This is a genomic window from Haloarcula sp. NS06 (assembly GCF_051122755.1).
Taxonomy (GTDB): domain Archaea; phylum Halobacteriota; class Halobacteria; order Halobacteriales; family Haloarculaceae; genus Haloarcula.
Window position 1 is genome coordinate 1 of record NZ_CP184841.1, and the last position, 112,903, is coordinate 112,903.

A 112,903-nucleotide genomic window follows, 5' to 3' on the forward strand; every position below is an offset into this window, starting at 1 on the left:
ATGTCCTGCTGCTTCGTTCAGTTACGTATTGCTTGTGAGGCAGAAGCGAAGGCACATATTCGCGACAAGGCCTTCCAGGGCCCGCCGGTGCCGGTTGCCGGACACCCGGAAGAATTGCGTTGGGAAAACGAAGCGGTGACTGGATTCGACGAGCGTGTCGAATACATTGCCAGATGTAGCGAACACGGCCGGCAAAGTTGTTGAGGGAGCTGACTTCCTGATCGCAACGGCACGAGCGACGCTGACGCCGCCGGCCAACCACGAGTTCGGCGACTCGGGAGCCACTGCAATCTGGCCGCCTGTCGAACCATTGTGGCGACCCGCTGTTCTCGGCACGGCTCTTGTCGAAGACCATCGCGACGCTCTCGACGGGGCATCAGTACGTCCCAGACCGGTACACGCTGTATTTCCGCGGGCACACAGCACTGTATTGATGGAGGGGCCGAGTGGCGGTATCATCGTCGCTGAGCGGCTGCCAAGCCTCGACTGACGCGGCAGTTTTCTGTTCCTCCGGCGGGCGAGAGGATGACAGAGCATACATCCGAAACCAGCGATGCATCGCCTGCAAGCAGCGCCGTATCGACGGTCGACGAGCAACCGATTCCGGTCGTCAAGCCCCCTTCGCCGTTTGTCTGGACGGACGACGTGGTGCCTGCATTCGACGGCGCCGTGACCGTTCGCCCAGAAGATGCTCGGTATCCAATCGCTGCAACGGTCGTCGACGGCACTGAGTATCTTGTCGCAACGGCCAGAGACGTTTACTCCGCCAGCTGACTACCGGTTCCGGTCCTCGGGACGAACTCCAGTCTGGCCGCCTTGCACTCCGGTCGGGCGAGCCACAGTTCCCGCCAGCGGATGTCGAGCCGTGCAATCGCAACGCTTGCTAAGCGGCCCACGTACCGGCCAGAACGGTTCACGGTCTTCTACCGGGGCTCAGAACCGCTCTACATTGAGGGGCCAGACGCCGGCATCGTCATCATCCCGTGGTGACTCTGGGTAGTTTTCTGTTCCTCTGGCGGGTGAGAGGATGACCCACTCAGCGTCGACACGACCGCAGTCGTTCCAGCATCGGCCGCCAACAGACACAGGAGAGTGTTCCTGTCCGATCCACCGCCTGAGCAGTGACCGTTCACGGCACCCCTTGGAGTTCGATACCGCTGACCACGTCGTTGTTGAGCCAATCGACAGAGAAACCGCGTCCGGCGTGTACGAGGCGCATCACACCTATATGGGCTCGCTCCCGTCCGGTCGATCTCACCACCACGGCTGCTGTTTTCAGGATTCGCTGGTCGGTGCGATCACGTATCGGTATCCGCTCATCTCGAAGAAGCGAATCCGGTACGGCGTGGACGGTGAACTTGCCGAACCGGTCGAGATCGACGATCTTCCAGCGGAGATTCGAGCGACTGCCCGGCGAGTCCTCCCGTCAGCGGACAAGCCCATCGTCGACAGTGAGGTAGTCGCCGGCGACACAATCGTTGAGGCCGCACGGATTTGTCTCGGTGTCCGGATGCCAAACCTCGCTTCAGCGGCGTTGGCCCGCTCGCAGGACCGATTCTTAGCGGGCGACGACCGCGACACTCGCTTCTTGTTGACGTGGGTGCGCTCAGACTACGATGGCGCGATGGTTCGAGCGCTGAAAGACAAGGGCTGGACCTGTACCGGCTATCGCGAGCCGGCGCAAGCGATAGGGGAAGACAAGTCGATCCGCGAGCGGCACAAGTGGCGGTTTCTCTGTCCTGTTGAGACTGCTCGCGAGCCAGTGAACACTTGCACGGTGGTCTGCATGACCGACATCCAGCCCGACGCAACGGCTGACCGGTGTCGGTTCTGCGGGGACAGGACAGCCGATATTTTCGGCGAGGCACGCAGCTATGTCCGGTGGCCCGACGAGATCGACCGAGCGGATGGTCTGTTCCGGTTTACGATCTGCGAGCAGTGTGCGCTCCAGCGGCGGTCCAGACGTCGAGCAGGCGGCTTCGCTCTTCCACGAGGCAGATCGAGACTACCTCCTTACGTGCGCTGTCTTGGGGCTGTTGGCTGCCAGGTCTGCAAGCACTCGTCGGCCAGCAGCGGACACGTACCGGATTGCGAGTATCATCACCTGGTCGGTGACGATCAACGGCTTCGACGGAGCAACGCGCTCTTGTGTTGATTGTAGTCCCATTGTGCCCATAGAGTGTGTCAAGTCTCCGGATCGGACGTACAACGACGCAGTGCCCCGTCTCGTTGAACCGCCGTTTGACTCAGTTACGGAGACAGCGGACGACGCTCCAACCGACAGTGAACAAGTTGAGATCGGCGGCTGGGTGCGGCTAGCTGGGAGCGGATTTGTGCCAGATGAGTTCGTTTCCCTGTTGTGTGGGCAATACAGGTCGTGGACCTACCGAATCACAGTATTTCGTCATCCCCGTACCACCGCCACAAGTCAAGCCCACACCAGCAGGTGTACAGTAGAGAGAGGGGAGCAACGATGTAGAATGGGTCCACATTGGCTATAATCAGATTCAATGAGTAGGTCCCCGGCGGGGCGTACAAGACAGTACCAAGAAAGACAGCGACGCCAACGGTGACGTTGGACAGATGCCAGAACCACCCGTCGGCGCGAACGATTGCATTCCCGATAGCATCCATACGGGTACTTCCAATGGGACTCAAGATAAGATTGTTGTCGAGCAGAACGGTTCTGGGGACTAACGTTGCAAATTGGCATCAGTAAACTCGCAGGCAGACTGAACGGGCATTTCGGGCACCTAAGTAGGTAAATAAACCGAATACATAGCCCCCTCAGGCCTAATTTTGTGTTCCTCTGGCGGGTGAGAGGATGTCTCGAAATATGTCTTGTCGTGGCCCAGAAGACCTGTCTCGGTCAACCACTCCGCAGTTCGTCGAGTCCATCGCGAGAACTGTTCGAGTGCAGTCTGACAGTACCGACGTTGAGGCTGCTGTCCTCCGTGCTGTGGCTCGGCGCTCGGACAGCATTGCCCTCCCGGACGTACTCGAACTTCGCTCACTGCTGGACGTCGACGGCGAGCAAGCCGACACTCTAGAGGAACGAGTCCGGACCATTATCAGCGCTATCGACGCCGAACTCGCTGGCTGGGACCGCCAGGAGGCTCTTGCATGACGCCAGCGGAAACAGCGACGTTGGGCGATTTCGGTGCTGGTGGCCCTCGATCTGATGTCCTGATCGACACGGAGGCCGCAGCACAGGAGGCCGTCGCCGGCGAGTGGGAATTTCTCGCTGCCGGGAACGACACAATCGGCTGGCACATCCCCGACACCGGAGCCACAATCCTGCTCAAACGAGGTGATGCTGGCTGGAGGCTCGAACGCGCAACCAAACTGGTTGGGACCCGAAGCACACTCGATGCGGGTCTGGAACTCGCCCACACCTACATGGCAGATCGACCGGCGGGAGCAGCGACATGGCGATGATCGAGCGCGACAGCTGGCATCGCGAGGAATGCCATCGCGTTCCGGCCGCACTGGCACGGGCCCGGTTCTGGCAGTCGGTTGCGCCACACAAGATCGGGTTCTGGGAAGCCGTCGACGAGACGCTGCTGGCTCACTACCCCGACTGTCGGTACACGCGCAAAACAACACTCGATGACTTCCGGGGAGAGGACGCATGAGCGACGCCGACCCGATTCTCAACAAACTCCCGCCAGAGCGGCTGTTGGACGCCGATCATCTCCAACCAATCGTGGCTGGCATCAACTGTATGCACTCAATCGAGACGATCCAGCGGTATCTCGCCCATGAGAACCAGCACGAAAACCGGACGCCAGTCCAGTCTCGCCTTCGAGAGCGGGCACGCGAGATCCGTCGCGACGAATCGGACACCGAGGAGCAAGCCGCCACGTAATTTCTGTGCCCCAACGGGGTGAGGGGCGTCCCACTGCGGGCGCTTTCCCGACCGATCATGACTGAAAGCAAGACAGACGAGACAACTGCAAAGCAGTGCGACGACCTCGATATCGACCCCGACGCGGTAGATATCGGTGATGGGCTGAAAACAGCCGAAGACGCGCCCGAAGTTGTTGTTGGTGGTGTCGACGCCGAAAACAAGCGCGTGAAGGTGTACTCTTCGTCCGGCGAGCTACGGATCAATCGCTGGGTCAGCATGAACCTGTTCAGCGTCCACTCTCCAAACGAGGACATTCAGACTGACGCCGACCGGGAAGAGTGGCTGAACGAGACGCTACCGAAGAAGGCGACGCATATCGACGGGAACGTGTACCCACTCAGGTATGCCATCGACGAGAACGGGAATGTGATCGCAAAGTAACTGAGGAGGCATACCAGCTCTTCTTTCGCTTCATCACACGCTCACGGTTCCCGAGCGCAAGCGCTCGGGGACACGCTCCACCTTGGACCGGCAGGCCGGTCCGGCGGTCCCGCTTCTGGAGACAGGTGAGGCTCATCGCGATAAATCGGATGGCTGTGAACAAGCCGTCGTGTAATTTCTGTGCCCCAGTGGGGTGAGGGGCGTCCCGCTGCGGGCGCTCTGCTACTGATCATGACTGAAAGCAAGACAGCCGAGACAACTGGCACAGCAGTACGACAACTACCCCGATCCCGACGCCATCGTTCACTTTGGCGATGTCTCGGAGGAACTGGTCGAGTTGGTTGAGGAAACGCTGGAAACGTCCGAGTTCCTGTCGACCTCTCGCGACGACCTGCCCGAAACGACACTACTCGTCGAGGCGGTCGAAAATGAGTGACGACCAGCTGTTCATCGTCGTGGAGGGCGTCGGGCCAGCAGACTTTCCTAGAACGAGGCGAGTTCCACCAAGCAAGACGAGGCCGTTGCTCTCGCGAACGATATCCACGATCTGATTCGTGAGGAGTACGGCAAGGAAGAGATCGAGGGCGTCATCCCGGTAGTCAACCCCGACGCCCACGAGCAGATGCAGGCAACGGAACTCTGACCGAGCGGCGAGAAGAAGGTTCTTTAGCCGTGGGGCTGGCTGCAACGCCTGCTCAGTACGTGTGCTCACTGGCCGTTCTCGACGCCACCAAGACTTACTCCGGTCATGGCGTACCTAACGTCCATCAATGGACTCAAACCTCGATTATTGGAAGGTAGCTGAGCAAACCCTCACCAACGACGAACCCGACGATAGTCCCGTGATGAGCTTCGTCGCATCCACATTCGAGCTGTCAGACGACTTCACTACCCTGGAAGCCGACCTAGCCGAGCATGAGTTGGGTCGACAAGGATTAGGCTCGAACGGGTTGGAAAACCTCGATGAGCGATTCAAGACACTCACCGCTCGGTACGCCGCCGTGCAGCGCGTCGTTTCTGACCCGCAGAAGCTGGCGGGGCATTCCTCGACGAGCGATGATGTGGATGAGGATGACATCACCCGTCTCCGGTCGGCGATTCACGGGTCTGGGGATCTGGACCGCGTTCTTAATCAGACTAGGGACACGCAGACGCGGGTTGGGAACGACATTACAGCGAAGCGGAGTCATCTCACGACGATGCGCGGAGCTTTCGATCTCCCGTCATTTCCTCTCTCGTTGCTGCCACCTCCCTGATTTTCTCCACACCGTGGGGAGGTTTGCTGTAGTCGTTCTGGACGAGAGCTACCCATCACAGCTGAGACAGCGGTTAGTATCTCTTCTGTACTGAGCACTCTTATCTCGAACTAGAGTTTCGCCTTCACGAACTCCAGTCCCCCGAATTTTCTGCACCCCATGGGAATGAGGGGCGTCCCATAGAGGGCGTTCCGCCTGTTACTCATGGCTACAACAGAATCCAGTAGCGACACCGGCAGCATCGACACCAGCGATATCGAGGGAGCAGCGCCGAACAGCCGCACGGTCTCGGCGCTGACGGAAGTGATGACCGTCTCTGGACTCTATTGGGCGGGCACGAAACGCCGACGCCCTTTTCCTGGTCAACTCCGGGTCCGGGTCAGAGTACCTTGTCGACACCAGAACAGGCAGTTGCGAGTGCAAGCGGAAGCAGTACAATCCCGGTGAGGAATGCAAACACCAGAAGCGAGTCGCCTTCGCGACCGGCGAGCGACCCATCCCACAGTGGATGAACGACGACGCGCTGGACGACCAGTTCGGTATGCACGTCGACGGCGAACCCCGGCAAGCAGTCCCCGACGGCGGAGTCATGCAGGTTCGGTTCGACAATGGCAGCGTCACAGACCCGGCAGCGGACCCCTTCGCTGTCCACTCCGAGGACGAGCCACGAACGAAGCGAGCGAAACGAGAAGACATCGACGTCTCGTTTCTGGCAAAGCCGGGTCGCTACGAGGTTCACTCAGCGTCGGACAGCCGCTACGAGGTAGATGTGCTTGAGGAGACGTGCAGTTGTCCCGATGTTGCTGAGCGATGCAAGCATCTCCGCCGGGTCGATATCGAGATCAACGCCGAGCGAGTCCCCCGGCCGGATGGAAAGTTGCCAGACGCGTAACGGCCCAGTAGCGTGTTTTCTACCCCTCTGGTGGGTGAGAGGTGTGCTCTTAATGGCTTCACGGACTGTCCAGACTGAACTGGTTGCATCACAACAGTCCTGTCCCGAATGTGGCGGAACACTCGACAGCAGTGGACGGGAGACGCATTGCACGGACTGTGCCCTGGTGGTCGAAGAAGATCAGGTTGACCGAGGTCCCGAGTGGCGATCGTACAATCGGGAGGGGCAAAAGCGGACAGGAGCTCCCCGGACGGTGACACGCCATGACCGGGGACTGTCAGCAGATATCGGGTCGGCTGAGGGTTCGGATATCTCGTCGAGACGACGTCGACGGCTTACTCGTCAGCGGCGACTCCACGGTCGGTCGAAGTTCGACAGCAAGCGCGACCGGAACCTCGCACATGGACTCGGAGAAGTCCGACGGATTGGAAGTGCGCTATCTGAGAGCCAGTCAGTGAAAGAGCAGGCATCGACGTTCTTCCGGGAAGCGAAGAAGGCAGACCTGCTTATCGGGCGGTCGATTGAGGGCGGTGCAGCGGCCGCCGTATACGCCGCCTGCCGATGCAACGGCCTCGTGAGGATGGAGACGGTCGCCGACGTTGCCCGGTGTTCCACGTCCCATATCTGGACCTGCTACCGAACGCTCTTGACCGAGCTTGAACTGCCAATCCCGGTTTCGCTGCCGGTGGACTGGGTGGCCAGAATCTGTTCGGACCTTCCGCTGGATGTTACTCCAGAGAGTCGCCAGCGGGCGCTGGCACTGGCTGAGGAGGCGACCAGATCGACGGACATCAACGGGCGACCAGACGGTGTCGCTGGAGGTGCGCTTTATGTCGCTGGTCAGGAGTCAGATCTCCGGTTGACACAGGCGACGATCAGTGAGACGGCGGACCTTAATATCACGACGACCCGACGGTGGTACCAGCAGATCGAGGAGAATATTGTTGAGTGAGCGGTCGCGACGGATTGGTTTGTGTGTCCCAGTCGGGTGCAGGACGGGCCAGCAAGCGCGTCCTGAGAAGATCCATTCAGTTACCAGGACTCCTAAGACAGTCGCACAGCACGACTCTGGGACCGTTTTTGCCTCACCGCCAGCGCTCCGGTCGCCAGCTAAGGTCGCGTCGTTCGTTGAACAGGTCCTCGTCGAACTTCGCCACGAGGCCGTGGCTGCTCGGTACGTGACTGATCCTAGACCAGACTGGAGCGAAAACAATCTGGTGTCGGGTCGAGCACACGACGCTGGACGTCGACGCTGCGTATGTCCAGATTCGAAACGATCCACGATTGGGCGTTGGTATCGACCCGTGTTCGCAGGCGACGGTTCGAGAACGACTGTGTCAGTGTCTCGATCATGACCGGATCGGGCGCGTCGACGTGCGACCGCTGGCTAGTGTCGAGTTTGAGAGCGGCTGATTTCCTTCAATTACTCCGCTTTTCTTGGCAGGTCAAGTTCGTTGAGGGCAGCGTGCTGGCGAAGAACACAGAGATGCGGGCAGACCGGTCGTCGCCTGGAAGACGTCGCAGCTGCACCAGCCGGCGTGGGTCCCGTTGGGATGCTCAGCCAGCGAGCAGTTCGCAGGACAGTCGTCGTCGACGGAGACGAGGAACAGGTCTGGACGGCCGCCCTTCGTGACCTCGACAGTGGCATCGAGGGCAGCGTTCCACGTTGCCGACCGCTCATCTCGGATCTGCCGGAAGTCAAGATTTCGGGTGCCGCTGGGCTGGCGGGAAACCCGCTGATCTGGGAGCGAGCATTCGCTGGTCGTGGTGGGGACTCGGCTGTTTTCATGATGAGTCCTCGTACTAACACCCACACACTCAAACAGCAAAAAAGTTGTCTCAGAGGCAACCAGCGGTGGATTTTGTGCTTCTCCGATGGCTGAGAGAATCCAATCATGAGCAGTAAATACCGACGTGGTGACACTGGTCCGAAAAAGTTGAAGTGGCGCTGGAAAGACGAGACTGACAATCGGCCGCTGCCCCAGTCGTGGGCCGACAACGGTCGCACAGAATCTCCCGAAGAGGATGAGGTGCAACTGTATGCAATCCAGTGCCGGGCTGGACTCTTACTCGAGTGGCTGGTCAATACACGGACTGGGAAGTTGCTCAGGGGGCCGCTGAGTGAGAAACCGGGAATCCGCGTGCTGTACGTCACTGCTGACGGTGAGCACGCAGTCGTCGAAGAGTCCGAAGCCCGAGAAGTAGGCGGTAGTTGGAGGCCTCCCAAGCAGTTTGCCAGCGTCATCTCAAAGAAGATAGACGAGGCTGACCCTGTACCAGACCCCAGTCAGGACCACTATTGCCGCTCGGTCAGGGACCTGTACGATTTGGAGTGACAGCGGTGAGGTCATGGCAATACACTTGTTCTTCGTATTCAACCAGCCAATATGGACGATTTGACAGGGTTTCAACGAGACTTATTGTTCGTGGTCGCTGGGCAATCCGAACCGGCCGGTGTCGCGATCAAAGACGAAATTGAAGAGTATTACGGGAAAGAGATCCACTACGGCCGACTATATCCGAATCTGGATACGCTCATCGACAAAGGTCTCCTCGAGAAAGGGAAGAAAGACGGACGGACGAATGCTTATCTGGTCACCAGTCGTGGGAGTCGGGAGCTTCAAGCCCGACTCGACTGGGAACGCCAGTACAACGCCTGACCAGACTCCCGACTGTGGGGTGGCCGGATTTTGTGACTCTCTGTGGGCTGAGAGAGTATGGCTTCGCCACAGATCGACGTTGACGAAATCATTGAAACGCTTGCACAGATTCGCCAGCGCGGGCACAGCGCCCACACGGTTTTCCGGGACTGGGTCAACCTCATGTTGTTCGCACTCCAACGTCGGGACGATCCGTACTTGGAGATCGTCGACGACTATCGCGAGCGCGGCGACATGGACCACCCCGACGGGCAGCGGTCGGTCGACCTCTTCTCGAAAGCGTTCGGCCAGCTGCAAGAGCGGATGGCAGCCACGGATGCTGACGTTCTGGGCGCTGTCTACGAGGAGTATGGGATGTCTAGCGATGCGTTCGGCCAACACTTCACGCCTCACTCTGTTTGCGAGATGATGGTTGAGATTGCTGGTATCGTCGACGAGAACGATACCGACGACCGACAGACGGTGCTTGACCCGACCTGTGGGAGCGGTCGGATGCTCTTGACTGCCGGTCGGAAACAGCCAGACGCGCTGTTTGTCGGGCAAGACAAGGACCCACTGTGTGCCCGCATGAGCGCGCTGAACTGCTGTTTCCTGAATCTGGATGCCTACATCGTGCAAGGTAACTCGCTGACTGTCGAGTTCCAACGGGCGTGGGAAACCTCCTACTCTCCGATGGGTGGAAGCGTTCGCGAGCTAGAACGACGAGGCGGTCGAGGATCTTCACGGGTGGATGACCGACGCCTTCGAGAACACGGCCGAGGAGGAGAGCCGGTCCGGGTCAGAACAGCAGACAGAGACGGATTTGAGCGACCGGACACTGCCGGTCACGACGTCTGTCCCGAGTGAACAGGCCAGTCTGGGCGCGTTCGAGAGCAGCGACTGACGGCTGTTTTGTGTGCCCCAACTGGGCGAGGGGCGTTCCAATGAGAGCGTCCCGAGAAACAATGTCAGAAGAATCAGACACAGGGCCGGATACGGCTCCAGATTCGGTTGAAAAGGTCGAACGAACGGACTTTGGGTGCAGTATGGAAGCGCGGTTGGATCGAGGCACTGGCACCCGCGATCAAGACAGAGTGACGATCAAGTCGAAGGGCGAAACTGCTGCGGAGACGATTGCAGAGTTCTACGAGCTCCTCGAAGAGCACGAGCAGGAGATCAGTGGTCGGCTTCGAGATATCCAGCCAGGAGAAGACGAAGCAGGCGAGTAGGACTCTCTATTATACTGCTAAGCGGTTTTAGGTGGGTGTGACCGCGACGGCAGAGCACACGGTTCTGTTAATTAGCGCGAGACAGTGGCTAAACGCTTATGTCCGAGGGTAGGCAATTTTTGCGTGAAGGGAATACTGTCACACGCTCCTTCCATCCCCGTTCCATGCCTGATGACACGCAAAGTCTCGGTCGCTGTCCAAACTGCGACGAGCGTATCACAACTCCGTGGCTGCTGGTTGAATACGAGAAAGACGATGGCACGGAGGGTATCTGGGCCGAGTGTCCAATGTGTGAGGATGTCGTTGCGCCGGAGTAGTCTCTTTATTAGTCAATACGATCATCTGATAGAAACAGATTCAATCACGCCTATCAGATTCACTACTTTTTTATTAAATCAGTAAACCACTACCGGTATGGTGCCCTTTGAGGTGTTAATCACCCCCCTCCAAAGCAGTGACGCCGGTGGTATTGTGCTCCCTTTGTTCAACCTGTTGATTGCTGGCATCCAGATTGCCGGGATGTGGATGGTATTCAAAAAAGCTGGTCACGCAGGGTGGAAGGCAATCATTCCGATCTATAATCTTTATATTATGCTTCGGATCGGGGAGAATGCATGGTGGTGGTTACTTCTCATATTTATTCCGATAGTAAATCTCTACGCACTGTACAAGATTCATGCTGGAGTGGCTCGAGCGTTCGGGAGAGGCATCGGCTTTGGACTGGGACTCACCTTCCTTGGTATCCTCTTTTTCCCACTGCTGGGCTTTGGCGATTATCAGCATCGCCAGTCCAATGCCATCGCATAATTTCAGAAGTTGAGACCGGCGTTCTCAATGCATATGGAACTCCCTTCTTTCGATGGCCCCAGCTAGAGTGTCTGCTCGACAAACTGCGACACAATGCAGTCCTCGGCATTCTGAAGCCGATACGCTCCGTCGCGTTCCAGTTGCCGGCACTGGTGATGTGTGACACCGAGAGAGATACACTATCGCGAGGTTGTGATTCTATCATCTCGCACACATCGCCGATCGGAGAGCCACCAGTACTGAGCGGAGAAGGGAACGGCGAGAGGTTGGTGGGGTTACCCCCCGTAGCTCTCTCCCTCGATAGGGCCGCTAAACACGCCGTAGAGGAACTTGAAGTACCACAGTACAAGTAGCAGGACCGGAAACCCGAGGACGGTCACGAGGTTCAGCGCTAGTGGCGACACGACCGCTTCTCTAACCAACAGCCCGGTCGGCGGATAAACCGTCGGGTACAGCAGAATTGCGACCAAGATCGTCAACAGTGTGGGCAGCGCCAGCGCGCTCGCGAACCAGGCTCGGTACCGGCCGCGTCTGGCCAGTACGCACCCACCCAGCCCGACTGCGACCGAGAGAGCGACGACTGCAGCGACGGGCAGCGAGAGTACTGCGTCGGCAGCGCCGCCCGCATCTGATAGGACGATGATCCCCAACAGCACAACCACACCGCCAAGGTACGCCAGTGTCGCACCGATGCCGTACACTCGCAGTTCCGATGCCAGACCGGGCTCGGTCTTGGCTGCGAGGAACGCCGCCCCCGTGACTATCGAGACGGCGACTAGGCCGACGCCAGTCAACGCCACTGGTAGCATCGCCCCGCCGAACAGCCAGCGACCCGCGAGCATCCCCAACAGAAGCGGCGCAAACACGCTCCCACCGATGAACGCGTAGTCGGTGTAGCGCTTCCAGCGCTCGTCGTCGCGTTGCTCGCGGAGTTCCGGACCGAGGCCACGGAACACCAACGCGACGACGAACCCGAGCGCGAGCAGATAGTTGTCCGCCAACAAGCGCGAGTACACGCGCGGGAACGCCGCTAGCAGCATCGTCCCGAAGGCGACGACCCACACCTCGTTCGCGTCCCAGACCGGCCCGAACGCCGCCAGGAACGTCTCCCGCTCGCGTTCGTCTATCCGGGTCGCGTAAAGCATCCCGATACCGAAGTCGAACCCGTCGAGGACGACGTACATCCCCAGCGCGAACAGCACCGCGCCGAACCAGATCTCAGGCAGCGATTCGACGAGATAGGCGTCGACGGGCAACAGCGTGTCAGTCATCGCTACTCACCCACGGAATCGGGCCGTGCCAGCGGCCACCACTCGACTTTCGGACGCCGAGTGACCGGAGTTCCTCCCGGACCAGCCACTTCAGGATGTACAGCGCAGTCAGCATCAGCCCGACGTAGAGCACGACGAACCCGACCAAGGTCAGTGTCGCCTCGGCCCCGGTGAGCGTCGATGACACCGCTTCGCTCGTCTTGAGTTCGCCTTGGATGACCCACGGCTGCCGGCCGATCTCGGTGACGTACCAGCCGGTGAGCAACGCAGCGTAGCCGAACGGCGATGCAGCGATCATCGCTTGCAGGTAGCGTGTGCTGTCGGCCAACCGGCCTCGGTACATGAGGAACCCGCCCCAGAGCGCGAGCCCGATGAACAGGAACCCGAGCCCGACCATGAAACGGAACGACCAGAACACGAGTGCTACGGGGGGGTTCTCCTCGTACTCGTTCAGTCCGATGATCTCGGCGTCGAAGTCCCCGCCACTGGCGAGGAATGACCCGACTGCGGGAAGGCTCACGGTGACGAGATTCTCGGCGCGCGGGTCGGTGAGTGCCTCAGGTGACTTCGGAAACGCGAGCAGGTGTAGGTCGGCCTGCCCCGTCTCGTAGTGAGCCTCCATCGCGGCAAACTTCTGTGGCTGGGTGTCCTCGACGTGGCGGCCATAGGCGTCGCCGTGGACCGCTTGGAACGGTGCGGAGACGATCAGGAGGACGACAGCCAGCTTGAGTGCGGTGTTCCAGGCTTCAGCGTCGGGCTTTTTCCAGACGATGTACGCCGAGACGCCCGCGACCAGTAGTGCGACCGAGATCACCGACGCGTTCATCATATGGACGTACATCCAGGGCATTCTCGGGGTGAAGAATGCGGCGAACGGGTCGGTTAGTTTGGCGATTTCCATCCCGTTGCGGGTGACCATCTCGTAGCCCCGTGGGGTCTGCATCCAAGCGTTGACGATCAAAATCCAGAATCCCGACAGCCAGGCACCGAAGCCGACGAGTACCGACGAGATGATATATGTCCGATCTTTGACGCGGTCGCGGCCGTACAGCAACACGCCGAGGAAGACGGCCTCTAAAAAGAACGCCATCTTCGCTTCGAAGGCTAGCGGGCCGCCGATCAGTTCACCGGCCACCTCGGCAAACTGTGGGAAGTTTGTGCCGAACTGGAAGCTCATCGGAATCCCGGTGACTGTACCCATCACGAAGCCGGCGGCGAAAACCTTCACCCAGAACGAGCGCAATCGCGCATACCGCTGCTCGTTCGTCCGCACGTCTTTCCAGGTAAAGTAGATAATAAACGGTGCGAGCCCGATCGAAAGGGACGCGAAGATGATGTGAACGGAAATCGTCCATCCGAACTGCATACGGCTTGCGAGTTCCGGAGATAGCAATGTCGCCAATACCGGATCGACGGCACTCAATAGTGTGATTGGATCCATTCACCTCACGCTACGGCACAATAGTTTATGGGTAGCCCCATGGTTTCCACTTTGGTGTATTCACCACAACAGTATTGTATTATTAGAACCGTACTGCTTGTACACCTCACCCGCCGTATCAGTATAAGATAGATGATAAATAGTGTTGACCAATCCCACCGATGATCATCACAATGCCAGCGAGCGCCGTGTGAATTCAGTGGGTTTTCAGACTCGTAGTCATGGCACTCATATAAATCTCCCAAGATGTCCCGGGCCGACTGCGTTGTAATTGACAGTGTCGGCTCCAATGTCTTCGCCGCGTTATCAAGACTGGGGAACACAGCTTCGTCTGTATCGGAACCACGGAGTTGCTTCCAGCTCCGGAGTGGCCGGATGGCATCGTTGAAGCGATCATAGAAACAATCGTGGGGACTGGTTTCGCCAAACTCCGGATTGAAACAGCCGCCCAGAGAGTATGTTTACTGATCTTGAACTGCGCACTATTTTCTGTCTGGTGTTGGTACGGCCGGATGATGGAGCCGCTTGAGATTGGATTACGGATTCTCGGTGGTATCATTCTCATCGGGGTGAACGCGTATTTTGTCGCGATCGAGTTCGCGCTGACTCGTGTCAGACAGTATTCCAAATCGGAGTTCGATACGCCTGGGCTTGAGCTTGCTTGGCAAATGACTACTGATCTGGAGTTTTATCTAACCACTTGTCAGGTCTGGATCTCCGCAACGAGTATCGCATTAGGGATTATCGCCGAACCTGGACTAGCGGCTCTGATTGAACCGGTGTTCGAAAACACCACGTTCGCATCGGTCGGGGCTGGCTCGTTACTCGGCTTTCTTATTATCAACTTAGTCCACCTCACGCACGGGGAACAGACGCCGACCTACCTTGGTGTCGAACGCTCCAAACAGGTCGCCAGGTATGGGTCACGGCCGCTGTACTGGTTTGCCAAGATACTCGCTCCAGCCATCTGGGTCGGTGATTCGGTTGCAAAGGGAACACTGGGCCTGTTCGGCATCGAGATGACTCAGGCATGGACAGAAACCGAGAAAGAAGTCATCGAAACCCGCGCTGACCTTCGGAACCGGCTTGGATCGGTACTCGAGGAAGGTGAATTGCCCGCAGAGCGGCGTGAAGAGATCATGAACGCATTGACGATTGGGGAACAGTCAGTGAGAGAGGTCATGATTCCCACCGAAGAAATCGTAGCCATATCAACTGAGGATTCAGCCGAGTCGAACTTCGAAAAGCTCGAAGAGCACCCTCACACACGGTATCCACTAATCGGTGAAGATTTGACTGAATTCTATGGGATCGTCTACAGTCCAGCTCTGTTCAGCCATCGCGAGGAACTCGCTAGTGGCAACGGTGCGTTCACTGAACTGGCGGCACCGACGATGACGCTTTCGCCCGATACCGATGTGAGCGACGCGATCGACCAGTTCCAGGCAGAGCGACAAGAGATGGCTCTCATCATCGAAGACGGCGAGGTTATTGGACTGGTGACCGTCACTGACCTGCTGGAAACGATCATTGGTGATATCGAAGATCCGCTTGACCAAGGCAGCTCTAGCGCACTCGAGTAAAAAATACCGAGTCATCAAAAAGTAATCGTTCGTCAATATATCAGTGGACTCGCTATCTCCAACTGATGTCAGAACCACTTTATCAGGCTGTCTCTCTCGCGGAGCGGGCTATAGATCGTACAGATCGGACTGGCAGGCTTCCCTGTACCAATCGTTCACCGATGACTGCAACAGGATTGCGAACGTTTCTATGACACGCTGGTGTCGTCTGTATCCTCTCTTATGAGGAGGGGTCAGCAACCTATCCACCGTTGATGATATCGTTCGCTTCATCACGTGTCCGCTTTGCCGCCTCCTGTGCGTAACCCTCGTGGGTTGTCTCGATAGACTTGTGACGGAGTACGTCCTGTGCAAGCTGTGGATTCTCGCGATAGATTTCCCGACCGAGGCCACGGCGAGCACCGTGTGGTTTCAGCGGTTCTTCGAACACATAGTCGGACCACTCACAGAGGTCAGCGAGGACATTTCGTGCTGACTGCGTTGTGATCGACGGCGTCGGTTCCAACGCTTTCGCAGCGTTGTCGAGTCTGGGGAACACAGCCTCGTCGTCAGAAGGCTCTCGAAGTTGCTTCCAGCGTCGGAGTGGACGGATAGCATCGTCGAGGATCGGCGCAGACTCACGAGTACGATTCTTGCCGAACACCCGCATTGTGCCGGCGTCGAGGTCGACGTGCCGCCACCGAAGGCCGTTGCGGTCTTGATCGTCGGAGACGGCAACGAGTTCCGCACTGCGAGCCCCTGAGTAGGCGAGAAGGAAGACGAGTGCTTGGTCGCGGTAGGCTGCCGTGCGGTCGATATCCTCGCTTTCGCCGGCGTCGTCGACGCGGGCGGTCGCAGTGGCACAGATGGCGTCGCGGTCGCGTGTCGTCCAGTATTGCTGGTCACTCTCAGTCTCATCGGTGGGAAGTGGTCCTTCGGCGTGGTTGGTCTTGGCTGGGTTCGTCGGGATCAGGCCCTCGTAGACGGCCCATGTGAGAAACGAGCGGACGTAGGCGAAGTAGCGACGGGCAGTCTCTGGGGAGATTTCGTCTCGGCTCTCGGCACGGGCGAGGTCACGAGCGTATTGCCGACAGAGGTCGTCGTCGATATGCTCTGGACCAGCGATACCGTGCTGGTCCCGACTCCATGCTGCGAACTTTCGGAGGACGCTGGCGACGTTGGTTCGGTACCGGCCGGAGTCGATATCGACGAGCCGCTTGTCGATGGCTGCTTCGAGGGCGTCATCCCGGGGAGTAGCGTCGTACTCAGGCGGAAGACGATTCATGCTTCCCGTACAGCGGGGGTGCGGGTAAAACTGGTGGTGCTTATGTGAATAATACAAACCTAAACACAAAACCAGAATATCGACGTTTCAGGCACTCTGTGTGAGAATATACGGACTTTCTGTGTCTGATAAAGTCTATGTAGCTATATCAATCTCGCTCAAATTCTGTCCTTTAATGAACAACATAACTCTCATCCAAGTAATGGTATGAGCTTTTTATCCGCTCTTGTTGTGGACATGACGATAATACTTCGAAGACGGTGTGTTTGGATATCCAATGATACTCCGAAGATGGTGTGTGAATTCTATTTTAGTAGATAACGATATTCCGGGTATAAGAGACTGCAGTTGCCAAGAATAGTGAGATGTTACTTCGAACGTGGTGTAGTATATTTATGTGGATGGGAGATACATCGGGATATATGACTGACAGCGACCACTCATCAGGGAATAATGTGGGAGATACTGACGATTCACTCACCGTGCGGGAGATGATTGAACAGGCAGGCGAGGAGTCAGTGTTCAGAAATCGGAATTTAGTGGAGCCCGACACGATTATCGACAGAGACCGTATTGTTGGCCGCGACGATCAACTGAGAACTGTCGTCTCTAATCTTCGGAAGGTTCTGAATGAAAACCGCCCACCGAACTTACTACTCTACGGTCCTGCAGGAACAGGGAAATCACTGATATTTGACGCTGTTGCCCGGCAAATCCGAGACATATCGTAAGAATCGGGGTTATGAGTTCGGTACACTCCGAATTAATTGCCAAAATCTCAGGAGTCTTGACGAAGCCGTGTACGCACTTGTCCGTGAAGCTGCTCACGACCTCAACGAAGAAATCGGAGTCGCGCGGCATGGCGTCTCTACGAGTACGAAGTATGACCGTCTCTACGATACTGCTAGATGAAGGATACGACTCTGTCGTGTTTGTCTTAGACGAAATTGACTTGCTACTCGGTCGGCGGTCATCTTCAAGCGAACCCGCATATTCGGATTTAATCTACCAACTCAGCCGCGCCAGCATTGAGAGCATAGATATTCAGGTATCAGTAGCTGCACTAACCAACGACCCTGAGTTCATGAATAACCTGGACGCACGAGCGGAAAGTTCGTTCAACCCACGGGACATTCCCTTTTCCGACTACGATGCTAACCAACTACAGGAGATTCTCCGGAACCGGGAAGACGCATTTATTCAGGACGCATTATCCGAGGACGTTATCCCGTTGACTTCTGCCTTCGCTGCTCAAAGTCATGGAGACGCTCGGAAAGCTATTGATCTTCTTCGGAAGGCAGGCGACGTCGCGAATGAGAACGGTGATCTGACTGTGACCGAGAATCACGTTCGGGAAGCTCAAGAGGATGTTGAGACTGACCGTTCTCTCAAGCTTGTGGAAGGACTGACGACACAGAAGAAAATCTCGTTATATGCGACAGCCGCGGTGGCGGAGTTCGGGAAGAGTGGGTCAACGACGGCGTCATCGCGGGTAGCGTTCCCGGTGTACCAGTTTCTGACGGATGTGCTTGATGCAGATGGACGGACACGGGAGACGTTCAACAACTATGTCCGTGAGGTCGGGACGTATGGGCAGCTCGATCACGAGAGGAAAAGCCTTGGAGGAAAACAAGGTGGGGGAATGTACTTGATGTATGAGTTCAAGCGTAGACCCGGAGAAATCAAGAAGCGGTTAGAGCAAGACGAACGTATTGCTGATTTGAGTCACCACGAAGATGGCCTTAAGCGAGTGATTCAGGCACAGAAGCGCAATTTTGCGGAGGATTAGAATATCACATAGGGGGAGCCACACACCGTCTTCGAAGTATCTTTGTGGCAGGTTCCACGGATAAGTTGTTCTGAAGTATAATCAGAATAGATAGAGAGAGGCACACCGTCTTCGAAGTATCTTTGCTTAAAATAAGCGAGTAGTGGAGTTATGGGCATACTTTGCGATGCTCTTGATGATTCTTAGTCTGTTCATACTATTACTCAAGTAGTGGTACGGGTTTGGTTTTTCCTCTCTTCTTATTAAATCTATCTCTTATAATAGTCAATTCAACATCTTATCTTCCACCATTTCAATTATCCATTATTCCTCAAACTGCTCTGCATGAGTTGGTTATCGACTATTCTCCACAAACGCCAATCCAGAAGGATACTTCGAAGACGGTGTGTGGGTGTCCGAAAAATGGTTGACAACTGCTTGAGACGCTAAATTTCATAACCCGGACCCGACTCCAATGGGGGTAAGAGTAAATATCAGTTAGCTACCCTTGATTCGACAGTGACAGCCGTACTATTCGAAATAGCTGGAAATTATGGACACTACGTATATTACGGATATTGCGGATATTGCGGATATTGCGCAACTTCCAAGCCTTACGGAAGTTGCGTAATATATGTCTTATATCTGCCGCACTGGAATTTATGTACATGGCGTAATATACGACATATACGAATGGCCCGAAAACTTCGCAAACTTCGAAAATTTCGAGAGGTGCGTACATGAGAGTCACAATTGGTATGCAGAAAGGAGGAGTCGGAAAGACAACGACAACGATAAACACGGCAGGCGCACTCGCTGAACGTGGCCATGATGTGCTCGCAATAGATGCTGATCCGCAGGGAGCCTTAACGCTCAAACTCGGTCATAAAGGACGATATAGACGGTTCTCTGATAATCCAAATAAAGACGCGGAGGCACTGATTGATGTCCTAACCCAAGATGGAGATATGGAATTCGACCAGTTAGATGATCTCATCATCTCCGGTGGGGAGTACGACATTATTCCTGCCCATATGCGGAATTTCCTTGCCGAGAAGTCTTTGTACACTGATCGGCGAGGCTTTCAAGTCTCTAAAAATCGCTCTCAACCGCTCTGACATCGACTATGACTATGTCCTGATCGACTCGCCTCCAAATCTTGGGCCGCTCGCCGATGCTGCACTTCTCGCTGCAGAGAACGTCTTATTCCCAAGCGAGCCGAATGTTATCGCTCAGGAGTCGCTTAAGATCTTGTTTGATGAAGTAGAGACTCTAGAAGACCAGTTCGAGGTCAAGATTAGGGCTATTGGAGCCATCCTAAATCAAGTCCCAGCTCAAGGCTCCATCGCAGAAGATATGCAGGACTGGTTCACTGAGACCTTTGGAGAAGATCGAGTCCTCTCAATCCCGGACAGAGACGCAATTGAACACGCTATCGAATACGAAACATCAATTTATGCCTACGATCCGGACGATGCGGGTTATCCGTGGGATAGTGACCCAGTCAATGAGCTTCGCGACTGCTATCTCAGCATCGCAGAGCTACTGGAGGAAATAAACAATGAGTGAAGATCTGAAAGAGCGGTTCAGTGATCATCAAAGTCAAGATAGCGATAAGAACGCTGAAGATACTGAAACCGCAGAAGAAAAAACTGGACAGACTGAAACTGAAGCAGCAGACTCTCGACCCAAAGCAGATATTCCAGTCAGAGATCGAAACCAGGTTACGATGTATCTCGGTAACGACCGAGAAGATGACATCTCCAAGCTATTTCAAGAGGCCAACGCACAGTCTGTCCTTGCTGGTGGTGGAGAAATATCAAAAAATGATGAGTTCTACCCTGCACTGGTTGATTTTGTGACTGATCACAAACGGACAGAGTTTTTGAAATTTTTAGGTTTAGAGGTAGATACCGACGAAACCGAGTGACCGCCCATGCTAAATCATGTCACTGATTGCTATGTGGATAACTGGTCAATCGAGAGCCAGATACTGATTCTCCCATTCTCGGTGCGCCTGCAGGTCTCGCACCCCGCGCTTTGTCGGGTCGTACTCGTTTCCTAGTCCGTTTTTGTCTTCTTTTCTGATGAGACCCTTTTCGATCATCGCGTCCAGTTGCGGGTAGATACGCCCCGCTGTGACTTCTGTATCGTAGTACTCTTCGAGTTCGGCAGTGATCTCCGTCCCCATCGGAGCATCTAAGCCTGCAATTACTGTCAGCATATCCCGTTCTGTATTGTTCAGGTCGTTCATCATTGCCAAAGATCGTGACAGACCATTGATAATCTTGTGGTCTGACAGCTACCCAAATCGCAGCCTAATCGGCCTCCTCAAAGAGCTGTACTGACACTTGCCTTATCCTCAATGTCAGTTTATGAACCCATCCCGGCTGAGGGTTGCCAAACCATGCACAACCTGACTGACAGCCAAAACAAAGCATTGCTCACCGAACTCGCAACCTACCAGAACCGAAAGCTCCTGCTCTGGCAACTCGCAACCGACGGCCGTTCGTTCTGCGGTGTTAGTTCTGTTGAAATACTCGGAGAGTTACAGGTACACATAGTAGTCTGATCGTATGGAAGTCCTCCCGAAGTCGCGGTTGTTCCGGTTCGTTGAGCATACGTACCACTTGGCTCGGCGAGCTGTTGCCCGCTACTCTTCGAAGTTCTCGAAACGTCGCTACACACTCCACCAACACATCGTCTTGATCTGCCTCAAAGTTCGGAAGAATACGATGTACCGGATGCTTCTTGACGAACTCATCGAGATGCCCCGGATTCGAAGAGCCATCGACCTTGAGGAACTCCCGTCGCCCTCAACGCTATGCAAAGCGTTCAACCGACTCGATATGGCGGTCTGGGGGTTCTTCTTAATCTTTCAGTTACGCTTCTCCCAACCAACGGTGTCGTCGGGATCGACGCTTCCGGGTTCGACCGCAGTCATGCCTCGAAGCACTACACGAAGCGAACGAAGTTGACAATTCAGCAGTTGAAAGTCACGATTCTCGTGGACACGAGGGTGAATGCTATCCTCGACGTACACGTGACGACAACACGAAAACACGACTCGAGGATTGCGCCGTCGCTCATCAAGCGGAATACCGGGGGAGTAGCGGTTCTCCTTGGCGACAAGGGGTACGATGATCAGAAGATTTGCACGTTAGCCCGTGAGACTGGCGTTCGTCCGCTCATCAAGCACCGCGAGTTCTCGTCGCTTCACAGAGCGTGGAATGCTCGGTTGGATGCCGATCTCTACGGTCAGCGCAGTCAGAACGAGACGGTGAACTCCCGTCTTAAACGGAAGTACGGTGCCTTCGTCCGCTCACGGTACTGGTGGAAGCAGTTCCGTGAACTCGTTGTCGGCTGTCTCACTCGATCAACATCGACAAGGCACTCTGAACGTTGACGATATAGAGGGTGTACCTCACAGGCGAGTGAGAAACCCACTAATCTCCGTCAGTAGCGGTGTGACCGATACAGAAATCTCTTCTATTGGATAGAAATCCGGTTCAAAAATACATACATGGGTACTGGACGCACTACGACTAATGGAAGAAGATACGACACCCCGAGAGAAAGATAAACACGGGGTTGACTGGTATTGGATGCTCGTTGAGGAGGTAAATGATCTCGCAACAGTCGTTGATACCGACGGGACGATAACCTACGTCAGTCAGGCTGTGCACACGGGTGCTCGGCTACGACGCCGACGACTTGATTGGTCATGAAGGATACGAGTTTGTCCATCCCGAGGACCGAGAACGAAACGCCGACGCGCTGGAGACAGTGCTCTCGGACCCCTCTGAATTCGGAGACTGTCGAGGTCCGATTCCGCCACGCCGACGGCTCGTGGCGCTGGATCGAAGCCACAATGCGGAATCGACTTGACGACGACATCATTGATGGGATTCTCCTCAGCAGTCGGGATATCACTGAACGAAAGGAGTACGAGGCCGAAGCCCGGGAACTTGCCGAAGAGTACGAAGCCCTGTTGAACAACGTCGGGGATGCCATCTTTCTCATCAACGTCGAAAAACGAGAGGAGAGTGTCCGATTTGAATTCGGACGCCTCAGTCCCTCCTACGCAGCGGCAAACCGGAATTACGACGGAGGACGTACAGGGCCAGACACCGCGTGATGTGTTCGGCGAGGAGCAGGGGGCTGAGTTAGAAGCCAACTACCACCGCTGTGTCAGACGCCGGCGAGCCTATCTCGTATCAGGAGGAGCTCCGGGTAGATGAGGGAGCACGTTTCTGGCAGACGAAACTCGCGCCGATGGTCAATGACGGTGAAGTCACGCGCCTGATCGGGGTCACTCGGAACGTGACTGAACGCGTCGAAACGAGAGCGACGATTGCGTCAGCAAAACGAGCGCCTCGAAGAGTTTGCGAGTGTTGTTTCCCATGATTTGCGGAACCCGCTCAACGTCGCACATGGTCGTGCAACGCTCCTCGCAGAGCAGGTCGAAAGTGATCATCTCAAGCCACTTGTCCAAGCACTCGACCGGATGGAGGCAATCGTTGAGGACACGTTGACGCTTGCTCGCCAGGGCGACACGATTAGCGAAACCGAGTCGGTCAGCCTGACTGACCTTGTCGGGAAGTGCTGGGGAACAGTAGACACGGAGGACGCAAATATCGAGATCATCGATGAGATAACTTTCAAAGGAGATCCCGATCGGCTACGGCACGTGTTCGAGAACTTGTTCCGCAACGCTGTTGAACACGGTGGGTCCGACGTGACCGTCCGTGTGGGTTGTCACGATGAACAGGGAATCTATGTTGAAGACGATGGGCCAGGAATTCCAGTCGAAAAGCATGACGAAGTGTTCGAGCCTGGCCATTCGTCAGCACGGGGTGGGACTGGTTTCGGGTTGACCATCATAAAACGGATTGTGGAAGCGCATGGCTGGGAATTGTCTATAACCGATGGAACCGATGGTGGAGCGCGGTTTGAGATTGAGATGGCGAAGCAGAAAGGCTTCGCGTGAGTGCTTAGACAAGGTCTGTCACCTATGCATCGAACAGTGCGGTAGTAAATCGATGGTAGCGTGTATGAGGTGCTCTCTATGTATTCGGCAGGACCCCTAAAACCTATCACCAAATGAGGATTTCAACAAGGCCGTGGTGTTCGATTCGTTGCTCGGGAACGCGACCTGCAGAACGCGCCCGTCGACGAACAGGTCTACGCGTTCGTCGACGATATGCTCTCGGACGGTGAAATCCGGCCAGAGTACGATACGATGGCTGACTGGGACGCCCTGGAAGCGAGCTCATGGCGACACTGCCGACCAGTTCCTCTAGACCGGACTCTCCCCCAAGAGCGATTTTGTGGCGGCCTCCGTGGCTGGAGGCTTTCCAGTATGTTGCCTACAGCCGAACCCCCGTTTGAACCGATCTTCGTCGAGGAACCGTTGCTGATTCCGAACTACCGAGAGGCGATCATCGAGCAACGTCGGCTTACCATTCTACGCCGATGTTGACCGGCCTGATGAGGTTCCCGCAGACGAGCAAGAACGCACAATCGACCTCGCAGAACGTATCCTGCGCGCCGGCGGCGTCCGAACTGGCTTCGGCCACCACGAAGAGGTCCGAACCTCGATGGAGTCGTGGGCTCCCAATGCCGACGGAGGACCGTGAGGCCGATCCGGGTTACTGGCGGTCGTCGGTCCTCTTGATGTCGCCCCGCGAGATGAACTTCGGGCAGCTGGACGGTGGACCAGACGAGCAGCACAAGAAAGCCAAGACCGTGCTTGCTTGGGCCGCCGACTGTATCGACACCGACGGTCCTTCAGGAGATCGAGCAGTCCCAAGCCGACGATATCAAACAGGCGTGGCGCGACGCAGCGGAAGCCGAACTGACTCAGCGCGAGATCGAACAGTTCGCCGAGGAGCCGCCAGAAGAACTCGATGGCTGGCAGCGAACTTGACGCCGGCCACGACGCCGTTGAAGTGGCCTACGTCGCTGACAACCACGGGACGCCGTCGGTTGCGGCCGTCTTTGAAGCCGCTGACGGTGAGCTGAAGGCCCACGAGTTCACGCTGGAAGCGTGGGACGAGAACCATGGGAATCCTCGCGAGGCCAGGCTGAACCGGTACTGCGTCACCACTGACGGCGACGGGGCCTACGCCCGTCTTCGATCACATCTGCTTACCTTCGAGGCCGAGCCCATGGAGCAACTTGAAGTGTGAGTTAATCTCGCGCTGAGTACATCGAAGGCCGACAGTACGGCTGGTCGTATTCCGCTCTGCTGAACTGCTTAGAACATTGTAGGAGCCAGTCATCAGGTGCGGACCAGAGCGTGATTGTATCTTAGTCGCGTTTAAGCGTTTCCTCAGGGAGCAGTATCTCGGGTCGTTGGCGGCAATCTGCAGCCCGTGCGAACGCTCTAATTCGATCCCACTCGTCGGGTGTGAGGTTGCTGTCCATAATTGAAATCTACCCGTTTGAAGCCTTAATATTTTCTATATTTATATAAAATAAAAGGTAGTTAAGGAAAGCAACGAGGACAAACCAACCCTAGGTAACCCCTACGACACCTTCTTGAGATCTGACCAGTCCCGGACTCGACACACCGGATTTCAAGTGAAACACCATCGCTGTCTGGTGGTTTTCTCCGGAAACAGTGGTGTGTGCCAATTCTTCAGCAATTGCGTGCCCAGACTGTGAGTTTTTTGCACCCACAGCCGGGTGAGGGGTGCTCCAGCGGGAGCGTCCTGAAAAGAACCATGGCATCGAAAACCACCAACAGCAGTCGAGACCGGAGAACAGGCAGAACCCAGCGAATCGCAATCGTTCCCAGAGTTGACCGTCCAAGCCGAAGGGACCGCAGACCGACTGCGGCGCGTGAATGAAACTGGGAAGGCCGATTGTCTCGAAACAATCGAAGTTGAGCTTGCTGTCGAGCACGATATCGACTCCTACGACGAGTGGCGCAATCTCGTCGACCCGGAGTACATCAAACACGGACGGACCGTTGAGAAGGGCACGGTCATCGACGACTTGCTCGACGGACTCGAAGGACACTATCGTCGGCAGTCGTCCTCAAGCTACGAGGCCCCGGACTGGAATCTCACGGTGATCGGCTCGGCGACTGCCTGGAGACGTCTCTTCATGGAGTGTACGCAACTGCGTGGCTCAGATTCCAACCGTGCCGACAAAGGCACTCTTCGTCTCAAGCAGTTGCTCGCGACCGATCTTGCAGACACAGGCGCAGCGCTGGCTGCCCTCGAACTCATCGAACAGTATGACCTCGATAGGTCACCAGATCCATTCATCAAAGAGGTCGCGGACGGCACGGACGGCGAGTAGCCAGCTCACGCTCTGTCTCGGCTGCATTCGTTTTCTGTGACCCTCGGGGCCGGAGTTTAAATACGATGACGAACGCAACCACGCGTGTGACTGACCGAAATCCTGAGTACGACCCCGCGGATATCCTCGGTGCAGCGAGTTCTGACCCTGAAACAAGGGGGAACGGACGGGAACGGGTCCTCGAATCCACCGGGTATCCAGGGGGAACGAGGATGAGACTCGCACTTGTTCGACCTGTGGACAGAACATTCCACAAGATGAACGCCAGTGTCCGCTCTGCGCTCAAACTGGGATCTCAGAGATTCCTTCTGACGATCAGGATAGTAGCCCACTTGGGGAGTGGACGTTCGGTCGGGTCGTACTCGCACTCGTCGACGCGAACATTGACTTTCACGCACGGGCACTAGGCGCTGCGGCCTTCTCCGTGTCCGACAGCATCGCGAGTGGCGAGGATACCTCTCACGGAACGGTGAAATGTCGAGCAGCATTTGGCACCGAGCCAGCGTCGAATCTCACTCAGGGCTGGCCCGACCTGCCGACCGAAACCAGGCTCGACGAGGGAACTGGACAGGCGCTCTTGGAGACAGCCGACGAGCAGACCAACTGGGACGGCGACGTCCAGCCACGAATCTATCTCGAGGATGGGACGCCCATCACCGATCGCTCTGAGTTCCAGCGTCTCACAGAGGAGTTCAGACAGGACGATGGGACGTACTGGCTTGTGCCCGGCGTCGTGCAGCGCCACCAAGCGAGAGCCGAACCGGAGATAGTTGGTATCGAGTTTTATTGTCTGGCAGTGTGGCGCCGTGACGGGACACGAATCCCACGGGTTCGATGGCTTCGAATGCCATACCCATCTCGACCGCATGATCTGGACCTGCAGGGAATGCGGACAGTACCGACACGAGCCCGAGCAGGACGAGGCGACAGTAAAGTCGACGGGCTATGAGCATCTTCCCGACGGTGTCTCACCGGAAGACATCCACGGTGACGAGCCAGACTTCCAGGAGCAGGAGTTCCAAGACCAGATCAGTGCCTATCGCGAGCGACACGGGTTCTTCCCGTGGGAGCGGTAACTGCCGTGTCGGCAGAGTGTAACGGTGTTTAGGGTGCCATAGGACACTTCATAGCTCACATTGTGGTTCTCGATGGGTGGTCAGTATAGAGGGTGCATTCAGCAACGACACATCTGTATTGATGTTTTTGAACATGAAACCATAGCCGGATTACTTTAGGAATCGGACCCTTTCCTGACACATAATGTCCCTGACGGACTCCCTGCTTGGCACCAGCCCCGTCCGTCGTGCCGCCTATGCCGTGGGGCTGATCGCGCTGTTCGGTATCGTGTTCGGTTTCACTTGGTCGCAGGCCATCATCGTCGCAGTTGTCGTGCTCGTGGGTGAATCTGCTGAACTCGCGCGTCCGTTGCCCGGACTGGATGAACGCCACTTCCAACTCGCGCTCGGCCTTATTGCCATAGCTGCCGGTGTGGTCGCACATTGGGCGCGGGGAGACGCAACAGTCGCCGCGGTTGGAGTTGGCGGCGGTGGCTGGCTTATGCTGGACGCACTCTATAGCCTCCGGGAAGACATTCGACTGGGCGACGACAAAATGGTTAACGCCGACTCCAGTGAAGTGTTTCTATCGATGCAGGTAAGCCACCTCGTCGCCGAGGAGCTGAGCGACGGCCCGAAGACGGTCCCGGAACTCGCTGATGCCTGCGACATGACCGAGTCACGCGTTCGAGAGGCACTGGACTACCACGAGCAGGCGGACACCGCCTATAGGGACGGCGGTCAGTGGTATCTCGACGAGTCGAAAATCGGGATGCGGGCGTTCATCAAGGACAACACCCGGAGCGCTCTAGCCCGGTTTTTCGCGTCCGTTCCGGCTATTCGTACCGTTGTGACTACCTCTCATCAGCCCCCTTGACTGTCCTGGCTGCGGTGTGATTTCCGTTGCGAGATACACAGATCTATAGAGCAGTTGTTTCAGACCCTCTAATGAGCAAAGAAACCGTATAAAAAGCGGCTACTAATCCGGCAGTAGCCGATCCAAAACGACACTCGTCCCGTCCTCGGTCCGGGGCACTGTATTCTCCAGCAAGTGCTCATCAGTTTCGTCGACGTCGAGAATACCAGTTTCGACGATCCGGGGACCATCTTCTCGCTCACCGGTGAGGGTCAGGCACAGCTGGCCGTCGACCTTCCCGCCGACGACCGAGATCGTCGCAACGTCATCGGGAAACGAGACGGTTGTCCAGCCGTCGGGTTTCCGAACCCGCAACTCGGTCATCAGTTCTTTCTCTCTCGGCAAACAGCATCAACGCTCCGTCTGGGTCAAGCAGAATTTTCTGACTCCCTTGTGGCCGGAGGACATCATGAGTGACACAGAGCCGCCTTCGTTCGAGGAGTATGACTTCGACTACGGTGACCGCGTTCGCGTCGACTGGACGGATGGACTGGGTCCACTCGACGAGGTCGTGGGCACTGTCTCAGGCATCTCGCGCAGCGCCGGCAACGTGATTGTCTCTGTCGAGGCTGACGACGATCAGTACCCGGACAACTCGCTCTACTACGGTACTCACGACGCCGCTCCTGAGTGGGTCGAACCGCTAGAGCAATCCTAGTCTGACAGTGGGGGACTCTCACCTAATTTTGTGGGCCTCTGGCAGGTGAGAGGCGTTCCGGAGAGAGCGTCTTGACCACCAACTATGTCATATAAACACGCGATCCAGACCAAGTTGAAGGGCTATGTCGTCATGAGCCAGAGTGGGCCAGACAGCCTCAGCTTTGGCACGTACACACGCAACCATCCAGAATACCTGAAAGAGCGCACTGAGGCGCATCAGTCTCCAGCAGCCGGCGTCGTCGTCAACGTCAAGCGAGCGCGTCATGTCGCTCGCGAATACCACGGCTGGGACCTCCCAAGCGAAGACGAGCTCCGTCAACAAGCGATGGAGGGCGAGAGATGATCTCCAACGACTCGTCCCACCATATGACCTGTAGAACCGACGAGTGCGACGCGCCGATCTTCGACGCCGAGCGCATCGCGTGTGTCGACGGAGAGTACGGGCCGTGCATAGCTGTCGGGCGTCACGCTGGCGTCTGTTCGAGCGGCCATCTCTCTGTCTGGGACGTTGCAGAGGCCTAACGAAACCACTCAGTTGCTTGTTCGCGCTGCCAATTTTGTGTGCCTCTGGCGGGTGAGAGGCGTTCCCGAATATGAGCACCGAACAGCAGTCCGTCGACGAACAGTCTCCAACCGATGACACTGACGACCGACCAGATATTCGTGCCCAGCATCGACAGGCACAGGCCGATGGCGAGGTGTTTCAGGGTCGTCCACGGGGTGAGAGGTAGATGTGTTGTCCTGACTGCGACCAGCCCTACGAGGTAGCGGCCTGTGTCGACAAGCGCTACCACATCAATGGAGTGGCTTCCGACCCGATTCCGTGGGGAGAGGGCAGTCAGTATCTTCACTCACGAGTTGCAGATTCTCCAGAGCAGTGGGCCGACCACTGTGATCGATCCCGAACGGTGGGGGGACCGGTCCTGTCCCGCCTGTGGCGTCGAGCGTGGCGAGGTACATCATCGGTTGTGCGACTACGAGGAGTGTCCCGCGTGTGGCGAGCAACTGCTACTGTGTTCCTGCGTCGTCGAGATTGAAGTCCTCGCAGAGTCCGGGACACAGGGTCCCTTCAAGCGGCTTCTCGCTCGTCTCATGTAGGTCGGACTCCCCTGATAGAGGTCTGTGTTCGATAGCAAGACCGGACCCCGTGGTCAGAATTTTGTGTGCGCCGGCGAGGGTGCCGGCGTCGCACTGACTGCAGTGCATAGAGCGCCGGCAGGTCACGGTCTACCAATGCATATGCTCATTTACGCGCTAGTTGAGGCATCGACAGCAGACGAGGCACTCGCCGCTGGCACAGGCGTCTTCGACAACCTGGTCGGTGTCGACAGGCACTCAAGCGCAGTGTTCGACTACTACGTCACATTCGACGAGAGTTCCACCGTCGCAGGCCAATCCCGATGGGGCGAGCGTCCGACCGCGGCCCCGGTCGACTCCGAGGCCGGCCAAGAACTACTTGAGGAGGGCTGGGAGACAACGAAGTCCGCGTTTGAGACGAATCTCCAAGCGGTCAAAGACACCCTCAACGAGCTTTCAGACGAGGAGATCATGCGCGACAAAGACCTTTGTCGGTATGCGTTCCAGAAAGTTGGAGCCGCCAAGGGCCCAGAGATTGCACTGTACGAGGAACACGGATGCGGGATTCGCGATCGGACGCAGCTTGACCGGCTTCTGGACGAGAGTGATAGCCTCTGGATCGTCCCCGCCGACGTTCACTTCTGAGGGAGAGCCGCGGCAGTCAGTTTTTGTCGAACCCGATTTTGTGTGTTCCTGGCGGGTGAGGAACACGAATGTCGGAGACTCCTGACTCATGCCCGAGAGAAGGTTGTGACGCAGCGATCGTCAAGACCGAGACTGTCGACGTCGAGGCAGACCCACGGGCTCGGGACCCGCGCACTGAGCCTGTCGTGACGTGTACGGAGGGCCACCAACGAGTCGTCTAGCCCTGGTGGTCTGCTGTTCCGAGGAGAGACGACGCGCACGTCAGAGTCGCGCGCGGTTGGAGACGAGAGGGACACAACTGCACTGGCGCTGGCAGTCGGTCACTCTCAGCGTGGGGCAGACGGCCGGGCGAAGCGGGTGGATGACTGATGAGACGCGACGTGGGGCTGGCAGGCTGGCTGAGAGCGCGTGAGACGAGTGTGTGTCGGCGTGGGACTGACGGCCGGGCAGGAACAGGTGGCTGGCTGGTGTGACTCTGGCCGCCGGGCAGCCGCCGCTGGGCGGCTCTCTTGTTCTTGCCGGAGCCGGGACGTGAGCTGTGGGTGGGCGGAGAGGGTACTGGTGGAATGCGCCTCGTGTATGATGGCGAGTGGGTTCTGGTGTTGCTGGGTCTGGAGGTCAGTTGTGTGGCACTCGTGACGGTGTCGAGGGAGGCGTCCGCTACTGCTGGCGGGACTACGTGGCGCTACTGGTGGCTCGGACGTCGGCGGCACGACTGACTGTCGGCGGCACTGCTGGCTTCGACGGGACGGCTGGCGCTGCTTGCGGGACTACCTCCGAACGGCACCGCGACGACGGACTCGGTGCCGGACCAGCACATCTTTGAAAGCCCCACGCCGCTGGCGGTCGCTCACGCGACATATCCTCACCGCGTTCGGATAGGGGTCGCTGAGCCGACGACAACAAGCGCCAGCGGCGTGCCCCTTTCAGTCCCACCCGACTGCTACGGCACAGCACAACAGTAATCGAACGCACGCGTCGGAGTCGCGCGCGATCCGGCTGGGGAACCCTCGCGGCCGGCGCTCCCTCGCCGGAACGAGGACGGGCACTGCGTGCCCTGTGTTCCGGGCTGCTCACTGACGTTGCGCTGCCGGGCTTTCACCCATCCGGCACTCGCTTGGCCGCGCGGGATGCTGGCTCACCGCACCCGCACACGATAGGACCGCCCGCCGGGGTGTCAACCAGCCTACCCGAGCATTTATATACTAATCTTCCCTCGAAACGCGAACCACAAAACACCGCGCAGACAGCCAGCCAAGACATCCCGAATACTGCACTTGAAACAATCCAAGTGGTCCGATATCTTTTAAGTACTAGCTCGCCCATGTGCATTATATACGGAAAGGCACGACGCACGCGGCGCTGGCAGGGCAGTTTCACGCCGCAGAAATCGGGTGCTGAGTACACCCGACAAGTGTCTTTCCGTATGGAAGCTGAAAGACAATGTACGCTACCAATTCCAGCGGCAAGAAAGCATCGGCAAGTCAACCAGCAGGTTTCCCTCTCGGCCCACGTCAAAGGTGGCCCCGAGCAACTTCTAGAAGCCGGTCGCCGAGACCGAGAACGGCGACGAACTCGATCTTCGGATGAATCAAGGGCAGCGACAGCCGTGGCAACTACTACGCCCGGCAGGAGGACTATCGCGCTATGACTGGACCCGCTCGACCGAGGTTGGCCCGGACCGGCGCTTTAGCGAAACGCTGGAACAGCAGGAGGAACGCCACGGACGCGAAGCCGAGCAAGCCCGACACTCTGAGATAGCCCGCAAACACGCCAACGGTGTGGACCGCGAAGCCTGGGCAACCGACAGCTCGCAGACGCCGATGAACCGAGCGCGCCGGACGCATTTCGATCCACGACTGACCCACGGAAGCTGACATGGACGCGCGACACGCTGGACGCGCGTCAATCAGCAGGCCGCGACGCCATCTGCGAGCAGACGACCAGCTGTCCCGAGCGGCCGCGAGCCGGCGACTTGCTGGCCCTCGTGTCCGACAGGTGGGCGACCTGTGACAGCCTGCATGACGCTTCCTTCACCGTGCTCAGGGACGCCCGCGAGCCGCAACTGGACGGCACCGACGCCTCTCGCGGATGTGTCGCCCTACGGCTACGAGTGTACGGTTGAGGGCGAAGTCACGCACCTCATCGAGGAGCCCGACGCCCGCAATCAGTACCAGGTGGCCTCTACATCGAAGACGACGAGGGCACGAGCGGCGAAGGTGACGGTCTGGGGCAAGTCGGTGCACGGCGGCGAGATGGTGCGGCACGCTCCACGAAGGCGACCGGGTGCGAATCTCTGGGGGCAAGCCCGAGCGAGTACAACGGCATGAAGACGGTGGCCGTCACGAGTGACACCGCTCATGTGCATCCTCGACGCGAGGCGACGGTCCCGCGCCGACCGGACACGGGAGTAGCATGTTCGGATGCGTCCGGTGAGAGCTCAGACGGTGGCCCCGTGGGAGGCGGAGTCTAGACACGCACGCAGTGGGCCAACGAGCGGGACAGTGACCACGGCGGTCGCCGTGACGCTGGGGAAGGCCCGCTGTCCTGAGTCTGGGTGTTCGGACCTTTCGATCCAGCATGGAGCCGCCACCCATCGCGGGACCTCACGGCGAGGACTGACGCCGACAGCTAGGGCGTCCTCCTCCGGGCGGGGGCCTGTCGGTCGGTGCGACGGTGCTCGCGCACGCGGCCTCGCCGGCGGCCACCGGCACGCCGGGCGGCCGCCGAGCGACCGCGCGCACGGACTGGAGCACAACAGCGACGGCGCGTCAGACGTGGGTCAGTCTGGTGGCGGCTGTGAGCGGGCCGGATGTCCTGGTGTGTGGGTGGAGCGTGGGCCAGCCGGGCCGGGGAGGAACCGGGGCTGGGTGGCTGGTGGCTCGCGACAGCGCGCGACGCCACCGACAGACTCGCGATGCTCGTCTGTCGAGCCCTCGTTCGCTGGTGCTCACGAGGACGACGGGACGCTCCGCTCGGCGCTATCGCGCGCCTCGCGGCGGTCCATCGTGCCTGCAGTGGCGGGCGCGATCCCGGCCTGCCGCCGGAAGGTGGACGGAAACGCACTCTATCTTCTGTTGTCTGCTCGTGCTTGGATTAGACAAGCCAATAGCGCGACATTTTTGCGACTCGCTCCGGAAAGTGGCGAGTATCATGTCAACTAACAGGAGAGTGAAAATCCGATAGAACAGCTTACCAGCGGTCAGGATGCCAACGAATCCCTCACCCAAAATCAAACGAGTACATCGCTGTCTTTCGGCTTGACGGTGAAACCAACACCGCATACAAGCTCGTGACCGATGATGACACCGTCATCCGAACGTCGTGGTCTTCCTCGGGGTGCAGTGCATGCAACGAGAACGAAAGCTACAGTCCGAGGAGGGGGACTCCACATGACACTGCACAGGAGAAGCGCAAGCAAGCAAACTGCGAACACGCACAATTCGCAGCGGACGCATTCTCACTTGACGCCAGCGGGGTCCTGCGACGACTGTGGCGCGTGGGCGGTCTCTCCAAAGTCAATACCCCATCCAACGGTCTCTGGAGCTACCGCACTAGTTGAGGAGTACTGTGTGGAGTGTGGCGCGCTTCGAGCAACGTAACCTGCTGCGGTCCTCAGTGGTCTACCCAAGACAGTCGGCGCAGTCTGGGGAGCTGTTGGGTAGCTGTTTTCTGGGCCCGGAATCCCGGATAGACACACCTCGATTTTGTGTGGCCGCAGGCAGGTGGCGGCCAGACAGGGCCGCCGGGAGGTGAGATATCAAATGGGAGAAATTCAATGTCCACGCTGTGAGGACGTATTTATTGCCGAGTTCGATGAGGTCCGGATTCGGTCGGGATCGTTCCATGACTCTGACCGCAACGAGTCGTTTGACCAGCTTTGTGAGGACTGCTATCGCGAGGTCGTGAAGTGACGTCGGTCAAACTACTCTTCTCTTTTTTTCGACTGGATCTGGGATACGGCCAAACTCAGTCCTGGCAAGAACTTCCAGCTCATCAGTTTCTGTGTCTCTCTCAGCGAAAAAGCCTTCAACCACTTCACGGTCACTGTGGTACTGGATGATCGCCTCGTATCCGTACCGGTTGTTTGCCCCGGCAGGATACCAGTGCTTGACGCGGACTTTGAACTCCCGGTCTTCCCACGTCCATAGGCGAACTTTGATCGGGTGCTTGAGTTCTCGGCGGGCGATGTCGATCACTTCGTCGACGACCGGCCCAATCGCTTCAATGCTCGGAATCTGGCGCTGGCTGGATGGCTGTTGCTCTGGAGAAAGGTGTTGCTGTGACATGAGAACGGTGCGATTCAGACTTGGCCGTCATCGCTCAAAAAGCTCCGGGTTGGGGCGGTATCTGGCTGGCAGCCAGCGAGGAACAGTCCCGACAGGGGGACCGGGTGGATCGCAAGCGTGGGTCTGCCGGCCGGGCTGAAACAAATGGAAGCGCGGTGTGTCGTGACAGCGCGCGACGCCACTGACGACTCCCGCTGGTCGTCTGTCCTGTCCTCGTTCGCTAGCGCTCACTCGGACGACGGGGCGCTGCGCTCGGCGCTATCGCGCGCCTCACGCCGGTCCAATCGTGCCTGCGGTAGCGGGCGCGATCCCCGCCGGAGATCGGGCGGTTCCCCGGCTGAATGGCACACTAAATTACGATCATAGCATCGGACGAAACGAATGTCTATCAGAAGTGTTGAGATTCGAATACAAAGCTCCGGATACAGTGGTGTGTTCGCCGAGTTGTTGACTCGACGAGTTGAGTTCGGTGCGAGCGTCGGTAGTGAGTCTAGGCCCGAGCGTGGGTCTGCCAGCTCTGGCTCAGTTCCGGTGAGAACTATGATCGGTGTGGCCTCGACGTCGACGGGCTGGCGACGTGCGTGGCACAGTGGACCCGCATGACACTCGGTGGGGCTGCCCGACCGTGTGCAGGTCACGATTGGACTTCGGTGGCACAAGCTGGGACCTATCTGCATTCCAATAGGTGTGCGTGCGGGTGGCCTGAACGGATTCTTTCCCGGTTTGTGTCGGACCTATCGACCTGCGTCTCCAGTGTTAGATCGGCGACACAATTCTCGCGAAAATCGCTCTCAGAACGCCCCGCAAAGCACGGCAAGTTAAAGGACCGATTATTTTGTGAATCACACCCACGCACGTCTTGCGATTTTTTGCGAATCAGTCATTTAGCTAATAGATTCAGACCGAGAGAAAAACCGCTCACGTCTGGCGGTTCTACCCAGAATCAGTTAGATTGAAGATGACTTTACTGGGAGTTTAACAATGGCTCGATTGAGGCGCTATAGCCAAAGGACTCTCCCAGTGAAGAGACAAAGCGAGATCGAAGGGGTTATCCGCAAAAGTGTAGATTTTCTTAGGCAGTATCGCTACTCTGTGGAGATGCAGTCACATGAACCCGGCCGGGTCGTGGCCTCTCTCTTCTGACTCTGTTTTGTCTTGCTCATCAGTCTCAGTAGCGTCTGATTCTGTGGACTGATTCAGAGAATTTACCCTTGCTCAGCAGATTCCGTCTCAGGATCAGTGGGAGTCGGTGACTCGTCAGAGGCGATGTCACCACCATTGTTGTCGGACTGCTGGTCGTGATCTGCCACCGTCGAACTCACCTTCATTATCTGATAGGTCCGGGTGGTCCGTGTCCGGTGACGTAACGGCAGTGCTTGCTGTTGTCTGGTCGAGTAGGTTACTCGAATCGTCGTCGCCCAACCCATCCGTCGCGTCGACGGTTGGCTCAACTTCAGGGTCACGATCCGGGCCACTCTCTCAGACTCACCGTCGTCAGTCTCACCAGTTGACCCACGGAATATATCGTCGAGTTGCGCCCGAGTGAACGAGAACCAGCTGTCACTCTCGATGTCGGTATTATCCTCAGTGGGTTCCGGTTCCGAACTGCCCGGCGACTCCGCACCCTGTGCCGGCAGGCTGTCGCGAACGTCGGCCAGTTCGTAGGACTGGCCGTGAACCCACGTCGTCCGAGAGACGGCAACGCACTCACCGGGCTGGAAGTCTCGGAGCAGCCCAGACGTGACCGGTGTTTTGTCCTTTTCTTTGTACGTGTCCCGAGCCTGTGTTCGTGGGTTCTCGCCGCGTCCCTGGTGGCTCATCGACACCATCTCAGAGCGATCATACTGACGGCTTTCGCCGAGTTCGTCGAGGATGAAGTCCGTCGACTCGCTGTCACCCGGCCCAAAGTACACGCCCTGCGGGCAGTTGCCGACAATCCCAGAGATCGTACTGTACGTGTCCTTGAGCTGGCCGATTGTCTGGACGCCGACCAGTGCCCGTGCTTTGTGTTTCCGGCCCCGAGCCGTGAGGTTCGTGACCTGGGTCAGTGCCGGCAGCGCGTCAATCTCGTCGAGGATGTGGACCGTCGGGTTCGAGACGTTCATCGCGTAGCGGATCGACCAGTCCACGAGCAACTGGTACATCGGCCCGAGCGTTTCCAGTTCCGTCGGATTCGAGTCGATGATGAGGACCCGGCCCTCTGGATTCTCGATGTATTCTTGTAGGGAGAACTCCCCGTACTCTCCGAAGTCGCCAGTGAAGACAGGATCGACGTTCTCCTTGATGGTCTGGTAGACGTTCTGTGCGCCTTTCCCCTTGGCAGGATCAATGTGGCCCGAGTCCAGTCGGTCAAACTCGTCGAGTGCTTTCTTGAGCGCGATATGACCCTCGTTGAGTAGCGAGACAATATCCGCGTGACACAGGGCATGGCGGCGGTTGTTCTTTTGTGCGCTCAGGTGGAGATACATTAGCATCTCTGCGAAGGTCTGTTTGGCAGGCCGATGGAATGGGTCATGACCGTCGGCTTCGCCGAAGATCGCGCCGGCGACCTCGCGGAAGTCCGACTCAGAGTCAGCGTCTTTGAACAGATTCCAGACTACATCGCTGTCCTCGTGACGGATGCGCTGAACCTCAAAACCCAAGTTCCTCGTAGAACGCTTGGAAGTCTTCGCCAGTGTCGTGAGCGATGACCGCGGTATCGCTGTAATAGGGGAATTGGTAGGCCAGCAGTTTCATCATCGACGTCTTCCCCGAACCAGTCTCGCCCACGACGGCGGTGGAGACATCTTGATCGAGCGTGAACGGCAGTTCCGCGTCGTCGTGTTCGTGGCCGACCTCTTCAGCGGGACGACGGACTCGCCGTCGTCGTGGTCCCACTGGTTCATCGCGAGCATTTCCGGCGAGGTCCGGCGGAGCAGTTCCCCGGAGAACACGATACCGATTGAGATGGCATACAGGATTGCAGTGGTCGAGTACGAGAGCATCGGCAGCGACAACCCGGGCACCGTGAAGTCAGCGAACAGTGTCCCGACTGAGATAGCGGCCAGAACGTGTGCGAACGGGAACAACAGCGCTGCGCTTGGAGTTTGAACAAGCACGTCGTAGAAGAACACGGCGCTGATGAGTCCAAAGCCGAGGTAGATGTAGCGCCACGCCCAGAACCGCTTTGGGAGAACCTTGTCGCTATCGACGATCATCGGTGGGAACAGCAGCATGAACCCAGCCCAGACGAACCCGACGACATTGTCGTACTTGAGGCTGTTCGGGACCTCACCGGAGCGTTGTCCAGGTGGGGCAGAAGAACTAGAACTCACTGCCACCACCCAACTTCGCGTTCGGGTTCCTGCTCGCGTTCAAGATCAACTTCGGGTTCGCGCTCAGTTGTCGGCCTGTTCTTCAGCCCTCTCCGTAGCGCCCTCTGAGAGTGGCTTTGGTTTGCTTTCAGCGCGCTCTTTCTCAGCTGTGGGCTGTCGGGCGTCTTTCTGCTGGCTTTTCTCACTCGCCCGCTTGAGCGCTTTTTCGGCGTCGGGGTTCAGCGACAACTCTGCCTCGTGGAACTGCTCCCGTGCTTCTTGATCGACGACTCGACCGGGATTCTCTGGAGCATCGCGAGCAGTTGCCGCTGGGTCTCTCGTTCGAGTGGGTTCTTCAAATACGGTCGCTGCTTGTTCGCGTAGTTGTTGGATGTCCTCTCGATCTAGTTCCAACTCTGCTGGTTCCCCGGTCGCAGCGACGTGTGCGTGTGGGAACTCCGTATTCTGGTGGACTCCGTACACGTAGTCAGTTGTCGGCTGCTGGGCGAACTCGCGGTTCATAAGTTCCCGAGTGTTGGTCTGAACCTCTTTGGAGAATACTGTCCAGTGGGGTCAGGAGAGACGATCATATGCCGCTGGAATCCGAACTCTTGACTCTTGTCGACAAATCGGCCTACTTCTGGGTCGGACAGTTCTCGCCCAGCTGGATTCCGTAGGTCAACTGTCTCGCCGGCATCCTGGTCGCGATCACGTCGGATGTAGTCAACGAGGTTCCCTGCTCCATTCCGCTGATAATCCGTTGGCAGTATCATGCACTGTCACCCCCAGCATTAGCCGGGACCGAGGACTCACGATTCTGCTCTCCTGAGCCTGTGTCACTCTCGTTCGCTGTCTCTGTAGCTGGCTCCCGTCCAATGCGGTCAGTCAGCAAATTTCATCGCTAATCTGAGGTGTGCGTCATCGTGGTCCTCTTGCAGCAGTTTCCAGATCGCGATGGTGTATGCTGTCCGGACCTTCTGGACCGTCTTCAGTTCCTCCAACGTCTCAGATTCGAACTCCGCTACTAGCTCATCCGAGATATCACTCCGTGATATTCTTCCATGACAGTAGTTCAAGTTGCGTATCAGTCCCGTACCGCTCGATACTGGGTTTCACCAGTTTCGCGATCAATATGCTCTTCAACGAGACCTCGTGGCCGTATATCCGAGATCGTCTGTCCCTTCTATTGTCAGCCCGCTCTTTGATCCATTCCTTGTTTTCACTTCGGTCGTGTATATCTGCAGTAGACTGTCATCTCGCTCTGTCATCAGTCCTCACCCTTCTCGTTCCAGATGCTTTCGCTACCTGCTCCTGCAGTTTCTCCGATGCTTCCTCCATTGCGGCGGCCCGAGTGTCAGCATCGTACTTACTCGAAATCAACTCCCACAGTGCTACAGTGTGGCATAGTTCTTGATCTGTGTCGATATCCGTTGCAGCGCTCAACTTCTGCCAGTGACGCTATCAGCAAGGTCTTGCAAGTTCCATCTGCAAGCCCCTAGTTCGTTGGCACGTTGTTCCTGCAGTTCACGGGCATATGCGCTGTTCTGCCGCTTTAAGCACGAACTCTGAGTTGCCGTTTCATCTGTTCTTCTGCGGCCTGCGTTACAATCTGTTCTCTTTTTCTCTGGGCTCAATCGAAACTGTGATGACTTTCACTCATGTGAATCACTCCGTGTTATCGAACTCCGAATCAGTCTCTGCCTCGGTACCGCCATCAGCAACAACTGCATCCTGGCTGTGCCCGATCCAGTGCCACAGACACAGCATCCACCAACTCATCTTCGTCCGAGTCCGTCCAGGACGCGCTCAGCCTTCTCAGGCGACAGCCCGTGATCTGTTAGCTCCTGCTCGACTGCTTCCGAGTGGACGAACTCTTCGAACTCAGCAATGTGGGGGTCGACTTCGGCGAGCAACATCGTCAAACGCGTCCTCTGCGTCGGCGTCGAGGTCGATAATCTGCTTTTCCTCCCATGAGGTCTTGATCGTCAGCGGGTAGTCGCCATGCTCGTCGACGCGGACCAGCGCTTGCGAGTACCCCTGACCGTCACCCAGTGACTCCTTTCCAGCTTCGGCGTGCTGGATGTAGGACTGCTGTTCGTCCGGTGAGTCCGGCGCTTGTCGCAGTCTCATCGCCCAGTTCTGGCTCACGATGATGCACCTTGATCGGGCACATCCCCGCGATTTCCTCAGCGGCTCCCTTGTCCTCGAACTCCGAGAGCGTCTGAGACAGCATCACCAGTCGCAGTCCGGCGTGGCGCTGGTGGCGAGCAATCTGGTTCAGCGACTCCAGAGTTCGCAGTCGTCGTTGAACAGGTAGTGCGCTTCGTCGATGATGATCTCGACCTTCTGGGTCCATGTTCTTGGCCTGCTGGTACAGCGTGCGACAGCAGCAACTGCATGATGAACGACTGCTTGCCGAGGCCACTGCCTGAGCCTTCGACCTGCTGGAGGTCCAGATAGACGGCCTTGCTGCTGTCGTCGATCAGCCGCAGGTCCGATTCTTTCGAGAGGTTCCCGAAGGTACTTCCCGGGCGGAACGGATGCAGCGCAATCGAGAGTTCGTTCGCGTACTGCTGGATTTTCTGCTGGGAAGATTCGGTTGTCGCGCCGGGAACATTCCCGGGTCTTCCTGGAGGCGGTCGACAACCTCCAAGGAAGTCACTCAGGTCCGGCGAGTTCGCCGGCGTATGCGTCGACGGGTCGTCTGGGTCGATATCGGATTCAGTGAATATCTTGTCGATCAGGAATGTGATCAGCCCGCTGTGCATCTCCAGATCGACATCCCGCGATTGCAGGAAGTTCTCGATGACACCGTACACTTCGTCTTTCTTCGCTGAGACGGGCTGCATATCCGGAGACTGTTCGAGGACATGCTGGCGGCGTCGGATGCATCTCACACGGGTTCAGCGGTGTCTCGCCGCTGATTGTGATTGTCTTGGCATCCAGCATCTGCGCACTGCCGTGCATATCCCCAACCGGGTCGATGTAGATCTGCTTGACATCCGACCGCTTTTTCAGCATCCGCATCGCCCGAGCCTGCGTCCCGTGGGTCTTGCCGCCGCCGGGCATCCCGGTCACCAACTCCGAGTGGCCGGTTTCCAGCGCCCACGGGTCGATCAACAGCGATGAATCGTTGTGGCCGTGTAGCCCGTACTCGATGCCATCCTCCATCCGGAGGTAGTTCGACGAGAACGGGAACAGCGAACCCGAGCGCTTCCCCAGTCATCGAGGAGAGCCGATTCTGCCCGAGTTCGTTGGCCCCGATCGGCGAGACAGTCACCAGTCCCGCTTCCTGCCGGCGGGTCGTTCGCTTGACGCCGCAGTTCGACGGCGAGTCCCGCAGCAGCGTTTCGAGCCGGTTCGTTTGCTTCCGGAGGTCTTCCTCGGTCTCCGCAGTCAGACGGATGAACGCGCCGACACGGAACAGCGACGTGTGATTCCGCCGGACCATCTGCCGGATGTACTTCGCCTGGTTGACCTCCTGCTCGATATCCTCCGCTTCAAGCTCTCCCTTTGTCGTTTTGCAGCATCTTCAGCGACGAAATCCACTCTTTCATCACCGACACTGCTGTATCAGCGTCGTATGGGTCGATGTGGACTGAGACATCCACAGCAAGGTCCGTATCCAGCAGCAGTTGCTCTAGCATACCGCTGGTGGGATGCTCCGGATACGTCTCGATCCAGAAGCAGCGCGTGTACGTCTCCTGATCGATGAGGGCGTGGTCGGCTTCCCACTCGATATCCGTCGGCGCGACCAGTGACCGGTGGTTTTCTCCGGGTCTGTGCAGCTGAGAAACGAAGTCGGTCTCGTCGACCTCGTAGTCGGTCCCACCGAGGTCGTCGGTGTCCATGCCCTCCGCAGCGTCGTGGGCTTCAGCACCCTCACCGTGCTTGATGAGTTCCCGTGCCGAGTACGTCACTGGGGAGACGGAGGCAGCCTCTTCGTACTCCCGCTCGGTCCGCGTTTCACAGGCCCAGTAGTCCTCGGTCAAGTGCGCCAGTTCGTGGGGGCTGACCGACCGGCTGCGACACCGGAACATATTGTTGACTGCTCTGTCGACGGTTTCGAGCCGGTCGTGGAGCTTCTTGGCTTTGAACTCCTCTCGCTCGGCGTCAGTGAGCGTGTCGCTGTCGAATCGAGTGAACAGCCGCCCAATGACCGGTATCCCGGTCAAGTAATCCGCGATAGAGTCACTGTTCATCTGGAGGTCGTGAATGTCGTCGTCAGTGACCCAAACGACGATGTAGTACTTGCGCTGGAGTTCAGTCTCGGTCTCAACGTTGCCGCTGTCGTCGGTGTAGCGGTTGACGAACTCCATGCAGGACGCCCCGGAAGATCGAATGGCTCTCCGCATCGGGATCGTCGAGCCGGTCGATGTGCGCCTGTATGTGGGACTCGTTGTCGACCTCGGCTGTCGTGACGTGGAGTTTCGCCCGCCCAGTCAGGGATTCAGACAGGCGTGTGAGTGACTTGACGGCTTTGTCCCATTTCTCGTCGTCCTGCAGCGACATATTGGCGGGCTCGACCTCGACCGCGCCGACGTACGCTCCGTCGACGCGCTCAATGCCGTGAGGCATGACCCGCTCTAGTCGCGTGACCTGCCGAGTGTCCTGATTCCCCTGGCCGTGAGTGTAGTGGCGCTTTTTGACCAGCCAGAATAGCTTGACTCGTAGCCACTCCGTCAGGCGATAGTGGTCCGGGCGGACTTTATGCAGGATGTAGAGGAAGACTTCGATGACCGCTGTGAGGGCCAACGTTGGGAAGAACAGCGCCGCTGGCACGAACGGCATTCCCATCGCGACAAGGAAGCCAAACGGCGGGATGAGGAACAGGATGAGTTCCCCGAGCGTGTAGTCTCCCCAGAAGTTGGTCGAATCTCCGAGAGATTCGTGGATGATGTTCGTGTTGTATTCTTCTTCTGAGTCAGCCATTAGTCATCATCCTCCCGGTGGCGGCAGGCCGTCGCGGTACACATCCGGCCCTAATACATCGTCATCAGTCGCAAACACGTCCTGCAGCGAGTCATACGACTCGGACTCATCGGAGTCAGTGGTCTCAGTATCGTTCTCGTCGAAGTCGTCGTCGGAGAACGGCGGGTCAACCTCAGACTCGAACACTCTGGTATCGCCGGAGTTGATCTGCGTCTGGCGCTCCATCTTGGTTTGCTGCTCCATCTTCGTCTGGCGTTCGCTGACCGGGGTGTCGTCGCTCTCAGAGTCGCCGGACGAGCCGGACGAACCACCGTTGGTGAACCTGCTGTTGAGGGGATTTCCACTGGAGGCCCGCTCCCGCCGTTGGAGGGCGGTGGAGCCACCAGAGCCGCTGCTGCCACTGCCGCCAGAAGGCGGGGAACCGCCTGACCCACCGCGACGCCACCGGCCGCCGGAACCACTGCTGCCGCCAGCCGTCCGGAGCCGTTGGTACTGCCGTTGCCGCCACCGGAGCCGGTGGGGCCGCTCTGCTCAGAACCCCTCTTCATGCCAGCGGGGTTGGCTGCCATCTGGCGGTGGACCATCTGGGCTCCCGTGGCAGCACTGCCGACACGCCCTTTTGCAGCGCCTGAGGCAGCTCGAATCGTGCCACCCGTCGCCATTGCTGCGCCGGGGCCACCGACCGCGCCAGCGCCGGCTGTCGCCGCTGCGCCACCAGCCGCCGCACCGATCTTGCGTGGCTTTTTGCCGCCGGCGAGCGCCTGCTCGCTGACTTGGATTGCCACGCGGCTACTCCGCTGGATGAGGATCTTCTGTGATTTCGCCGCCAAGTACAGCGTCACGAGACTGATGAACAGCGATAACTTCAGAGGGTAGTCCCCAGTTTGTCGCTTCAAAGCTCATGCGTATCAGGATTGCAGGCGGGATGCCCGCGGCGAGGACTCCGGGATACGCGCCGGCGACCTGTTTCGCTAGTCCCAGAGAAGCGGTTCAGCGGCCAGACCTCCACTGCCCAGAACGTCGCGACCAGTGGCATAGACAGCGTCAGCAGGAAGACCAGCAGCCATCCGAGTGATGAAGATGAACGCCGCCTTGAGGTAGACGTACAGTCCGACGATCATCAGAACGACGAATATCCCAAGGCTGAGTTCCGCAATTGTCCTGGACCGAGCCGATTAGTGCGGCGATCTCAGTCTTGTCGGACTGACCGGTTCGGTAGATCGATCTTGCCGATGGCATCGAAGAATTGCGTCCCCAGCGAGGCCACTGGGAGCCAGAAGAACAGCGAAAGAAATGCTACTCCGAGGCGACGTAGGAGCTTCTTCCGGATAACAGGGTTCATCGACCCGTACCTGAGCCCGATCATCGCTAGAACAGAAAACTGGATACCGAGCGCTAGCCCAACGATTGCATCGAAGTAGATGCCTGAGATTAACGCGTCCCACGGGGCATTGCTCGCAGACTCAAATGCAATGTCGACGGGGGCTGCTGAATTCGGCCCTTCAGGAGCAGGCGTCCGTACCATCGGGTCGATAATGCGCTCGGAAAAACCCGTTCAGATACTCGACTATGTCTGTTCTGAGGTTATCAAGGAAGCCACTGATACCAGCTGCAATTGCCGATGAGAGTTCTCCAATCACCCTCTCGACAACCTCCTTCACGATTTCCCCAGCAATTCCCGACTGCATTGCTACGTCTCCGTCTCCGGCTCTACTGAGGTAGCAGTGACTTCCTCTGGCTCACCAGCTAGGGTTCGTTTGCACCCGTTACCGGTGGAGTCAAACCTGTCGGTATACTTGATAGGTTGGGTGACAGTAACCGGGTCGCTCCAGAGGAATCCAACAGTCAATTCCTCTTCTCTTACAGTCGTTTCTTCGACTTTTACGCAATGTGCGCGGTCTTTCAGGAGAAAAGTGAATTCGACAATACCGGTTTCACCTGGTTCTATTGGTTCAAACGGTTTGCTGTCTGCTTTCTCCATTGAGGATTGTCCGAACCGCTGCTCCGGTTCGCTGGCCCACATTCCGAACAACCACCCCTAAGCTATCGTCGCGGATCTTTTCGTGCTCAGTCCCGGGAACGATTTCCTCAAACTCAAACGTAGTTCCCAGTTCGAGTGGGATTTCGGTTTCAACGCCATCCCCACGGAAATAGAGTGTGTGCTGGCCCCGGGGCAATGGCTCGTTGTTATCATCTCCTTCTGTTAGCAATAGGCTGGTCCGGGTTTCGCCGGAACTGAAGTAATCGCTGGAGAACTCCCGACCAGATTCTGTGATGATACTGACCGATGACGGGTCGATATCATCAGTTACAGCCACTTCCAAGAGCCAGCTGGCGACTGTTCTCGACCACCTTAATTGTTCGTCTCTTCGATGTAGTCGGACTGCTCTTCTGGCGGGCCGGCGCCTCCGTCACCTGCCGTCACTGCTATCAGACAGCCCGCCACTGCATCCTGCAAGCGTGGCAAGACCCCCGCTAAGGAGTCCAAGCACTGTTCTGCGGTCGATACTGCTATTTCGTGATATATTCTTGTGTGTCATGGATTATACCAACCGACGAATTTGCCTCTCGTCCAGACGTCGTAGCCATACAGCGCCAGCACAGCCGGCAACAACGTCAGGAGCGTCACTACAGCGAGATCGATGAACTCCGCAAGGTCCGGGAGATCGAGTTCATACGCGACCCGCTCTTGCGTGTCTCGCACCGGGACAGCACGCCCTTGCTCCCACCAGATCTGATCCGGGCGATACGTGACTATCGCCGAGGAGACTTCGCCCTGATCGACGGTCACTGTAAGCTCATCGTCGCCAGCGAGTGACCGTTCAACTCGGGACTGTCCAGTCGCGACCATGACGTTCCCTGCTGCAATCGGGAAGCCAGCCGTCGGTTCGACCCGGACCAGCAGGTCCGTCGAGTTGTCGGTCGAGTTGACGACCTCCGAGGTGATATTGACCTCGCGGATCGGCGTCGGGTTCGTCGAGTCCGCTGGTTGTTCGATGCTGTTCCCACGGACGAGTCCGTGGATCTCGAAGTTCTCTGTCCGGAGCTGATTCTGCACTCCGAATCGTGAACCGATCCGTTCGTCGTGAACGTCTCCGAACGGTTGATCCGAATCTCCGGCGGGAGCGTCGTCCTGTTGGTCGCGTTCGCAGTCGTGTTAACAGTCGCATTCGTCGGATACGTCGCTTCGAGCGACGGTACGAACTGCCAGCCGTCGGAACTCTCGTTTTGGACGCGGTTGACCGTGATTTCCGGGCCCTCTGTAGTCCGGACAGCGTGGGTTTCGAGCGGTCGCACTGGCGTCGTCGTATTCTCTGACCAGTTCTCCCAGCCGGGTGGTGAGCGAGTGTAAAACCGCCACTTGCTCTGGACCTCGTATCCCCTGTCGAACTGTACGCGCTGCCAGCTGCCGGGGATTACAGTCCCGATACGGTAGTCGTCGGTCGTGGCCCCTCTGCCGTTCGGGACGACGCCGGGCTCGACGATCATCTCCCGCTCGGATAGGTTTTCGACGTGGACCGTGTGTGAGTCCGTGACTGTCAGTTCGTACTCGTCGATCTCGTCATCGTCAATCTCGAGATATTCGTCGAGATCGTCGTGACTAGTTGGAGGTCGGTGGTCCCAGAGATGTTCGTGTAGTTGAGGGTGGGCTGAGCAGCGGTGCTGTTGTCCATCGCAGTGCCGTTGGCATACAGCGTCGTGTTCGTCGACGTGTTCAGGACCCGGAAGTCGTCCTCGAAGAACTCCGAGATGAATACCCGGTAGTCGTGGATAGCACGGACGGTCCCGTTTGGACGGACGAGCCGTTTGGTGCCCGATGGCCGATGGACAACGGTCGATGGCTCGATGCTGAAGAACGCGACGTAGGCGTCGCGAATCCAGATGCCAGATCGAGTGTCGGTGACGTTCACTGGGTACGAGGCGTTCTCGACCCCAGTCCGGAACGAATCGTGTTCAGGCCGGTTCCACAGCGTCGTGTTCGAGGGCGCACGCGAGAGCATATCTCCCGTGCAAGATGGCAGGACGGCCAGCGTGCCGTTCTCATCCTCAGCCCGGTCGGCCCGTGTGAGATTCGGATGATCGGGGTCGCCAGACCACAGCGCACGGAAGAACGTGTGGTTGTGGTTGTAGGACCGGTTCGGAGGCACGACGCCGGCCGTCGCGTTGTCACCGATAGACGCGTTCGCTGGTGGATTCGAGGCGTTCTCGTAGCACGAGACTTGCGCGCTGAGGTTTTGCCTTGCGCCGAGTTCCACGGACCTGTTCACGTCTGTCTGGTTCGCTGCTGGTCCCTGTTCGGTGGACTCGTTGCCTTCGGTTCCGTTGCCTACCGGGTTTTGGACGCTGGATTCGTTGTTTTCAGTGTCGTTCGCTGTGTCCCTCGTCGCTGGAGCCATTCGGTGCAGTGGCGTTTTGTTGGAGTACCCCCACGCCACCGTGGCTCACATCGCCAAGAGAGTCTGCCGTCCCCCGCTCAATCTGAGATGGGTTGCTACCAGCAGACGCAGGCCCCGCAGCTGCAGCTGTCGAGAGCAGCGAACAGAGGGCCGCGACCAGCAACAGTGAGCGGAGTGATGGCATCGTGTGCTTAGAATGGCGTCACGCAGTCCGAGAAGCCGAAGCCGACGTTGTCCCCGAACTTCGTGATGAGCTCTGGAGCCACGATTGCCAGCACAACGACGCCGAGGCCGACCAGCGAGAGGATGAGGTCCCGTCGAGCCTCGTTTTGCTGGTTCGGGTTGCCAGAGGCTCGCATATACGACAGGCCACTGCGACCGACGAACACCATCGTTGCTGGGAGTCCAAGACCAGCCAGTGCTCCAAAGACGACGTTGACGCCGTCTTCGACAGCAGTGTCACAATAGATGTTCCCAACGTCAGTCTGGCCCATCGCAGAGCCAGCAAACAACGTGAGGATCAGCAGCAACTGTGTTGTTTCTCTGACGCCAGGCGTAAGCCATGCGTCTGCGAGTCGGCGCTTCGCGTGCGTGTAGAGTGTTGGTTCCGAGGTCGATGCGGTCGAGTTCTGCGTTCGTGTTGACATAGATGTCTCTGTTTTTGCGGTCTTGCTTGCTCTCCGATTCCCCACCGGTGACCCGCTACCAATTGTATGTTAGTTTTCTTATGCTTGTGGTGAACCCTGCCCTGAATTCGCCAGCACTTATTGACATTGGGACTATCAAAAAACTTGTGAACAAGATTAAGAGTGCTAGATTATGATAGGTAGTGTTACTCGGCAATGCCCTAATTTTCGTGCCGCATGAATGATAATGCTAGGTTGAAAATGTGTTAGTTCATCAACCAGTAGTTCTATCAACTAGTCTATCAGCCGCAGAGCTTCCAAACCGTATATCAGAAACATACAGGACGTCGGCTTACTCGAAGACGACATAACCGAATACTCCGTTACCTGACTTCCACTGGTGCATTTACATTAGTTTGTAAAATTAACTGGTATAACTATAATAAATTCCTTGGAGAACAACCTCAAGGCCGAACATACAGGTTGATTCCAGTATTGGTAGATGCGCTTTTCCAAGCAATTCAGTAACTAGAATGACATATCGCCAGCAAAAATATCCCTTGCCTTGAATTGCTTTTTAATACCGAGATCGATCTTTTGATTACGTTCTTCACGGCTCATTCCTTCAGCACAAGCAGCGGCCATATTGCCGGCAGCCTGTCGATACAGCTTGAATATCTGACTGTAGTTTCCCAGTGACAGCGAGTATGACGTTACCTTGTAGTCCTTCAGAGAATCACTGATCTGCACACCTGCCTTATTATTCGCTCGCTGGAAGTTGCGGCCCGCAGAGTCGAAAGACGAGCGCTCGAAAGCGTCGATACCACTATTGAGCGAAAGAATCACCTTCAGGAACAGCTCTTGCATATCAGCGTGTTTCTTATATACGTCTCTCTGTCGGCTCAGCCGCGAACTGACTCTATCACGATCAGGTAAGAGCTTTTGTGTCGAGGGTGGCGACTCACTGCGAGTGTGTGTAGCTACTGCTTTGTTAAATTTAGAAATGGATGACTCTACATCAGGAAGGTGCCTATCTTGGTTTGATTGACCATTGAAATACTCACTATTCAAAGTATTAATCTCACGGCTTTCAATTTTCTCACTGAGAGACTTCCCCTCGTCCAAGGTCTGCTGCAATTCTTGATAGTACTCTAAAGCTTGGTTGATATTGCTAGCTCCAACCGCAGGTGTTGAAGATGGAGTTTTTCTAATCGGTTCTATCTCCTTCTCAGAGAGTGAGCTATTTACCGACTCTATCGTTGTAGCTATTGACGACTGTAGCATAGAGTTATTCTGGGGATCTCTAAGATCAGTTGAGTCAATAGTCTGGGCCAAATTCTGTAGTTCAGACACTTCACTGGAGAAATCGGGTGGCTCCTCATCGATCATACTCACGAGGGTGCCGAGGACGATAGTCCCACTTAACAGTCGGAAAAAGTTACGACGGTAAGAGGTATTTCCTCGGTATCTTCGTCACCAGACATTGCATTTATTTTCACCGACAAGTATTAAATACATTTCCACTATCTAGCAGACTGTGGGCGAATTGGATACTGACCGTGTTAATTTAGCGGCAAGCCATCTCGATGGCGGACTGTACCGCCATGCGAGAGTAGAAACGCGAAGACCAGCCCTTGATTTGGCCGGTGCCCTGTCTGAGGTACACGATAGCAGCTTGGACTTAAGCCTCGCAGAAGGTGATCGTATATTAATCCGAGCAGAGCAAGAAATCGATACCACAACATTACGTCGGCTTCGGAAGCTCACGGAGGTACTTGAGGACGACCTTGGAATTAATCTCGGACATGGGAAGTTTGCCCGGATGGCGAGTACCGCGGCGACAGCCAGTTCGGTTGTAGCCGTGGCGATTGTCTGGATGGAATCTAGGTAGAAGCTGCGGATACCTTGCGGGGACGCTTCGAAGAGGGCAGAGTCACTGCAAGCAGTGAAAGAGGAACAGTTCGGTATTTTCTACAGAGCAATCGGTCTATTTGTTGTAGAGTGTTTCTTGTTCACTACCCCACTCAATTACAAGACCGCTTGGAAAGGAACGCGGTATCTCAACAATCACTACCTCTATCGGTTGCGATCAACGTCGAAACTTCTCTATAGACTCACACTGAGCGAAAGTACATTATGCGATTCGAGGATTCACCAAAGAAGCACTTCGTAGCGCGGATCAGTTTGCCTCGTACCTTGCACAGGTAACCGTCAAGAGTGTACAAATCTTGCAGGACAATTCTGACAACGAAGTAGATGATCTTATTGAGACTGTACAACAAGAGGTAGAGGAGTTTCATGCGTTCGTGAAAAATAGTTACCAGATTATTGTACCCGAAATCGAACTGCAATCTGTCGCTAAAGAAGTGGTCGAAAAGAACTTACTACAGTCATCGACCTTTCAGACCTATCCTCGAAGCAAATTATGAGTGGAATTGACATATAATAGGTAGCAATCGAGTGATTGTTCTACTCACTTTTGTAGGATGTGTTGAACTTTTCAGCGAGTTTTCTGTGCTACCCGCCTATATAGCTTTGATTACAGGGATAATCACAACCACTTTGAAATACCCCGCCGCCGTCCGGTAAGCACGAATGCTGCAATCGGCTCAGAAAGACGCTTCCCCGGGGTAGAGCCGCCAAGACAGAGGTTCGGAATTTCGCTGGGTTTCCTCAGCTGAGGTCGAGACGATACCGAAGAAAAGTATTCAATATAGGACTAATGGCCTCAATCTATATTAAGACGCAGCTCGAACGATGTTGTATGACCGAAGACGGGTCGAACTCTGAGAGCCTGATGGAACGCCAGACCACGGGTGAAGGCCGGGTTCGGATGACCGCCCGGCAGCTGTCGGAGCCGCGGACGGCAAACTGGATCGCCTCCGAAGCGGGCTGGTCACACGAACCAACCAAGCGCGTCCTCGAACGGCTCGTCGACGACGGTATTCTCCATCGTGACGAGAGCGGCACCCACACGACGTACTACCCGGATTATCGTCGTCAGGCGATGCAGGAGGCGATGCGTCTTCGAGACAGCGGGCACACTGTCGAGGAACTCACGGACCGACTCGCCGATATGAAGACGCAGCTCCGCGACTGGGAGGACGAATTCGGCGTTGAGTCTCCGAACCAACTCCGCGGAACGCTCGCTGACGAGTCCCTAGACGCTGAGGAGGAAGACCGTCGCCGTGAGATTGCCCGTGAGTGGGAGCACCTTCAGCGACGGATCCAGATCGTTGGCTTCGCCATCCGCGAATGGGACTTCCTCGCTCCGACGACAGAACCTGCTGAGGCTAACAGCTAACGGATGTCTGTCCCGCATCCAGGTGGTGATCCGAACGCGAACCTCTATGCGCAGCTAAAGCGGGATGTCCTCGATCGTGTGCCACAGATCACGGCGATTGAGTTCGTTCCTGATGATATTGAAGCCAAGCAGCTGCGAGCGATTTTCGATCCAGCTCGTCTTGACCCTCCGACAGGCCCGGATTCACCGGAACTCACCATCAAGTGGTATCGACAGGAACCAGACGATTGGTTCCGTATCAACTACACGGATCCGAACACGGGCTTTCACGCCGGCTGGCACCAAGACGAGGACCATCCCGATCTGGGACAGGCGCATTTTCCAGACTCAATCACCAATACGGAGGAACGCTGGGGAATTAGATTCCAGCACGAGACCCCATCCCTGATCCTTTGGGAAATCATCGAAGAGCTTCTCGAGGACGTCCGTCCGACCTACCAGTACGCGAACGAAGAATCATGACTCCGGGTACACCTCGAAACCGTTCCGATCAGACACTTGCGGGTTCCTTCGAGCGCTACCTCCAGGACAAGGGGAAAGGCCGCGGTGGGGACGGTGAGCCTCGATCGACCGAAACGCTGCCGCGCGAGCTCGAGCGGTTCGCCGAGTGGGCTGCCGGCGACCGCGGCGCCGACGACTGGACCGGGATCGTCCCAGACGACGTCGACCGCGACCCAGCACGTTCGCGGACCTCGACGAACGCGTCTTCCGCGAATACGCCCGGCATCTCGCTGGTGACCGTGGCCTCAAACAGAACACCGTCCGAACCTATTACCGCTATATCTCTGCGCGTGGCGTGGCTGGCGTGTCAACGAGGGCTATCTCGAGGCGCATTACGCGCAGCGGGCGAGTGCGATGGCGCCGCTGCCGGAAGACGACGGCCGCAAGCCCGGTGACCAGCAGGCCTGGACGTCGGAACAGCGCCATGCCCTCACCCGTCACGTCGACGAACGGGCCGGGGCGCCGTTCGAGGCGTACACGACAGCTTCCGGACGGATACCGACCCACTCGACAAGCAGCGAGGGACGCTACGCCGGCGCCGAAGGCGGTTGTGTGACCGGGCGCTGGTGTTCGTTCTCGCGTACACCGCCGTCCGCGTCGGCGAACTCCTCCGGGACCCGAATGACCCACGCCTGGCGCGGCGTCCGCTGGGAGCGACCTCGCGCTCGACGACGGGAGTATGGACGTCTACCGCAAGAAACAGCAGTGGGACGCCGCGAGTCTGCCCGACCCGGTGATTTCCGCCAGCTGCGGAGCTACCGCCAGCTGATGGACCCACCGACGGAGCGCGGGCCGGCGCCATCTCGAAACGTTCGACCAACGGAAAAACGCCCCCGCGGAGCTGGTCCGGGAAGAGCTCGCCGACCGAGGGGAACGCCCAGAGGCAATTGCTGAGCGGCGTGATGAGTACGCTCGAGACCTCCTGCTGGCGCTCGATGAGGATATCCGGCCGCCGTCAATCACGACGGACGGCGCACGGTCGATTCTCGCAACGGCTCTCAGAGGCTGCAGAGATCGCCATCGAATATCCAAAACACGATTATCTTGCTCCGCACGGGGGTCGACGTGGGATGGGTGAGGTACTTGTCCGGGCGTTCGGGTACACGGTGGCAGCCCGATATCTCGACAATTCGGAGGAGATGGTCCGTGAGCGGGACTCGCATATCGAGGCCGGCGAACTCGGTGATGTCGCTACTGAGGCGCTAGAGGAAATCGATAGTGTACCGCAGTAACTTATTTCGAGTGGAGGGGTAGACCGTCGCGTTCACACCGCGTCGACGGTGAACAGCGAGTCGTCGCTGAGGACCACCTGTACCCGTCGGTGCCAGGCGTCAGCAAAGGCCTCCCGTTGCTGGTCGCTTGCCGATCTGTCGAGAATCCCTTGGAGATTCCCGATCGCGGGTCCACCGCCAGGAACGTCGCTGACGTGGTAGGCCACTTCGACGGTCTCGTCCGTGTCGGTTCGGCGGAACCGGAACGTCGGCTCCGCCGTGTCCGGGTCGAACGCGTCGAAGACGAGGAGGTCGCGGCGGCCGCCGTAGCCGCCGGCGAGCCCGCTGAATCCGTCATCGTCGGTCGCGCCAGTCACGTACGAGATGATGCGGCTCATCACGCCGTACGCAGCATCGTCCTGCGGGCCGGCCGCCTGGATTTCGATTTCGCTCCGGACTGGATAGTCGTTGGGATAGAGGGCGTCGAGCCCGATCTGGACAATCCGGTAGGCGCCCGAGGCAGTTGGACAGGAGTGTCCGGCCTCTTTCACCGCGTCTCTATAAGTGATGACGAACGGATCGCCCGGTTCGAGGACGCCGAGGGCCTCCGCGACGGGGTCGCGAATTTCGATCGGGTCGACGTCGTAGTCGACCTGCCAATTGGTTCGTAGTCTGGGGTCGTGTCAGTCGCAGTCGAATTCGATGTCATGAGTTGTGGTTGTGTTCGTGTCTCGTGGTCAGTGGCGGAGCAGTCGCATCCCGTTGAGGATGACGAGGAGGACGCTGGCCTCGTGGACCAGCATTCCCGACGCGAGGGTGACGTAGCTGGTGAGCACACCCGCGAGGAGGACGGTCACGGTCAGCACCGCGAGCCCGACATTCTCGAGGACGTTCCAGCGCGTTGCCTTGCTCAGGTTGACCGCGTACGGGATGCGTTCGAGGTCGTCGGCCATCAACGCCATATCAGCCGTCTCGATGGCGGTGTCTGTCCCGCAGCACCCATCGCGATGCCGACGTCGGCGGTCGCCAGCGATGGCGCGTCGTTGATGCCGTCGCCGACCATCGCGACGACGTGGCCGTCGGCCTGGTAGCCCTCGATGACGGACTGCTTGTCCTCGGGGAGGAGTTCGGCACGGTACTCGTCGATACCGACCTCCTCGGCAACGGCAGCGGCCGTTCGCTCGTTGTCGCCGGTGAGCATCACCGTCTCGATGCCAGTGTCTTGGAGCGCTGCGACGACCCCAGGAGCGGCCTCCCGGAGCTCGTCCCGCATCGCAATCGCGCCGATGACGTCCCCGTCCCGAACGACGTGGACGACTGTCTCGCCGCGCCCTTCACGCTCGCGGACGTAGTCGGCGACCCGGCTGGGGACGTCAATGTCGCGGTCGTCCAGCAGTGCGCGGTTGCCGACAACAACTTTGTGGCCGTCGGTATGGGCGATAACGCCCTTACCAGCGACCACGTCGAAATCGTCCGGATCGGGAATCGACTGGAGGCTGGCGTCCACATCGTCCGCCTGGGCGACCGCAGTCCCACCGTCTGTCGCAGCAGCTCGGGCGCTCGCGGGCCGAGTCAACGATGGCGTCCGCGAGGTGGTGTTCGCTCTTCTTCTCGGCGGTGGCCGCGAGCGAGAGGACGTCGTCGGCGGCGACGCCGAACCTCTCGACGTCCGCGACGGTGGTCTCGCCCTTCGTGAGGGTGCCGGTCTTGTCGAAGGCGACAAGGTCGATCTTGCCGGCGCGTTCGAGGTGTTCGCCGCCCTTCATCAGCACGCCAGACCGAGCGGCGTTGCCGATGGCGGAGACGATGCTGACCGGTGGCCCGATGACCAACGCGCCGGGACAGCCGATGACCAACAGGGTCAGCGACAGGATCGCGTTCTGCGTGACGGCGTACGCACCGATAGCGAGCACGATGACGGCCGGCGTGTAATACTTCGCGAACCGGTCGATGAGACTCTCCGTGGGCGACTGAGCCTCTTGGGCCTCCTCGACACGGCGAATGATCCGTTCGAGCGTCGTATCCGAGCCCGCACCCGTCGTTCGGATCTCCAGTGCGCCTTCTTGATCGACAGTCCCGGCGTAGACCTCGTCGCCGTCGGCCTTGTGGACGGGCGCGCTCTCGCCGGTGACTGGTGCTTGGTTGACGGCGCTCTCGCCGTCGACGACGGTGCCGTCAACCGGAATCTTCCCGCCCGGCTTTACGACGACGACTTCGCCCTCTTCGACCTCGCGTAGCGGGAACCTCCCGGAGTTCCCCGTCGCGACGGACGGTGGCCGTGTCGGGGGTCATCTCCAGCAGCTCCTGGAGGGCCGTCCGGGTCTTCCGCATGGTCCGGCCCTCGAGGTAGCTGCCGAGGCTAAACAGGAAGACGACGGCCGCGGCCTCCCAGTACTCGCCGATGACGATGGCGCCGATAGCGGCCAGCGTCACCAGCGTCTTGATGCCGAGTGTCCGGTTGGTGACCTCGTGGTAGGCGGTCTTGGCGATGTCGTAGCCACCCACCATCGTCGCGAGAACGAGGATGGCGGCGCTCGCCGTATTGAAACTCGTGAGATAGCCCAGACTCCAGCCACCTCCGTAGAGGAGGCCGCTGGCCGCCGTGACGATGGCCTTCCGGTGTTTTCGGTAGTACTGCGTGATCGATTGTTTGTTCATGGTGTTAGGCGGACTGGGGCGTGTACCCCTGGTTTTCGATGATCTCTGCGAAGGCGTCGGGGTCAGCGACGCTGTCGTCGTACTCGATCTCGACGCGGCCGGTCGCGTAGTGGACCTCGACGTGCTGGACGCCGTCGACGTTCGAGAGGGCGCGTTCGACGGTGCTCGCACAGGTCGGACAGTCGAAGTCGAGGACGCGGAACTGGGTTGTGTCGCTCATTACAGTTTGAGGTAGTGCCCATACCCCAATAAGTATTTTTTAAATGATATGTTTGAATACGGAGATGGGTTATTGGAACAGTCAAATAGGTCGCCTAGAGCTTTCGCTATCGTGGGTCCATTCTGTACTCGATTCCACGACAGAGACCTACCCGACTCCTGCCCCGCTACCTTTTCCTGCGTGCTCGCGCTCAGTTCTCGTATGAGTGATTCCGATACCGACCACCGTCTCGACGACATCGCGGTCCGAGACACTCGGGTTTCGGACGCCATCAACGAGCCGATGCGGGCGATGATCCTCGATATTCTGGCCGAGGAGGCCCTGACCGCGACCGAGGTCCACGAACGCCTAGAGGATCGGGATGTCGAGCGGACGGAGAACGACGGTTCGACACCACATCAACGAGCTCCGAGACGCGGGCCTCGTCGACGTCGTTCGCTTCGAGGAGGGGCGCGGCGGGACGACGAAGTACTATCACGCAAACACGATCGTTCTCTCGTACTCACTACCGGATTCGGCTGACGACGCCGTCGAGGAGATGATCGACGTTGTCCAGCCCCAAATTACGAACGCACTCTCCACGCTCACGGACGAGTACGACGACGCGATTGAGGAGATTGTCGCGGATATGCAACCCTGTGAACACTGCCGGACCCAGAAGTACGAGACGTACGTCCTCCTGACCGTCCTGCGGCGTGCGTTCGTCCGTTCGTACCGAAACTAAGAACCACCAGCTACTGCCCTTTGGCGGTCCGTCCGACGAGAGACGACCGAACGAACGTAAATTCGACGATTGGACGCCAACCGTTTTCCCCGTACCTTCCCCACTTTGGGAATGGAATCACTACATCGTGTTCGTCTACCCGGTGGGAACTCTATGCAATCGGCACAACTCCTCGAATTCGCACAGCTCCTCGAACAGTATGTCAGCCTCGGCGTCTTCCTGAGTAGCTGCCGTACTCGGCGCGTTCAGTTACCGCGCGTGGCGCCGCGAGCGTGACCCGCGAATGCGGATCGTTGCAGTCGGATACGGTATGTTCGGCCTCTACGGGCTCATCGTATTCCTCGAATACATCTTGATCCCGTACTTCCCCTACGCGACCCTCGAACTGGTCGAACACGCCAGTGCGCTCCTCATTCTGGGCGGCCTGCTGACATTCTTCGTCGCCCTTACCAGAACCTGAGCAATGTCGGAGCCAGATCTGGAGTTGGCGTCCCGCCGGGCGATCTACCAGAACGTCGCCGACAATCCAGGTGTTCACTTCCGCCAGCTCCTTGACGAACTTGAGTACGCGCAGGGGACGCTCCAGTACCAGCTCCGGTGGCTCGTTGAGGAAGGGCTCATAGAGGTGTCCGACGATGGTCAGTATACCCGCTACTACCCGGCCGCTGAGTTCAACGAGGACGATCAGACCGTAATGAATGCCCTCCTGGCGCGAGTACAGCCGTCGGATCCTGGCCCATCTCCTCGCGGATGGGCCGCTCACGACGAGCGAACTGAGCGAGCTCCTGTACAAAGCCCAGTCGACTGTCTCCTGGCATCTCGAACCTTGCTGATGCCGGCCTCGTCACAAAAGAGCGGGATGGCCTGGCGCGTCATCTACGAAGTTACCGACGCGGACCGCGTCACGTATCTCTACACGATACACCGTCAGTCGTTCACGGACCGCGTGGTCGACCGGCTATTGGACCTCTGGGAAGGTTATTGAGCGGATGCCCCTGACCGTGATCGTTCCACGGAGCACGAACAGCCGTAACAGGAGCACGTACACGAGAAACATGATCGTCGGCGCGAGGAGTGGGACGATGAGGCCCGCCAGATCGGTGCCGACGGCGGCCGCATGAAGCGTGGCGAATACGAACCCGCCGTAGGCGAATGCGTGAACAACCCGAGGCCCCCACGGCTGGTCGAATCGCGTCGCATCCGTGAATCCAAGCACGGCGACGACGAGCAGCAGTAGTGCTCCGACACCGACGGCGACCCCTCCGAGGAAGTATGACAGCGAGTACGCCGGTGCCGGAGCTTGACCGGTGACGACGAACCAGGTGTCGAGGAGTCCAAGGCCAGCGTGGAGGAGGGTGACGACCATCGCAAACACCGAGAGTTCGACGTGAACGCGTTGTGCTGCCCGGTGGAGGATATCGAACGATTCGGTATTGTAGAGAATACCGGTGAGAACCGCGAGATACAATGCCGGATATGCAATCAGCGCGGCGCCGCGATCGAGAAGCCAGACGACTTCGGACATCACGAGGCTCCCGTCGTTGCGACGACATCAGGACAGCCATCCCCGTCTTGGAAGTTGTTCTCGTCTCTGGCCGCGTTGGACACTGGTCCTGTGAGTCGGGGATACTGTCCCCGTCGTAGTCGTCAGGTGCTTGGCGCGTTATGACAGTCTGGTTGACGAGGTCTGCCTGTTTTTGCTCGGTCGCCTGTGTCGCCCGGCCGTCCCCGATCTGCCAGAGAAGGGGGATCGCGACGACCAACAGGAGGAGTGCGGCGATCGTGATGCGTTGTTTACGCGTCCAAGACATGGGTGTCAAAGCCGTCTGTCGGGTGGAAGACGCCGTCGTGAACGATGAGTGCCTCAAGTCCATCCCAGTTGTCTGCGAGTGCTTTGGCGTCCTCGAGCGGAAGTGCAGCGAGCGTCGTCGCGAACTGCATCCGCTTCCATACAGTCCCGCTCAGCGAGGACAGTCACCGATTCGTGTCGGGAGCCGAATCGCTCGGTCGCAGGATCATAGATGTGGTCTGTACCGGCACGTTCGCGGCGATAGTTTCCGGAGGTGGCAACGGCCCAGTCCGTCTTGAGGATCTTGAGCGGCTTCGTGTCACCGTATGGACTTTCGACGGCGATTGGCCCGACTGGGGGCGACATATCGCCACCGCCGCTGACGAAGCCACGTCGGCCGAGCCCAGCGAGCGTCTCTGCTGCACGATCGACGATGTATCCCTTTGCGAGACCGTTGAGATCAAGAGGGACCTCGGTACTGACGTGGTAACCGCTGATACTGATCGTCCCGGTATCGAACGTTTCTGGGACGGCGTCATCGTCCCCTCGTAGATACGCCTTGAGCGAGTGCTCGACACGGCCCTGGTGAATGTCGAAGACGTTCTCGGTTCGGTCGTAGTATTCGAGTCCACGATGCACGAGGCGAGCGACGTGTTCGTTCTCGACAGCCCCTGGCTGTTGAGTCGACCGACTGCGCTATCGGCATCGAACGCGTTTAGCTCGTTTTCAAGCTCCTTGACCGTGCGCCGGGCCGCGTCCGCCGCAGCAGCGGCGCGGATTCCCTTCAGTTCAATATGAAACGACGTATCACAACACCGAAAATCACGGTGCGTGGCTCCTACTCGTTCGTATGCTGTTTCGAGAGCGGCCATCCTCTGTACTTACTCCTCCTCGTCTTCTTCGTGCTCCTCTTCGTACTCTTCGTCCTCATGTTCCTCGTACTCTTCTTCGTGGTCCTCGTCGTACCCGGACTGTGTCTGCACAGCGGGGGTAAAGTCCTGATTGGGCGTGGGAGCGTCAGCTCCGACCTGCTGGGGTCCGTTAATGTCGTCGCTGACGGGGTCGGCCAACTGTCCGAGGCCCAAGCCAGGGAACGCGAGCCCCCCAGCGACGAGTGTGGTCAGCAGTGCACCGACGAGGGTGAATGCGACGAGTCGGTTGTTCGGAACGGGAAGGCGCATTGTTTGCAATCAAGCAGAGACACACGGTTGTAAAGTACATTTGCGTCCAGCTATCGAATCGTCGTACAGTCATCGAATAGTCTGATTGGTTGAGTTTGACATCCTTTTCTACTTAACACACTGAATTTTTATTACTTCAAAACATAAAAAAGAGATGGCACATTTCGTGATGTCCAGGTGATTTGAGATCGGTAAATGGCACGCGCCTTGAGCCACCGGCGACTGTAGTCCGTGAATGCGCACCTGTGGAGGGGCGATGATAGTCGATTAGACTGTTCGACGATATCCCTGATAGGCTGCTGGCAATCCGAGGGGGAGTGCCAGGAGCCCGAATCCGATCAGAGCGTATACGGCTCTCTGCCCGCGTCTCACGGCTTGGACTGTCGCGACGACGCCGACGAACGCAATCAGATAGGCGAGATCGCTCCAGAGCACGTCGTAGGTCGAACAGTACAGCCAGCAAACGAACGTGTAGGCCGGGGCGTTCCAGGTCGGCGGATGGAGTTTCAGCCAGAAGAACCGGCAGTACGTGGTCCAGCCCAGCATCGCCAGGGTCGGCAACCCGACGAGCCATACCGCTGCCCGACGGCTCCTGTCGCCGTATCGCCGGTATCCGGCGAGGAAGAGTGCGGGGAAGCAGAAAACCCACAGCCAGATGCCGATAGTGTAGGTCACCGGCCAGTGCTCGATCCGGGGCTGTGCAATTGGTAATCGAAGAGACTCGGGCAGCGTCGCCCACGAGAACGAGGGGTCGGGGACTGGATTCGTGAGGAACGCGACCAGACAGAGTCCCGTCCCGACGAGTAGTCCGTACAGACCCAGCGTCGTGTATCGGTCAATCCACGCTGGAAGCTGCGGACGCGTCGACTGTTGACGGCGTTCGGAGAATCCGATCATCGTTCAAGTTTGCCGGACGGGAATCAGGTATCTCGTTCGAGTGCTTCGCGTCGCTGTTCGTATTCCTCGTCGGTCAGCTCACCGCGGGCGTAGGCGAGCCGGAGCTCCTCGAGGGCTTGGTCCGAGCTACTCTCACTTCCCGTAATCGCACGGTAGATTAGGTAGCCACCGCCGACGAGGGCGGCGAGGAACAGTAACTGCATCACGATGCCGACGATGAACATCCAGCCAGGCATCGTCCCGTCGCCCCACATATGACCGCCCCACATCCCGCCCATCATCGGACCGAACCCCATCATTCCGAAGCCCATGAAGAACAACGGGACGATGAATATGGCGCCGATGATAACGAGGAGGAGCGTAACAAGTCGCGTGTCGTCTGAATTTGTCGGCATATTGTGATCCCTCCGTGAGTTTGGGTCTCAAGTAATACTACGTCCTAACTATTCAATGCGGTTGTGCCTTCGACCTGCGTGTTCCACCCACCGCTAATCTTTTGAATTCACACTCTCAACGGCTCTAACCCGAACTATCTGAAGGAAAACTGCAAAAGATGATCCGTACGACGATACATCTATGCAGGTGACGATGGTCCAGGGCATCTTCGAAGCCCTCCGAATCGGTGTCGGGTTCCTCTGGACGGCGGCGTGGGCAATTATCATGGGGCTCACGGTTACGAGCCTCGTCCAGGTCTACGTCTCCAAGGAGCGAATGGCACAAGTGCTGGGCGATGGTGACCTGAGCGGGCTCACCAAGGCGACCGCGTTCGGGGCGGCGAGCAGTGGGTGCAGTTTCGGCGCCGTCGCAATCGGGAAGGGGCTGTTCAAGAAGGGAGCGCACGCGGTGAACTTTCTCGCGTTTATGTTCGCGTCGACGAATCTGATCGTCGAACTCGGGCTGATGATTCTGATTCTGCTCGGCTGGGAGTTCCTCCTGGCGGAACTGCTGGGCGGCCTCATCCTCATCGCCGTGATGGCCGTCCTTGTCCACCTCACACTGCCAGAGAACCTCTTCGACGAGGTCCGGGAGACGCTCAACGAGCGCGACCGCGAGTCCGGCGTCACCGAGGACCCGACCTGCGGGATGGAAGGCAAAGACGAGTACACCCTCACCACTGACGGCGGCGAGACGCTGGAGTTCTGCTCGGAGGGCTGTATGGAGACGTACCTGCAGGAGGCGTCCAGCCGCGGCGGGTGGCGTGACGAGTTGTTGTCGTGGGGTGGCTGGTACAAAGTCGGGAATCAGTACCGCAAGGAGTGGTCGATGATCTGGAAAGACGTTATCGCTGGCTTCCTCATCTCCGGGTTCGTCATCGTCTTCGTCCCCCAGTGGGTCTGGAACACGCTGTTCATCCAGGGCGACGGCCTCCTCGTCACCGCCGAGAACGCGATCATGGGCGTCGCCATCGCCGTCATCAGCTTCGTCGGGAGCATGGGAAACGTCCCCTTTGCCGTCGCGCTCTGGGGCGGCGGCATCAGCTTCGCCGGCGTCATCGCGTTCGTCTACGCTGACCTCATCACAATTCCCGTGTTGAACGTCTACCGGAAGTACTACGGCTGGAAGGTCATGCTGTACATCCTCGGCGTCTTCTTCGTGACGATGGCGTTCACGGGCTTCCTCATGGAGTTGCTGTTCGATGCCTTCGGCATCGTCCCCGATTTAGCCGGTGGTGAGACGGCGACCGAACAGACGTACTTCGAACTAAACTACACGTTCTACCTCAACCTCATCGCCTTCGCGCTCTCAGGATTCCTGCTGTATGTTTATCGTCGCGGTCTCGGTGCGCCTGGCCAGTACCGAGACCCTGTCTGTGGGATGCGGACCGACGACAGCGAGCCAGCGGCGACGCACGACGGCGAGACGTACTACTTCTGCTCGCAGACCTGCAAGGAGACGTTTGAAGAGGATCCCGACGAATACGCCACCGGGCATCCGGTGGTGATGGAGGGCCACCACCACTGATACACATTTCTGAACCAGAGGCTCTCAATTGGGTCTCTCCTCCATCAATCCGCTGAATTTGCTAGCAAAAACCTGAGCGTGATGAGGTTTCCTTCTGGTTCGCGTTCGTGATACTCGATCTCGCCGCCAGACAGTGTAACGAGCCAGTGAACCATCCAGAGACCGAGGCCCGTACCGTGTATCAGTGGTTCTTCTGTCGCAGTTAGTAGTGCTTGCCGGTCGAGTTCAGATAGTCGAGGGCCCGTATCGGCAAAATGAAGCGCGAGAGCAGGTCGATTTCGGTTGGTCGTGACCGATTCGATAGATGCCTTCTCAGAAGTGATCTCCAAGGAGGGAGACGGTTCGTTTGAATGAACAAGTGCATTCGTTATGAGTTCTTCAACGGCCTTTTGCAGTCCGTTCGTAGTGAGAATCTGTTTTTCTACGTCTAACGTCACCGAGAGCCCTGCCTTTGGATGCTCTTCCCTCGCCTTCTCAATGGCTGGCCTAAGGAGCTCGGACGGAAGCTGGGAGGATGTTTGAAATGGAACGTTTCTCAAGACGGAATCTATCTCACGAACTCTCTCACTGATGTGAAGTAACCGCTCTCCAGCTTCCCGTGCTCGGTTGATCCCTTCCTCTGTGGTACAAATCCCCTCGGAGATTGATTCCAGATTTCCGAGTAGGATGTTCATCTCAGTTCGGAGATTATGTCGGAGTACGCGTTGAAGTAGTTGCACCCGTTGTTCGCGCTCTATCAACGTCGTAACGTCCTGTTGGAAGCCGATAAAGTGAGTGACATTGTTGTCGCTGTCCCTAACAGGAGCGATGCTAACGCGATTCCAAAACGGCACGCCCTCCCTTCGATAATTCAGCAGCGTCACAGTGACATGCTCCTTGTTCCGGATTGCTTCCCGCATCTCTGTGACAGCGGCCGGATTGGTCTCTTTGCCCTGTAGAAATCGGCAATTTCGACCCTCTACTTCCTCCTTCGAATAGTCCGTCAGTCGCTCGAACCCCTCATTCGCGTATATTATGGGATTGTCGTCCCGATGAGGGTCGGTAATTACAACGCCGACATCCGCCGTTTCAATCGCTCGCTCTTTCAAGACGGTGAAGGTAATGTCCGTGAAGTAGACGGAGAGTCCCTCCTCCGAGGGATAGACGATGATATGAAACCACTTCTCTAGAGGCTCATAGTAGAGGTCAAACTCCACCCGTTCCTGGGCTTCAAGCGCCTCGTGGTACTTCCCATAGATGATGGTCTCTGCTGCTTCTGGAAATGCCTCCCAGACAGTCTTTCCCACAAGTTCATCTGCGGAGGTAACCAGTAGCTCTTCAGCGCGCTCATTCAGGTACGTGAACTTCCACTCCGTGTCGAGCGTGTAGAACGCGTCCGAAATTCGACCCAGAATCCTCTCGATCTCCGCATCCGATGAACGAGGATTCATAGGAAATCAAAAAGCATCCATCCGTTAATACGTTCCGCTGCTTCCTATCTGAACGCTTTAAACCGGGTTAGATGGTGTGCGAATGTAGCAGAGTGCGTCTATACAAATTCAGTGTAATCTTGAAATATGGTTTCACGGTGCCTTCGATATCTATCGTACAATTCCGTACGCTCATTTCAAAAGAGGCCTCTAAGCGTCGTACCGGTCCGACCCCGATACTGTTCGGACTCCCTTCGTTCTCGATAGTGTAGGATCACAGCGAGAATTATATCCGTATCAGTCGTACCATATCATATGATTCGAACACTCGTGGGTGTTCTCGGTGCTATCTCAGCACTGTTACCGAACAAAATTGCCGGGGTCTTTGAGAAACTCGCGATTGCGAATCCAAGCGAGGGAGTGGTGAGAGGGTGGGTGCCGTTCAGCTATCCGGTCGGAGGGCGTTCTGATAGCTGCGATATCCCTCCAGAATGGGCGAGCATACGCGTGGCTGATGATGGTACCGGTGTTTCGGCGCGATCGTCTTCCTGTTTCCCGATCTGTATCGGAGATTTGCCACCGCGTTCATGTACGAGCGTCCGGAGTCGATAGAATGGAACGAGCGATTCCAGTCTGGTATTCGGGCTATCGGAGCACTATATGTCTTTTTAGTGTCGAAGACGTACAGGGAGCGCCACAACGATACCTGAGTCTTCCCACCATCGACAGCCGATGAATCTGAGATTTGGTTCGTTGCAGCCGCGGGTAATACTTTGAATCTAAAGTTTGACCCCCAAGAGACCAGTATGATCGAAGGGGAAATCCGCTAAAGAGAGGGGACCGGATGTACCCCTGTATGACGACGACTATCACCGTGGAAGGAATGTCGTGCGATCACTGTGAGCAGACGGTCGAAGAGGCCCTTGAAGAGGTCTCTGGCGTGACTTCCGTGACCGTCGACAGGGAGAGCGAACAGGCAAGTGTCGACGGGGAGGCAGAGATCACGGCCCTCGTGGAGGCCGTCGAAGACGCAGGGTACACCGCTCACGCCTGAGTATCGCGATCTGCGGATAGCATGGACCGCTTTGAGACCACGGCCATCCGTTGTCTTTGAAGATTGCCCAGGATGGTCCTGCTGTACGGTTTCAAGGGGCGAAGATTCAGGAAGGCAGCGAACCCACCTCTAAAGAGTATATGACCTATGGACGACCACAAAGATACAGCTGAGAATTCCCCGGGAGGAGAGGACCAGCAGGACACCAGCAGTCACCAGCACGAACACGGCGAGCACGATGAAACGGTCGCTGAGTCTGACGAGCAACGGGTAGAACAGGAGCTACTGGAGGACGAGGCGCACCCTGCTGCGGCGGAGGGTGAGGCGCTTCACGAGCAGCACGAACACGCCGGCCACGGTTCCCACGAGGGACACGGTGAGGGACATGGCGGGATGCACGAAGGCCACGAGCAGAATGTTCCGCCGGCGTTTCTTCGTCTCGACACTCCTGTCGATCCCCGTCCTCCTGTACAGCGAAATGCTGCAGGAGTGGCTCGGGTTCTCCGTTCCCACATTCCCGGGGAGCGAGTGGATCAACCCTGTCTTCGCCGTCATCGTCTTCGCGTACGGTGGGGTGCCGTTCCTTCAGATGGCGGTGCCGGAGCTGAAAGACCGGGCACCGGGGATGATGACGCTCATCTCGATGGCCATCTCGGTCGCGTTCGTCTACAGTCTCGCGAGCGTGGTCTTCCCCACGCAGTCGGCGTTCTTCTGGGAGCTCGTCACGCTGATCGACATCATGCTGCTGGGGCACTGGATCGAGATGCGGTCGGTGCGGCGGGCCTCGAGCGCGGTCGACGAGTTGGCGAAACTGATGCCGGACACGGCGGAACGACTCACCGAGGACGGCGAGACCGAAGAGGTCCCTGTCAGTGAACTCTCCGAGGGCGACCTCGTGCTCGTCCGGCCGGGCGCGAGCGTGCCCGCCGACGGCGTCGTCGAGGAGGATTCGGACGTCGACGAGTCGATGATCACGGGCGAGTCGAAACCGGTCTCGAAGGAGCCCGGTGACGAGGTCATCGGCGGCACCATCAACGGCGACGGCAGTCTCCGCGTCCGCGTCGGTGCGACGGGCGAGGAGACGACGCTCGCGGGCGTGCATGCGGCTGGTAGAGGAAGCCCAGCAGAGCAAGTCCAAGACGCAGGTGCTGGCCGACCGCGCGGCCGGCTGGCTGTTCTACGTCGCGCTCGGGGCGGCAGTCGTGACCGCAATCGCGTGGACGGTCACCGTCTCGTTCGATGCGACCGTCATCGAACGCGTCGTCACGGTGCTCGTCATCGCCTGCCCACACGCACTCGGGCTCGCCATTCCCCTCGTCGTCGCGATCAACACCTCCCTGGCGGCGCGCAACGGGATGCTCGTCCGCGACCGCATCGCGATGGAGGACGCACGGAAGCTCGACGCGATCATCTTCGACAAGACGGGGACGCTCACCGAAGGCGAGCACGGCGTCGTGGATATGGCGACCGTCGAGGGCGTCGACGAGGACGACGCCCTCGCACTGGCGGCCGCTGTCGAGAGCGACTCCGAACACATGATCGCGCGAGCCATCCGCGAGGCAGCTGACGAGCGTGATCTCAGTGCCCCTGATGCTTCCAGCTTCGAGGCAATCAAAGGGCGAGGGGTTCGGGCGAACGTCGACGGCAACGAGGTGTACGTCGGCGGTCCGAATCTGCTCTCACAGCTCGATAGCGAGGTTCCGGGCCACCTCCAGCGGTTTGCTGAAGATGCGGGAGAGAACGCCCAGACGGTGGTGTATCTCGTCCGTGATGGGGAGTTGATCGCCGCGTTCGCGATGGCCGACGTGATCCGCGAGGAGAGTTTCCGCGTCGTCGACGCCCTCCACAATCTGGGGATCGAAGTGGCGATGCTGACTGGCGACTCCCAGGACGTCGCCAACGCCGTCGCAGACGAACTGGGGATCGATACGGTGTTCGCGGAAGTCCTTCCCGAAGACAAGGACAAGAAAGTCCAGGAGCTCCAGGACCAGGGCAAGCTCGTGGGGATGGTCGGCGACGGCGTCAACGACGCGCCGGCGCTGACGCGGGCCGACGTCGGCATCGCAATCGGGAGCGGCACCGACGTCGCAGTCCAGTCGGCCGACGTCATCCTCGTCCAGAACAACCCCATGGGACGTCGTTCGGCTGGTGAAGCTCAGTAAGGCGAGCTATCGGAAGATGCAGGAGAACATCGTCTGGGCCGCCGGCTACAACGTGTTCGCGATTCCGCTCGCAGCAGGCGTCTTGGCACCGATCGGGATTCTGCTCTCCCCCGCTGTGGGTGCGCTCCTGATGTCGCTGAGTACGGTGATCGTCGCGATCAACGCCCAGCTGCTCCGCCGCGTGGACCTGTCTATCCCCGAGCTTCCAGGCGGGACACCAGCGACTGACGCACAACCTGCAGACTGAAACGCGCCCGATCGCTTCGGAGCTTCTTTCAATTGAGTTCGGGTTGGTGGTCAGCAACTGGCGACACTGCGTAATTTCGGTGAGTATCGCTATGCGGTCACCGATTCCACAGTTTTCCCGAGGGGTACGAAGTTCGGTATACACAGACGCTTCCTCTGATGGGCCACATAGCTACGCCAGCACTAGGTTTATACCGCTTGACGGACTACTTTCCGATATGAGCCTCAAAGAGACGGTTGACTACCTCGCCGAGGAACTCGACCTCGAGCGAAGTGAACACGTTCGCGAGGTCGGACAGTCGGTCGCTGAGCTTCGCGACTGATCAGAACATTTCTCTGAAGTCCCGTTCGACGAGCCCGTTCTCCAGATACGTGATGAACTCTTGTTTCGTTGGTCCTTGACGGTCGAGTAGATCGTCCCGTTCTGCTCGTTCGAGAACTGCCTGTCCGAAGTCCGTACAGTGGGATTCATGCTGCCCAGCGTACTTCGAAAGGGCTTCTCGCCAGTGCATATCCAGCTCGAATTCGGCTAATCGAATTTCGATGCCGTCTTTCCGTTCGACGAGGTCGACATCCAGGTCTTCGAGTTGCTTGAAACGGAGGTTGTTCCGGCGGACCGTGATGAGCCGCTTGGAGTCGACGATGTAGGGGTCGACCCACTCTCGCCAGGTATCGTCGTCGACGTGTGTTCGTGGCATCGCAAAATCCGAGTCCACACTCTCAATACAGAACTGCAGCATAGCGATGCCAGTTCGATCATTCGCATTCGGGAGGGAATGTCGGAGAATCAAATTCGACATCACCTCTCCAGCGACGGTCGGAAGTGGGGCTCCCCAGGACACGTGATCGAGTGCCTGCTGGATTTTTTGCGGTTCGAACTCCTTGTAGAGCCGAAACTCATCCTCCTCTCGAACATCGACAGCTGCTTCGAGCAATTCCACTAATCGGAAGGCGACAACTTGCCCAGCACGAGGAAGGTCACGAATACGGTCGCTCAACCATTCCTGATCGAAGTCGATGTCATGGGCTGATTCGATCTCTGAATCGCCTTCGTAGAGGACATAGACCGGTGTTTCGAAGGGGTACCCGATGAGTTTTGTCGACTCGTCGGATTGCTCTCGCTGAGACAGGATTTCTGCCACCGATGCCGAGCTATATTTGAGTGAGAAAATCTCGGCCTGTGGGTGGTGATAGAAGACGAGCCGAGCCATCTTACTGTGTATTCGTGGGAAGTGGGTAAAGCAGTCCCGCTTTTATAATGATTCTACGACGTAGCGGGTACGTTCACGTCTTGTAAATACTGACTTTCCCACTCACGTCGCGCCTCGATCTCCCGCACTCCGCGTTGTGTGACCGTGTACACGTTCGTCCGCTTGTGGAGTTCACCTTTCTCGAGCAGTCCTTTGTTGACGAGGTCGTCGAGAGTCGGATAGAGGCGGCCGTGGTTGATCTCCTGTTCGTAGTAGTCGTCGAGTTCGTCTTTGATTGCGAGCCCGTGTGGTTCCTCGAGCCCGGGCGGTTACGTACAAGATATCCCGCTGGAACCCAGTTAGATCGTGCATCTGCCTGTTCCTTATTTTTGAGGGGTGGCATATGTTCTCTCTGGTACTCAGAGGCGGAGATTTGGACCAAGGGTATCTACTATTATACTCGTCACCGAACAGCGTTTAATATCGAGGCATCTGTATCACCGGTAATGTCCCTTCGGCTGAGGTCGCCGTTGAGGTTCTGTGGCTGTGATCGGCCGACTATCAGATGGTGGTAATCAATTGTGTCTCCATCTCAATCGCTATCTTCCACATGCGCGCTTTGTGGGGGGACTGTCCCCGATGATCGAGACGTAGCTGAAGACGACATCGTCTTCTGCTGTGATGGATGTCGAAACGTCCATCGAGTGCTCGGTAGCGATGGAGATCACAGTCGGATGGCTCCGACGGACGATGTTACTGCACAAGCCTGAGTCTGGAACGCACGAGCGAGAGGCAGCCATGCATCGATCAGGAGCTGAGGACCGTGTCTTCCTCCAAGTCGACGGGATGCACTGTGCGACGTGTGAGGGATTCCTCGAATCGGTCGCCAAGGATTGTGAAGGCGTCGTCGATGCGGCAGCAAGCTACGTTACCGAGACGGTCCGGATCACATACGACCCTGACCGCATCTCGATGGACACTCTCTGTGATGCCCTGAGCATACTCGGCTATTCGGCGACCTTTCGTGCTGGAGGAAGTGACGACGCACCGACTGTCATCGGGCAATCGCGGCGGTCGGACGCAACGATTGAACGAGGAATTGACGAGGTGCTGGGATTCCGTTACGCTGTTGGGGTCATTTCGGGACGTTCATGCTCCTTCCGTACGCAGTCCTCCTTTATCCGGCGCAGCTCTCGTCATTCTTCGGCGATGGGACACTCGATATGTATGCGAGTGCCTCCGGGATCGGCGGTGGAGATGGCCTGTTGATCCTGCCCCTCTTTCTCGTACTGACGGGTGTCGTCCTCGTGTTCACCGGCCTGCCGCTGTTACAGGGTGCGTATGTCAGTCTGAAGATGCGGCAGCCGAACGCAGATCTGCTCGTCGCACTTACCATCGTGAGTGCCTACGTGTACAGTACGATCGCCTTTCTTTTTGGTCGGATCGATGTTTTCTACGATCTCACGATCGTGGTTGCCGCGAGTGTGGTGGCTGCCATCTTCTACGAATCACTGAGCAAGCAGCGAGCGATGGATCGCCTGACGAATCTCACTATCTCTCACGTCACCGAGGCCAGGCGGTATGGCGCCGATGGGACGACACCGATGGTCGACGTACACGATCTGGAATCCGGGGAGCGTGTTCTCGTCCGCGAGGGCGAACGCATCCCGGTCGATGGAGTTCTCGCTGAGGGTGAGTGCACGGTCGACGAAGCGATCGTGACGGGCGAGTCGCTCCCGGTATCGAAGCGAGCGGGCGACGACGTCGTCGGCGGGGCGGTCGTCACAAATGGTGCTGCTGTCCTCACAGTGAGCGATGGGACAACCAGTAGTATCGATCGCCTCATCGCCTCTGTCTGGGATCTCCAGAGCGGGGATCACGGCGTCCAGCGGCAGGCCGATCGGCTCGCGTCAGTCATCATCCCGGTCGTCGTTGGTGGGGCGGTACTCGCTGGATTGGGGTCGCTTCTGGCGGGCTGGCATTCCCGTCGCCGTCCTGACGGCGCTGGGAGTTCTCTTGGTGGGGTGTCCGTGGGCACTTGGCCTGGCAACCCCGCTCTCGGTGGCAACCAGTATCGAACAAGCGGTAGAGCGGGGGATCGTCATCTTCGACGAGACCGTCTTCGAGCGCCTTCGGAACGTCGATGTCGTCGTCTTCGACAAAACGGGGACTCTCACGACCGGCCAGATGGATGTCCTTGAGGCGGATGCACCATCGGATCTCCTTGAAATTGTCGCGGCCCTCGAACAGCGAGCATCCCACCCAGCGGCCGACGCAATCGTGAATACGTTTGCACAAAGGAATCAGGAGGGCGATCGCTCGAGAGCCGATGGGGCGGTTGCCGGTGGCAGTAACCATGAGTACGCAGCGGACATCACTGAATTCACGAGCCACGCGACCGGCGTCGAAGGAGTCGTCGAGGACACGCGCGTTCTCGTCGGGAACCTCGATTTTTTCGCGGAACTGGGGTGGTCGGTGAGCGAACAGATCGAGACGCGTGCCGCAGAGGCACGGACGGCCGGTCACCTTCCGGTCGTCGTTGGTCGTGACGGTCATGCAGAGGGCGTCATCGTCGTGGGCGACGAACCACGCCCGAGTTGGGATGACACACTCACGCAACTGAGTGACCGTGATATCGAGATCGTCGTTCTGACTGGTGATGACGAGGCTGCTACTGACTTTCTCGACAGCCATCCTGCCGTCGATCACGTGTTTGCAGGGGTCCCGCCGGCGGGCAAGACCGCGACGATCCGGCGGTTGCAGTCCGGGGACAGGTTACGATGGTCGGTGATGGGACGAACGATGCCCCGGCCCTCGCGACAGCCAGACCTGGGAATCTCGCTCGGTGGTGGAACAGGCGCTTGCCGTTCCGATGCCGCGGATATTTCTATCGCCGATGACGACCTCCAAGCGGTGGATACAGAGACAGTTCGATCTCGCAGATGCAGCGCGCCGGCGTGTTACACAGAACAACGGGCTCGCGCTGCTCTACAATGGGATTACGATACCGCTTGTGGCGACGGGATTGCTGAATCCGGTGTTCGCGATGGGAGCGGTCGTGGCGACCGGCGGTCTCCTCGCAGCGAATTCGTTTCGAGACCTGCTTGCGGAGTAGCGGCTCCGCCTCGCGAACCGGCGGATACCGGGTGGCGGTACCGATTGCTTCTATTCTAAGAAGTCGAAGGCACCGAGGCCCGCGTACCCGACCGCAAAGCCTGCGACGATGAGGCCTCCAGAGAGGACCTGATAGAACGGCGTTGACGGGAGGTAGCCGGTTGGCGAGGGTCCCGACAGCGATCAGTACCGCTGCAGCCCCAAAAACACGTAGCGTCGGTGTGTATCCTCCATATGTTGAGCCACTCCTCCAGACCGTGTTTCTCCGACGGCAGATCTGGTACCTCAGTCGGCCGGGATGATCTACCCGCCGATTGGTCGGGCCTGTTCGGCCGCCTGGACCGAGGGGTCTATCAGACTCCCCGGTAAAGAGGACGCAAGCTTCCAACGATGAAGACCGCACTGAGCGGCGACGCTGAATCGACGAACACCCAGTAGAGAGGGGCGGCGATCGATGGCCCGGCCGCGAGCACCGCGATCTTCGCAACGAGTGGGCCACAGCACCCACAGGTACAGGTCCCGACGATGGCAGCACTTCCGGCGGTCCCTTCGGTCATACCAGCCCGTTCCTCGACGCGCCAGTGACAGGGCGATAAGTCGCGGCGTTCAACCCGATGAGTCCGCTCAACATCCCGACGATAATAACCTGGCCGGGTGACAGGGCCAGGAAGAACGGGATATGTATGAATGGTAGATGCGGAATTGCGATTTCGAGAGTCGGCCACGACATCAGCTGATAGATTGCGGGCAGCACGACGACTGTTACCGTATCGGGAAAACCGTCCTCTGGGAAAAACGAGAGGTACCCCGTCACGGAAAGGAAAAAGAGCGCTAACACGACACCAACGCCGATACCGAAGCGACGTGCAACCGGGTCACGCATAACTGCGCGGATGATGCTCCCCGCATCTTTCCAGACGACATAGCCGACCAGAAGTGGCGTTCCGAGGACGATTGCGTACCCGAGTGGATGTGTATCGCTTGCCGGGCCCGGAATGCAGGGTAGGGGTATGCAATCCACAGTCCCATAGTGGATCCCGAGAAATGTATATCGTGGGCGGGCTGGCCAGCGGAGCCGCCCAATGACGAAGCTCACCGCGACGATGCCCAAGCCACTCAGCAGTGCCAGTGGCTGATACCACGACCGAGGGAACGGCATCGAATTCGCGGCGTCTGTCGGATCTGGAGAGAGGCCTTCGAAGAGTACGGCTCCGAGCGCAGTGATTGCGATCCCGACAAAGACGCCGTAAAGAGCGGTTGTTGGCGTGATCCGATCTGTCCGTTTGAGAAGGACGAAGCCACCGAGAACACCAACACCAACGAGACCAAGAATAACACCGTTTTCTGGCGATATTCCACCGCTTCCGGTTGTGCCGTGGGCAGATGCGGCGGGAACTTGGGTCAGCGTCAAAGCCGCAGCGAGAAGGATGGAGAGTGACCGAACTGACCCGATTCGAGAGCTCTGTCCACGGGGGGGTCCGTCCGTGGGTGACGCTCTTCCGGTGACATTATACAATGTTGGTTGGGGAGCTACTTCTACCTGACCAATTTGCTCCCACTAATCCTGGTTCGGCTAGCGTTATACGATGATGAGTGGGGAGCTATCTTCCCCGACAGTATGATTGACAGAGTGAACTCACTCCGCATCCAGAAGCACGAGGAACTGGATATGCTTGAGGAACCACACCGGTAGAACGGCTCCAACCGCCGCAGCGAGGAGGAGACTATTCGATATTGCCCACACGATCTGCCCCAGTACGGTTCCAATGATCAGAACGCCGTTGTATGCGATTACATTCACCGCTACATCGTCTCTGGCCTCGGGTCGAGGCCACGAGAGCAGACTGAGCTTGCCCGCTGGCGTTCGGCCAAGGGTTACTGCGATAAACAGTCCGAACACGCCGGAGACAAACCAGCCGAGTACGGTCGGTGGCCAGCCATACACCACCGTTACGGTAGCAAGCACGCCCACACACGGGCTGGTAATTGCACCGATCTCTACGAAGGTGGAGCGGGTCATGATGTGTTCTTCGGTTTCTTGTTGTGTGGTAGTCATCTGTACGGAGGATTTGATGTCATCGGTGAACCGCCTCGGAATCAAGCCCTAGTGGGATTCACAGTCCGCCCGTCGCCGTCAGATAGGCTCCTGCGAACTGCACCGCGTTATACGTCCCGTGAATCACAGCCGGTACTGTGAGATTGTTCGTGTACTCGTATGCTGCTCCCAGTACTAATGCCAGGACAAATGCGATACCGATGTACACCAGTTTGCCGTCCCCTGACAACGAGAAGAGATGGATCGATGCGAACAGCGCACTCGCGAGAATGATTGCACGAGCCGGGTGGAGACTTTCACGGAGGGACTGCCTGGACAAGTCCTCGGAACAACAGTTCTTCTCCCGGACCGACCAGCAGGAACTGGAGCGGGATTAGGAGGAGGAATACCCTCGGATTTTGTCGCCCGACTTCGACGATCTGATTCTGAGCCGAGTTCAGACCGAGGGCCGTAATTACTGAGGACGCCACAAAGAGCAACCCCAGGATCGCAATACTTCCCCAACAATCACCGCCCCATCACGCTTGTCAGGGAGACGAACTGGAACGAATCCAAATCCGAGACCACGGCCTTTGAGATAGAGGATGGCGATGCCCCCGAATGTCACTCCCTGCAAAAAGAACGTACCCAAAATCAGTCTGAGGGCTGGGCGCGACGTGACGTCGACTCCGAACAGCCCGACAACCGTTACAACCGCAAGGAGTAGCATACTTCCTACGACGTACGACCCATACGTGAGGCCAATTGCAGAGGCAACAGACCGGAAGGGAGATGTCGTCGACATCAATCAACTGAAATTATAGGGTTCTACCCTACAAGTTGGCTTCGATGGGGCCATTTCGGTGCTCTTCATTCCGGGGCATCCCGCGTGTTCCGCTCTCGTCGTGAGGTGGATTGTCATTCTCTGCAGCATTGGTTTATGAGGATGTCGCAGCGCAAGGGATATACAACGACGTAGGTGGTCAGAAGATAAGAGATACTAACAGTTGTTGTGCCGAGACGCTTGTCTCCGACCGGAATTGTTGAAATCGTGGTTCGAGAGTAGAGCCAACGAACGAAGGCATGAGATGTAGCACTGTGTGATAATTTCAACATTCAGTATACTGGATTGATGTCTTGGAGACAAAGTGTTGGGCCGGATTCCCATCGAATGGGACACCGCCAGTCATTCATTGGGGAGCCGTCCCACGAATACTGTTAAGAAGACCCACGGTTTGTAGGGAGAATTACTATACACCGACATTATCATGGCTAAAGAACATTCAAAGGAGCGGTCACGAGATGAACGCGACCGTGACGTGAAGTGCTGTCGATCATAACACTTGTCCCGAGTGTCAGGGCCATATTACTCGGAACAGTGACAACGGTGAGACGACCTGCGAAAGCTGTGGGTTGGTTTTTGAAGACGATCGAATCGACCACGGCCCAGAATGGCGTGCATTCACGTCGGACAAACGAGATGAAAGAGTCGGGTCGGGGCTCCGACGACGCAGCTGATGCATGACCGAGGGTTAAGCACGACTATCGACTGGCGGGATAAGGACGCACACGGACAGGCTGTCTCCAGCCGCAAACGTGCACAATTACAGCGCCTTCGGACGTGGAACGAACGATTCAGGACAAAGGACGCCCACGAGCGGAATCTCAAGCAAGCCTTAGGAGAGATTAGCCGCATGGCATCCGCTCTGGGACTTCCAGAATCGGTTCGGGAAACTGCAGGCGCCCTATACCGGCGCGCTGTAAAGGAAGATCTGCTCCCCGGTCGCTCAATCGAGGGAATGTCGACGGCGTCGTTATATGGGGCTGCCCGACAGCACGGAATGCCACGGCCGCTGACTGAGTTCGCCGACGTGAGCCGAGTCGAGGAAATCCGGATTCAGCGGGCCTACCGATACTTGTCCCGAGAACTTGGTCTGGAAATCGAGCCAGAGGATCCAATCCAATATATCCCACAATTCGCGTCATCGCTTGATGTGAGCGACGAAGCAGAACGGCGCTCTCGGGAATTACTTGAGGTAGCTACAAATAATGCCATCCACAGTGGAAAGAGTCCAGCCGGGTTGGCGGCTGCCGCTCTGTACGCTGCGACATACCTCACGAACGAGCAACTCACACAGGAGACAGTGAGTGATGTCGCCTGCGTCGGTCGTGTCACGATCCGGAATAGATACCAAGAGCTTCTTGAGGTCTACGAAGAGCATGTCTGACCAGATAATCCTTGCCGGACGAAATACGGCCACTGAATGGGTCATAACACGATCGCTGCCATGAAAGAGTTCTCAATACAGACCGAGTTCGAGGTATTGGAGTTGCTCGTTGAGGATTCTCCGTGCCATAGAACGGAGATTACTACGGCCGTCGATGGACATCCGATCACCATAGATCAAGCGTGTACTAACCTCCATAGTCAGGGATATATTGCTCCGATCAGCAACGGTCTCTACGAGATTACTGACGCGGGCGAACACCGATTCGAGAGTCAGCACGATTCATAACCGCTCCACAACTGTGTCACCATGTCTCCACTCTTCCGATGGATCGGTCGGCATGACTCTGGAACCACGCTCCCGGCTGCATTTGTGGGACCGATGGGATGCCTCTCCAACAATCGGACACCATATCCCGAGGACCACGTATTATCGAATAATGGGAGATAATTCAGTGTCGTCCGAGGACACTCCGGAGGTACAGGAGGTCCTTGATGCGCTGGATGATTCCGCATGTCGGGCCATTCTCCGGGAAACTATTGAACCAATGACTGCGAACGAACTCCTTGACGCATGTGACATCACCAAGTCGACGCTGTATCGAAAGCTAGAACTTCTCAGTTCTGCTTCCCTCGTTCGAGAACAGGAGACGATCAACCCCGGTGGTGGACGGGTTACCTACTACGAGCGATCGTTCGAGGACGTCACGATATCTATGGATGACACAGGTGCGTTTTCGGTGAGTGTTGATCGGCCGCCGCAATCTACCGACGAACGGCTTGCAGATATCTGGTCGATGATGGGGGACGAAGTATGAACGGCGTTATAATGGCAATCGCAGTGGTCAAGTTTGTCATCTTGCTATTAGGCGGCGGGATTACCTACATCGCATTTAAGGCCTATCAGCGTACAGATGAAGATTCGCTCCGTGTTCTGGGTATCGGATTCGGTGTTATCACTCTCGGAGCACTACTGACAGGCGTGGCCAACCAATTCTTTTCCGTCTCGTTGGAAACTGGTGTACTCGCTAATAGCGTGTTCGTCGCTGTCGGCCTCGCAGTCATTATGTACTCTCTCCATATACAACAATGATTGTGGCTCAAAAGCCAACTCTGCGGCTGATTCCGGGAACTAACCCTGAACGAGAATTCAGCTAATGCATCACATCACGATTCCAGAAGAAACCGATATCTCGAACCGGCAGTGGAAACGAGCGTGGAACCCAATAAACATTTTGGTTCGGTATGTTGTAGCCAGTTTTGTCTTGGCAAGCGTACTCTTAATCCCGCTTGCATGGGTGGTCGATTCGTATGCTCTGGGTGTTTTTATATTACTTCCATTCCTCGGCATCTCACTCAGCATTATTGTTTGGCGACGCTCCTGTAAAGCAGTTAATACTACTTATCAAGAAGTTCTCGACGGTATCTCCAACTGGAGTAACCTATCTAATGACGAGGTGCAGGTCTTTGTCTCTGAACTGAATGGGTCAGGAGAACAGTATGGCGTTGATCCGGCTCAAAAATATACGCTAACTTACGTTGAAGTGGCTGAAGAGTACACACTGATTAAGAGCATAACTGTTGATCTTGCTAATTTGGAGCCTTTCACGAAATCGGAGAAGATTGTATCCCAACAGATTGTATCACAGTCATTTGAGTCGGGAACATTCAGACTCCGTTCGTCAATAGGGAATTGGAATATTGATTGCCTCAAGAGACAATGATTGGTCGTTCTGGAGTGACAAGAGTTCGAAATCGGTTCTCATACATCTCTCTTGGCACTTTTTGCTCGCCGGAGGAACTTGTAGGGACCTTCGCCGAGAGTATAGCGCCTACCCCATCAATAGACCGAACAACGGAACTCGACCACCAGCCACGTAGAGGGTGACTCCATGAGAATCCCACTGAAATCTCTGAACATGAAATATATCATAAAACCACCCTCATAGGGCTAACTAAACGGTCGTCAGTCACAGACGAAACAGGTCGCAATGAATAATGAGCCGGCAAACCATAAGACCAGTCCGGAGCAATTTGCAACCACTGAACCGGACTGAAGCTGGGATGAGACGGCCGGCTCAACCACCAGCGCCAGTACGAGCCCTCGATACGCACTGACGGGACTCAATGCCAGCAACCATGATAAGCTCCCCGGTGGCACGATATCCGTCGCGAACCCCGCGATGATAGCGAGATCGAGCCCATCAGTCAGAGCGATGATGACGGCGGTGTATTTGCCCTACCCTCATTCGGCATTGAGGACAGGTTTAGCGTCTGCATTCATCTAAACTTTCCTCCGAAGCCAGTCGAGAGCTTGCTCGTGTTCTGTGACATCGAAGTATCGCATTTCGTTGGGAGCGACTGGCCAGAGCGGCCGGATTGCATACCACCAGTTGAATAGGAGTTTCGCCCATCGTGTATCGCCGACTGCGGCGTATCGGTTGATATCGAAGTTAGGGCCGTACCGGAGATCGGGAACCACCCCGTGGAGGTGTGTGAGAAACGTCCCGAACGTCCAGTTCGGAACTTCCTCGTACACGTGGATGTGCCCGTACTGGTCGCTCTTTTCGACGAGCAGCGAGTACAGCTCTTGATAGCCTGTTCGCGTACCCTGCCCGACGCGAATCGCAATGAGGTTCTCGTTCGTCTCGTCCAACACCTCGAGCATTCGATTGGGTGCTGTGTGGGACATCGCTAGTGGAGTGGTTCGTAGTACCGACAGGGCTCGGTATGCCCGACGAGCTCGACGGTCGCATGGTCGATTCCTCGATCCGTGAGATGGTTGTGGACCTGTGACTGGATTGTCCGTTGCTCCTCACGTGTGGTCGCCGTATCGGTGAGCCGGACGGTTGCGACGGTGAGTTGACTACAGACTTGCCAGACGTGGAGATCCTCAACCTGGTCAACGCCGTCGAGTGTCGTCAATTCATCCCGGAGTTCTTCAGACGACACCGGGCTCCGTTCCAGCAGGATCGAGGCGCTTTCCCGGAGGACGTTCCCAGCCGACGCGAGTACCAGCAGCCCAATGAGTACGGCCGCCACAGGGTCTGCGATAGGGAGGTCGAACACTGCGACGGCGGCGGTCGAGACGATTACCGCAACAGAGCCACCGGCGTCACCGAGCAGGTGGTAGAACGCCCCGCGCTCGTTGAGACTCGATCTCGCCACCACCCTGCAACACGTACACGGAGCCGATGTTCACCAGCAGTCCACCCGTCGCGATGATCAGCGTCAACTCTGGATTGATCGCCACTGGCTCAAGGAACCGCTGGTAGGACTCCCAGACGATGTATCCGACCATTGGAAGGAGCAAGACGCCGTTCAGGAAGGCCGCAACCGGCTCCAGTCGGTGGAGACCGTACGACCACGCCTCGCCACCCTCGAACCGTTCGGCGGTGTAGCTCGCGCCAAACGCCATCGCGTACGCAAGCATATCGAACAGCATGTGGAGTGCGTCGCTGATGAGCGCGACCGACCCGAACAGGAGTCCACCAGCCAGTTCGATGACGAATCCGAGGAAATTGACGACCGCGACGAGCGCAAGCCCGACGCGTACTACCACTTGTTTCAGACGGGTGTTCGTGTTCTGCCGTATCCTCTTGTGCGTGCTCGTGGAGCGTCATACATTCACGTTGGAGGGGGTGCTATTTCGATTCCGGGGAATCTGAGGATTCCTGAGTAGACTCCTCCGACCTGATCCTCAGACGCGACGTCGAATCCTCCACCGAGGATTCAGTACGGTCCGAGGAGTCAGACTCGCTATCACGTTCCTCAGCTGCTGTGTCGGACTGCTCCGATTCCCCGGTGAGCGATGTGTCTTGGGCAGAGGATCCGACGGGGTCGAGCGGACGAAGCCAGATGAACCAAACGACAAATATGGTTGTGCCATAGCCGGCGATCCACACGAAGTCAGCTGCAGTGGAGAGGTTCGCCTGTTCGAGACTGTATACCAGGGAACCGGGGCCGATGATCCCAACGAGCACAAGCAGGACGGCAGACGGCGGTATGGAGATGAGTCCGAACGGGTATTTTTGCTGCTCTGACTCCGTTGGTGATATTTACATTCCCGTCGTTCTTTGCACTCATTTTACCCCTCCGAAGTGCTGGTTTCCGTGTCTGTATCCGGCGTGATGCGTGAGAGTCGCATGGCGTTCCCAGTGACGGCTGTCGTCATCCCGGCGTCGCCAGCGAGGACCGCGAGCCAGATCGGGACGTATCCAAACGGGACCGCGACCGCCAGCCCGGCTTTCGACAGCGAGACTCGACCGATGTTCTGCCGGATGACACCGTTCGCATCGTTTGCGAGTTGATAGAGGTACGGGAGCTTCGCGAGGTCATCGCCCATCAAGGCGATGTCCGCGGTCTCCAGCGCTGTATCCGTCCGCAGCAGCCCCCATCGCCACGCCGACCGTGGCGGTGGCGAGCGCCGGTGCGTCGTCGATGCCGTCACCGACCATGGCAACGCCGTCGAACTCGTCGACGAGCTCCTCGATTGCAGTCACCTTCTCTTCGGGGAGTAGTTCGGCCTGGTACTCGTCGACGCCGACATGGTCGGCGATCGCGCGGGCCAGTCCGCTCGTTGTCCCCCGTCAGCGTCACCGTTCGGGAGATACCGAGTTGCCTCAGTCGCGTCACCGTTCGCTTCGCTTCCGGACGGTATCTCGTCGGTCGATCCGCGACGACGCCCTCGAGTTCGTCTTCGGTCCCAACGAGGACGACGGTCTTTCCTTTTCAGCCTGGAGTTCGGGGAACGGTCTGCTTCGAGGGGGATCGAGACAGTTGTTGCCGGTCACGCATCTGCCGGGCTGTCTGTGTCACGACGCCACCGTCGGTCGTCGCGTGAACGTGCGGAAGAAGTCGAAATCGTAACTCCTCGAACAGACCCGGTTTGCCTGCGAAGTGTGGAGTCCCGTCGAGGTCGGCACGAACACCCTTGCCGGTGATGCTCTCGAAGTCATCGATCTCGCGCCCGGCGACCCCTGCGCTGCCGGCTTCGGCGACGATCGCCTCGCCGATGGGGTGTTCACTCCGTTGTTCGAGTCCCCGTGCACACCGGAGTACGTCCTCCTCCGAATTCCCGTTCAGGGGAACGACGTCCGTGACGGTGAGCTCACCCTTCGTCAGCGTTCCCGTCTTGTCGAACGCGACGACGTCGACCGCACCCATCGATTCGAGGTGGTTGCCGCCTTTGATCAGGACGCCGTTCTTCGCGGCACTGGTCATTCCCGACACCACCGAGACAGGCGTCGAGATGACAAAGGCACAGGGACAGGCCAACACTTAGCAGCGTCAGCCCGTAGACGACCGCCGTAGACCAGGTTATACCGAGGATGTACGGGCTTCCCACCGTGGTCAGGATGGCGAAGGCGACGACGACTGGCGTGTAGTACGTCGAGAAGCGCTCGACGAACTGCTCGCGTTCGGTCTTGTTCGACTGTGCATCTTCGACCATCTCCACGATGCGCGAGAGCGTGTTATCACCGGCCTTGGAGGTGACCTCCACCTCGAGATACCCCTCCTCGTTGATGGTTCCGGCATACACCTCGTCGCCCGTCTGCTTGTCGACGGGGACGCTTTCACCCGTGATGGGAGCCTGGTTGACGGCGCTTTCACCGTCGACAACGGCCCCGTCCATCGGAATTTTCTCCCCCGGCTTGACGATGACGATGTCACCAACGGCGACCTCGTCGACAGGAATCGTCTCCGTGCTCCCATCACGCTTGACGGTCGCTTCATCCGGCGAGAGGTCCATTAGCTCGCGGAGGGAGTTCCGGGCGCGATCCATCGAGTACCGCTCTAGCAGTTCCGCGACGCTGAACAGGAACGCGAGGGTAGCAGCCTCGAAGTAGAGTGCCTCACCGAAGACAAGACTCGCAACGAGTGCGCCGAGAATAGCCACCGACATCAGGAAGTCGATATCGAGGTTCAGATTCCGCGCCGAGTAGTAGCCGTTGCGAAGGATTTCCTGGCCGCCGGTGGCCACTGCAATCAGAAACAGTACGTCGGCGACCAGCAGCTCAGTACCGAGAAGGCCTGCGATCTGTATATTCTGTCCGGTCAGGAAGAACTCGAAGAGTAAGCCGAGGGTGACGAATCCACCGCTCACCCACGTCTTGAGTGCGCGCGAACTCGTCCAGATGTTCTCGCGCTCTCCGCCCGCTTCCTGCCGTCCTGATTCGTCGCCTGTCGTATCCGTGACCTCGTATCCAGCGCTTCCGATGGCGTCGATGACATCAGCTTCCCCAGTCCTCGACGAATCGTACGTGACGACGACGGTTCCGGTCGTCGGCTTCGTCTCGTATGTTGTCACTCCATCGACCCGGTCAAGGGCATTTTCGATTTTACCCGCGCACGAAGCGCAATCCATCTCTGGGACGGTGAATTTCGAGGTCACTTCGCCGGTGTTCTCCACGGTGTATCCAGCTTTTTCAACCCGATCAGCTATCGCGGTGGCGCTCGTTTGCTCGCGGTCGTACGAAACTGTCAGTGTTCCCGTCGTCACCTGTGGATCGACGCTATCGATTCCGTCCAGCTTTCCGACGCTGTTTTCGACCTTTCCTGCACAGGATGGGCAGTCCATCTCCGGGACGGAGAACTGTGCTACGTCTTTCGTCTTAGCGGTGGAGCACTATCATCACTATCGTGTCCGGTATGCTGGGTGTGCTCGTGGTCTTTGTGCTCGTGAGAATCCTCTCCGTGCTCGTGGCCCTCATGATCGGGGTGGGCCACTACTTCTACTATGAGGCTCTTCCTCAGGTGAGGTCATTACATACTGCTAATCGCTACATATTTATTAAATCGACTGCTATTCAGACGGCCTAGATATGGCACAACTTAATAAAAAAACTAAATTAAGTTATTAACTCGGCCGCTAATTCGTTCCATTCTCCGGCCTCAGTCTGGGCTGCTCGTCATTTGCCGTGTTTGATTTCCCGGAGGAGCGCAATGGCTCCAAAGAAGGTGAAGTCGACGCTTACCAGCATTACCGATCCTGGCCATCGTCAATCGAACGCGCTTGTGGCGTAGATTGTTGGTATCAGGCAAATTGATACCAACGGCCCAAAGTATCTTGCGACCAAACAGTCCCTGTGCACCGACGTCATTTCTTGGAGATATTCGGCACCACTTCGGTCAGTGTGATATCAGGGTGCATCGAAATCAGGGTCAAAGAAACCTGCCTTCGTTAGCTCTAGTCCAGCATTTGAATCTGGGGACACACTACCCCTGCAGTTCACCTGCGAGGGCACAGGTAAGTCACCGCCGTTCATTGTCAACCGAATTCCAGAGCCGACGAAATCACTGGCAATCACTGCTGAGTGGAGCAAAGGGCCTATTAATGAGCCCCGGTTCTGGACAATTTGGAATATCCCACCAGAAACTGAACAAATTCCGGTTGGAATCCCACGAACAAAAAGAGTCGAATCTCTCGGTGGTGCACGGCAAGGGCGGCAGCGAGGTGGAACCATCGGATACAAGCCACCTTGTCCACCAAGTGATCAATCGTATGAACATCGTTTTCAGGTATATGCGCTTGATCAGATGTTAGATGCCCGTGCTGGTACGACGAATGAGGAAGCAAGCGAGGCGATTGGAAGCTCAGAACTCGCAAGCAACCGAATTACTCTATCGTATACACGATCCACAGCAGACGGATGAGTGCGAGAGAGGAAATAATTGAATCGTCAGGACCGGTCGCAGAGGAGCAAACTTGGATTCTGCGGCTGCACCCTCCAAGTTATTAGCCTGGCCTGAATGCTGAGAAGACCTACAAATTTGAATACATCATCTGGACTAATAGTTAGACATGGTAACACCACACGCATATATAATAGTCGGGGTAGTCCTGTTACTACTTGGAGTGTATGGAACTTTTGCACCGGGTAAAACTGTCAGATTCGCGGAAAAGATTGAGTATCGAACTCGCGGCCACTATGACGAAAACCCCGTTCCAACTGACCACGATGTCAAATTGACTCGACTTATATCGTCTATATTTGCGCTTTCTGGAGCTATAATTCTCTCCCATGCTATTGTTCCACCCCAATATTTGAGCGGACATATTAAACTATGACTTTATTTATATTATGCAAATACATCACTAGCTAAATGTTGGTAATATTAGTTTTCATTACGTGGTTAACCACATCGGACAAATCACAACTAACTCATTTATCCAGAGTGAAGAACCGACAATACACTACTGGCCATGGTCGACGTGAAACTTAACATACCTCCAAGCCACTCACCTGCTTACATGTGTCAATACTGTGAACATCCGTATCCAGAGCGTGAGCGACTCGTCTTACACAAGGGACTGGAACACCCAGCTAAACTAGACGAGGAAGAAAAGAAAGCATTTCAGCAAGCGTACGAAGAAGAAGAGGAACGACTTCAATCGTTCCGTCTGAAGGGTATGATTGTGATAGTGCTCATCTATTTCACATTCCTCATTATGTATGCCATCTTCGCATAAGAGGCCACCTGAGGATAGGGGTGACGAAAGTCAGAGTTTCATCACCCGTTTGTTAACACTTCTATCGGCACTGACTGCTCGAAGCTCAATCATTGCTGGCGGAATCACGGCTGTATGCGTATTCTTGTTAATAGTAGGACCTGCGGCCGCCGGTAACGGTCTAACGCTCTCGAAACAGCCACGAGACACCCTCAGTATTCCGCAGTGGTTGTATCTTATGACGGGGAGTGCTGCGATCGGCGCTTCGGCGCTCTTGGCCAGTTTCGTTACTGATCGGTTCTTCATCCAACGGCTCGAACGGTACCGTCGTCACCTCCTTATTGAGCGTGGCTGGATTCGAGTGCTACGTCGGGTCACGCAACTCCTTGGAGTTAGTATTCTTATCCTTGTTCTGTATGTGGGCTACACGGGGCCCTCTCTCCCAACGTCCAATCTTGCAATCTTGGTTACGTTTGCCGGGGCACGTGCAGGGCTGCCGATACTTGCATATTTAGTAGGAAATACCTGGCCAGCGCTAAACCCATGGCATACGATAGCAACAGTTGTCCCATCTGGGTTTATCGCGTATCCAGATTCCTGGCACCGGTGGCCTGCAGTAGCTGGTGTACTCTTCCTTGTGTGGGTTGAACTTATATTCCCAATCAGTACGGTTCCCGGAACGCTCGTGGCGGTGATTGCAGTCTATTCGATTGTCACAATAAGTGGGGGGATTATATTTGGGCCGAAACCGTGGTTCGAAAACGCTGATCCCTGGTCAGTACTGTTTAGATTCTTCGGAGCTGCCGCCCCGGTTTACCGTGAAAACAGTGGAATCGGCTTCAGACTTCCCGCAAGTGCACTCACAGATTCGGATTTCCTCAAAGATCGATCTGATATCGCATTCATTATAGCGCTTATTTGGGAACTCACATTCAGCGGGTTCATAACAACGCAGACTGGAGCAACGGTTGTTGAGACGATAGTTACTGCTGTCCCCAGTGTTGGGCTCGCAGTTGAATATATTGCTGTCCCAGTTTACACCCTACTTCTCATAGGGGGATACTTAGTCTTCTTTTATGCGTATTGGTATGCCAGTCAATTATCGCGGCGGTGGACCAGAACATATATCGACAGTACCGAAATCGCATTCCGATTTGCACCGCCACTGATAGCAATTGCTGCCGGCTATCATTTCGCTCATTACGCCGAGTTATTCGTCACTTTAGCCCCTGCATTGGCTACAGGGATTTTATCACCACTTTCGCCTCCAGCCAATCCTACAGTATTATCAATACCAGCATGGTTCGATGGATTAAAAATCGCAGCAGTTCTCATTGGGCATTTGCTAGCTGTTTTTGCTGCTCACGGGGTCGCATACGACACATTCTCCAGTCGGATGGTCGCAATCCGGAGTCAGTATCCATTTGTTATTGTGATGATCGGATATACTGCAGTAAGTCTCTGGATTCTCTCATTGGCTGGAGCTATTCCTCCATATCTCCCCTAGATTGAACTATTTTGTAATCTATTGATTCCAATTTAATCCACCCACCCATCATTCGCAAAGACTGCGAGCTACCTGTTGGATTCTTGCTATAATATTTGCAGGGATGTGGTATATTTCCGAGCTGAATTAATTGTCGTTATAAATGTATATCCAATCAGAATAGTTCCAGCCCCAATCGCTACGATATCCCACGTATTAAATGTTAACAAGCCTGGCTGTGCTACGAATTCAGGTTTAGAAATTGGGTTTGGGGGAGAGGGGCCAGAGCATATTATTAGGAATGGTTAGTCCTCTGCCTGTAAACGCTGGATAGAAATCTCCAGGGATATGTAGTAAATAACCGAAAACGAAGGTTCCACCTATCGTCCTGCGGTCGTATATCCATGCCAGCAGGAGTATAGCAACTGAAAGAGGCACCGCAAATACGAGCGAGTGCATGAAGATACGGCCATTGATGAGCACATCAAATTGCCACGCGAGTGGCTTATCAACGAGATCCGGGAATTGTGTTCCGAATAATAAAACAAGTAATATTGGTCCGTTCGGTATCTTTCGATGGCGAATTAATCTGTAGCTTATAAAAGGAATAACGGAAATCAAAAAATGTCCCCATGGCATCATTTGTATCGATATATTGGCTGCTGCAATATAATTCTCTTCCGTAATTCTATGGACAGCGCAGAGGAGTCACAGAACAATAATCAATACACCGAACTACCCTTCTATATCTCATTCAAGTTTCGAGGGTATAGCCATTCCCACACTGTCTGGCAGACACAGTCCAATGGGAACTTCACTCAACAGTAAATTCAATCGGCTTCATGTTGAGGAACGCGGTTTCGTAGCCATCGTGGCGCGCCAGTTGGGGCGGTGACTCTACCGTAATTCTGATCGTATCGCCCGAGTTGAGTTCATCAAGATTCATCCCATAGAAACTCCCGAGGCCGGGATCAAGGGATGCTTGGAGTGAGCCCTGAGCAATTGTGTCCCCCCTCGGTTGAGTGTTGCAGACAGAGCCATTCTCGGGAGCATTACGCGATTATGAGGTGTTCGAGGAGAGACGATCAAGAAGGGTCCGCCACTCTCACTAAACCGATGGTTACCATCAACGAGAGTAACGAATATCGTCGCATCACCGGATTGTCCCTCATGGAGAAGTCGACCAGGAAGCTCAGATTTTGTCGGTACGACCGGTTCAGGGATTATTTCCATATCCATTAGATCGACCGTCCCACGAGTGCCCGCTTTTTCTCCCAACCGGCGAAGTTCCAAATTGTACGTCTCATCCGTATCGAACGTGAATTGCATCGTGGCAGACTGTCCTTCTATAAATCGCCCGTCGAATGGATTCGTACGAGATGTCTGCAACGGGCCGACTTGGAGCGTCACATCATACTGTTCTTCCCCTGGGAGAGCGATATTGTCACCGTAGTGGAACCCCATATTCGGCGAAATCATCGGCCAGAGGGTGGTCGATGACGCTCGACCGTCGCTATTGTTGATTTCGATAGAAACGTCGACTGGGAGAATCGTCTCCGTTTCAGTGTCCCAGACACTCACCATCAGATGTACCGAATCATCAGATTGAACGACGACTTTCGTTTTGCGTGAGCCGGTGAGGTTCCAGAAGCGATGCGGGAATGAGTGCATCAGCGCAAATCCGATATCGCCAGCTGTCGTCGTCCCGTACATTCCCATCCCTTCGATGATGGCCGGATAGTAGACGGCGTCTGGTCGATCTTCCACGAGCGGTGGATCTCGCCATGCAGACTGCGTCTCGAACCCGAGACGATCCAGACACCCAGACAGCAGCAGTCCACCTGAGAGTGCAGCTCCCTGTTTGAGAAACGTTCGCCGATTCATCGTCTCATCTGCGATGTTATAATTGGTTGGTTCATATTAACTCAAGCCCACTGTCGTAAGCTGGAGGCATCCGTAACTACATTCATTGGCCATCCTGTGTACCCTATGCCAAGCGGACGACGAATACGGTGAGTACTAGCAGTGAGACAACACCAAGTAACACCGTCAGTAGGAGGTGTTTCTCTTCCATGAGATTGGTTTCGAATGAAATTTTGAAGCCGTCCGGATTTGTGTCTTATCTTTTGGCTCACCACTGTGAGATGCCAGTGTGGCTACGCGAGCAGTATCAAATACATCACGGCATACGCGACGGCTGCGAGCGTAACAGCAGCCAGCGCAGTCGTAATAGCATCAATTAGCTGGGTAGATCTGTCCTCTCGCCACCTCAAACGACCCGGTGTACCGATAAAACCGACCGAGAGGACGCTGAATACGAACGGTGACGCGGTTTCAACAGTCGGTGCGGGAATCGCAAAGACCGCTCCTGCATAAGCAACCCCGAGCGCTGCACGCCGGTTAATATGCCGCTTAAGGCGCCATCCTCGCAGCCATGCAACGACAAGTAACCCCGCCCAAATTATCGTGAGTTCAATGAAGAATGCGCCGAGGAGATGCAGTGTCGGATCGGAGTTGAGGAGAAGCTGGCCGTTCAATAAACCGGCTTCGATCGGAAGAGGATAGAATAGCGCAGGCGACGGACCAGCTAATACGTCGCCAAACGGATGTGATACGAGCCCGAGGACTCCAGCGCTGAGAACTGCTCTCGGACCGAGGCCGACGCGCTCGGCAAATGTAACCAGCCCAACTCCAGCAAGGACGAACGCGGTGACCACAGCGCCTGGGGCGATTCCATCAACGACTGTGACGATGAGAATAAGGCCGCTGAAGATGAGTCCCCCGAGTGTGCCGACTCGAGAACCGTAGCCATCACGAGCGCGCCAAGCGGCAAATCCGATTGCTGCAAAGACACCGACGATAAGCGAATGGGTAGCCCCTCGATGGATTTCGTTTGCGACATCCCAGAACCCGTCAGAAGTTATGAATGCGCCTTCCAAGCTGCCGACAAGCCCAACTACGGCGTACAGCATATCGATATCTGGGAGCGTTGCAAACGAGCCAGCCAGTGCTCCAACCACAAGCGCACGCTCCTCTGGCCACCCTCGCCAGGCGGCGACCGTCGCCGCTATGGCGAACGCAGCCAGAAAATGTCCGATGAACATACCCTTTGTATGCCGTCACGGAATATAAGTATAGCATGAGTGACGCCCTCAACCATGTGTGTGATAAGGACATCAGCGGTTTGGAGAATAGCAATTCGGCTGTCCGCCTACTTTATTCGCACTGTCCCGACCATCCCAGACCCCTCATGTGGGATACAGAAGTATCCGTACGTTCCCGGCTGATCGAACGTGTGTTCGTAGTTCTCGCCCGGTGCGATGAGTCCCTCGGTGACCCGGTTCCTCGCAGTACGCTCTGACTCGAAGCCACCACTTGCGAAATATGCCGCCCCGTCTGGAATCCCGTCTTCGTACGCCGTAACCGTGTGTTCAATGTCACTCCCGTTCGTCCACGTAACTGTCTCACCAGATTCGATCGTTGCAGTCTTCGGCTCAAATCTGAGATCGCTGGGCATCGTGATAGTTTGGTCCAAGGAGGACGGTCCACCCAAACACCCAGCCGTGGTGAGTGTCGCTAAGGTGGCAGTGCTGAGTCGTAAAATCGATCGACGTTTGTAGATATTTGAGGGCATTGTAATAGTAAGATTAGTCCCGATTAGAGCGCCACGAAGAGGTCTGTCACGTACATTATGCCGAGACCGAGCAGAAATGCGAGTCAGGTTCGTCGCACTCGCCACGCGACCACCTGCATCTCGAACCATGCTCGCGATCTCCCAGTTGACCTGCAGGATCGCGCCAACACCGATCGCGAGGAAGAAGGCGCCGATCGTGGGTGAGTAGGCGAGACTCCCGATCCAGCCACCGAGGATGACTGGCGCGCCAGGCGATGACGCCGAGTGCGGCGAAGTGCTTGAGGGCCGGACGTTCTTCCCGTGCCGACCGGCGCGACGACAGCCGGACCCTCCGTCACGTTGTGAAGCATGAACCCGATCACGAGGAATGCGCCGAGTGACACACGCCCGAGTGCGAAAGAGCTCCCGATAGCCAGCCCCTCCGCGAGGTTGTGCAGGCCGATCCCGACCGCGACCAGATACGCGATCCAGAGACCACTGCTCGCCCGGCTATCACCAGCGGCGACACGGCCTTCACGCCACGCACTGATCGCCTGGACAAGGAGAAGTGCGCCGAAGATCCCGAAGACGACCAAGAGGTTGCCCTCGTACACGCCCGGAACTCGTTCGGCGAGTTCGAACGCCTCGAACCCGGCGTCGAACGCCAAGAAGCCCGAGTACACCGGCCGCAAACAAGAGCACGGCGTGTAGCCACCGATCGCTCATCGTCTTGATGTAGGGGAACCACAGCATCCCTAATGCGACTGGGATCACGCCCACGAACAGCCCGATGACTGCAAGCCTTCCGAGCAGACCGAGGCTAAAGCCGGGCGACTGACTCGGAGCGACGATCGTGTTATGGAACGTCGCACCGTCAGAGAGCACGAGCGCGACTTCGAGGTCCCACCCCGGATTCCAGTGATACGGAATCACGATCTGTGCGCTCTCCATCGGGGCGAGCGTTTGGTCACCACCGGCTCCTTCGACCCGGAAATCCCAGTAGGCTTCGTCGACGAGAACCTGTGATATCGTCACGGATTCGGGCCCATTATTCGTCACGTGAAGGATGACTGTTTCGTCGCTCGGAAGCGTCGTGTGCGTGATCGTCACGTCGGGAAGCGGTGTGCCGCTCTGAACACCGGCGAGCGGTGACGTGAATGCGAACACACCCAGGACGAGTACGAGCAACACGATCGGGAGTAACGCGCTGACCCATCGCGGAAGCCCGAGCGGTTGTGTGATCTCTTCGTCAGCCGTTACACCACCGTCCATCGTCGTGTCTTGTGGTTTATCCGCCATGTTCAGACCACCTCGAAGAAGCTCATCCAGCCGAGTTCGGCGAACTCAGACTGGTGGGCGTGGAACATGTACAGGCCCGGCTCATGATCGGAGTAGTCAATCTCGATGATGCCGCGCTGCGCCTGACATTGCATAATCGTGTCCACAGTCTTATTCGTCGGCGTCAGTGTCGTTCCGTGGTCGTAGTAGTCGAAGAACTGCGAGTGCGTGTGGAACGAATTGATGAGGTCGAACTCCGTCGCGTTCGCGAGGTACACTCGCTGGCGTTGGTTCTTGTCGATCTGGATGGGGCGTTTGGTCTCGCCTGCCGTCCAGCTGCCCTCGCCGTCGGTGTCACCGATTCCGTAACCGAACGCCCGTGTGTTCGCCGCGTAGACCTCGTTGCCGCCATCGAAGTTGGTGTCGAACGAGTTCATCACTATCACCATCTCGTTGACGGCGTCGTTTTCGTCGTACTCATGATTCCGGCTCTTCGCCTCTTCGACGAGCTGCTCTCGGAAGTCGTCGGTGACCGGGCCCGGGTAGTTGACGTACTCGCGTGGATTCTCCCTGACGCGTTCGGGGTCCGGATCGACGATGATCGTGCCGTACAGTCCGCGGTGGATGTGCTCTTTCAGCGGGAGCGAGTGGCAGTGATAGAAGTGCGTGCCGGCGGGTTGGGCGAGCCATTCGTACGTGAATGACTCACCCGTATCGAGTACGCCAGGCCCGTTTTGTGGGATCCCATCCATTCGCGGGTTGAGGTTCTTCAGGTGTGGATGGATCGTGTGCGCGTGCCGTCCCAGATTCGTGAACTTCACGCGGATCAGGTCGCCCTCGACGGCGCGGATCGTCGGCCCGGGCACCTGGCCATTGTACGCCCATGCCGAGAACTCGACGCCCGGCGCGATTGCTATCGTCGTATCGACGGCGGTGAACTCGAACTCCCGCACGGTTTGGCCATCCTCTTCGTAGACCTGCTGGGGAACGTTATCTTGCCCGCTGTCTCCGGTATTGAATGCGGTGAGGAACTCGTGCGGATCGAAATCTAAATCCTGGTATTCGCCTACCGCCCCGAAGTTACCGTGTTCATCCTCATCGTCGTGATCGGACGAGGCAACTGCTCGGGAACTCCCGAGTCCGACTGCCGCACTGCCTGCAACACCGAGACTGCCGAGGACCGTACGGCGACTGACACTCGTTTCACCAGTGAGTGATTCGACCAGTCGCTCTTCAAGTCGTTCTGTGACGTCTGCTGCGCTACTGTAATCTATCGATGGCATGATCTCCTCCGCTGGTCAGGCCTTCGCATACCCATACACGTCCATTCCCCCACCCAATATATAAATTAGACCCATCTAAATTTAGATTGAGTCTAAGCTAATAGCCTTGCTATTGGGGACTCATCAGTTTAGTTTGAAGCTCCAGTAAGCGTTTGAGCGGATATGTCCCGGGCAACTTTCTCTGGAAGTGCAACTCGTTCGTCGGTGCCATCGGGATCAAGCGTCACCATCCCAAATGAGGTGGTTTCAACAATTTCGACTACAGTTGTTGGGGTGATCCCGTGTTCAGACAGGTACCGGAGTAGATTTGGGTCATCGTCTGGCACCCGTTCGATTCGAACCTTGTCGCCGACCTGCTGATCAGCGAGGCTTTCACCAGATTGTGGCAGTGAAACGTCCAGATCCGCTGTGGGAATCGGGTCGCCATGTGGGTCAACTGCCGGATTCCCTAATTGCTCGGCAATTCTATCGGCGAACTGATTGCTGATGTGGTGCTCAAGGCAATCTGCTTCGTCGTGTACCTCAGCCCAGTCGTACTCGAGGCGCTCCGTCAGGTATCGTTCTAAGAGCCGATGATGGCGAATAATTTCGAGCGCGACAGGCATTCCAGTGTCCGTTAGCTCGACTCCCTTGTAGGGTTCGTAATGTACGAACTCCCGCTCGGACAATTTTTTCATCATACTGGTGACGCTCGGTTGTTCAATGTCCATGTACTCAGCGAGACCCGAGGTTCGTACTCGGTCGTCTGTTTCGCCCTGGAGGTAATAGATCGCTTTGAGATAATCCTCCATGATCGCGCTCAGCATTGTGGACTGAATTAGATGAGACTAAATATATAATTTCCGTGTGATATATTCTTAATACCGCCAGCTGTTGGTGCGCTCCTACTTTCTTAGAATGCAGGTATCCTTGCTCTGTTGACTTGATGGAAACGCTGCTACCCTAGGAGAGCGTGAAACAAGATATGGGGCGCAAGAGACCGACCTGTATTCCGTGCCATCGAGCACGTCCTGCTGACTGGTCCGTGTGCGAAAGAAGCCGAGTCATGGGCGTTACAGCCCGGATGCCGCGGGGCGCGGCATCCGGGAAAGCTCGAATAGGTGAATCTCTGCTTCACGCACTGGCGTCCCGGGTGAACAGACAATGTACCTTGGAATTGATGTCCACAAACGGTACGCACAGGTGGCAGTAATGGATGAGGCTGGGGAGATCGTCGAAGAGGTTCGCGTCGAGAACGCGAACCTCGACGGTCTCGCCCAGCGGTACGCTGGTGCAGAAGCCGCGCTTGAGGCGACCAGTAATTACTACCACATCCACGATACGCTGTCCGAACATTTGGATGTGACTGTTGCTCACCCGAAGGAGCTGAATCAGATCGCTAACTCGGACAAGAAAACCGATCGCGTCGACGCAAAAGAACTCGCGCGGATGGTGCGGCTGAACTCGGTGCCAGAGAGTTATGTTCCGACCGATCAGGAAAGCCCGCGCACTCGTGCGCTGGCGACAGACCCTAGTCGAAAACCGTACCAAGTACGCCAACAAGATCCATGGACTTCTCTCCGATCGCGGCATCACTGAGGACGTGAAGCCGTTGAACAAGGAGGGACGCAGAGTTCCTCCGGGAACCATCGCTCCCGACGCCGTGGGACGCGTTGCTGGAGTCGTATCTCGAACTGATTGAGACGCTCACCGAGGAGATACAGGAACTCGAAGAAACGATCGAGGAGCGCGCTGGGTCTCTGAAGGAGACCCAGCTGCTGATGACCATTCCTGGCGTGAGTTACTATACGGCGTTGACGATATACGCGGAGTTGGGCGAAATCAGTCGGTTCGACGGTGATAAATCGGTCGTCAGCTACGTCGGATTGAACCCGGTGATCCGCGAGTCAGGCGACTCGCGGATCGAGGGGAGTATTTCGAAACGTGGATCAGGGAAAGTGCGGTGGCTGCTCGTCCAGGCTGCCAATACCGCAGTACACACCTGTAATGACGCGTATCTGAGTCGCTTCTACGAGCGGCTAGCAAGTCATGAGACTCACAGAAAGCGATAGTGGCTACCGCTCGGAAGATGCTGGTGTCGATCTATCACATGCTAGACCGGAGAAAAGTCTACGATCCACCTGATGTGAGTGCGTAGACGAGGAAGCTGAGGGCCGCCCGCCCGGCGGCCCTCAGTGGCCGGCGGAGGCCCACCGTTAGCAGCAGCTATCGCCAGACAGCGACCGCACCGCGAGAAGATATCGTCCGCCTGCCGGCTGGGAGAGCCGCAGACTACAGGACGGCGCAAATATTTTGTCGATAACGGTGGTATATCCGGGTAGCAGCGTTTCCATAGGTGCTTCTCAAAACTAGAGCGAAAAGCTAGTCCTTCCTACGGTCCTGCGAAAAGATTGGACGTTGATATACCTGACCGGCGGCACACAAAGTCTCGATTGTGGTCTTTTGACCCTGTTATGGAGGTGTCTCCATAGGCTTATATCTATGGAGGTAATAACATAGGATAGCGGATGGCGTCCTACACTACCATCGAAGACTGGCGGGATGTCAAAGACGGCTACGTCGTTGCTGTGACCATCCGACAGACGGACGATGAACAGTACCCGTGTGGTTGGGATTATAGCCTCCATCTTGGGGAGGTCGGCGGAGACACGATCCTCCGATACGACAATGCCCACGAACGGACGAAAGGGCACGAGCGCCACATTCACGACGATGTTGAATACATCGAGTTTCCGGGGATGCTGACGCTTTACGACCGCTTCAAGGAGGAGGCTACCGAACTATCGCCCGTCTCGTGGAACTGGTCACCGTAGGACGCCGCCGGGAGGAACACAATGCCCACACTCAAAGTCACCGTCGGAAATAGCGACCATCTCGACCAGCGCACGCGTAGTCGACTCAAGGCCGCTCAGGAGGGCGAAGACCTTGACGACGCCCAACCGACACTGAACTTCGACTCGTACGCCGAACTCAGTCGTCTCCTCAGTCCGAAGAATCTGGAGCTGTTGGAGGCGATCTCCGAACATGAACCGGCGAGCATCCGCGAGGCTGCTGAACTGGTTGACCGAGACTACAAGCAGGTACATCGGAACCTCTCTGAACTTGCAGATATCGACGTTATCGAATTTCAGGGCGGTGGACCGGGCGAAGCAAAGAAGCCGATGTTGGCCTACGACGGTCTCGAAATCGACATTCCATTCACAGGGTCGAACGGGAACACTGGTACTGTTGCACCGTAGTCTATTGCTGTAGTTCCGCTTCGGATAGAGTTCGGCCTCGGTGAACACTTTGCTTGTGGCCTCCTCACCGGATGGATTCAGGTAGGAGTGTATGGAGGGAAAGCCCCCTGTATGTTCCAAGAAAGGATTTCTCTCCTCTTGCTGAAAACGAAGGCGATCATACATCAAAACCGCAACGGAGGTTACGAACACTTCTACGACACGTTGGAGTATCAGCTGGATTTCCCTCTGTATTGACCGTGAGCCAGTCCAAAATTTTGTGTTCCTCTGGCGGGTGAGAGGATGACTGACTTGACACTCGGTACGTTCGGAGACGGAGACAGCGCCGACAACGACCTCGATCCCGATGCTGCAAGCATCGCCCGCTGTGCGACGACATGTCGCGCTCCTGACCGCGGCGATACCAGTTGGGCAGCCCCGGACGAGGACTGGGGGCTGACAACGCAGCGGCCGGCGTCGTCAATCAACACGTCAGCTGGTCGAGCAACCAAACAGCAAACGCGGTGGGTCGTCGATGGGGACGTCGGAGACTACGTTGAGCAGTACGCAACTGGTGACCTCCTGCAAATCCCAAACACGTACGGCGAGTTCGCCTCTATCGACACTCGAGTCACATTCATTGATGGACTCGCTGACAGCTACGGGTACGGAATTGACGCCCAGGCACTCGAAAAGGCATTACGAATCCTCACTGGCGGTGGCCGATACACTGCGTCGCAATATACTGCCATCCCGTGCGGGCAGCAGCCGTGGATTCTGACGGGGCCAGAAGGGACGCTCCTGTGCAGTTGTATGCCCGTCGAGCGGCCGGAGAATCCATACACGAAGGACCTGCGGACGCCAGAGACAACCCTGCAGATCGAGGAACAGAACCAAACAGTCCGCACGGGAGCCGCTGAGTTTGTCCACCTGCTGTCCGACGCCCTCGGTGTCGATGTCGAGAAGGTAAAGTACGCAACAGTACGCGGGCAAACCCAGCACTCATTCATCGGCGAGGAGGACAAGTTCAAAATCGCGGCGAGAGACTTAGCACAACTGCATGGGTTGACGAATGATCCATCCGTCATCCAGGGGACAGTCAGCCGTGGAGTCCAGCCCCCCAGCGGTGGCGACCCAATCTCGGTTGAGTGGGACGGGCCGGATCATCCGGTTGGATATCTCGACGAGGGGGATGTAGTCGCCGGCTACGAGTTTACGTGGGAACAACCCGAGGAGTCGCTGGAAGACGTTGCGGTGGTTCGCGAGTACCGGATCACACAGAACTACTCGCGCTGGACGGTTGATTACAATACCCATCGCCTTGCGTCGGTGGTCCCCTGACCGGTCGTCGTGAGTAAGGCGACCACATTCATGACGACAGTGTCAGTACAGATGTACGATTATCCGCCCAGTCAACTCAAATTCCCAGCACCTCGAGCATTACTCAATACCGGTTCAGCAAACCGGGAAGTATTAGTCTCACACTTGCACGCCATCCAATATGGGAGCTGATACTGATGATGAAGTTCGTTCTGAGCGATACGACATCCACAACTACATCAAGGAAGTACTTGATAAGAGCGAGTTTGACGCTGATGAGAACCCGCTTGAAATGTCCGACGTGATTCGCGCAGCAGCTTCTCGCTACGTGGTGGAAGGCAACAGCGACGATATTGCAGACTACGAGTATCACTACATCACGGCAGTCAGGATCGCCGATAACATCTCGAGAAGTTCGAGCGTGTACAAGGAGACTGCGCGGGATATGTACAACGAGTTTGAGGAAAGCCACGATGACCTCAATGACGAGGAAATCGAAGCTATGGCCGAGGATGCGGGGAAGTTTACCATCGGAAACAACCTCACGGTGACGTACTCAATGGCGTACGAGCTACTGGACGACTTAATGGAGGAAGCAATGCCGCTTATCCTGCCCGAGGAAGACCGGAAAAAAGCAGGAGGTACTTTGAAGAGTCAAGTTAACGAGTACTTCTCGAAACAGCAGTTATTGGGTCAATGTGGGGTGGTGAGTGAGGAGACAGCGAGTACGATTCAACATATCGGGGGTATTCGCCACGATGTTGTTCACGATGTAGAAGAGCGGTTCACGCTCGACACACTTGACGGAGATATGGATCGTATCGACGAGATACCGGGAGCAGTGAACGAGGTTTATGAGTTGGTTTACGGAGAGCCGGCATACCAGTACGTAGACGAGTAGTACGCACACCAACAGAGCAGCCCTTCCACCCTGATGGATACAGAACCGTATTCACACTAAACGTGCCATCGACGCCGCCAACGGCTCATTTTGTGTGCCCTCCGGCAAGTGGAGGGAAATCGAAATGTCACAGTCACACAGCGACCAGTAGCACCGAAGACAGCAACCACCGACGCCGAAACGAGCGTGCCAGAAACGCCGGCGGACGGTGACGCAGCGAACTCGACACTGCGGACCTCCTGTCGCTCGATGCCCCGCAGCATCTCCAAATCAGCGGAGCGAGGTCCAACTGTTCGAGCGGATCTTCGCGGCGGCTGGGCACGGTCACGGACAAGACACGGACTAGGAATTGACAGAGTCTGGGAATCGCCATCCGGGCGGCTGACCTGCAGGGACACGCGATGGTCGACTTGCGTGTCGCTGGGAGTTCGTTCACCTCTTTCGATGCAGCGGAGGGGACGCTCGGAGTGGACGTCGGACGAGTTCGCGATGCACTCTCGGTCGGCGATGCAGGCGACCTTGCACAGTTCGCACTCGATGCGGCAAAGCAGCACGCTGGAAATCAATATCGACGGGATAACGCGCACCATCGAGCTTGAGGCGGTTGAATCGCTCCGCTACCCTGTCGAGATGCCGGATATCGATCATCCCGGCAACCGTCCACCTGAGTCCAGACGATCATCTCGCTCGGTCTTGACGCAGCCGATATGCTTGCCGACCGGTTTGACCTCGTCTGTTGACTCAGAAACCAGAGAAGTGCAGTTTGCCGCAGACGGAGACACCGACAGCATGACCTACCGGTGAGCGACGACCGATCTCATTGCCTTCGAGCCTGCGGATGTGGCGGTGAAACTGGATTCATCGCTGGTCAAATCGGCGCATGCTGGCCTGCCAGACGGCACGAATCGGGTTTTACACGTTGGAGACTCAGTGCCGCTTGTGCTGAAATCGGAGTTCCCCGATGCCGATGGAGCGATGCAATTCGTGATCGCGCCGAAGCTCCCGAACTGACTCGGCTCCCCGTGGTTTTGCGGAAACGGTGGTGTGTCTCGCTCTTATGTAGAACTGCGGAAAGCCCCGATAACGAGACAATCAACGATTGACTCGGTGGATTCACCAGCTAGGTTGAGTGAGCGAACGATGCCGAAGGTGTGAGCGGCCTGTTCCAAGCCCTGCTTGGACAGGCCGCGAAACTTCCGCAGCCACGGCTGGACGAGTGAAAACAGGCACTCAGCCTGGTTAATGTGGACGCCCTCGGGCGAAACATATCGCTCTTTGTGGACGACCGTTCGGTGATCAAACTCCATCTGTCGGTACGCCTGGAGGCCGTCGGTCCAGACCTCTCCCAGTGGCTGGGAGAGGTCTTAGCCTCCTGAATCACCGGTTCAAGATCGCCGCTGTAATCGATGCCGAGTTGGCTGCGAATCACGCGAAGCGAGTCGCGGCACGCCGCGACGAGCGTCAGCTGATCACCGTGACGACCTCGCCAGCGTGATCGGCCTGTTGGGACGAGCCGCCGCGTGAACGGCTGTTCCGCGGCGGCTCTTGGCCTTGTAGCCCGAGCAGACCTCGCCAGATTCGTCGACTTGCGTCGGTCCATCAATGGTCTGGCCGAGTAGCTTCCAGACGACGGGGAAGCCGCGCTGAACCGCGGCTTCCACGTCTCGAATAGCTGTGTAGACGGTTCTATAGGCTCGACCGAGGAACGGCGCGATCTGGTTGATACTCAGCAACGTATCGGCGTACAGCGTGAACGCGAGAAGCACCTCTCCTGCGGTGAGGTGCTTCTCGTGGAGCGGCGTTCCGTAGGTGAAAACCGGCTTGAAATTGCAGTCACGGCACCAGATTCGGTCGATACTCTCCCAGGTCACGATGCTCTGGTGGCCGCACCGTGGACAGGACGTATTCTCCCAGAATTCCTTGAGTCGCCGCTCGATCCCCGCATCGAGCGGCTCTGTGTCGATCTCGACTACGCCCAGCTCAATCAGCTCTCGAAACATCGCTCCGAACGCTGGCTGAGCAGAACCCATATCGCCACATTAGCGTCGGCTCAGTGTAACTATACGGTCTTTCCGTAGCTTTGCATAAGAGCGGTGTGTCTTAACCAACACCGACCGCCATACTTCTCTATTGTTGGTTAGCGCTAATTTTGTGTCTCCCCGGTCGGGTGAGGGATTTCCCTCTATGGACCCGACCGACAGTGCCAGACTACGAGCGCTTCGAGCGCGAACAGATCGCACAGGACCGTGACCGGCAGCGTCCCGATACCGTCGAGATCGACGAGCCACGAGGCCGGGAAGTGGTCACCAGTCTGCTCGAATGAGGGTGTGGTCGAGCCGATTCCAGAACGAAAACGTCTTGCAGCACGTTCCCTCCGGGCAAGTGCTTCGACTCCGACATGGCGCTGGTGTACTTCCACGAGGGGTGGGAGGCCGGAGGCGAGGAGTAGCCAACTCGCAGACTAACCAACACAGTACCCCACAATCTCTGGTTCGCCGTCTTCGAGTTTGCCGCCGAGTGGGGACTCGAAGTCTCTGTCCTCCCGAAATCGTGGTACAACCTTGGCTCGGCTGTCCACATCGTCTTCTATCCGCCGGAGCGGTACAGATAGCCAGCTCACTCTGCTCTCGCTCAGTCAGCCAGTCGATTTTCTGTCCCCCAGTGGAGGTGCGGGGGCGTACCCGAGAGCGCGTCCCGGAAGACAGACCAATGTCAACGATACAGTCAGACACTCCAGAGCAGTCCAGCCAGCAGACTACTTGCACCTTCGACGAGTCCGACTCCCGAGACGAGGAGATGCGCGACCAACTCGATGCGTGGGTCGAGGATCTTGCCGACCTCACCGAACGAGGCGCAGGCCAGCGAGCAGTTCCAGCAGTGGCTTGACGTGCAGTCGAAGTTCCACGACTACTCGTGCCCGGAACACCCTGCTGATCAAGCTCCAGTGTCCCGAAGCAACGCCGCGTTGCGGGGTACAATACGTGGCAAGACGAGTTCGACCGGTACGTCCAGCAGCGGCGAGGATGCCATCTGGATCTGGGCTCCGATCATCACGAAGAAGTGCCCCGAATGCGGCAATTCGCCGTCGTATCACGAGAACACGGATTGCGAATACGATGAAACGGACCCCGAACAATGGCAGTCGAGGGACTGGTCGGATTCCGGCCAACGTCGGTGTTCGATGTCTCCCAGACCGAGGGCGAGCCGCTTCCCGAATTGGAGACGGAAGCTCACGGCGACCCGGATGGACTTGTCGAGGACCTCTTGGACGCGACCGACGAGATCGGCGTCGACGCGACGAATTGTCGCCTCCGGAGGAATGGGAGCATGGGTCTGCACGGGGTGTCTGCGAGCGTCGGAGCGTCGTGACGACGAAATCCGATGGTCGAAGCGGTCGACCGGGACAATCGGGCCGCCCTCGCGAGTACACTGATCCACGAGTTCGCCCACGCTGCTCTTCACTTCGATGTCGAGGATGAGACGGAGCGGTCGAAGCGTGAGGTCGAGGCCGAGGCGGTTGCCTACGTGGTCAGTCGTCACTTCGGGCTGGACCCGGACAACTCGGCGTTCTACCTGGCGGCGTGGGACGGCGACGCACCGGAGACGCTTGCAGGACCGGCTGGACCGTATCTCGAACGACGGCTGCGGATCTGATCGACGCCGCCGAAGGTGCCAGCTGAGAAGGAGCTGTGTCCTTCCAGACGTGCTTGAGAGGAGTGTTTTGTGACTCCCCTGGTGGGCGAGGGAGTCGAATATGCGTTCCACAGCAGCGTCAGGTGAGCAGTCCTGTCGGACAGTTTCTGAGTGTGCTTAGCAGAGTTGCGTGACCAGATCGGAGGGCCGTACTACCTCGGAGACGTGACCGGGCGGTTGGATTGGCCCGACCGAGGGGTGTACTTCTTTTTCTCGCCAGCAAGCGACCTCAGCACAGATGCCCTCCATCGAAGTGGCGGCTCTCACGGATCGGTACCGTCGGCGTCAGTACCGGTTCGTCGAACACGCTCTGGAATCGACTCAGACAACATCGTGGGCAACGTTCGCGGGCAAGTACGCCGGCGGTGGCAACCATCGTGGTTCGATCTTTCGCTTGCACGTCGGGCGGGCGCTGATCGAGAAGCACGGCTGGCACGACGAATATCCTCACTGGGGCGAGCCGAATCCCGACGCCGAGACGACCGCTGTTCGCGAGCAGGAACACGAACTCGAACAGCGCGTGTCGGAGTACATCCGGGATCTGCCGTTTCTCTGGGTTGACGTTCCGGGCAAGCCCGGACCAGAGTGTGACCGAGCGGTGATCGAGTCACATACCATCGCGATGGTGTCGAGAGTATCGTCGATCTGCAGGGCCGTCAGACCTCGACTGGCTAGGGTATCACTCGCCGAAATCCGAAGTGTATCAGTCTGGGCTATGGAACGTGCGGCACGTCTCTGACTCGTTCGACCCATCGGTCGTGGACCAGTTGTCAGAGGACGTTTCGTCAACGGAAGCGCTGGATCATCAGTCGCGAATCTGAGGCTGGCAGGATGGTTCCGCAGCGAGAACTCAGTACGCTCGGCTACGACTCCGTAGGCAACCCCAGTCAGTGGCGCAACCACAGGAATCCACGCAAACGGAGACATGAACAGTTCCGTCTGGATGGACCCCCAGACGGCAGCGTACATCAAAACAACGCAGACGGACGCAATGGCTGTCGACAGTCGCCACCGGACTCCTGCTACGAGCCCGGCCAGCGGGAGGCCGTAGAACGCCAGATCACCCGCAGATTGAGGACAGGAAGTAGGCGATGCCAAGACGCACAGAGATATCCCAGAAACATCGCTGTGCCTCCTACCGACGCGACGGCTAGCCGTCGCCATCCAGCACGCTCGTCGGTGTCGTCCTGGTCGGACTGCTCGTCGCTTTCCTCGTGTCGTCGTGGTGACTGCAAGAGGACTCGTCGACCGTGTCTGCGACGTGGCTGGGCTTCGACACGAGGGCCATCGCGAGACTGCCCGTTGCCCTCCGTCTCTTCGCCCTCGACTTCCTCAGTGATCGGGACTTCGCTCTGCAACGCAAGCACTCTGTGGGAGTCCGCCTCCGGACTGCTTGCTGGCTCTTGTTTCGCTGACTCTGGCAGGTTCAGGCGTCCCGTTTGCTTGATGTCGTTCTTCGCAGGTAGAACACACTGTCAGGAGGTTCGTGGTCTTGTTTGTTCACGCCGTTCTCGGCAGGGACTCGTCGCACGACCTCCAAGTCCTCCGCAGGGTACCGCGTGCCGCAGTTGGTGCAAGTGTTGTTGTCCAACTGCCTCCGGAAGACGATCCGGTACGCCCAGTCTGGTGGGTAGTCGCCCCGGTAGTTGTCAGGGTCGTCGTACTGCGATTCGATGCCTTCCTTCATTCTGACTCGACACTTCCGCCCGTCTCCGTATTTAAGCCGCCGGGTCGTTTTGTGCCGCGCCTGCCAGCTGGGCGCGCCGGTGGGCGCGCTCGGTGTTCTCCATGTCTTCTGAGGCTCGACACTCTTGGTCAGCGGCGGCTGTCGGCGATGCACAGCAGGCTGAGTGCGTCGGGTTCCTTCACCGGGAGCCGTTCGTAATCGATGCTTACTCGGCTTGGGTTTGCTGTCGGCGTTCGCGAGGACTACACCTACCAGTCCTCGCTTCGGAACGTCGACGTCCCGATTGAGATGCTAGACAACGACTTTCGGAATCCAGACTTGGACCGGTACATCGAACGCTTCGAGCAGTACGAGCCATCGGTAGGGATGCTCGGCGACGCATACGACCGGCAAGAAGCGCGACCGGTACAACCAAGCCGCACGGGAACTGAAACGAAAGTTTCCGGGCATGGAGGCCATCATCGTCCCGAAGTGCCGCGACGCAATCGACGTGATCGACGAGGATATCATCTTGGGCTACCCGATGGGCTACTCCGACCAGACAGCTGACGAATACACGGACATTGTGGACTGGCGGGGGCGGCGAGTGCATCTGCTGGGGCGCAAGTCCGACGAAGCAGTATCCGGTGATCGAGGCGCTAACACAGCCGCGTGTGACCGGAGAGGAGCCAGCCGATATCGTTGGCGTCGACTGGAACGGAGTTCATCTGGCGGCGCTTCACGGCGAGTATTTTTCGCCACACGGCTACGGGAGTGCGGACCATCTTTCGATCCGGGAGACGGTGCGAGAGAGCTTGCGACACATCAGGTTATACTGGAAATCGCGGGGTGTGTGGCCGGCTATAGAGAAAGACCGGAACCCGCTAACAGCGGAACCGATGGACCCCGTCTGGGCTGTTGACGGTTCGAGAGCGACTGTCGACGGCCTTGAGGATGCGATTGTCGTCGAGTATGAGAACGGACAGACGCTTGCGTACCGGAGTCAACACGAGCGAGACAGAGTGGAGTACCGGACAGGACTCACTCCCGCAGAGGTTACAGCTAGCAGAGTGTCATAGACGCGTTCACAGTCTCGGTGCGATTCTCGATGACCGGTCGATACGAGTGAGCACCTACCGCTCAATGGTGTGCGCTGATCGTCGACTTGATTTCCAAACGCGGTGGCAGAAAAAGGGTATATCTGTATGCTGTCGCTTACCCGACGATTGTGTGTGGCCAACTTCGGCTCTACTCGGTCGTTCCTTGCATTATAAGATGTGCCGTTGCAAGGTCCCGTTCTGAGGCTCTGAGGAATCCCTGCGTGAATCCCGAACCAAACTTCACATCAACGAGAGTATCGCCGGTCTCGGGTTCCTCCTCACGGTCCACGGTAGTGGCGAAGCGAAAGGTGTGTGAGTTCCCTGTTGCGGTGTCAAACGTCAGATGCCACCGGTATCGCCTTGTCGACTGGTCAGTACCCAAATAAAGGTTCGAGTTGGCGTTGTCATCGTCAGCCGGAACAACATCTCCAGAGTGAGAGATGAGCGACCCCGAGTGCCAACTGTGTTCCACTGTCAGCGAGGCAGTTTTCCATTCGGTTCCCGCCTCATAGTTCGATCCTGGAATAAGTTGATACTTCAGTGACAAGGGCGTAGCGACCAGCCGATTCGAGGTTGAGAACCGATGCGGACTGTCGAAACGGTACCGTACGGTCTTGCTTCCCGCCGTCGTCGTATCGCTAGTCACAACGGGACTATTCCGTTCACCCGTTGAAGATACTGGCTCTGCTGCGTGCGTAGCTGGTGGAATGGAGGGCTTGTCGTTGATCCCGGCTGTGACCCCGAGGACGCCGGCGACCCCGGTGCTGGCGGCCAGTCCGAGAAGCGTGCGACGCTGCATCATTTCGAGGGAATCTATCTAGGTAGAATATCTGTTGATAGTTCTTGGTAACGAACGCCCGCGTATCAAACGGCCCAGAAGGAACGACGCGCTCAATACACGCATTCACTGAATAACTGTTTCAATTCATTTTGGAGTGAAAGCAATACACTGTAGCCGTTTCTATAACAGGCTTAACTCGGATAGAACGTGCCTGAGAGCCGTATTTTGTGACTCCTCTGGTGGGTGAGGGAGACACAGATGACTACCACACAGACTGAGCGAGACCCGTGGCCGCTTCGTGCTCATCGGATGTGACGACGCGAAAACCGACGATCCAGCTGAGGCTCGCGACCTCTACACATCGTCGTACTTCGCGGTCAAGCGGTCGTATGCTGAGGCGGCTGTCCAGTGGGCTCGAACCGCTGACCGACGAGCGAACACCTGGGCGGTTCTCTCTGCAGAACACGGGATTTTGATGCCTCGGCAGACGGTCGCCCCGTACGATACGACCATCGAGGACCTACGCGGCGAACCCATCGAGGGAGAAGCCAATTATCGGCTCCCGTCGGGGAAGCGGGCCGAGAGCCGACTAGATCGCTGGGCTCTTCGCGTCCACTCGGCGCTGGCCGATTGGCTCCGCCGACCATACGCCGCCGAGCAACAGGACTCTCCGTGTCGAGAGCTGGTCGTTCTGGCCGGCAGTGACTACGTTGACGCATTGCGTGAGCGCGGGATCTTCGACGGACGGCCAACTGCGATTCGGACTGGCCGGGAGACACACACTGCCCTCCCGCCGAAGGCAACCGTCCGGTTCCCGTTTCAGGAGCATGATTTCGACGGAATGTTCGACCAGATGGGCTGGCTTTCAGACCGCACTGAAGAACTTGAAGCAACTGCAAAGCCCGTTCGTCGAACAGAACTTTCAGCCTTCGACGGCGGCTTTGAGCGCGAGTCTGCTACGTGGCAAACCAGATCATAGCGGCGTCGACGTCGAGGGAACCGAGCAGGCTGGGTTGGATGCGTTCGAGAACGTCCCTGAGCGGTTCCTTGCCACGAGGCAGACGAGTCTTGAAACCGACGGCGGGGAGGGAGGGCAAAATGGATAGCACGCAAACCTGCGACATCGACCGAGATGCGGATATCCACGTCGACGCGCCACTGGACCGAGAGGTGATCCGGATGACAGAGACTGGCTTTCTGGCTGTTTGTTCGGACAACCACTGTTCTTGGCAGGGACTGTTCCCAACCAGAGAGGTGGCAGCCGAAGCAGTCGAGACCCACATTGAGCGAGCCCGGCGGTCTCCGGATTACAAGTACCACTTCGGCCAGCAAAACCCGTTCGTGGTTGAGCTTCTTGACGACTCGACAGCACGGATCTGCCCAGATCGAGAGCTAGATCCACTTGAGCCGTGGAACTCCCATCACGACGGACAGCGACTTTCCCGGTCGGAGGCCTCTCGCACGCCGCTGGGGGAACAGTTGCATCGCGGGGACCTCATTGACTGCCACGGGCCCGGTGACGCGATGGTGCTACAAATCTCGCAAACCCGAGCGTTTGGCTTGCCGGCGTTTAGCATCATCTACGTCTCGCCCGACAGCGAGCCAAACAAGGACGGCAGCTACAGTGACGATGACCACCGATATCTGAATAATTACGTGGCTCGCGAGGGCGAAGCGGTGAGCGTTCCAATGGCTGATCGGCTGTCGTTCCGTGGACAGACCAACGCCCAGAGCGACCTGAAACGGTGGTCGTCGGGCTGACACCCCATATTAACCAACACTTATCGCTTCTGTTGGTTAACGGCTGTGTCGGGCGATTTTCTGTTCCTCTGTCGGGTGAGAGGATGACGGAAACTGATCCGACTCAGACGCAGGACGGACAGCCAGACCAGCAAGCCGGCTTCGACTTCAGCAAGCCCAGTCAAGAGCACGAGATCGAAGTGTCGTATTCGTGGGGGTATGTCGACACCATCTACATGGACGACGACGGTGAACTCATCCGCTCACAGGATACCGACGGTTACTACCGCAACGACGAATCGTTCGAGTGCACCTGCGGGGAGACATTCGGTTGCGAGAGCAAAGCAAAATCCCACATCCGAAGCGAGGGCTTCCGAGGCCCGCCGGTGCCGGTCGCCGGCCATCCAGAAGCATTGCGCTGGGACAACGAGCCGATGACCGACTTTGGAGGGAATGTGGAATTCATTCCAGATGTAACGAACACCGCCGCCAAAGTTGTCGACGGGGCTGACTACCTGATTGCTACGGCCCGGACGACACTGACGCCACCAGCGGACCACAAGTTCGATAGCTGGGACCCACTGCAATCTGGCCGCCTGTCGAACCACAACGGCAACCCACTGTTCTCGGCGCGGATCTTGTCGAAGGCTATCGCGACGCTTTCGACCGGACATCAGTACGTTCCGGACCGCTACGCCATCTACTTTCGTGGGCACACAGCACTGTACTTGGAGGGGCCGAGGGGCGGCATCATTATTGCTGAACGACTCCCCGGCCTCGACTGAGACGGCGGTTTTCTGTTCCTCTGGCGGGTGCGAGGATGACAAAACCAACCTCCAAAGCCCGTGATGGATCAGCCACGAACAGCAGCGAATTGCCCGTCGACGAGCAACCAATTCCAGTCGTCAAGCCACCATCGGCGTTTGTCTGGACGAGATGAAGTGGTGCCCGCGCTCGATGGGGCTATCACCGTGCGTCCGGAGTCTGCCCGCTATCCGATAGCCGCACAGGTTGTCGACGGTGCTGAGTATCTTGTCGCAACAGCCCGAGAAACGTTCACTCCACCAGCTGACTACCAGTTCCAGTCGTGGGACGTACTCCAGTCTGGTCGCCTTGCCCTCCGATCAGGCGACCCCCAGTTCCCGCCAGCCGACGTCGAGCCGTGCAATCGCAACGCTTGCGAAGCATCCTGCGTATCAGCCTGAGCGGTTCACGATCTTCTACCGAGGGTGCGAACCAGTGTATATCGAAGGTCCAGATGCCGGCATTGTGATCACCCCGTGGTAACTCGATAGCGATTTTCTGTTCCTCTGGCGGGTGAGAGGATGTCCACACACTCAGCATCGACGCGAACAAAGTCGTTTCAGCATCGCCCGCCAGCAGACACAGGGGAGTGTTCCTGTCCGATTCACGCCAACGGCGACCCGTTCACGGCACCTCTCGGGATTCGATTTGCCGATCATGTCGCCGTCGAACCAATCGACAGAGAGACCGCAGCCGCCGTCTACGAGGCGCATCACTCCTATATGGGTTCGCTGCCGTCGGTCAACCTCACCAACCACGGGCTGTACTTTCAGGACTCGTTGGTCGGGGCTATCACGTACCGCTACCCGCTCATATCGAAGAAGCGAATCCGGTACGGTGTCGACGGCCAGCTCTGTCCCGAGCCCGTCGAGATCGACAGTCTTCCAGCGGAGATTCGAGCGACCGCCCGGCGGGTGCTTCCGTCGACGAACACGGCAGTCGTTGACAGCGAGGTGATTTCTGGGGACTCGCTCGTCGAGGCCGCGCGGATCTGCATGGGTGTTCGGATGCCAAACCTCGCGTCGGCGGCGCTAGCCTGCTCACAGGAGCGATTCTTGCAGGCTGACGACCGTAACACTCGCTTCTTGTTGACGTGGGTGCGCTCGGACTATGATGGCGCGATGGTTCGGGCGCTGCAAGACAAGGGCTGGACGTGTACGGGCTACCGTGAACCGGGACAGGCAAGCAACCGCGAGGACAAGCCGATTCGTGAACAGTATAAATGGCGCTTTCTCTGTCCCGTGGACACTGCTCGCGAGCAGTCAACACTTGCACGGTGGTCTCAGTGACCGACGTCCAGCCCGAAGCAACGGCCGAGTGCTGTCGATTCTGTGGGGACAGAGCCGATATCTCCGGCGAGGCGTACACGTATGTTCGGTGGCCTGACGAGGTCGACCGAGAAGACGGCGTGTTCCGATTCACGATTTGCCGGGCGTGTGCGCTTCAGGACCGCGACAACGTCGAGCAGGCCGCTTCGCTCTTCCACGAGGCAGATCGGGACTATCTCGTCACCTGCGATGTCTGTGGAGCTGTTGGCTGCCGGTCTGCCAGTACTCGCCGGCCATCAGCGGGGACGTATCGGCTTGCAAGCGTTATTTCCTGGTCGGTGAGTATCAACGGCTTCGACGGGGCAACGCACTCTTGTAGTGAGTGCAGTCCTATCATCACGCTCAACTGTGTGAAACGCCCTGACCGGACATACGACGACGGAGTACCGCGTCTCGTCGAACCCTCGTTTGATGCAGTTGAGAAGACAGCAGACGATGCTCCGGCAGACAGTACACAGGTCGAGATCGGCGGGTGGACTGGGTAGTCAGTGGTAGTTCCTCGAAACTGGTGGGTCTGTTCCGCTACTGAGCAGTACAGGTAGTACAGCGCGCAATGGAACCATCCAAATGTGAGATCGATCGAGGCCCAAATACGGATCTGAGCGTTCCCCATAACTTTATGAACTGGAAACCTCCTTCACCTCGTGAACCGACGGACGTACCTTGCATCTGTATGTGCTGCTGGCGTCGCTGCAACAGCAGGATGTAGTACAATTTCGGGTAACAAATCACTCTCTAAACCGACGATAAATACGGAATCAAGTGGAAGGTAGGCTCTCATTTTTACAGAGAACGACGAGGAAGTAGGTCATTTGGGTGTCGATGGAAGCGTGACATCCGGACGTATCGACCTTTCGACTGAGATCTGGCATCGGGATGGGACGAACGTGGAATCCATCAAACTGAGAGTATGGATGCCCGAAACAGCAACGGAATTCCCCGCAGAGGTCGCCGTCGTCTCGCCAGTGGAAGGGGATAGCTCTCCACCACCGTCGGTAGCACTCTATACGCCTGATCAGGCCCTCGGGACGATCATCGAGATTACCGATTTAGACGACCTCGCAGATGAAACAATCAGCACGCTCGATCTCATCGTAATTCCGGGATCGGAGACGGCTACACGCCTCAATATCCACACAACCATCGCACTCTCGGGGAGCGGGACCCTCAGTAGTGACTACTCGCTGGATGGCGAACTCCAGTTAGCGTATCCCCGGCTCACCGCCAAGTGACGGAATGACTCTCCACTGATTGAAAGTCAGTCGCCACCTCTCGGTTTGCAGTGTTATTGAGCAGGTAGTTCAGCCAACGCAGTAAGCACAAACCCCATTCACAGCGGTAGCGAGCCCCAATTTTGTGTTCCTCTGGCGGGTGAGAGGATGTCTCGAAATATGTCCTGCCGTCATTCGGAAGACCTGTCGCAGCGAACCATCCCGTTCGTCGAGTCCATCGCGACGACTGTTCGAGGGCAGCCCGACAGCGCTGATGTTGAAGCGGTTGTCCTCCGTATGGTGGCCCGGCGATCAGACAGTATCGACCTCCCGGACGTACTCGAACTTCGTTCGCTTCTGGACGTCGACGGTGCGCAAGCAGACACGTTAGAGGAACAAGTTGCGACCATCATCAGCGCCATCGAAGCCGAACTCGCTGGTTGGGACCGCCGGGAGGTCGCTGCATGAACGCAGCAGGAACGGCCACGTTGGGCGACTTCGGTGCTGGTGGCCCACGCTCGGATGTGCTGATTGACACGCAGAGCGCAGCACAAGAAGCAGTTGCCGGTGAGTGGGAATTTCTCGCCGCTGGCAACGACACGATCGGCTGGCACATCCCCGACACCGGGGCCACAGTCCTGCTCAAGCGAAGCGATGCTGGCTGGACGCTCGAACGGGCGACCAAACTGGTCGGGACGCGAAGCACACTCGATGCTGGGCTGGAGCTTGCCAGCTCGTACATGACAGACAGACCGGAGGGAGCCTCGACATGGCGATGATCGAGCGCGAGCAGTGGCGTCGCGAGGAGCGCCACCGTGTTCCGGCAGCTCTGGCACGCGCCCGGTTCTGGCAGTCGGTTGCGCCGCATAAAATCGGCTTCTGGGACGCCGTCGACGAGACGCTTCTAGCTCACTACCCCGACTGTCGGTACACGCGCAAGACAACGCTCGATGACTTCCGGGGAGAAGATGCATGAGCGACGCCGACTCGATTCTCGACAAACTCCCTCCAGAGCGGTTGCTGGACGCCGATCATCTCCAGCCAATCGTCGCCGGCATCAACTGTATGCACTCAATGGAGACGATCCAGCAGTATCTCGCATACGAGAACAAGCACCAGAACCGGACGCCGATCCAGTCTCGTCTTCGAGAGCGGGCACGCGAGATCCGTCGCGATGAATCGGATACCGAGGAGCAAGCCGCCGTGTGATTTCTGTGCCCCAACGGGGTGAGGGGCGTCCCACAGAGGGCGTGCCGCCTGTTATTCATGGCTACCACAGAATCCAGTAGCGACGCCGGCAGCATCGACGAGAGTGAACTAAAGGAGGCTGGCCCGAACAGTTGTACCGTTCGGGCGCTGACCGAAGTGATGACCGTATTGGACTCGATTGGTCGTGCACGAAACGCCGACGATCTCTTCCTGGTCAACTCCGGGTCCGGCTCAGAGTACCTTGTCGACACTCGAACAGGGAGTTGTGAGTGCAAGTGGAAGCAGTACAATCCCAGCGAGGAGTGCAAGCATATCAAGCGAGTCGCTTTCGCGACCGGCGAGCGACCCATCCCGCAGTGGGTTGACGACGACGCTCTAGACGACCAGTTCGGACTACACGTCGAAGGCGAACCCCGCAAAGCGGTCGCTGACGGTGGAGTCATGCAGGTCCGCTTCGACGACGGCGGCGTCACGGACCCCAAAGAGGACCCCTTGGCCGTCACCTCCGAGGATGAACCGCGTACAAAGCGAGCGAAGCAGGAAGATATCGACGTTTCCTTCCTCGCAAAGCCCGGTCGCTACGAGGTCCATTCGGCGTCGGATAGTTGCTACGAGGTGGATGTGCTTGAGGAGACGTGCAGCTGTCCTGATGAGGCCGAGCGATGCAAGCACCGTCGCCGGGTCGAGATCGAGATTGAAGCCCAGCGAGTCCCCCGCCCGGATGGAAAACTGCCAAACGCCTAATCGGACGCCGCAGCGTGTTTTCTGACCCTCCGGTCAGATGAGAGGATGTCTCGAAATATATCTTCGCAAACTGTCCAGACAGAATTGTCTACAGCTACGCCGGGGTGTCCCGAGTGTGGCGGCACACTCGATAGCAGCGGGCGGGAAACGAACTGCGAAGACTGTGGCCTGGTGACCGACCAAGACCGGATCGACCGCAGGCCAGCGTGGCGGACGTACGACAAGGAGGAACAGAAGAGGACGGGAGCGCCCCGGACGGCCACTCGCCACGACCGAGGCCTGTCGACGAATATCGGGCGAGTCGATAGCACAGATATTTCTCCGAGACGGCGTCAACGGCTTGCTCGCCAGCGGTGGCTTCACGGTCGGGCAAAGTTCGATAGCAAGCGCGACCGGAATCTTGCCCATGGACTCGGTGAAATCCGACGCATTGCGAGTGCGCTGTCTGAAACCAAAGCGGTGAAACAGCAGGCATCCACGCTCTTCCGGAAAGCCCAGGAAAAGGACCTCCTAATCGGACGGTCGATTGAGGGCGGTGCAGCGGCCGCGGTCTACGCCGCCTGCCGATGCAATGGCCTCGTGACGATGGAGACGGTAGCCGACGTTGCGCGGTGTTCCGGCTCACATATCTGGAACTGCTACCGGACGTTCCTGACCGAACTTGACCTCCCGATTCCAGTGTCGCTCCCGGTGGACTGGGTAGCACGGATTTGTTCGGAACTTCCATTCGACGTTGCGCCGGACATTCGCCAGCGAGCGCTCGAACTCGCAGAGCAGGCGACCGAGTCGGCCGAGATCAACGGGCGACCAGACGGTATCGCAGCCGGCGCTCTTTACCTTGCTGGCCGGGAGTCAGATACCCGACTCACGCAAGCGATGATAAGTGAGAGGGTGGATTTGCATACAAAGACGATCCGTCTGTGGTTCCAGCACATCGAGAAGCACATGGCTGAGTGACCTCTCGCGACGGGCTGTTTTGTGCTTCTCGGGTAGCTGAGAGAAATCCAACAATGAGCAGTGGCTACCGACGTGGAAAGCATGGATCGAAAGAGCGAAAGTGGCGATGGACAGACAAAACCACGAATCAATCGCTGCCACAATCGTGGGCTGACAACGGTCGTATAGAATCTCCCGACAACGGTGAGGTCAAACTGTATGCCATTCAGTGGCGGGCTGGTCTCCTGCTTGAATGGGTAGTTGATACCCGAACTGGGAAATTGCTTGAAGGGCCACTTAGCGAGCAGCCGGGGATTCGTGCTCTATATGTCACTGCTGACGGTGAGCACGCTCTCGTCCAAGAGTGGGAAGCACGGGAGAAAGAGGGCAACTGGAAGCCTCCGAAAGAGTTCGCCAGCGTCGTTGCGAAGCGCTCCGATGAAACTGACGCTGTTCAGGACTCCGATCAAGACTACTACCGCCGCTCGGTTGAGGACCTCTACAATCTATAGCAGCTGTTGTGAATACTCTACTCGTGAAGGGAATTGAAACAGCTGCTCGGTAAGCCTGCGTACCGCTCACCTGATTCAAACTATTTTAGTTGAAAATAACAC

109 protein-coding genes and 31 pseudogenes are annotated in these 112,903 nt (G+C 57.3%); 85 read left to right on the top strand and 55 right to left on the bottom strand.

The window, feature by feature from the left end:
• The 5 genes and pseudogenes from ACODNH_RS00005 to ACODNH_RS00025 form a co-directional block, all read left to right on the top strand.
• Positions 1-204 (top strand): annotated as a pseudogene (locus ACODNH_RS00005) (hypothetical protein); the annotation flags it as partial.
• The gene (locus ACODNH_RS00010; RefSeq protein ID WP_434529882.1) at positions 167-490 is read left to right on the top strand and encodes a hypothetical protein; all 324 of its coding nucleotides are present in this window, start codon (positions 167-169) and stop codon (positions 488-490) included. The pseudogene ACODNH_RS00005 and the gene ACODNH_RS00010, both read left to right, overlap by 38 nt.
• Before the next feature lie 35 nt (positions 491-525).
• Positions 526-774 carry a hypothetical protein gene (locus ACODNH_RS00015; RefSeq protein WP_434529883.1) on the top strand — a complete coding sequence of 83 codons (249 nt, stop codon included), beginning with the start codon at positions 526-528 and terminating at the stop codon, positions 772-774.
• An 81-nt stretch (positions 775-855) separates the two neighbouring features.
• Complete coding sequence (locus tag ACODNH_RS00020) at positions 856-990, top strand: hypothetical protein (protein ID WP_434529884.1); 135 nt, start codon at positions 856-858, stop codon at positions 988-990.
• Between the two features lie 796 nt (positions 991-1,786).
• Positions 1,787-2,312, top strand: a pseudogene (locus ACODNH_RS00025) (hypothetical protein); the annotation flags it as partial.
• A 79-nt stretch (positions 2,313-2,391) separates the two neighbouring features.
• On the opposite strand, the gene ACODNH_RS00030 reads toward ACODNH_RS00025, so the two are convergent.
• A complete protein-coding gene (locus ACODNH_RS00030) occupies positions 2,392-2,634 on the bottom strand; it encodes a hypothetical protein (protein WP_053969522.1) in 243 nt (80 codons plus the stop codon).
• A 202-nt stretch (positions 2,635-2,836) separates the two neighbouring features.
• On the opposite strand from ACODNH_RS00030, the gene ACODNH_RS00035 reads away from it, so the two are divergent.
• The 6 genes and pseudogenes from ACODNH_RS00035 to ACODNH_RS00060 all read left to right on the top strand — a co-directional run bounded on the left by ACODNH_RS00035 (position 2,837) and on the right by ACODNH_RS00060 (position 4,727).
• A complete protein-coding gene (locus ACODNH_RS00035; protein WP_053969521.1) occupies positions 2,837-3,127 on the top strand; it encodes a hypothetical protein in 291 nt (96 codons plus the stop codon).
• The gene (locus ACODNH_RS00040) at positions 3,124-3,438 is read left to right on the top strand and encodes a hypothetical protein (RefSeq protein ID WP_053969520.1); all 315 of its coding nucleotides are present in this window, start codon (positions 3,124-3,126) and stop codon (positions 3,436-3,438) included. The genes ACODNH_RS00035 and ACODNH_RS00040 overlap by 4 nt, the downstream gene beginning before the upstream one ends.
• Positions 3,429-3,635, top strand: coding sequence for a hypothetical protein (locus ACODNH_RS00045; protein WP_053969519.1), 207 nt, complete (start codon positions 3,429-3,431; stop codon positions 3,633-3,635). Before ACODNH_RS00040 ends, ACODNH_RS00045 begins: the two co-directional genes overlap by 10 nt.
• Entirely contained in the window at positions 3,632-3,868 is a 237-nt protein-coding gene (locus ACODNH_RS00050; RefSeq protein WP_053969518.1) for a hypothetical protein, read from the top strand. The genes ACODNH_RS00045 and ACODNH_RS00050 overlap by 4 nt, the downstream gene beginning before the upstream one ends.
• Before the next feature lie 57 nt (positions 3,869-3,925).
• On the top strand, positions 3,926-4,291 hold the full coding sequence (locus tag ACODNH_RS00055) for a hypothetical protein (RefSeq protein WP_367175708.1): 366 nt from the start codon (positions 3,926-3,928) through the stop codon (positions 4,289-4,291).
• Positions 4,292-4,522: 231 nt separating this feature from the next.
• A pseudogene (locus ACODNH_RS00060) lies at positions 4,523-4,727 on the top strand (hypothetical protein).
• On the opposite strand, the gene ACODNH_RS00065 reads toward ACODNH_RS00060, so the two are convergent.
• The gene (locus ACODNH_RS00065; RefSeq protein WP_434529885.1) at positions 4,698-5,003 is read right to left on the bottom strand and encodes a hypothetical protein; all 306 of its coding nucleotides are present in this window, start codon (positions 5,001-5,003) and stop codon (positions 4,698-4,700) included. The pseudogene ACODNH_RS00060 and the gene ACODNH_RS00065 overlap by 30 nt on opposite strands.
• 58 nt (positions 5,004-5,061) lie before the next feature.
• Between ACODNH_RS00065 and ACODNH_RS00070 the strand changes: the two genes are divergently transcribed.
• Positions 5,062-5,547 carry a hypothetical protein gene (locus tag ACODNH_RS00070; RefSeq protein WP_434529886.1) on the top strand — a complete coding sequence of 162 codons (486 nt, stop codon included), beginning with the start codon at positions 5,062-5,064 and terminating at the stop codon, positions 5,545-5,547.
• A gap of 379 nt (positions 5,548-5,926) precedes the next feature.
• On the opposite strand, the gene ACODNH_RS00075 is transcribed toward ACODNH_RS00070, so the two are convergent.
• Complete coding sequence (locus tag ACODNH_RS00075) at positions 5,927-6,094, bottom strand: hypothetical protein (RefSeq protein ID WP_434529887.1); 168 nt, start codon at positions 6,092-6,094, stop codon at positions 5,927-5,929.
• Here ACODNH_RS00075 and ACODNH_RS00080 point away from each other — a divergent pair.
• Both ACODNH_RS00080 and ACODNH_RS00085 read left to right on the top strand, forming a co-directional pair.
• Complete coding sequence (locus ACODNH_RS00080; RefSeq protein ID WP_434529888.1) at positions 6,089-6,439, top strand: hypothetical protein; 351 nt, start codon at positions 6,089-6,091, stop codon at positions 6,437-6,439. The genes ACODNH_RS00075 and ACODNH_RS00080 overlap by 6 nt on opposite strands.
• A gap of 52 nt (positions 6,440-6,491) precedes the next feature.
• Complete coding sequence (locus tag ACODNH_RS00085; RefSeq protein WP_434529889.1) at positions 6,492-7,391, top strand: transcription initiation factor IIB; 900 nt, start codon at positions 6,492-6,494, stop codon at positions 7,389-7,391.
• Positions 7,392-7,884: 493 nt separating this feature from the next.
• Here the strand turns inward: ACODNH_RS00085 and ACODNH_RS00090 are convergent, their stop codons facing one another.
• A complete protein-coding gene (locus tag ACODNH_RS00090) occupies positions 7,885-8,253 on the bottom strand; it encodes a hypothetical protein (RefSeq protein ID WP_434529890.1) in 369 nt (122 codons plus the stop codon).
• An 81-nt stretch (positions 8,254-8,334) separates the two neighbouring features.
• On the opposite strand from ACODNH_RS00090, the gene ACODNH_RS00095 reads away from it, so the two are divergent.
• From ACODNH_RS00095 to ACODNH_RS00120, 6 genes and pseudogenes are all read left to right on the top strand, one after another.
• Positions 8,335-8,775: a hypothetical protein gene (locus ACODNH_RS00095; protein WP_434529891.1), complete on the top strand. Its 441-nt coding sequence runs from the start codon at positions 8,335-8,337 to the stop codon at positions 8,773-8,775.
• 51 nt (positions 8,776-8,826) lie between these two features.
• Positions 8,827-9,099: a helix-turn-helix transcriptional regulator gene (locus tag ACODNH_RS00100; protein WP_434529892.1), complete on the top strand. Its 273-nt coding sequence runs from the start codon at positions 8,827-8,829 to the stop codon at positions 9,097-9,099.
• Positions 9,100-9,156: 57 nt separating this feature from the next.
• A pseudogene (locus tag ACODNH_RS00105) lies at positions 9,157-9,982 on the top strand (N-6 DNA methylase).
• A 61-nt stretch (positions 9,983-10,043) separates the two neighbouring features.
• Positions 10,044-10,307, top strand: coding sequence for a DUF7389 domain-containing protein (locus ACODNH_RS00110; protein ID WP_434529893.1), 264 nt, complete (start codon positions 10,044-10,046; stop codon positions 10,305-10,307).
• 164 nt (positions 10,308-10,471) lie between these two features.
• Positions 10,472-10,624, top strand: coding sequence for a hypothetical protein (locus ACODNH_RS00115; protein WP_004516568.1), 153 nt, complete (start codon positions 10,472-10,474; stop codon positions 10,622-10,624).
• Positions 10,625-10,721: 97 nt separating this feature from the next.
• Entirely contained in the window at positions 10,722-11,114 is a 393-nt protein-coding gene (locus tag ACODNH_RS00120) for a DUF5684 domain-containing protein (protein ID WP_434529894.1), read from the top strand.
• Positions 11,115-11,389: 275 nt separating this feature from the next.
• On the opposite strand, the gene ACODNH_RS00125 is transcribed toward ACODNH_RS00120, so the two are convergent.
• From ACODNH_RS00125 to ACODNH_RS00135, 3 genes and pseudogenes are all read right to left on the bottom strand, one after another.
• A complete protein-coding gene (locus ACODNH_RS00125) occupies positions 11,390-12,385 on the bottom strand; it encodes a cytochrome d ubiquinol oxidase subunit II (RefSeq protein ID WP_434529895.1) in 996 nt (331 codons plus the stop codon).
• Positions 12,378-13,826, bottom strand: coding sequence for a cytochrome ubiquinol oxidase subunit I (locus ACODNH_RS00130; RefSeq protein WP_434529896.1), 1,449 nt, complete (start codon positions 13,824-13,826; stop codon positions 12,378-12,380). Before ACODNH_RS00130 ends, ACODNH_RS00125 begins: the two co-directional genes overlap by 8 nt.
• A 179-nt stretch (positions 13,827-14,005) precedes the next feature.
• Positions 14,006-14,212 (bottom strand): annotated as a pseudogene (locus tag ACODNH_RS00135) (hypothetical protein); the annotation flags it as partial.
• A gap of 129 nt (positions 14,213-14,341) precedes the next feature.
• On the opposite strand from ACODNH_RS00135, the gene ACODNH_RS00140 reads away from it, so the two are divergent.
• Positions 14,342-15,409, top strand: coding sequence for a hemolysin family protein (locus ACODNH_RS00140; protein ID WP_206043429.1), 1,068 nt, complete (start codon positions 14,342-14,344; stop codon positions 15,407-15,409).
• A gap of 241 nt (positions 15,410-15,650) precedes the next feature.
• On the opposite strand, the gene ACODNH_RS00145 is transcribed toward ACODNH_RS00140, so the two are convergent.
• A complete protein-coding gene (locus ACODNH_RS00145; RefSeq protein WP_170083097.1) occupies positions 15,651-16,673 on the bottom strand; it encodes a tyrosine-type recombinase/integrase in 1,023 nt (340 codons plus the stop codon).
• Positions 16,674-17,095: 422 nt separating this feature from the next.
• Here ACODNH_RS00145 and ACODNH_RS00150 point away from each other — a divergent pair, with 422 nt between their 5' ends.
• The 5 genes from ACODNH_RS00150 (at position 17,096) to ACODNH_RS00170 (ending at position 20,371) form a co-directional block, all read left to right on the top strand.
• Entirely contained in the window at positions 17,096-17,404 is a 309-nt protein-coding gene (locus ACODNH_RS00150; protein ID WP_434529897.1) for an AAA family ATPase, read from the top strand.
• A 152-nt stretch (positions 17,405-17,556) separates the two neighbouring features.
• Complete coding sequence (locus tag ACODNH_RS00155; protein WP_434529898.1) at positions 17,557-18,462, top strand: hypothetical protein; 906 nt, start codon at positions 17,557-17,559, stop codon at positions 18,460-18,462.
• A gap of 737 nt (positions 18,463-19,199) precedes the next feature.
• A complete protein-coding gene (locus ACODNH_RS00160; RefSeq protein WP_434529999.1) occupies positions 19,200-19,559 on the top strand; it encodes a ParA family protein in 360 nt (119 codons plus the stop codon).
• Entirely contained in the window at positions 19,447-20,010 is a 564-nt protein-coding gene (locus ACODNH_RS00165; RefSeq protein WP_434529899.1) for a ParA family protein, read from the top strand. The genes ACODNH_RS00160 and ACODNH_RS00165 overlap by 113 nt, the downstream gene beginning before the upstream one ends.
• Positions 20,003-20,371: a hypothetical protein gene (locus ACODNH_RS00170; RefSeq protein WP_434529900.1), complete on the top strand. Its 369-nt coding sequence runs from the start codon at positions 20,003-20,005 to the stop codon at positions 20,369-20,371. Before ACODNH_RS00165 ends, ACODNH_RS00170 begins: the two co-directional genes overlap by 8 nt.
• A gap of 45 nt (positions 20,372-20,416) precedes the next feature.
• Here ACODNH_RS00170 and ACODNH_RS00175 read toward each other — a convergent pair whose 3' ends face one another.
• Positions 20,417-20,698 carry a helix-turn-helix transcriptional regulator gene (locus ACODNH_RS00175; RefSeq protein ID WP_434529901.1) on the bottom strand — a complete coding sequence of 94 codons (282 nt, stop codon included), beginning with the start codon at positions 20,696-20,698 and terminating at the stop codon, positions 20,417-20,419.
• A 319-nt stretch (positions 20,699-21,017) separates the two neighbouring features.
• On the opposite strand from ACODNH_RS00175, the pseudogene ACODNH_RS00180 reads away from it, so the two are divergent.
• From ACODNH_RS00180 to ACODNH_RS00215, 8 genes and pseudogenes are all read left to right on the top strand, one after another.
• Positions 21,018-21,840, top strand: a pseudogene (locus ACODNH_RS00180) (IS5 family transposase).
• 291 nt (positions 21,841-22,131) lie between these two features.
• A complete protein-coding gene (locus ACODNH_RS00185; protein WP_434529902.1) occupies positions 22,132-22,329 on the top strand; it encodes a PAS domain-containing protein in 198 nt (65 codons plus the stop codon).
• Complete coding sequence (locus ACODNH_RS00190; protein ID WP_434530000.1) at positions 22,244-22,579, top strand: PAS domain S-box protein; 336 nt, start codon at positions 22,244-22,246, stop codon at positions 22,577-22,579. The genes ACODNH_RS00185 and ACODNH_RS00190 overlap by 86 nt, the downstream gene beginning before the upstream one ends.
• Positions 22,580-22,795: 216 nt before the next feature.
• Complete coding sequence (locus ACODNH_RS00195) at positions 22,796-23,431, top strand: sensor histidine kinase (protein ID WP_434529903.1); 636 nt, start codon at positions 22,796-22,798, stop codon at positions 23,429-23,431.
• Between the two features lie 372 nt (positions 23,432-23,803).
• Positions 23,804-24,632: pseudogene (locus ACODNH_RS00200) on the top strand (hypothetical protein).
• Positions 24,633-25,169: 537 nt separating this feature from the next.
• Positions 25,170-25,752, top strand: a pseudogene (locus tag ACODNH_RS00205) (hypothetical protein).
• 65 nt (positions 25,753-25,817) lie between these two features.
• Positions 25,818-26,828, top strand: a pseudogene (locus tag ACODNH_RS00210) (hypothetical protein).
• Between the two features lie 184 nt (positions 26,829-27,012).
• Entirely contained in the window at positions 27,013-27,684 is a 672-nt protein-coding gene (locus ACODNH_RS00215) for a hypothetical protein (protein WP_434529904.1), read from the top strand.
• Positions 27,685-27,786: 102 nt separating this feature from the next.
• Here the strand turns inward: ACODNH_RS00215 and ACODNH_RS00220 are convergent, their stop codons facing one another.
• On the bottom strand, positions 27,787-28,047 hold the full coding sequence (locus tag ACODNH_RS00220) for a hypothetical protein (RefSeq protein ID WP_434529905.1): 261 nt from the start codon (positions 28,045-28,047) through the stop codon (positions 27,787-27,789).
• Between the two features lie 85 nt (positions 28,048-28,132).
• Between ACODNH_RS00220 and ACODNH_RS00225 the strand changes: the two genes are divergently transcribed.
• The 11 genes and pseudogenes from ACODNH_RS00225 to ACODNH_RS00275 all read left to right on the top strand — a co-directional run bounded on the left by ACODNH_RS00225 (position 28,133) and on the right by ACODNH_RS00275 (position 34,019).
• Positions 28,133-28,381: a hypothetical protein gene (locus ACODNH_RS00225; protein WP_434529906.1), complete on the top strand. Its 249-nt coding sequence runs from the start codon at positions 28,133-28,135 to the stop codon at positions 28,379-28,381.
• Between the two features lie 132 nt (positions 28,382-28,513).
• Positions 28,514-28,726 carry a hypothetical protein gene (locus ACODNH_RS00230; RefSeq protein WP_261385056.1) on the top strand — a complete coding sequence of 71 codons (213 nt, stop codon included), beginning with the start codon at positions 28,514-28,516 and terminating at the stop codon, positions 28,724-28,726.
• A gap of 23 nt (positions 28,727-28,749) precedes the next feature.
• The gene (locus tag ACODNH_RS00235; RefSeq protein ID WP_186764110.1) at positions 28,750-28,905 is read left to right on the top strand and encodes a hypothetical protein; all 156 of its coding nucleotides are present in this window, start codon (positions 28,750-28,752) and stop codon (positions 28,903-28,905) included.
• 71 nt (positions 28,906-28,976) lie between these two features.
• Complete coding sequence (locus ACODNH_RS00240) at positions 28,977-29,114, top strand: hypothetical protein (protein ID WP_004515894.1); 138 nt, start codon at positions 28,977-28,979, stop codon at positions 29,112-29,114.
• Positions 29,115-29,481: pseudogene (locus ACODNH_RS00245) on the top strand (hypothetical protein).
• A 135-nt stretch (positions 29,482-29,616) separates the two neighbouring features.
• A complete protein-coding gene (locus ACODNH_RS00250) occupies positions 29,617-30,105 on the top strand; it encodes a hypothetical protein (protein ID WP_434529907.1) in 489 nt (162 codons plus the stop codon).
• A 622-nt stretch (positions 30,106-30,727) separates the two neighbouring features.
• The gene (locus tag ACODNH_RS00255; RefSeq protein ID WP_434529908.1) at positions 30,728-30,931 is read left to right on the top strand and encodes a hypothetical protein; all 204 of its coding nucleotides are present in this window, start codon (positions 30,728-30,730) and stop codon (positions 30,929-30,931) included.
• A 760-nt stretch (positions 30,932-31,691) separates the two neighbouring features.
• Positions 31,692-31,982, top strand: coding sequence for a hypothetical protein (locus ACODNH_RS00260; protein WP_434529909.1), 291 nt, complete (start codon positions 31,692-31,694; stop codon positions 31,980-31,982).
• 144 nt (positions 31,983-32,126) lie between these two features.
• A complete protein-coding gene (locus ACODNH_RS00265) occupies positions 32,127-32,435 on the top strand; it encodes a hypothetical protein (RefSeq protein ID WP_434529910.1) in 309 nt (102 codons plus the stop codon).
• A gap of 93 nt (positions 32,436-32,528) precedes the next feature.
• On the top strand, positions 32,529-33,269 hold the full coding sequence (locus ACODNH_RS00270) for a hypothetical protein (protein WP_434529911.1): 741 nt from the start codon (positions 32,529-32,531) through the stop codon (positions 33,267-33,269).
• A gap of 600 nt (positions 33,270-33,869) precedes the next feature.
• The gene (locus ACODNH_RS00275; protein ID WP_160163340.1) at positions 33,870-34,019 is read left to right on the top strand and encodes a hypothetical protein; all 150 of its coding nucleotides are present in this window, start codon (positions 33,870-33,872) and stop codon (positions 34,017-34,019) included.
• Positions 34,020-34,025: 6 nt separating this feature from the next.
• On the opposite strand, the gene ACODNH_RS00280 is transcribed toward ACODNH_RS00275, so the two are convergent.
• The 17 genes and pseudogenes from ACODNH_RS00280 to ACODNH_RS00360 form a co-directional block, all read right to left on the bottom strand.
• Positions 34,026-34,394 (bottom strand): hypothetical protein, encoded by a 369-nt coding sequence (locus tag ACODNH_RS00280; RefSeq protein ID WP_434529912.1) that lies wholly within the window; start codon positions 34,392-34,394, stop codon positions 34,026-34,028.
• A 1,104-nt stretch (positions 34,395-35,498) separates the two neighbouring features.
• Positions 35,499-37,708: pseudogene (locus ACODNH_RS00285) on the bottom strand (type IV secretion system DNA-binding domain-containing protein).
• Positions 37,705-38,460: pseudogene (locus ACODNH_RS00290) on the bottom strand (relaxase). Before ACODNH_RS00290 ends, ACODNH_RS00285 begins: the two co-directional pseudogenes overlap by 4 nt.
• 1,002 nt (positions 38,461-39,462) lie before the next feature.
• The gene (locus ACODNH_RS00295) at positions 39,463-39,603 is read right to left on the bottom strand and encodes a hypothetical protein (RefSeq protein WP_434529913.1); all 141 of its coding nucleotides are present in this window, start codon (positions 39,601-39,603) and stop codon (positions 39,463-39,465) included.
• The gene (locus ACODNH_RS00300; RefSeq protein WP_434529914.1) at positions 39,569-39,817 is read right to left on the bottom strand and encodes a hypothetical protein; all 249 of its coding nucleotides are present in this window, start codon (positions 39,815-39,817) and stop codon (positions 39,569-39,571) included. The genes ACODNH_RS00295 and ACODNH_RS00300 overlap by 35 nt, the downstream gene beginning before the upstream one ends.
• Positions 39,818-39,873: 56 nt before the next feature.
• Positions 39,874-40,536 (bottom strand): hypothetical protein, encoded by a 663-nt coding sequence (locus ACODNH_RS00305; protein ID WP_434529915.1) that lies wholly within the window; start codon positions 40,534-40,536, stop codon positions 39,874-39,876.
• Positions 40,537-40,580: 44 nt separating this feature from the next.
• Entirely contained in the window at positions 40,581-41,138 is a 558-nt protein-coding gene (locus ACODNH_RS00310) for a hypothetical protein (RefSeq protein ID WP_434529916.1), read from the bottom strand.
• Between the two features lie 49 nt (positions 41,139-41,187).
• Entirely contained in the window at positions 41,188-42,006 is an 819-nt protein-coding gene (locus ACODNH_RS00315) for a hypothetical protein (RefSeq protein WP_434529917.1), read from the bottom strand.
• Entirely contained in the window at positions 41,963-42,619 is a 657-nt protein-coding gene (locus ACODNH_RS00320; RefSeq protein WP_434529918.1) for a hypothetical protein, read from the bottom strand. Before ACODNH_RS00320 ends, ACODNH_RS00315 begins: the two co-directional genes overlap by 44 nt.
• A gap of 6 nt (positions 42,620-42,625) precedes the next feature.
• On the bottom strand, positions 42,626-42,862 hold the full coding sequence (locus ACODNH_RS00325; RefSeq protein WP_434529919.1) for a hypothetical protein: 237 nt from the start codon (positions 42,860-42,862) through the stop codon (positions 42,626-42,628).
• A 728-nt stretch (positions 42,863-43,590) separates the two neighbouring features.
• Positions 43,591-43,740, bottom strand: a complete 150-nt coding sequence (locus ACODNH_RS00330) for a hypothetical protein (RefSeq protein WP_434529920.1) — start codon at positions 43,738-43,740, stop codon at positions 43,591-43,593.
• 68 nt (positions 43,741-43,808) lie between these two features.
• The gene (locus ACODNH_RS00335) at positions 43,809-44,144 is read right to left on the bottom strand and encodes a hypothetical protein (RefSeq protein WP_434529921.1); all 336 of its coding nucleotides are present in this window, start codon (positions 44,142-44,144) and stop codon (positions 43,809-43,811) included.
• Positions 44,122-44,307, bottom strand: coding sequence for a hypothetical protein (locus ACODNH_RS00340; protein ID WP_434529922.1), 186 nt, complete (start codon positions 44,305-44,307; stop codon positions 44,122-44,124). The genes ACODNH_RS00335 and ACODNH_RS00340 overlap by 23 nt, the downstream gene beginning before the upstream one ends.
• 2 nt (positions 44,308-44,309) lie before the next feature.
• Positions 44,310-45,159, bottom strand: a pseudogene (locus ACODNH_RS00345) (hypothetical protein).
• Positions 45,156-47,200: pseudogene (locus ACODNH_RS00350) on the bottom strand (hypothetical protein). Before ACODNH_RS00350 ends, ACODNH_RS00345 begins: the two co-directional pseudogenes overlap by 4 nt.
• Positions 47,201-47,207: 7 nt before the next feature.
• Entirely contained in the window at positions 47,208-47,663 is a 456-nt protein-coding gene (locus ACODNH_RS00355; RefSeq protein ID WP_434529923.1) for a hypothetical protein, read from the bottom strand.
• A 507-nt stretch (positions 47,664-48,170) separates the two neighbouring features.
• Complete coding sequence (locus tag ACODNH_RS00360; RefSeq protein ID WP_434529924.1) at positions 48,171-49,037, bottom strand: hypothetical protein; 867 nt, start codon at positions 49,035-49,037, stop codon at positions 48,171-48,173.
• Between the two features lie 1,327 nt (positions 49,038-50,364).
• On the opposite strand from ACODNH_RS00360, the gene ACODNH_RS00365 reads away from it, so the two are divergent.
• The 3 genes and pseudogenes from ACODNH_RS00365 to ACODNH_RS00375 all read left to right on the top strand — a co-directional run bounded on the left by ACODNH_RS00365 (position 50,365) and on the right by ACODNH_RS00375 (position 52,679).
• A complete protein-coding gene (locus ACODNH_RS00365; protein WP_434529925.1) occupies positions 50,365-50,946 on the top strand; it encodes a DUF7342 family protein in 582 nt (193 codons plus the stop codon).
• Positions 50,947-50,949: 3 nt separating this feature from the next.
• Positions 50,950-51,408, top strand: a complete 459-nt coding sequence (locus ACODNH_RS00370; RefSeq protein ID WP_434529926.1) for a hypothetical protein — start codon at positions 50,950-50,952, stop codon at positions 51,406-51,408.
• Positions 51,405-52,679: pseudogene (locus ACODNH_RS00375) on the top strand (site-specific integrase). The gene ACODNH_RS00370 and the pseudogene ACODNH_RS00375 overlap by 4 nt, the downstream one beginning before the upstream one ends.
• A gap of 32 nt (positions 52,680-52,711) precedes the next feature.
• Here the strand turns inward: ACODNH_RS00375 and ACODNH_RS00380 are convergent.
• The 3 genes and pseudogenes from ACODNH_RS00380 to ACODNH_RS00390 all read right to left on the bottom strand — a co-directional run bounded on the left by ACODNH_RS00380 (position 52,712) and on the right by ACODNH_RS00390 (position 55,536).
• Positions 52,712-53,367 (bottom strand): annotated as a pseudogene (locus ACODNH_RS00380) (hypothetical protein).
• A gap of 28 nt (positions 53,368-53,395) precedes the next feature.
• Positions 53,396-55,316: pseudogene (locus tag ACODNH_RS00385) on the bottom strand (heavy metal translocating P-type ATPase).
• A 4-nt stretch (positions 55,317-55,320) separates the two neighbouring features.
• The gene (locus ACODNH_RS00390; protein WP_434529927.1) at positions 55,321-55,536 is read right to left on the bottom strand and encodes a heavy-metal-associated domain-containing protein; all 216 of its coding nucleotides are present in this window, start codon (positions 55,534-55,536) and stop codon (positions 55,321-55,323) included.
• Between the two features lie 201 nt (positions 55,537-55,737).
• On the opposite strand from ACODNH_RS00390, the pseudogene ACODNH_RS00395 reads away from it, so the two are divergent.
• The 3 genes and pseudogenes from ACODNH_RS00395 to ACODNH_RS00405 all read left to right on the top strand — a co-directional run bounded on the left by ACODNH_RS00395 (position 55,738) and on the right by ACODNH_RS00405 (position 57,245).
• Positions 55,738-56,260: pseudogene (locus ACODNH_RS00395) on the top strand (ArsR/SmtB family transcription factor).
• A gap of 283 nt (positions 56,261-56,543) precedes the next feature.
• Complete coding sequence (locus ACODNH_RS00400; RefSeq protein WP_434529928.1) at positions 56,544-56,720, top strand: hypothetical protein; 177 nt, start codon at positions 56,544-56,546, stop codon at positions 56,718-56,720.
• A 3-nt stretch (positions 56,721-56,723) separates the two neighbouring features.
• Positions 56,724-57,245: pseudogene (locus ACODNH_RS00405) on the top strand (winged helix-turn-helix transcriptional regulator).
• On the opposite strand, the gene ACODNH_RS00410 reads toward ACODNH_RS00405, so the two are convergent.
• The 5 genes from ACODNH_RS00410 to ACODNH_RS00430 all read right to left on the bottom strand — a co-directional run bounded on the left by ACODNH_RS00410 (position 57,219) and on the right by ACODNH_RS00430 (position 60,522).
• Positions 57,219-57,785, bottom strand: a complete 567-nt coding sequence (locus ACODNH_RS00410; RefSeq protein ID WP_434529929.1) for a hypothetical protein — start codon at positions 57,783-57,785, stop codon at positions 57,219-57,221. The pseudogene ACODNH_RS00405 and the gene ACODNH_RS00410 sit on opposite strands and share 27 nt — an antisense overlap.
• 339 nt (positions 57,786-58,124) lie before the next feature.
• Positions 58,125-58,688 carry an FAD:protein FMN transferase gene (locus ACODNH_RS00415; RefSeq protein WP_434529930.1) on the bottom strand — a complete coding sequence of 188 codons (564 nt, stop codon included), beginning with the start codon at positions 58,686-58,688 and terminating at the stop codon, positions 58,125-58,127.
• Between the two features lie 242 nt (positions 58,689-58,930).
• Positions 58,931-59,230 (bottom strand): hypothetical protein, encoded by a 300-nt coding sequence (locus ACODNH_RS00420; protein ID WP_434529931.1) that lies wholly within the window; start codon positions 59,228-59,230, stop codon positions 58,931-58,933.
• Between the two features lie 267 nt (positions 59,231-59,497).
• Complete coding sequence (locus ACODNH_RS00425; RefSeq protein ID WP_434529932.1) at positions 59,498-60,127, bottom strand: hypothetical protein; 630 nt, start codon at positions 60,125-60,127, stop codon at positions 59,498-59,500.
• Positions 60,128-60,150: 23 nt separating this feature from the next.
• A complete protein-coding gene (locus ACODNH_RS00430; protein WP_434529933.1) occupies positions 60,151-60,522 on the bottom strand; it encodes an SHOCT domain-containing protein in 372 nt (123 codons plus the stop codon).
• 181 nt (positions 60,523-60,703) lie between these two features.
• Here ACODNH_RS00430 and ACODNH_RS00435 point away from each other — a divergent pair, with 181 nt between their 5' ends.
• Positions 60,704-62,089, top strand: a complete 1,386-nt coding sequence (locus ACODNH_RS00435) for a permease (protein WP_434529934.1) — start codon at positions 60,704-60,706, stop codon at positions 62,087-62,089.
• A 44-nt stretch (positions 62,090-62,133) separates the two neighbouring features.
• Here the strand turns inward: ACODNH_RS00435 and ACODNH_RS00440 are convergent, their stop codons facing one another.
• Positions 62,134-63,519 carry a PAS domain-containing protein gene (locus ACODNH_RS00440; protein WP_434529935.1) on the bottom strand — a complete coding sequence of 462 codons (1,386 nt, stop codon included), beginning with the start codon at positions 63,517-63,519 and terminating at the stop codon, positions 62,134-62,136.
• A gap of 835 nt (positions 63,520-64,354) precedes the next feature.
• Here ACODNH_RS00440 and ACODNH_RS00445 point away from each other — a divergent pair.
• Entirely contained in the window at positions 64,355-64,552 is a 198-nt protein-coding gene (locus tag ACODNH_RS00445) for a CopZ family metallochaperone (protein ID WP_434529936.1), read from the top strand.
• 147 nt (positions 64,553-64,699) lie between these two features.
• A pseudogene (locus ACODNH_RS00450) lies at positions 64,700-66,961 on the top strand (heavy metal translocating P-type ATPase).
• Between the two features lie 322 nt (positions 66,962-67,283).
• Here ACODNH_RS00450 and ACODNH_RS00455 read toward each other — a convergent pair.
• A complete protein-coding gene (locus tag ACODNH_RS00455; RefSeq protein ID WP_434529937.1) occupies positions 67,284-68,171 on the bottom strand; it encodes a hypothetical protein in 888 nt (295 codons plus the stop codon).
• Between the two features lie 53 nt (positions 68,172-68,224).
• Positions 68,225-68,522: pseudogene (locus ACODNH_RS00460) on the bottom strand (PadR family transcriptional regulator).
• Positions 68,523-68,884: 362 nt separating this feature from the next.
• Here ACODNH_RS00460 and ACODNH_RS00465 point away from each other — a divergent pair.
• A pseudogene (locus ACODNH_RS00465) lies at positions 68,885-71,265 on the top strand (heavy metal translocating P-type ATPase).
• A gap of 352 nt (positions 71,266-71,617) precedes the next feature.
• Here ACODNH_RS00465 and ACODNH_RS00470 read toward each other — a convergent pair.
• The 4 genes from ACODNH_RS00470 to ACODNH_RS00485 form a co-directional block, all read right to left on the bottom strand.
• Complete coding sequence (locus ACODNH_RS00470; RefSeq protein WP_434529938.1) at positions 71,618-71,821, bottom strand: hypothetical protein; 204 nt, start codon at positions 71,819-71,821, stop codon at positions 71,618-71,620.
• Complete coding sequence (locus tag ACODNH_RS00475) at positions 71,818-72,285, bottom strand: hypothetical protein (RefSeq protein WP_434529939.1); 468 nt, start codon at positions 72,283-72,285, stop codon at positions 71,818-71,820. Before ACODNH_RS00475 ends, ACODNH_RS00470 begins: the two co-directional genes overlap by 4 nt.
• 615 nt (positions 72,286-72,900) lie before the next feature.
• Complete coding sequence (locus tag ACODNH_RS00480; protein WP_434529940.1) at positions 72,901-73,320, bottom strand: hypothetical protein; 420 nt, start codon at positions 73,318-73,320, stop codon at positions 72,901-72,903.
• A 58-nt stretch (positions 73,321-73,378) separates the two neighbouring features.
• Positions 73,379-73,639 (bottom strand): lysostaphin resistance A-like protein, encoded by a 261-nt coding sequence (locus ACODNH_RS00485; RefSeq protein ID WP_434529941.1) that lies wholly within the window; start codon positions 73,637-73,639, stop codon positions 73,379-73,381.
• A gap of 925 nt (positions 73,640-74,564) precedes the next feature.
• Here ACODNH_RS00485 and ACODNH_RS00490 point away from each other — a divergent pair.
• The 4 genes and pseudogenes from ACODNH_RS00490 (at position 74,565) to ACODNH_RS00505 (ending at position 77,250) form a co-directional block, all read left to right on the top strand.
• Positions 74,565-75,527 (top strand): annotated as a pseudogene (locus ACODNH_RS00490) (transcription initiation factor IIB).
• 439 nt (positions 75,528-75,966) lie between these two features.
• Positions 75,967-76,344: a helix-turn-helix domain-containing protein gene (locus ACODNH_RS00495; RefSeq protein WP_434529942.1), complete on the top strand. Its 378-nt coding sequence runs from the start codon at positions 75,967-75,969 to the stop codon at positions 76,342-76,344.
• On the top strand, positions 76,341-76,619 hold the full coding sequence (locus ACODNH_RS00500) for a DUF7521 family protein (RefSeq protein ID WP_434529943.1): 279 nt from the start codon (positions 76,341-76,343) through the stop codon (positions 76,617-76,619). The genes ACODNH_RS00495 and ACODNH_RS00500 overlap by 4 nt, the downstream gene beginning before the upstream one ends.
• Positions 76,620-76,683: 64 nt before the next feature.
• On the top strand, positions 76,684-77,250 hold the full coding sequence (locus tag ACODNH_RS00505) for a hypothetical protein (protein ID WP_434529944.1): 567 nt from the start codon (positions 76,684-76,686) through the stop codon (positions 77,248-77,250).
• 560 nt (positions 77,251-77,810) lie between these two features.
• On the opposite strand, the gene ACODNH_RS00510 is transcribed toward ACODNH_RS00505, so the two are convergent.
• The 3 genes and pseudogenes from ACODNH_RS00510 to ACODNH_RS00520 form a co-directional block, all read right to left on the bottom strand.
• Entirely contained in the window at positions 77,811-78,194 is a 384-nt protein-coding gene (locus tag ACODNH_RS00510) for an STAS/SEC14 domain-containing protein (protein WP_434529945.1), read from the bottom strand.
• 71 nt (positions 78,195-78,265) lie between these two features.
• Positions 78,266-79,149, bottom strand: a pseudogene (locus tag ACODNH_RS00515) (cation diffusion facilitator family transporter); the annotation flags it as partial.
• A 464-nt stretch (positions 79,150-79,613) separates the two neighbouring features.
• Positions 79,614-82,130: pseudogene (locus tag ACODNH_RS00520) on the bottom strand (heavy metal translocating P-type ATPase); the annotation flags it as partial.
• Between the two features lie 662 nt (positions 82,131-82,792).
• Between ACODNH_RS00520 and ACODNH_RS00525 the strand changes: the two are divergent.
• Both ACODNH_RS00525 and ACODNH_RS00530 read left to right on the top strand, forming a co-directional pair.
• On the top strand, positions 82,793-83,182 hold the full coding sequence (locus ACODNH_RS00525; RefSeq protein WP_434530001.1) for a YbhB/YbcL family Raf kinase inhibitor-like protein: 390 nt from the start codon (positions 82,793-82,795) through the stop codon (positions 83,180-83,182).
• A 1,214-nt stretch (positions 83,183-84,396) separates the two neighbouring features.
• Complete coding sequence (locus ACODNH_RS00530; protein WP_434529946.1) at positions 84,397-85,485, top strand: hypothetical protein; 1,089 nt, start codon at positions 84,397-84,399, stop codon at positions 85,483-85,485.
• A gap of 234 nt (positions 85,486-85,719) precedes the next feature.
• Here ACODNH_RS00530 and ACODNH_RS00535 read toward each other — a convergent pair whose 3' ends face one another.
• The 7 genes and pseudogenes from ACODNH_RS00535 to ACODNH_RS00565 form a co-directional block, all read right to left on the bottom strand.
• Positions 85,720-86,106 (bottom strand): metal-dependent hydrolase, encoded by a 387-nt coding sequence (locus ACODNH_RS00535; RefSeq protein ID WP_434529947.1) that lies wholly within the window; start codon positions 86,104-86,106, stop codon positions 85,720-85,722.
• Positions 86,107-86,278: 172 nt separating this feature from the next.
• Positions 86,279-87,348 (bottom strand): annotated as a pseudogene (locus tag ACODNH_RS00540) (iron transporter).
• A 272-nt stretch (positions 87,349-87,620) separates the two neighbouring features.
• Positions 87,621-88,568, bottom strand: coding sequence for a metal-dependent hydrolase (locus ACODNH_RS00545; protein ID WP_434529948.1), 948 nt, complete (start codon positions 88,566-88,568; stop codon positions 87,621-87,623).
• A gap of 107 nt (positions 88,569-88,675) precedes the next feature.
• A complete protein-coding gene (locus tag ACODNH_RS00550) occupies positions 88,676-88,999 on the bottom strand; it encodes a plastocyanin/azurin family copper-binding protein (protein ID WP_434529949.1) in 324 nt (107 codons plus the stop codon).
• Between the two features lie 612 nt (positions 89,000-89,611).
• Positions 89,612-90,376 (bottom strand): hypothetical protein, encoded by a 765-nt coding sequence (locus ACODNH_RS00555; protein WP_434529950.1) that lies wholly within the window; start codon positions 90,374-90,376, stop codon positions 89,612-89,614.
• A 2-nt stretch (positions 90,377-90,378) separates the two neighbouring features.
• The gene (locus tag ACODNH_RS00560) at positions 90,379-91,638 is read right to left on the bottom strand and encodes a multicopper oxidase domain-containing protein (RefSeq protein ID WP_434529951.1); all 1,260 of its coding nucleotides are present in this window, start codon (positions 91,636-91,638) and stop codon (positions 90,379-90,381) included.
• Positions 91,639-91,766: 128 nt separating this feature from the next.
• Positions 91,767-92,444, bottom strand: a complete 678-nt coding sequence (locus ACODNH_RS00565; protein WP_434529952.1) for a metal-dependent transcriptional regulator — start codon at positions 92,442-92,444, stop codon at positions 91,767-91,769.
• Positions 92,445-92,781: 337 nt separating this feature from the next.
• Here ACODNH_RS00565 and ACODNH_RS00570 point away from each other — a divergent pair.
• The 6 genes and pseudogenes from ACODNH_RS00570 (at position 92,782) to ACODNH_RS00595 (ending at position 97,676) form a co-directional block, all read left to right on the top strand.
• A pseudogene (locus tag ACODNH_RS00570) lies at positions 92,782-93,775 on the top strand (IS110 family transposase).
• A gap of 370 nt (positions 93,776-94,145) precedes the next feature.
• Positions 94,146-94,451 carry a toxin-antitoxin system TumE family protein gene (locus ACODNH_RS00575; RefSeq protein ID WP_170084410.1) on the top strand — a complete coding sequence of 102 codons (306 nt, stop codon included), beginning with the start codon at positions 94,146-94,148 and terminating at the stop codon, positions 94,449-94,451.
• Positions 94,452-94,472: 21 nt separating this feature from the next.
• Positions 94,473-94,877 carry a transcriptional regulator gene (locus ACODNH_RS00580; RefSeq protein ID WP_014030648.1) on the top strand — a complete coding sequence of 135 codons (405 nt, stop codon included), beginning with the start codon at positions 94,473-94,475 and terminating at the stop codon, positions 94,875-94,877.
• A 282-nt stretch (positions 94,878-95,159) separates the two neighbouring features.
• Positions 95,160-96,197: a hypothetical protein gene (locus ACODNH_RS00585; RefSeq protein ID WP_434529953.1), complete on the top strand. Its 1,038-nt coding sequence runs from the start codon at positions 95,160-95,162 to the stop codon at positions 96,195-96,197.
• A 160-nt stretch (positions 96,198-96,357) separates the two neighbouring features.
• Positions 96,358-97,077, top strand: coding sequence for a hypothetical protein (locus tag ACODNH_RS00590; protein ID WP_151147899.1), 720 nt, complete (start codon positions 96,358-96,360; stop codon positions 97,075-97,077).
• Between the two features lie 401 nt (positions 97,078-97,478).
• Entirely contained in the window at positions 97,479-97,676 is a 198-nt protein-coding gene (locus ACODNH_RS00595; protein ID WP_434529954.1) for a hypothetical protein, read from the top strand.
• 456 nt (positions 97,677-98,132) lie between these two features.
• Here the strand turns inward: ACODNH_RS00595 and ACODNH_RS00600 are convergent.
• A pseudogene (locus ACODNH_RS00600) lies at positions 98,133-99,107 on the bottom strand (IS1595 family transposase).
• 154 nt (positions 99,108-99,261) lie between these two features.
• Between ACODNH_RS00600 and ACODNH_RS00605 the strand changes: the two are divergent.
• The 3 genes and pseudogenes from ACODNH_RS00605 (at position 99,262) to ACODNH_RS00615 (ending at position 101,509) form a co-directional block, all read left to right on the top strand.
• Positions 99,262-99,526 (top strand): annotated as a pseudogene (locus ACODNH_RS00605) (hypothetical protein).
• Positions 99,527-99,786: 260 nt separating this feature from the next.
• Positions 99,787-100,757, top strand: a pseudogene (locus tag ACODNH_RS00610) (ArdC-like ssDNA-binding domain-containing protein).
• A 251-nt stretch (positions 100,758-101,008) separates the two neighbouring features.
• On the top strand, positions 101,009-101,509 hold the full coding sequence (locus ACODNH_RS00615; protein ID WP_434529955.1) for a hypothetical protein: 501 nt from the start codon (positions 101,009-101,011) through the stop codon (positions 101,507-101,509).
• A 283-nt stretch (positions 101,510-101,792) separates the two neighbouring features.
• Here the strand turns inward: ACODNH_RS00615 and ACODNH_RS00620 are convergent, their stop codons facing one another.
• Positions 101,793-102,137 (bottom strand): hypothetical protein, encoded by a 345-nt coding sequence (locus tag ACODNH_RS00620; RefSeq protein ID WP_434529956.1) that lies wholly within the window; start codon positions 102,135-102,137, stop codon positions 101,793-101,795.
• Positions 102,138-102,196: 59 nt separating this feature from the next.
• Entirely contained in the window at positions 102,197-102,457 is a 261-nt protein-coding gene (locus ACODNH_RS00625) for a hypothetical protein (protein WP_434529957.1), read from the bottom strand.
• A 101-nt stretch (positions 102,458-102,558) separates the two neighbouring features.
• Between ACODNH_RS00625 and ACODNH_RS00630 the strand changes: the two are divergent.
• From ACODNH_RS00630 to ACODNH_RS00700, 15 genes and pseudogenes are all read left to right on the top strand, one after another.
• Positions 102,559-103,515, top strand: a pseudogene (locus ACODNH_RS00630) (DUF6610 family protein).
• A 1,100-nt stretch (positions 103,516-104,615) separates the two neighbouring features.
• Positions 104,616-105,296, top strand: a complete 681-nt coding sequence (locus ACODNH_RS00635; protein ID WP_434529958.1) for a DUF6884 domain-containing protein — start codon at positions 104,616-104,618, stop codon at positions 105,294-105,296.
• 119 nt (positions 105,297-105,415) lie between these two features.
• A complete protein-coding gene (locus ACODNH_RS00640) occupies positions 105,416-106,078 on the top strand; it encodes a hypothetical protein (protein WP_434529959.1) in 663 nt (220 codons plus the stop codon).
• 83 nt (positions 106,079-106,161) lie between these two features.
• Positions 106,162-106,842, top strand: a complete 681-nt coding sequence (locus tag ACODNH_RS00645; protein WP_434529960.1) for a hypothetical protein — start codon at positions 106,162-106,164, stop codon at positions 106,840-106,842.
• A gap of 159 nt (positions 106,843-107,001) precedes the next feature.
• Positions 107,002-107,262 (top strand): hypothetical protein, encoded by a 261-nt coding sequence (locus ACODNH_RS00650; protein WP_434529961.1) that lies wholly within the window; start codon positions 107,002-107,004, stop codon positions 107,260-107,262.
• 120 nt (positions 107,263-107,382) lie between these two features.
• Complete coding sequence (locus ACODNH_RS00655) at positions 107,383-108,150, top strand: hypothetical protein (RefSeq protein ID WP_434529962.1); 768 nt, start codon at positions 107,383-107,385, stop codon at positions 108,148-108,150.
• Complete coding sequence (locus ACODNH_RS00660) at positions 108,147-108,674, top strand: hypothetical protein (protein WP_434529963.1); 528 nt, start codon at positions 108,147-108,149, stop codon at positions 108,672-108,674. Before ACODNH_RS00655 ends, ACODNH_RS00660 begins: the two co-directional genes overlap by 4 nt.
• Positions 108,675-109,019: 345 nt before the next feature.
• Entirely contained in the window at positions 109,020-109,421 is a 402-nt protein-coding gene (locus tag ACODNH_RS00665; RefSeq protein ID WP_434529964.1) for a hypothetical protein, read from the top strand.
• A gap of 159 nt (positions 109,422-109,580) precedes the next feature.
• Positions 109,581-109,868, top strand: coding sequence for a hypothetical protein (locus ACODNH_RS00670; RefSeq protein ID WP_434529965.1), 288 nt, complete (start codon positions 109,581-109,583; stop codon positions 109,866-109,868).
• Positions 109,865-110,179 (top strand): hypothetical protein, encoded by a 315-nt coding sequence (locus tag ACODNH_RS00675; RefSeq protein ID WP_434529966.1) that lies wholly within the window; start codon positions 109,865-109,867, stop codon positions 110,177-110,179. Before ACODNH_RS00670 ends, ACODNH_RS00675 begins: the two co-directional genes overlap by 4 nt.
• On the top strand, positions 110,170-110,376 hold the full coding sequence (locus ACODNH_RS00680; protein ID WP_434529967.1) for a hypothetical protein: 207 nt from the start codon (positions 110,170-110,172) through the stop codon (positions 110,374-110,376). The genes ACODNH_RS00675 and ACODNH_RS00680 overlap by 10 nt, the downstream gene beginning before the upstream one ends.
• A complete protein-coding gene (locus ACODNH_RS00685; RefSeq protein ID WP_434529968.1) occupies positions 110,373-110,609 on the top strand; it encodes a hypothetical protein in 237 nt (78 codons plus the stop codon). The genes ACODNH_RS00680 and ACODNH_RS00685 overlap by 4 nt, the downstream gene beginning before the upstream one ends.
• Positions 110,610-110,666: 57 nt before the next feature.
• Positions 110,667-111,353, top strand: a complete 687-nt coding sequence (locus tag ACODNH_RS00690; RefSeq protein WP_434529969.1) for an SWIM zinc finger family protein — start codon at positions 110,667-110,669, stop codon at positions 111,351-111,353.
• Between the two features lie 57 nt (positions 111,354-111,410).
• Positions 111,411-112,310 (top strand): transcription initiation factor IIB, encoded by a 900-nt coding sequence (locus ACODNH_RS00695; protein ID WP_434530002.1) that lies wholly within the window; start codon positions 111,411-111,413, stop codon positions 112,308-112,310.
• A 53-nt stretch (positions 112,311-112,363) separates the two neighbouring features.
• Complete coding sequence (locus ACODNH_RS00700) at positions 112,364-112,801, top strand: hypothetical protein (protein ID WP_434529970.1); 438 nt, start codon at positions 112,364-112,366, stop codon at positions 112,799-112,801.
• Positions 112,802-112,903 lie beyond the last annotated feature (102 nt).

Excerpts from the sequence above, each read along its gene's own strand:
- ACODNH_RS00655 (WP_434529962.1), top strand. The coding sequence starts at position 107,383 with ATGTCCACACACTCAGCATCGACGCGAACAAAGTCGTTTCAGCATCGC.
- ACODNH_RS00155 (WP_434529898.1), top strand. The coding sequence starts at position 17,557 with ATGACCGTCTCTACGATACTGCTAGATGAAGGATACGACTCTGTCGTG.
- ACODNH_RS00445 (WP_434529936.1), top strand. The coding sequence starts at position 64,355 with ATGACGACGACTATCACCGTGGAAGGAATGTCGTGCGATCACTGTGAG.
- ACODNH_RS00100 (WP_434529892.1), top strand. The coding sequence starts at position 8,827 with ATGGACGATTTGACAGGGTTTCAACGAGACTTATTGTTCGTGGTCGCT.
- ACODNH_RS00130 (WP_434529896.1), bottom strand. The coding sequence starts at position 13,826 with ATGGATCCAATCACACTATTGAGTGCCGTCGATCCGGTATTGGCGACA.
- ACODNH_RS00565 (WP_434529952.1), bottom strand. The coding sequence starts at position 92,444 with ATGCTGAGCGCGATCATGGAGGATTATCTCAAAGCGATCTATTACCTC.
- ACODNH_RS00220 (WP_434529905.1), bottom strand. The coding sequence starts at position 28,047 with ATGACCGAGTTGCGGGTTCGGAAACCCGACGGCTGGACAACCGTCTCG.
- ACODNH_RS00080 (WP_434529888.1), top strand. The coding sequence starts at position 6,089 with ATGCACGTCGACGGCGAACCCCGGCAAGCAGTCCCCGACGGCGGAGTC.
- ACODNH_RS00030 (WP_053969522.1), bottom strand. The coding sequence starts at position 2,634 with ATGGATGCTATCGGGAATGCAATCGTTCGCGCCGACGGGTGGTTCTGG.
- ACODNH_RS00440 (WP_434529935.1), bottom strand. The coding sequence starts at position 63,519 with ATGAATCCTCGTTCATCGGATGCGGAGATCGAGAGGATTCTGGGTCGA.
- ACODNH_RS00535 (WP_434529947.1), bottom strand. The coding sequence starts at position 86,106 with ATGATGCCATGGGGACATTTTTTGATTTCCGTTATTCCTTTTATAAGC.
- ACODNH_RS00145 (WP_170083097.1), bottom strand. The coding sequence starts at position 16,673 with ATGAATCGTCTTCCGCCTGAGTACGACGCTACTCCCCGGGATGACGCC.
- ACODNH_RS00315 (WP_434529917.1), bottom strand. The coding sequence starts at position 42,006 with ATGGAGTTCGTCAACCGCTACACCGACGACAGCGGCAACGTTGAGACC.
- ACODNH_RS00115 (WP_004516568.1), top strand. The coding sequence starts at position 10,472 with ATGCCTGATGACACGCAAAGTCTCGGTCGCTGTCCAAACTGCGACGAG.
- ACODNH_RS00175 (WP_434529901.1), bottom strand. The coding sequence starts at position 20,698 with ATGATGAACGACCTGAACAATACAGAACGGGATATGCTGACAGTAATT.
- ACODNH_RS00035 (WP_053969521.1), top strand. The coding sequence starts at position 2,837 with ATGTCTTGTCGTGGCCCAGAAGACCTGTCTCGGTCAACCACTCCGCAG.
- ACODNH_RS00015 (WP_434529883.1), top strand. The coding sequence starts at position 526 with ATGACAGAGCATACATCCGAAACCAGCGATGCATCGCCTGCAAGCAGC.
- ACODNH_RS00645 (WP_434529960.1), top strand. The coding sequence starts at position 106,162 with ATGACGGAAACTGATCCGACTCAGACGCAGGACGGACAGCCAGACCAG.
- ACODNH_RS00110 (WP_434529893.1), top strand. The coding sequence starts at position 10,044 with ATGTCAGAAGAATCAGACACAGGGCCGGATACGGCTCCAGATTCGGTT.
- ACODNH_RS00555 (WP_434529950.1), bottom strand. The coding sequence starts at position 90,376 with ATGGCGGATAAACCACAAGACACGACGATGGACGGTGGTGTAACGGCT.
- ACODNH_RS00640 (WP_434529959.1), top strand. The coding sequence starts at position 105,416 with ATGGATAGCACGCAAACCTGCGACATCGACCGAGATGCGGATATCCAC.
- ACODNH_RS00340 (WP_434529922.1), bottom strand. The coding sequence starts at position 44,307 with ATGCAGTCGGGAATTGCTGGGGAAATCGTGAAGGAGGTTGTCGAGAGG.
- ACODNH_RS00170 (WP_434529900.1), top strand. The coding sequence starts at position 20,003 with ATGAGTGAAGATCTGAAAGAGCGGTTCAGTGATCATCAAAGTCAAGAT.
- ACODNH_RS00590 (WP_151147899.1), top strand. The coding sequence starts at position 96,358 with ATGGGAGCTGATACTGATGATGAAGTTCGTTCTGAGCGATACGACATC.
- ACODNH_RS00625 (WP_434529957.1), bottom strand. The coding sequence starts at position 102,457 with ATGAAGGAAGGCATCGAATCGCAGTACGACGACCCTGACAACTACCGG.
- ACODNH_RS00510 (WP_434529945.1), bottom strand. The coding sequence starts at position 78,194 with ATGCTCGAGGTGTTGGACGAGACGAACGAGAACCTCATTGCGATTCGC.
- ACODNH_RS00595 (WP_434529954.1), top strand. The coding sequence starts at position 97,479 with ATGGTCGACTTGCGTGTCGCTGGGAGTTCGTTCACCTCTTTCGATGCA.
- ACODNH_RS00160 (WP_434529999.1), top strand. The coding sequence starts at position 19,200 with ATGCAGAAAGGAGGAGTCGGAAAGACAACGACAACGATAAACACGGCA.
- ACODNH_RS00270 (WP_434529911.1), top strand. The coding sequence starts at position 32,529 with ATGCGTCCGGTGAGAGCTCAGACGGTGGCCCCGTGGGAGGCGGAGTCT.
- ACODNH_RS00095 (WP_434529891.1), top strand. The coding sequence starts at position 8,335 with ATGAGCAGTAAATACCGACGTGGTGACACTGGTCCGAAAAAGTTGAAG.
- ACODNH_RS00120 (WP_434529894.1), top strand. The coding sequence starts at position 10,722 with ATGGTGCCCTTTGAGGTGTTAATCACCCCCCTCCAAAGCAGTGACGCC.
- ACODNH_RS00275 (WP_160163340.1), top strand. The coding sequence starts at position 33,870 with ATGGGAGAAATTCAATGTCCACGCTGTGAGGACGTATTTATTGCCGAG.
- ACODNH_RS00305 (WP_434529915.1), bottom strand. The coding sequence starts at position 40,536 with ATGCAGCCCGTCTCAGCGAAGAAAGACGAAGTGTACGGTGTCATCGAG.
- ACODNH_RS00355 (WP_434529923.1), bottom strand. The coding sequence starts at position 47,663 with ATGTCAACACGAACGCAGAACTCGACCGCATCGACCTCGGAACCAACA.
- ACODNH_RS00585 (WP_434529953.1), top strand. The coding sequence starts at position 95,160 with ATGACTGACTTGACACTCGGTACGTTCGGAGACGGAGACAGCGCCGAC.
- ACODNH_RS00295 (WP_434529913.1), bottom strand. The coding sequence starts at position 39,603 with ATGTTGCTCGCCGAAGTCGACCCCCACATTGCTGAGTTCGAAGAGTTC.
- ACODNH_RS00250 (WP_434529907.1), top strand. The coding sequence starts at position 29,617 with ATGCATATGCTCATTTACGCGCTAGTTGAGGCATCGACAGCAGACGAG.
- ACODNH_RS00020 (WP_434529884.1), top strand. The coding sequence starts at position 856 with ATGTCGAGCCGTGCAATCGCAACGCTTGCTAAGCGGCCCACGTACCGG.
- ACODNH_RS00225 (WP_434529906.1), top strand. The coding sequence starts at position 28,133 with ATGAGTGACACAGAGCCGCCTTCGTTCGAGGAGTATGACTTCGACTAC.
- ACODNH_RS00040 (WP_053969520.1), top strand. The coding sequence starts at position 3,124 with ATGACGCCAGCGGAAACAGCGACGTTGGGCGATTTCGGTGCTGGTGGC.
- ACODNH_RS00265 (WP_434529910.1), top strand. The coding sequence starts at position 32,127 with ATGACGCTTCCTTCACCGTGCTCAGGGACGCCCGCGAGCCGCAACTGG.
- ACODNH_RS00125 (WP_434529895.1), bottom strand. The coding sequence starts at position 12,385 with ATGACTGACACGCTGTTGCCCGTCGACGCCTATCTCGTCGAATCGCTG.
- ACODNH_RS00055 (WP_367175708.1), top strand. The coding sequence starts at position 3,926 with ATGACTGAAAGCAAGACAGACGAGACAACTGCAAAGCAGTGCGACGAC.
- ACODNH_RS00430 (WP_434529933.1), bottom strand. The coding sequence starts at position 60,522 with ATGCCGACAAATTCAGACGACACGCGACTTGTTACGCTCCTCCTCGTT.
- ACODNH_RS00410 (WP_434529929.1), bottom strand. The coding sequence starts at position 57,785 with ATGTCCGAAGTCGTCTGGCTTCTCGATCGCGGCGCCGCGCTGATTGCA.
- ACODNH_RS00400 (WP_434529928.1), top strand. The coding sequence starts at position 56,544 with ATGCGGATCGTTGCAGTCGGATACGGTATGTTCGGCCTCTACGGGCTC.
- ACODNH_RS00435 (WP_434529934.1), top strand. The coding sequence starts at position 60,704 with ATGCAGGTGACGATGGTCCAGGGCATCTTCGAAGCCCTCCGAATCGGT.
- ACODNH_RS00470 (WP_434529938.1), bottom strand. The coding sequence starts at position 71,821 with ATGACCGAAGGGACCGCCGGAAGTGCTGCCATCGTCGGGACCTGTACC.
- ACODNH_RS00615 (WP_434529955.1), top strand. The coding sequence starts at position 101,009 with ATGCCCTCCATCGAAGTGGCGGCTCTCACGGATCGGTACCGTCGGCGT.
- ACODNH_RS00500 (WP_434529943.1), top strand. The coding sequence starts at position 76,341 with ATGAACGGCGTTATAATGGCAATCGCAGTGGTCAAGTTTGTCATCTTG.
- ACODNH_RS00675 (WP_434529966.1), top strand. The coding sequence starts at position 109,865 with ATGAACGCAGCAGGAACGGCCACGTTGGGCGACTTCGGTGCTGGTGGC.
- ACODNH_RS00280 (WP_434529912.1), bottom strand. The coding sequence starts at position 34,394 with ATGTCACAGCAACACCTTTCTCCAGAGCAACAGCCATCCAGCCAGCGC.
- ACODNH_RS00070 (WP_434529886.1), top strand. The coding sequence starts at position 5,062 with ATGGACTCAAACCTCGATTATTGGAAGGTAGCTGAGCAAACCCTCACC.
- ACODNH_RS00685 (WP_434529968.1), top strand. The coding sequence starts at position 110,373 with ATGAGCGACGCCGACTCGATTCTCGACAAACTCCCTCCAGAGCGGTTG.
- ACODNH_RS00325 (WP_434529919.1), bottom strand. The coding sequence starts at position 42,862 with ATGGAGCAGCAAACCAAGATGGAGCGCCAGACGCAGATCAACTCCGGC.
- ACODNH_RS00365 (WP_434529925.1), top strand. The coding sequence starts at position 50,365 with ATGGCCTCAATCTATATTAAGACGCAGCTCGAACGATGTTGTATGACC.
- ACODNH_RS00370 (WP_434529926.1), top strand. The coding sequence starts at position 50,950 with ATGTCTGTCCCGCATCCAGGTGGTGATCCGAACGCGAACCTCTATGCG.
- ACODNH_RS00085 (WP_434529889.1), top strand. The coding sequence starts at position 6,492 with ATGGCTTCACGGACTGTCCAGACTGAACTGGTTGCATCACAACAGTCC.
- ACODNH_RS00700 (WP_434529970.1), top strand. The coding sequence starts at position 112,364 with ATGAGCAGTGGCTACCGACGTGGAAAGCATGGATCGAAAGAGCGAAAG.
- ACODNH_RS00545 (WP_434529948.1), bottom strand. The coding sequence starts at position 88,568 with ATGTTCATCGGACATTTTCTGGCTGCGTTCGCCATAGCGGCGACGGTC.
- ACODNH_RS00505 (WP_434529944.1), top strand. The coding sequence starts at position 76,684 with ATGCATCACATCACGATTCCAGAAGAAACCGATATCTCGAACCGGCAG.
- ACODNH_RS00300 (WP_434529914.1), bottom strand. The coding sequence starts at position 39,817 with ATGAGACTGCGACAAGCGCCGGACTCACCGGACGAACAGCAGTCCTAC.
- ACODNH_RS00580 (WP_014030648.1), top strand. The coding sequence starts at position 94,473 with ATGCCCACACTCAAAGTCACCGTCGGAAATAGCGACCATCTCGACCAG.
- ACODNH_RS00480 (WP_434529940.1), bottom strand. The coding sequence starts at position 73,320 with ATGACTACCACACAACAAGAAACCGAAGAACACATCATGACCCGCTCC.
- ACODNH_RS00215 (WP_434529904.1), top strand. The coding sequence starts at position 27,013 with ATGTCCCTGACGGACTCCCTGCTTGGCACCAGCCCCGTCCGTCGTGCC.
- ACODNH_RS00045 (WP_053969519.1), top strand. The coding sequence starts at position 3,429 with ATGGCGATGATCGAGCGCGACAGCTGGCATCGCGAGGAATGCCATCGC.
- ACODNH_RS00335 (WP_434529921.1), bottom strand. The coding sequence starts at position 44,144 with ATGGTACGGACGCCTGCTCCTGAAGGGCCGAATTCAGCAGCCCCCGTC.
- ACODNH_RS00575 (WP_170084410.1), top strand. The coding sequence starts at position 94,146 with ATGGCGTCCTACACTACCATCGAAGACTGGCGGGATGTCAAAGACGGC.
- ACODNH_RS00495 (WP_434529942.1), top strand. The coding sequence starts at position 75,967 with ATGGGAGATAATTCAGTGTCGTCCGAGGACACTCCGGAGGTACAGGAG.
- ACODNH_RS00680 (WP_434529967.1), top strand. The coding sequence starts at position 110,170 with ATGGCGATGATCGAGCGCGAGCAGTGGCGTCGCGAGGAGCGCCACCGT.
- ACODNH_RS00320 (WP_434529918.1), bottom strand. The coding sequence starts at position 42,619 with ATGGCTGACTCAGAAGAAGAATACAACACGAACATCATCCACGAATCT.
- ACODNH_RS00455 (WP_434529937.1), bottom strand. The coding sequence starts at position 68,171 with ATGGCTCGGCTCGTCTTCTATCACCACCCACAGGCCGAGATTTTCTCA.
- ACODNH_RS00690 (WP_434529969.1), top strand. The coding sequence starts at position 110,667 with ATGGCTACCACAGAATCCAGTAGCGACGCCGGCAGCATCGACGAGAGT.
- ACODNH_RS00310 (WP_434529916.1), bottom strand. The coding sequence starts at position 41,138 with ATGGTCCGGCGGAATCACACGTCGCTGTTCCGTGTCGGCGCGTTCATC.
- ACODNH_RS00670 (WP_434529965.1), top strand. The coding sequence starts at position 109,581 with ATGTCCTGCCGTCATTCGGAAGACCTGTCGCAGCGAACCATCCCGTTC.
- ACODNH_RS00560 (WP_434529951.1), bottom strand. The coding sequence starts at position 91,638 with ATGCCATCGATAGATTACAGTAGCGCAGCAGACGTCACAGAACGACTT.
- ACODNH_RS00240 (WP_004515894.1), top strand. The coding sequence starts at position 28,977 with ATGAGCACCGAACAGCAGTCCGTCGACGAACAGTCTCCAACCGATGAC.
- ACODNH_RS00425 (WP_434529932.1), bottom strand. The coding sequence starts at position 60,127 with ATGATCGGATTCTCCGAACGCCGTCAACAGTCGACGCGTCCGCAGCTT.
- ACODNH_RS00150 (WP_434529897.1), top strand. The coding sequence starts at position 17,096 with ATGACTGACAGCGACCACTCATCAGGGAATAATGTGGGAGATACTGAC.
- ACODNH_RS00140 (WP_206043429.1), top strand. The coding sequence starts at position 14,342 with ATGGAGCCGCTTGAGATTGGATTACGGATTCTCGGTGGTATCATTCTC.
- ACODNH_RS00230 (WP_261385056.1), top strand. The coding sequence starts at position 28,514 with ATGAGCCAGAGTGGGCCAGACAGCCTCAGCTTTGGCACGTACACACGC.
- ACODNH_RS00050 (WP_053969518.1), top strand. The coding sequence starts at position 3,632 with ATGAGCGACGCCGACCCGATTCTCAACAAACTCCCGCCAGAGCGGCTG.
- ACODNH_RS00235 (WP_186764110.1), top strand. The coding sequence starts at position 28,750 with ATGACCTGTAGAACCGACGAGTGCGACGCGCCGATCTTCGACGCCGAG.
- ACODNH_RS00390 (WP_434529927.1), bottom strand. The coding sequence starts at position 55,536 with ATGAGCGACACAACCCAGTTCCGCGTCCTCGACTTCGACTGTCCGACC.
- ACODNH_RS00420 (WP_434529931.1), bottom strand. The coding sequence starts at position 59,230 with ATGCGCCTTCCCGTTCCGAACAACCGACTCGTCGCATTCACCCTCGTC.
- ACODNH_RS00260 (WP_434529909.1), top strand. The coding sequence starts at position 31,692 with ATGAATCAAGGGCAGCGACAGCCGTGGCAACTACTACGCCCGGCAGGA.
- ACODNH_RS00330 (WP_434529920.1), bottom strand. The coding sequence starts at position 43,740 with ATGATCGTCGGACTGTACGTCTACCTCAAGGCGGCGTTCATCTTCATC.